110 protein-coding genes, 2 riboswitches and 1 other annotated feature (2 of these 113 cut by a window edge) are annotated in these 115,343 nt (G+C 39.9%); of the genes, 39 read left to right on the top strand and 71 right to left on the bottom strand.

The window, feature by feature from the left end:
* Positions 1–555 carry the beginning of an RtcB family protein gene (locus AC3II9_RS06665; protein ID WP_489154227.1) on the bottom strand. The gene continues 657 nt to the left of window position 1, outside the view, so only the first 555 of its 1,212 coding nucleotides appear in the window; it begins with the start codon at positions 553–555; its stop codon lies off the left edge, out of view.
* Between the two features lie 429 nt (positions 556–984).
* On the opposite strand from AC3II9_RS06665, the gene AC3II9_RS06660 reads away from it, so the two are divergent.
* The 8 genes from AC3II9_RS06660 (at position 985) to ribH (ending at position 9,025) form a co-directional block, all read left to right on the top strand.
* On the top strand, positions 985–1,830 hold the full coding sequence (locus AC3II9_RS06660) for a hypothetical protein (RefSeq protein WP_489154225.1): 846 nt from the start codon (positions 985–987) through the stop codon (positions 1,828–1,830).
* A gap of 116 nt (positions 1,831–1,946) precedes the next feature.
* Entirely contained in the window at positions 1,947–3,290 is a 1,344-nt protein-coding gene (locus AC3II9_RS06655; protein WP_489154223.1) for an MATE family efflux transporter, read from the top strand.
* 179 nt (positions 3,291–3,469) lie between these two features.
* On the top strand, positions 3,470–3,994 hold the full coding sequence (locus AC3II9_RS06650; RefSeq protein WP_489154221.1) for a sigma-70 family RNA polymerase sigma factor: 525 nt from the start codon (positions 3,470–3,472) through the stop codon (positions 3,992–3,994).
* The gene (locus AC3II9_RS06645) at positions 3,978–4,823 is read left to right on the top strand and encodes a hypothetical protein (RefSeq protein ID WP_489154219.1); all 846 of its coding nucleotides are present in this window, start codon (positions 3,978–3,980) and stop codon (positions 4,821–4,823) included. Before AC3II9_RS06650 ends, AC3II9_RS06645 begins: the two co-directional genes overlap by 17 nt.
* 151 nt (positions 4,824–4,974) lie before the next feature.
* Entirely contained in the window at positions 4,975–6,021 is a 1,047-nt protein-coding gene (locus tag AC3II9_RS06640; RefSeq protein ID WP_489154218.1) for a Cj0069 family protein, read from the top strand.
* A gap of 163 nt (positions 6,022–6,184) precedes the next feature.
* Positions 6,185–6,313: riboswitch (FMN riboswitch) on the top strand.
* Positions 6,314–6,408: 95 nt separating this feature from the next.
* Positions 6,409–6,539: riboswitch (FMN riboswitch) on the top strand.
* A 164-nt stretch (positions 6,540–6,703) separates the two neighbouring features.
* Positions 6,704–7,339: a riboflavin synthase gene (ribE, locus tag AC3II9_RS06635; protein WP_489154216.1), complete on the top strand. Its 636-nt coding sequence runs from the start codon at positions 6,704–6,706 to the stop codon at positions 7,337–7,339.
* Between the two features lie 12 nt (positions 7,340–7,351).
* On the top strand, positions 7,352–8,542 hold the full coding sequence (locus tag AC3II9_RS06630) for a bifunctional 3,4-dihydroxy-2-butanone-4-phosphate synthase/GTP cyclohydrolase II (protein WP_489154215.1): 1,191 nt from the start codon (positions 7,352–7,354) through the stop codon (positions 8,540–8,542).
* Positions 8,543–8,554: 12 nt separating this feature from the next.
* Positions 8,555–9,025 carry a 6,7-dimethyl-8-ribityllumazine synthase gene (gene ribH / locus AC3II9_RS06625; protein WP_431028956.1) on the top strand — a complete coding sequence of 157 codons (471 nt, stop codon included), beginning with the start codon at positions 8,555–8,557 and terminating at the stop codon, positions 9,023–9,025.
* A gap of 493 nt (positions 9,026–9,518) precedes the next feature.
* Here ribH and AC3II9_RS06620 read toward each other — a convergent pair whose 3' ends face one another.
* Entirely contained in the window at positions 9,519–11,108 is a 1,590-nt protein-coding gene (locus tag AC3II9_RS06620; protein WP_489154214.1) for a 2-isopropylmalate synthase, read from the bottom strand.
* Positions 11,109–11,200: 92 nt separating this feature from the next.
* Positions 11,201–11,439: a binding site (T-box leader), on the bottom strand.
* Between the two features lie 176 nt (positions 11,440–11,615).
* On the opposite strand from AC3II9_RS06620, the gene AC3II9_RS06615 reads away from it, so the two are divergent.
* From AC3II9_RS06615 to AC3II9_RS06600, 4 genes are all read left to right on the top strand, one after another.
* Positions 11,616–11,996, top strand: coding sequence for a hypothetical protein (locus AC3II9_RS06615; protein WP_489154212.1), 381 nt, complete (start codon positions 11,616–11,618; stop codon positions 11,994–11,996).
* Positions 11,997–12,096: 100 nt separating this feature from the next.
* A complete protein-coding gene (locus tag AC3II9_RS06610; protein ID WP_489154211.1) occupies positions 12,097–12,771 on the top strand; it encodes a response regulator transcription factor in 675 nt (224 codons plus the stop codon).
* Positions 12,755–14,131, top strand: a complete 1,377-nt coding sequence (locus AC3II9_RS06605) for an ATP-binding protein (RefSeq protein WP_489154209.1) — start codon at positions 12,755–12,757, stop codon at positions 14,129–14,131. Before AC3II9_RS06610 ends, AC3II9_RS06605 begins: the two co-directional genes overlap by 17 nt.
* A 97-nt stretch (positions 14,132–14,228) precedes the next feature.
* A complete protein-coding gene (locus tag AC3II9_RS06600) occupies positions 14,229–14,630 on the top strand; it encodes a hypothetical protein (RefSeq protein ID WP_489154208.1) in 402 nt (133 codons plus the stop codon).
* Positions 14,631–14,695: 65 nt separating this feature from the next.
* Here the strand turns inward: AC3II9_RS06600 and AC3II9_RS06595 are convergent, their stop codons facing one another.
* The 10 genes from AC3II9_RS06595 to AC3II9_RS06550 form a co-directional block, all read right to left on the bottom strand.
* Positions 14,696–15,106: a hypothetical protein gene (locus tag AC3II9_RS06595; RefSeq protein ID WP_489154206.1), complete on the bottom strand. Its 411-nt coding sequence runs from the start codon at positions 15,104–15,106 to the stop codon at positions 14,696–14,698.
* 186 nt (positions 15,107–15,292) lie between these two features.
* Entirely contained in the window at positions 15,293–15,814 is a 522-nt protein-coding gene (ssuE, locus tag AC3II9_RS06590) for an NADPH-dependent FMN reductase (RefSeq protein WP_489154204.1), read from the bottom strand.
* A 12-nt stretch (positions 15,815–15,826) separates the two neighbouring features.
* Positions 15,827–17,161 carry an LLM class flavin-dependent oxidoreductase gene (locus tag AC3II9_RS06585; RefSeq protein WP_489154202.1) on the bottom strand — a complete coding sequence of 445 codons (1,335 nt, stop codon included), beginning with the start codon at positions 17,159–17,161 and terminating at the stop codon, positions 15,827–15,829.
* Positions 17,162–17,213: 52 nt separating this feature from the next.
* Entirely contained in the window at positions 17,214–18,233 is a 1,020-nt protein-coding gene (locus AC3II9_RS06580; protein ID WP_489154200.1) for an ABC transporter substrate-binding protein, read from the bottom strand.
* Between the two features lie 18 nt (positions 18,234–18,251).
* A complete protein-coding gene (locus AC3II9_RS06575; RefSeq protein ID WP_489154198.1) occupies positions 18,252–19,085 on the bottom strand; it encodes an ABC transporter permease in 834 nt (277 codons plus the stop codon).
* A 13-nt stretch (positions 19,086–19,098) separates the two neighbouring features.
* Positions 19,099–19,902 (bottom strand): ABC transporter ATP-binding protein, encoded by an 804-nt coding sequence (locus AC3II9_RS06570; RefSeq protein ID WP_489154196.1) that lies wholly within the window; start codon positions 19,900–19,902, stop codon positions 19,099–19,101.
* A gap of 365 nt (positions 19,903–20,267) precedes the next feature.
* Entirely contained in the window at positions 20,268–20,822 is a 555-nt protein-coding gene (locus AC3II9_RS06565) for an NADPH-dependent FMN reductase (protein ID WP_489154195.1), read from the bottom strand.
* A gap of 116 nt (positions 20,823–20,938) precedes the next feature.
* Positions 20,939–22,135: a MalY/PatB family protein gene (locus AC3II9_RS06560; protein ID WP_489154193.1), complete on the bottom strand. Its 1,197-nt coding sequence runs from the start codon at positions 22,133–22,135 to the stop codon at positions 20,939–20,941.
* A gap of 14 nt (positions 22,136–22,149) precedes the next feature.
* Complete coding sequence (locus tag AC3II9_RS06555) at positions 22,150–23,367, bottom strand: Zn-dependent hydrolase (RefSeq protein WP_489154191.1); 1,218 nt, start codon at positions 23,365–23,367, stop codon at positions 22,150–22,152.
* Positions 23,368–23,372: 5 nt separating this feature from the next.
* Positions 23,373–24,062, bottom strand: coding sequence for an L-2-amino-thiazoline-4-carboxylic acid hydrolase (locus AC3II9_RS06550; protein WP_489154189.1), 690 nt, complete (start codon positions 24,060–24,062; stop codon positions 23,373–23,375).
* A 706-nt stretch (positions 24,063–24,768) separates the two neighbouring features.
* Between AC3II9_RS06550 and AC3II9_RS06545 the strand changes: the two genes are divergently transcribed.
* The 5 genes from AC3II9_RS06545 (at position 24,769) to AC3II9_RS06525 (ending at position 29,607) form a co-directional block, all read left to right on the top strand.
* Entirely contained in the window at positions 24,769–25,644 is an 876-nt protein-coding gene (locus AC3II9_RS06545; RefSeq protein ID WP_489154187.1) for a LysR family transcriptional regulator, read from the top strand.
* 102 nt (positions 25,645–25,746) lie between these two features.
* Positions 25,747–26,688 carry an agmatinase family protein gene (locus AC3II9_RS06540; protein WP_489154185.1) on the top strand — a complete coding sequence of 314 codons (942 nt, stop codon included), beginning with the start codon at positions 25,747–25,749 and terminating at the stop codon, positions 26,686–26,688.
* The gene (gene glsA / locus AC3II9_RS06535; protein WP_489154183.1) at positions 26,685–27,638 is read left to right on the top strand and encodes a glutaminase A; all 954 of its coding nucleotides are present in this window, start codon (positions 26,685–26,687) and stop codon (positions 27,636–27,638) included. The genes AC3II9_RS06540 and glsA overlap by 4 nt, the downstream gene beginning before the upstream one ends.
* 17 nt (positions 27,639–27,655) lie before the next feature.
* Positions 27,656–28,309: a helix-turn-helix transcriptional regulator gene (locus AC3II9_RS06530; RefSeq protein WP_489154181.1), complete on the top strand. Its 654-nt coding sequence runs from the start codon at positions 27,656–27,658 to the stop codon at positions 28,307–28,309.
* A gap of 41 nt (positions 28,310–28,350) precedes the next feature.
* The gene (locus AC3II9_RS06525; RefSeq protein WP_489154180.1) at positions 28,351–29,607 is read left to right on the top strand and encodes an Nramp family divalent metal transporter; all 1,257 of its coding nucleotides are present in this window, start codon (positions 28,351–28,353) and stop codon (positions 29,605–29,607) included.
* Between the two features lie 54 nt (positions 29,608–29,661).
* Here AC3II9_RS06525 and AC3II9_RS06520 read toward each other — a convergent pair whose 3' ends face one another.
* The gene (locus AC3II9_RS06520; protein WP_489154178.1) at positions 29,662–30,483 is read right to left on the bottom strand and encodes an oxidoreductase; all 822 of its coding nucleotides are present in this window, start codon (positions 30,481–30,483) and stop codon (positions 29,662–29,664) included.
* 165 nt (positions 30,484–30,648) lie between these two features.
* Between AC3II9_RS06520 and AC3II9_RS06515 the strand changes: the two genes are divergently transcribed.
* The 3 genes from AC3II9_RS06515 (at position 30,649) to AC3II9_RS06505 (ending at position 33,681) form a co-directional block, all read left to right on the top strand.
* Entirely contained in the window at positions 30,649–31,680 is a 1,032-nt protein-coding gene (locus AC3II9_RS06515; protein ID WP_431028935.1) for a PseG/SpsG family protein, read from the top strand.
* A gap of 181 nt (positions 31,681–31,861) precedes the next feature.
* A complete protein-coding gene (locus tag AC3II9_RS06510; protein WP_391368052.1) occupies positions 31,862–32,047 on the top strand; it encodes an SE1832 family protein in 186 nt (61 codons plus the stop codon).
* 68 nt (positions 32,048–32,115) lie between these two features.
* On the top strand, positions 32,116–33,681 hold the full coding sequence (locus AC3II9_RS06505) for an ABC-F family ATP-binding cassette domain-containing protein (RefSeq protein WP_489154176.1): 1,566 nt from the start codon (positions 32,116–32,118) through the stop codon (positions 33,679–33,681).
* 173 nt (positions 33,682–33,854) lie between these two features.
* Here the strand turns inward: AC3II9_RS06505 and AC3II9_RS06500 are convergent, their stop codons facing one another.
* The gene (locus tag AC3II9_RS06500) at positions 33,855–34,142 is read right to left on the bottom strand and encodes a DNA primase (protein WP_489154174.1); all 288 of its coding nucleotides are present in this window, start codon (positions 34,140–34,142) and stop codon (positions 33,855–33,857) included.
* Positions 34,143–34,315: 173 nt separating this feature from the next.
* Here AC3II9_RS06500 and aspA point away from each other — a divergent pair, with 173 nt between their 5' ends.
* The gene (gene aspA, locus AC3II9_RS06495) at positions 34,316–35,707 is read left to right on the top strand and encodes an aspartate ammonia-lyase (RefSeq protein ID WP_489154173.1); all 1,392 of its coding nucleotides are present in this window, start codon (positions 34,316–34,318) and stop codon (positions 35,705–35,707) included.
* A gap of 45 nt (positions 35,708–35,752) precedes the next feature.
* On the opposite strand, the gene AC3II9_RS06490 is transcribed toward aspA, so the two are convergent.
* The 5 genes from AC3II9_RS06490 to AC3II9_RS06470 all read right to left on the bottom strand — a co-directional run bounded on the left by AC3II9_RS06490 (position 35,753) and on the right by AC3II9_RS06470 (position 39,066).
* On the bottom strand, positions 35,753–36,382 hold the full coding sequence (locus tag AC3II9_RS06490) for a response regulator (RefSeq protein ID WP_489154171.1): 630 nt from the start codon (positions 36,380–36,382) through the stop codon (positions 35,753–35,755).
* Positions 36,375–37,400 carry a sensor histidine kinase gene (locus tag AC3II9_RS06485; protein WP_489154169.1) on the bottom strand — a complete coding sequence of 342 codons (1,026 nt, stop codon included), beginning with the start codon at positions 37,398–37,400 and terminating at the stop codon, positions 36,375–36,377. Before AC3II9_RS06485 ends, AC3II9_RS06490 begins: the two co-directional genes overlap by 8 nt.
* Positions 37,388–37,978 (bottom strand): LiaF domain-containing protein, encoded by a 591-nt coding sequence (locus AC3II9_RS06480; protein WP_489154167.1) that lies wholly within the window; start codon positions 37,976–37,978, stop codon positions 37,388–37,390. The genes AC3II9_RS06485 and AC3II9_RS06480 overlap by 13 nt, the downstream gene beginning before the upstream one ends.
* A 118-nt stretch (positions 37,979–38,096) precedes the next feature.
* Entirely contained in the window at positions 38,097–38,708 is a 612-nt protein-coding gene (locus AC3II9_RS06475) for a PspA/IM30 family protein (protein WP_489154165.1), read from the bottom strand.
* 16 nt (positions 38,709–38,724) lie between these two features.
* A complete protein-coding gene (locus tag AC3II9_RS06470) occupies positions 38,725–39,066 on the bottom strand; it encodes a lmo0954 family membrane protein (protein WP_489154163.1) in 342 nt (113 codons plus the stop codon).
* A 448-nt stretch (positions 39,067–39,514) separates the two neighbouring features.
* Between AC3II9_RS06470 and spx the strand changes: the two genes are divergently transcribed.
* Together spx and AC3II9_RS06460 are read left to right on the top strand one after the other, a co-directional pair.
* Positions 39,515–39,916: a transcriptional regulator Spx gene (spx, locus tag AC3II9_RS06465; RefSeq protein ID WP_391368078.1), complete on the top strand. Its 402-nt coding sequence runs from the start codon at positions 39,515–39,517 to the stop codon at positions 39,914–39,916.
* A 59-nt stretch (positions 39,917–39,975) separates the two neighbouring features.
* Entirely contained in the window at positions 39,976–40,404 is a 429-nt protein-coding gene (locus AC3II9_RS06460; RefSeq protein ID WP_489154162.1) for a MarR family winged helix-turn-helix transcriptional regulator, read from the top strand.
* A 316-nt stretch (positions 40,405–40,720) separates the two neighbouring features.
* On the opposite strand, the gene AC3II9_RS06455 is transcribed toward AC3II9_RS06460, so the two are convergent.
* Entirely contained in the window at positions 40,721–41,266 is a 546-nt protein-coding gene (locus tag AC3II9_RS06455) for an RNA polymerase sigma factor (RefSeq protein ID WP_489154160.1), read from the bottom strand.
* 221 nt (positions 41,267–41,487) lie between these two features.
* Here AC3II9_RS06455 and AC3II9_RS06450 point away from each other — a divergent pair, with 221 nt between their 5' ends.
* Positions 41,488–42,870 (top strand): dipeptidase, encoded by a 1,383-nt coding sequence (locus tag AC3II9_RS06450; RefSeq protein ID WP_489154159.1) that lies wholly within the window; start codon positions 41,488–41,490, stop codon positions 42,868–42,870.
* Positions 42,871–43,079: 209 nt separating this feature from the next.
* On the top strand, positions 43,080–44,519 hold the full coding sequence (locus AC3II9_RS06445; protein WP_489154157.1) for a tetratricopeptide repeat-containing diguanylate cyclase: 1,440 nt from the start codon (positions 43,080–43,082) through the stop codon (positions 44,517–44,519).
* 92 nt (positions 44,520–44,611) lie between these two features.
* Here the strand turns inward: AC3II9_RS06445 and cyoE are convergent, their stop codons facing one another.
* Both cyoE and AC3II9_RS06435 read right to left on the bottom strand, forming a co-directional pair.
* Entirely contained in the window at positions 44,612–45,508 is an 897-nt protein-coding gene (cyoE, locus tag AC3II9_RS06440; RefSeq protein WP_391368091.1) for a heme o synthase, read from the bottom strand.
* 130 nt (positions 45,509–45,638) lie between these two features.
* Positions 45,639–45,905: a hypothetical protein gene (locus AC3II9_RS06435; RefSeq protein WP_391368094.1), complete on the bottom strand. Its 267-nt coding sequence runs from the start codon at positions 45,903–45,905 to the stop codon at positions 45,639–45,641.
* 449 nt (positions 45,906–46,354) lie between these two features.
* Between AC3II9_RS06435 and AC3II9_RS06430 the strand changes: the two genes are divergently transcribed.
* Positions 46,355–46,963 (top strand): hypothetical protein, encoded by a 609-nt coding sequence (locus AC3II9_RS06430; RefSeq protein ID WP_489154155.1) that lies wholly within the window; start codon positions 46,355–46,357, stop codon positions 46,961–46,963.
* 146 nt (positions 46,964–47,109) lie between these two features.
* Here AC3II9_RS06430 and menE read toward each other — a convergent pair whose 3' ends face one another.
* The 11 genes from menE to AC3II9_RS06375 all read right to left on the bottom strand — a co-directional run bounded on the left by menE (position 47,110) and on the right by AC3II9_RS06375 (position 58,725).
* Complete coding sequence (gene menE / locus AC3II9_RS06425) at positions 47,110–48,603, bottom strand: o-succinylbenzoate--CoA ligase (RefSeq protein ID WP_489154153.1); 1,494 nt, start codon at positions 48,601–48,603, stop codon at positions 47,110–47,112.
* Positions 48,604–48,629: 26 nt separating this feature from the next.
* A complete protein-coding gene (locus tag AC3II9_RS06420; RefSeq protein WP_489154150.1) occupies positions 48,630–49,439 on the bottom strand; it encodes an enoyl-CoA hydratase-related protein in 810 nt (269 codons plus the stop codon).
* Positions 49,432–49,866, bottom strand: a complete 435-nt coding sequence (locus tag AC3II9_RS06415) for a TRAP transporter small permease (RefSeq protein WP_489154148.1) — start codon at positions 49,864–49,866, stop codon at positions 49,432–49,434. Before AC3II9_RS06415 ends, AC3II9_RS06420 begins: the two co-directional genes overlap by 8 nt.
* Before the next feature lie 87 nt (positions 49,867–49,953).
* Positions 49,954–51,267 (bottom strand): TRAP transporter large permease, encoded by a 1,314-nt coding sequence (locus tag AC3II9_RS06410; protein WP_489154146.1) that lies wholly within the window; start codon positions 51,265–51,267, stop codon positions 49,954–49,956.
* 135 nt (positions 51,268–51,402) lie between these two features.
* Positions 51,403–52,557 carry a TRAP transporter substrate-binding protein gene (locus tag AC3II9_RS06405; RefSeq protein WP_489154145.1) on the bottom strand — a complete coding sequence of 385 codons (1,155 nt, stop codon included), beginning with the start codon at positions 52,555–52,557 and terminating at the stop codon, positions 51,403–51,405.
* Between the two features lie 23 nt (positions 52,558–52,580).
* The gene (locus AC3II9_RS06400) at positions 52,581–53,171 is read right to left on the bottom strand and encodes a TetR/AcrR family transcriptional regulator (protein ID WP_489154143.1); all 591 of its coding nucleotides are present in this window, start codon (positions 53,169–53,171) and stop codon (positions 52,581–52,583) included.
* 10 nt (positions 53,172–53,181) lie between these two features.
* Complete coding sequence (locus AC3II9_RS06395; protein ID WP_489154141.1) at positions 53,182–54,330, bottom strand: acyl-CoA dehydrogenase family protein; 1,149 nt, start codon at positions 54,328–54,330, stop codon at positions 53,182–53,184.
* A gap of 391 nt (positions 54,331–54,721) precedes the next feature.
* A complete protein-coding gene (locus AC3II9_RS06390) occupies positions 54,722–55,867 on the bottom strand; it encodes an acyl-CoA dehydrogenase family protein (protein WP_489154139.1) in 1,146 nt (381 codons plus the stop codon).
* Positions 55,868–55,880: 13 nt separating this feature from the next.
* On the bottom strand, positions 55,881–56,816 hold the full coding sequence (locus AC3II9_RS06385; RefSeq protein WP_489154137.1) for an MBL fold metallo-hydrolase: 936 nt from the start codon (positions 56,814–56,816) through the stop codon (positions 55,881–55,883).
* 314 nt (positions 56,817–57,130) lie between these two features.
* The gene (locus AC3II9_RS06380; protein ID WP_489154135.1) at positions 57,131–57,760 is read right to left on the bottom strand and encodes a hypothetical protein; all 630 of its coding nucleotides are present in this window, start codon (positions 57,758–57,760) and stop codon (positions 57,131–57,133) included.
* A 5-nt stretch (positions 57,761–57,765) separates the two neighbouring features.
* Positions 57,766–58,725: a DUF4885 family protein gene (locus AC3II9_RS06375; protein ID WP_489154133.1), complete on the bottom strand. Its 960-nt coding sequence runs from the start codon at positions 58,723–58,725 to the stop codon at positions 57,766–57,768.
* A gap of 187 nt (positions 58,726–58,912) precedes the next feature.
* Here AC3II9_RS06375 and AC3II9_RS06370 point away from each other — a divergent pair, with 187 nt between their 5' ends.
* On the top strand, positions 58,913–59,773 hold the full coding sequence (locus AC3II9_RS06370) for a hypothetical protein (protein ID WP_489154131.1): 861 nt from the start codon (positions 58,913–58,915) through the stop codon (positions 59,771–59,773).
* Between the two features lie 393 nt (positions 59,774–60,166).
* Here AC3II9_RS06370 and AC3II9_RS06365 read toward each other — a convergent pair whose 3' ends face one another.
* Both AC3II9_RS06365 and AC3II9_RS06360 read right to left on the bottom strand, forming a co-directional pair.
* Entirely contained in the window at positions 60,167–61,174 is a 1,008-nt protein-coding gene (locus AC3II9_RS06365; protein ID WP_489154129.1) for a hypothetical protein, read from the bottom strand.
* A gap of 133 nt (positions 61,175–61,307) precedes the next feature.
* Positions 61,308–61,655 carry a hypothetical protein gene (locus AC3II9_RS06360; RefSeq protein ID WP_489154127.1) on the bottom strand — a complete coding sequence of 116 codons (348 nt, stop codon included), beginning with the start codon at positions 61,653–61,655 and terminating at the stop codon, positions 61,308–61,310.
* Between the two features lie 113 nt (positions 61,656–61,768).
* Between AC3II9_RS06360 and AC3II9_RS06355 the strand changes: the two genes are divergently transcribed.
* Together AC3II9_RS06355 and AC3II9_RS06350 are read left to right on the top strand one after the other, a co-directional pair.
* Positions 61,769–62,227, top strand: a complete 459-nt coding sequence (locus tag AC3II9_RS06355; RefSeq protein ID WP_489154125.1) for a hypothetical protein — start codon at positions 61,769–61,771, stop codon at positions 62,225–62,227.
* Between the two features lie 141 nt (positions 62,228–62,368).
* The gene (locus AC3II9_RS06350) at positions 62,369–62,527 is read left to right on the top strand and encodes a hypothetical protein (RefSeq protein ID WP_489154124.1); all 159 of its coding nucleotides are present in this window, start codon (positions 62,369–62,371) and stop codon (positions 62,525–62,527) included.
* A gap of 75 nt (positions 62,528–62,602) precedes the next feature.
* Here the strand turns inward: AC3II9_RS06350 and AC3II9_RS06345 are convergent, their stop codons facing one another.
* Positions 62,603–63,079: a hypothetical protein gene (locus AC3II9_RS06345; RefSeq protein ID WP_489154122.1), complete on the bottom strand. Its 477-nt coding sequence runs from the start codon at positions 63,077–63,079 to the stop codon at positions 62,603–62,605.
* Between the two features lie 904 nt (positions 63,080–63,983).
* Between AC3II9_RS06345 and AC3II9_RS06340 the strand changes: the two genes are divergently transcribed.
* Entirely contained in the window at positions 63,984–64,379 is a 396-nt protein-coding gene (locus AC3II9_RS06340; protein WP_489154120.1) for a (deoxy)nucleoside triphosphate pyrophosphohydrolase, read from the top strand.
* A gap of 10 nt (positions 64,380–64,389) precedes the next feature.
* Here AC3II9_RS06340 and AC3II9_RS06335 read toward each other — a convergent pair whose 3' ends face one another.
* Together AC3II9_RS06335 and AC3II9_RS06330 are read right to left on the bottom strand one after the other, a co-directional pair.
* Positions 64,390–66,765, bottom strand: a complete 2,376-nt coding sequence (locus tag AC3II9_RS06335) for a DUF2357 domain-containing protein (RefSeq protein ID WP_489154118.1) — start codon at positions 66,763–66,765, stop codon at positions 64,390–64,392.
* 12 nt (positions 66,766–66,777) lie between these two features.
* The gene (locus tag AC3II9_RS06330) at positions 66,778–68,343 is read right to left on the bottom strand and encodes an McrB family protein (RefSeq protein WP_489154116.1); all 1,566 of its coding nucleotides are present in this window, start codon (positions 68,341–68,343) and stop codon (positions 66,778–66,780) included.
* Positions 68,344–68,578: 235 nt separating this feature from the next.
* On the opposite strand from AC3II9_RS06330, the gene AC3II9_RS06325 reads away from it, so the two are divergent.
* From AC3II9_RS06325 to AC3II9_RS06310, 4 genes are read left to right on the top strand one after another with little or no spacing between them, the layout of a single operon-like run.
* On the top strand, positions 68,579–70,195 hold the full coding sequence (locus tag AC3II9_RS06325) for a DNA cytosine methyltransferase (protein ID WP_489154114.1): 1,617 nt from the start codon (positions 68,579–68,581) through the stop codon (positions 70,193–70,195).
* Positions 70,185–71,522, top strand: coding sequence for a hypothetical protein (locus AC3II9_RS06320; protein ID WP_489154112.1), 1,338 nt, complete (start codon positions 70,185–70,187; stop codon positions 71,520–71,522). The genes AC3II9_RS06325 and AC3II9_RS06320 overlap by 11 nt, the downstream gene beginning before the upstream one ends.
* 4 nt (positions 71,523–71,526) lie before the next feature.
* Positions 71,527–73,458, top strand: coding sequence for a DEAD/DEAH box helicase (locus AC3II9_RS06315; protein WP_489154110.1), 1,932 nt, complete (start codon positions 71,527–71,529; stop codon positions 73,456–73,458).
* On the top strand, positions 73,439–74,335 hold the full coding sequence (locus AC3II9_RS06310) for a protein NO VEIN domain-containing protein (protein ID WP_489154108.1): 897 nt from the start codon (positions 73,439–73,441) through the stop codon (positions 74,333–74,335). Before AC3II9_RS06315 ends, AC3II9_RS06310 begins: the two co-directional genes overlap by 20 nt.
* Before the next feature lie 196 nt (positions 74,336–74,531).
* Here AC3II9_RS06310 and AC3II9_RS06305 read toward each other — a convergent pair whose 3' ends face one another.
* The gene (locus AC3II9_RS06305) at positions 74,532–77,009 is read right to left on the bottom strand and encodes a hypothetical protein (protein WP_489154106.1); all 2,478 of its coding nucleotides are present in this window, start codon (positions 77,007–77,009) and stop codon (positions 74,532–74,534) included.
* Positions 77,006–79,417 carry a P-loop NTPase fold protein gene (locus AC3II9_RS06300; protein WP_489154104.1) on the bottom strand — a complete coding sequence of 804 codons (2,412 nt, stop codon included), beginning with the start codon at positions 79,415–79,417 and terminating at the stop codon, positions 77,006–77,008. The genes AC3II9_RS06305 and AC3II9_RS06300 overlap by 4 nt, the downstream gene beginning before the upstream one ends.
* 253 nt (positions 79,418–79,670) lie before the next feature.
* On the opposite strand from AC3II9_RS06300, the gene AC3II9_RS06295 reads away from it, so the two are divergent.
* Positions 79,671–80,891, top strand: a complete 1,221-nt coding sequence (locus AC3II9_RS06295) for a DNA cytosine methyltransferase (RefSeq protein WP_489154102.1) — start codon at positions 79,671–79,673, stop codon at positions 80,889–80,891.
* Positions 80,892–80,945: 54 nt separating this feature from the next.
* Here the strand turns inward: AC3II9_RS06295 and AC3II9_RS06290 are convergent, their stop codons facing one another.
* From AC3II9_RS06290 to AC3II9_RS06270, 5 genes are all read right to left on the bottom strand, one after another.
* Positions 80,946–82,085, bottom strand: a complete 1,140-nt coding sequence (locus tag AC3II9_RS06290; RefSeq protein WP_489154100.1) for a DHHW family protein — start codon at positions 82,083–82,085, stop codon at positions 80,946–80,948.
* A gap of 12 nt (positions 82,086–82,097) precedes the next feature.
* The gene (locus AC3II9_RS06285; RefSeq protein WP_489154098.1) at positions 82,098–83,483 is read right to left on the bottom strand and encodes an MBOAT family O-acyltransferase; all 1,386 of its coding nucleotides are present in this window, start codon (positions 83,481–83,483) and stop codon (positions 82,098–82,100) included.
* Between the two features lie 6 nt (positions 83,484–83,489).
* A complete protein-coding gene (locus AC3II9_RS06280; RefSeq protein ID WP_489154097.1) occupies positions 83,490–83,972 on the bottom strand; it encodes a DUF4358 domain-containing protein in 483 nt (160 codons plus the stop codon).
* Between the two features lie 217 nt (positions 83,973–84,189).
* Positions 84,190–84,933 carry a metallophosphoesterase gene (locus AC3II9_RS06275; protein ID WP_489154095.1) on the bottom strand — a complete coding sequence of 248 codons (744 nt, stop codon included), beginning with the start codon at positions 84,931–84,933 and terminating at the stop codon, positions 84,190–84,192.
* 567 nt (positions 84,934–85,500) lie between these two features.
* On the bottom strand, positions 85,501–86,427 hold the full coding sequence (locus tag AC3II9_RS06270) for a DUF4003 family protein (RefSeq protein WP_489154093.1): 927 nt from the start codon (positions 86,425–86,427) through the stop codon (positions 85,501–85,503).
* Positions 86,428–86,570: 143 nt separating this feature from the next.
* On the opposite strand from AC3II9_RS06270, the gene AC3II9_RS06265 reads away from it, so the two are divergent.
* Entirely contained in the window at positions 86,571–86,759 is a 189-nt protein-coding gene (locus tag AC3II9_RS06265) for a hypothetical protein (protein WP_489154091.1), read from the top strand.
* A 42-nt stretch (positions 86,760–86,801) separates the two neighbouring features.
* Here AC3II9_RS06265 and AC3II9_RS06260 read toward each other — a convergent pair whose 3' ends face one another.
* The 19 genes from AC3II9_RS06260 to AC3II9_RS06170 form a co-directional block, all read right to left on the bottom strand.
* Positions 86,802–87,314, bottom strand: a complete 513-nt coding sequence (locus AC3II9_RS06260) for a DUF3841 domain-containing protein (RefSeq protein WP_489154089.1) — start codon at positions 87,312–87,314, stop codon at positions 86,802–86,804.
* A gap of 87 nt (positions 87,315–87,401) precedes the next feature.
* Complete coding sequence (locus AC3II9_RS06255; protein WP_489154087.1) at positions 87,402–88,247, bottom strand: PhnE/PtxC family ABC transporter permease; 846 nt, start codon at positions 88,245–88,247, stop codon at positions 87,402–87,404.
* The gene (gene phnE, locus AC3II9_RS06250) at positions 88,247–89,035 is read right to left on the bottom strand and encodes a phosphonate ABC transporter, permease protein PhnE (RefSeq protein ID WP_489154085.1); all 789 of its coding nucleotides are present in this window, start codon (positions 89,033–89,035) and stop codon (positions 88,247–88,249) included. Before phnE ends, AC3II9_RS06255 begins: the two co-directional genes overlap by 1 nt.
* Positions 89,036–89,048: 13 nt before the next feature.
* Positions 89,049–89,885 carry a phosphonate ABC transporter ATP-binding protein gene (phnC, locus tag AC3II9_RS06245; protein ID WP_489154083.1) on the bottom strand — a complete coding sequence of 279 codons (837 nt, stop codon included), beginning with the start codon at positions 89,883–89,885 and terminating at the stop codon, positions 89,049–89,051.
* Positions 89,886–89,987: 102 nt separating this feature from the next.
* Entirely contained in the window at positions 89,988–91,037 is a 1,050-nt protein-coding gene (locus tag AC3II9_RS06240; protein ID WP_489154081.1) for a phosphate/phosphite/phosphonate ABC transporter substrate-binding protein, read from the bottom strand.
* Between the two features lie 116 nt (positions 91,038–91,153).
* On the bottom strand, positions 91,154–91,969 hold the full coding sequence (locus AC3II9_RS06235) for a PHP domain-containing protein (protein WP_489154079.1): 816 nt from the start codon (positions 91,967–91,969) through the stop codon (positions 91,154–91,156).
* Positions 91,966–92,664 carry a phosphonate C-P lyase system protein PhnL gene (phnL, locus tag AC3II9_RS06230; protein WP_489154077.1) on the bottom strand — a complete coding sequence of 233 codons (699 nt, stop codon included), beginning with the start codon at positions 92,662–92,664 and terminating at the stop codon, positions 91,966–91,968. Before phnL ends, AC3II9_RS06235 begins: the two co-directional genes overlap by 4 nt.
* A gap of 11 nt (positions 92,665–92,675) precedes the next feature.
* The gene (gene phnM, locus AC3II9_RS06225; protein ID WP_489154075.1) at positions 92,676–93,848 is read right to left on the bottom strand and encodes a phosphonate metabolism protein PhnM; all 1,173 of its coding nucleotides are present in this window, start codon (positions 93,846–93,848) and stop codon (positions 92,676–92,678) included.
* A 12-nt stretch (positions 93,849–93,860) separates the two neighbouring features.
* Positions 93,861–94,700: an ATP-binding cassette domain-containing protein gene (locus tag AC3II9_RS06220; protein WP_489154073.1), complete on the bottom strand. Its 840-nt coding sequence runs from the start codon at positions 94,698–94,700 to the stop codon at positions 93,861–93,863.
* The gene (locus AC3II9_RS06215; RefSeq protein ID WP_489154071.1) at positions 94,697–95,542 is read right to left on the bottom strand and encodes an alpha-D-ribose 1-methylphosphonate 5-phosphate C-P-lyase PhnJ; all 846 of its coding nucleotides are present in this window, start codon (positions 95,540–95,542) and stop codon (positions 94,697–94,699) included. Before AC3II9_RS06215 ends, AC3II9_RS06220 begins: the two co-directional genes overlap by 4 nt.
* Complete coding sequence (locus tag AC3II9_RS06210; protein WP_489154070.1) at positions 95,539–96,624, bottom strand: carbon-phosphorus lyase complex subunit PhnI; 1,086 nt, start codon at positions 96,622–96,624, stop codon at positions 95,539–95,541. The genes AC3II9_RS06215 and AC3II9_RS06210 overlap by 4 nt, the downstream gene beginning before the upstream one ends.
* Entirely contained in the window at positions 96,624–97,196 is a 573-nt protein-coding gene (gene phnH / locus AC3II9_RS06205) for a phosphonate C-P lyase system protein PhnH (RefSeq protein WP_489154068.1), read from the bottom strand. Before phnH ends, AC3II9_RS06210 begins: the two co-directional genes overlap by 1 nt.
* 12 nt (positions 97,197–97,208) lie before the next feature.
* The gene (gene phnG, locus AC3II9_RS06200; RefSeq protein WP_489154066.1) at positions 97,209–97,631 is read right to left on the bottom strand and encodes a phosphonate C-P lyase system protein PhnG; all 423 of its coding nucleotides are present in this window, start codon (positions 97,629–97,631) and stop codon (positions 97,209–97,211) included.
* A 175-nt stretch (positions 97,632–97,806) separates the two neighbouring features.
* Positions 97,807–98,517 (bottom strand): GntR family transcriptional regulator, encoded by a 711-nt coding sequence (locus tag AC3II9_RS06195; protein WP_489154064.1) that lies wholly within the window; start codon positions 98,515–98,517, stop codon positions 97,807–97,809.
* Positions 98,518–98,791: 274 nt separating this feature from the next.
* Positions 98,792–99,637 carry a ribonuclease H1 domain-containing protein gene (locus AC3II9_RS06190; RefSeq protein WP_489154062.1) on the bottom strand — a complete coding sequence of 282 codons (846 nt, stop codon included), beginning with the start codon at positions 99,635–99,637 and terminating at the stop codon, positions 98,792–98,794.
* Between the two features lie 81 nt (positions 99,638–99,718).
* On the bottom strand, positions 99,719–100,333 hold the full coding sequence (locus tag AC3II9_RS06185; RefSeq protein ID WP_489154060.1) for a PH domain-containing protein: 615 nt from the start codon (positions 100,331–100,333) through the stop codon (positions 99,719–99,721).
* 60 nt (positions 100,334–100,393) lie between these two features.
* Positions 100,394–100,579 (bottom strand): DUF4177 domain-containing protein, encoded by a 186-nt coding sequence (locus AC3II9_RS06180; protein WP_391368219.1) that lies wholly within the window; start codon positions 100,577–100,579, stop codon positions 100,394–100,396.
* Between the two features lie 110 nt (positions 100,580–100,689).
* Positions 100,690–102,897 (bottom strand): MMPL family transporter, encoded by a 2,208-nt coding sequence (locus AC3II9_RS06175; RefSeq protein WP_489154059.1) that lies wholly within the window; start codon positions 102,895–102,897, stop codon positions 100,690–100,692.
* Positions 102,898–103,045: 148 nt separating this feature from the next.
* Entirely contained in the window at positions 103,046–104,608 is a 1,563-nt protein-coding gene (locus tag AC3II9_RS06170; RefSeq protein ID WP_489154057.1) for a phytoene desaturase family protein, read from the bottom strand.
* A gap of 231 nt (positions 104,609–104,839) precedes the next feature.
* Between AC3II9_RS06170 and AC3II9_RS06165 the strand changes: the two genes are divergently transcribed.
* The gene (locus tag AC3II9_RS06165; protein ID WP_489154055.1) at positions 104,840–105,724 is read left to right on the top strand and encodes a MerR family transcriptional regulator; all 885 of its coding nucleotides are present in this window, start codon (positions 104,840–104,842) and stop codon (positions 105,722–105,724) included.
* A 254-nt stretch (positions 105,725–105,978) separates the two neighbouring features.
* Here the strand turns inward: AC3II9_RS06165 and AC3II9_RS06160 are convergent, their stop codons facing one another.
* From AC3II9_RS06160 to AC3II9_RS06150, 3 genes are all read right to left on the bottom strand, one after another.
* Positions 105,979–106,470, bottom strand: a complete 492-nt coding sequence (locus tag AC3II9_RS06160) for a YusW family protein (protein WP_489154053.1) — start codon at positions 106,468–106,470, stop codon at positions 105,979–105,981.
* A gap of 269 nt (positions 106,471–106,739) precedes the next feature.
* Complete coding sequence (locus AC3II9_RS06155; protein WP_489154051.1) at positions 106,740–107,312, bottom strand: nitroreductase family protein; 573 nt, start codon at positions 107,310–107,312, stop codon at positions 106,740–106,742.
* A 126-nt stretch (positions 107,313–107,438) separates the two neighbouring features.
* Positions 107,439–107,972 carry an amidase domain-containing protein gene (locus AC3II9_RS06150; RefSeq protein WP_489154243.1) on the bottom strand — a complete coding sequence of 178 codons (534 nt, stop codon included), beginning with the start codon at positions 107,970–107,972 and terminating at the stop codon, positions 107,439–107,441.
* Positions 107,973–108,137: 165 nt separating this feature from the next.
* On the opposite strand from AC3II9_RS06150, the gene AC3II9_RS06145 reads away from it, so the two are divergent.
* Positions 108,138–109,157 (top strand): DUF2804 domain-containing protein, encoded by a 1,020-nt coding sequence (locus AC3II9_RS06145; protein ID WP_489154049.1) that lies wholly within the window; start codon positions 108,138–108,140, stop codon positions 109,155–109,157.
* A gap of 287 nt (positions 109,158–109,444) precedes the next feature.
* On the top strand, positions 109,445–111,664 hold the full coding sequence (helD, locus tag AC3II9_RS06140; RefSeq protein WP_489154047.1) for an RNA polymerase recycling motor HelD: 2,220 nt from the start codon (positions 109,445–109,447) through the stop codon (positions 111,662–111,664).
* Positions 111,665–111,714: 50 nt separating this feature from the next.
* On the opposite strand, the gene AC3II9_RS06135 is transcribed toward helD, so the two are convergent.
* The 4 genes from AC3II9_RS06135 to AC3II9_RS06120 all read right to left on the bottom strand — a co-directional run.
* Positions 111,715–111,843, bottom strand: a complete 129-nt coding sequence (locus tag AC3II9_RS06135) for a hypothetical protein (protein WP_489154045.1) — start codon at positions 111,841–111,843, stop codon at positions 111,715–111,717.
* 98 nt (positions 111,844–111,941) lie between these two features.
* Positions 111,942–112,817 carry a GNAT family N-acetyltransferase gene (locus AC3II9_RS06130; RefSeq protein WP_489154043.1) on the bottom strand — a complete coding sequence of 292 codons (876 nt, stop codon included), beginning with the start codon at positions 112,815–112,817 and terminating at the stop codon, positions 111,942–111,944.
* A 142-nt stretch (positions 112,818–112,959) separates the two neighbouring features.
* A complete protein-coding gene (locus AC3II9_RS06125) occupies positions 112,960–114,795 on the bottom strand; it encodes an ABC transporter ATP-binding protein (protein ID WP_489154041.1) in 1,836 nt (611 codons plus the stop codon).
* A protein-coding gene (locus AC3II9_RS06120; RefSeq protein ID WP_489154039.1) for an ABC transporter ATP-binding protein crosses the window boundary here: on the bottom strand, positions 114,796–115,343 show its end. Its footprint extends 1,168 nt past the window's final position; the window shows 548 of its 1,716 coding nt (coding positions 1,169–1,716); its start codon lies beyond the right edge, outside the window — the gene reads right to left on this strand; it ends in the stop codon at positions 114,796–114,798.

The following is a 115,343-nucleotide window of genomic DNA, read 5'->3' as shown; positions in this document are numbered from 1 at the left end:
AAGTGATTCATATGCACGTTTTTGATGCCAGTTTGCTACCTTTGCCCCAACATAACGCGACCCTGTATGAATCAATACATAATGCACACCTGCCTCATCTTTTGCCACCTCGATAAAATGGTTCCCGCCTCCAAGCGTACCAAGTGAACGATTCGTATACGCATTGTGTAGACCGGTTGTCACAAATAAATCATTGGCGAATTGTTCGGTCATACGAGCGTTACTTGTGTCATCGTGAATGTCGTTGCCGCTCGGGACGAATTGTCGAATGACTTGATCCAACTGATTAAAGTCCATTTCACCCGTACCAATCTCTGCGACCAATACACCGCACCCTACATCGACCCCCACTAAATTGGGTACAACCCGCCCGTTTAGCGCAATCGTTGTCCCAATCACACAGCCTTTCCCCGCATGATAGTCTGGCATAATCCGCACTTTTGTCCCCGTCATAAAGGACTGATTGACGAGCTCCTCAATTTGCTGAATGGCTACCTCTTGCGGGTTATTTGTATAAATAATCGAATCTGTATACTGCCCCTGTACTTTAATCATCCAATTCCCCCTCATTTTGTTGAATGTCTTTTATTTTGGCACGTAGAAAAAGTGCTGCGACAAAAGCAGTTGGAATGAAACATGTGCATATAACAAATCTAAACATAACAACCGTACACTGCTCCCTCTCGTGACACACGCTTGTTTGTTATAGCTTCACTCTGCTTAATGATAGTAGCCAACAAATGAAAACGCCACGTCACTATATCCATCACAACGTTACTATTATTTCAATTATCACATGCATCGCCACTTACTTAATCCATACGTGTAAAGCGCCCAAATAGTTCCAATGTTTTTCCATGAGCTAATCATGCCCCTTGAGAAAACAAGTTCATGTAGCTAACAATCGGTCACAACACTCCAACCACCAATAAGTAAATCATTTCATTTATTGTATAATATTTATAATCATAAAGAGGAGTGAAGATGACAATGGCTCATCCATATAAACAAATTTACGGTTCTTATGAAGTACCAAAAGAAATTCACCAGTTACATGCGCTTGAACAGGCACTGAATCGGGAAGATCTATCTTTAGAAATGATTGGATCACAACCGCTTCATGATTGGTTTACTTACCCTATCACCCCGCCAGATTTAATTCCCTTTGCTCATACAGGTGGGGCTGGCATTCATTTTGGCTTTTTAACTGATTTTGGTTTAACGAAGAATTTACAAGATGCGCCGATTGTTTGTGTTAGTCCTACAAATGATCCACCTATTAAATATATGGCGCAAAATATTGGGCAGTTTTTCAATTTGGCATCCTCTGTCCCCCATGTTGAAATGCTAGATGATTTTTGGTCATATGATGATGCAACACAGATCCAGGCGCACATCGAGGAATTTTACAAAGATACACCGATTGACTGGGCAAAGAAGAGACAAGCTGTGTTTACACGTTTTCAAGCAACATTCGGCACACAGCAAGAACAAGTAATTCCTTACTTCCAAAAGGTACAAATCGAACGAAAAAACAGACAATCTCTGTCCACTTTAGATGGTTTAGGAGTTATAGGAGAAAATGCTTTAGCGGAAGGTCAAAGCTACGCATTTGATGATCATCATTCATTACATGAGCAAGAGCTTCAACGAATGCAAGATTTCTTAAAACAAGCAAGCCACTTAGAAAAACTCGCTTTTATTCGGGATGCGCATTACCGCTATGTCGTGGCTCCAAACTATGACGAAGCGGTGCTGCAGATTATCATCGAACTTTTGCACAGCATGGGCCTTCATGCGGAACTACAACGTGTACTTGCTAGAGAATAGTTGTATCAATTCAGACATTTCAATCTTTTCGTTTTCCGAAATATTTAATAACACACCTCTCCAATAGTATGTTAAGCTACTCCATGTTTTGCATATTGAAGTTAATGAGGTGTTTTATGAGCAATCCAAAAGAGCTAAGTTTATTTAAATTAACTTGGCCGATTTTTCTCGAGTTATTTTTATTTATGTTAATGGGGCTTGCCGATACATTTATGTTAAGCGCTGTGTCAGATGATGCAGTGGCAGGGGTCGGCGCGGCCAATCAATATATCCAAATATCGATTCTTATTCTTGGGGTGGTCGGCACAGGTGCTTCGATCGTTGTGTCACAATATCTGGGCTCTAAACGGGAACTAGAAGCGGCCAAAATTTCTGCCCTTTCTGTGACGTTAAACTTTTTCGTTGGCTTAGCGATTAGCCTATTATTTATCGTATTTTCTAGTCACATTATGACGTTTATGAACTTAGAAGGCGATGTCCTTGTTTTTGCCCAAAATTATTTAGCAATTGTTGGGGGCTTTATTTTCTTCCAAGCGCTCATTACCTCGCTTGCGTCGATTATCCGCGTGCAAGGCTGGACAAAGCAGACGATGTACGTGTCACTCGGTATGAATGTGCTACATGTTGTGTTGAACTATCTTTTGATTTTCGGTCATTTCGGGGCACCGGCACTCGGTGTAGAAGGAGCGGCGATTTCGTCTGTGATTAGCCGTGCATTAGCTGCGATCGTTTTCTTCTGGTTGCTGTACCAAGCACTCGATGTCACAATTGAACTACGCTACTACTATACTTTTTCCAAAAATTATATGAAGAAAATCTTACAAATTGGTATTCCATCGGCACTCGAGCAAGTACTGTATCAAACTTGTCAAATTGTGTTCCTCTACTATGTCACGTATTTAGGCGCGACGGCACTTGCCGCCAGACAGTATGCCATGAACATTTCCATGTTTACGTATTTGTTTGCAATGGCCATTGGGATGGGGACAGCCATTTTGATTGGGCGTCATGTCGGTGCTGGTGAGCAAGACATCGCCTACAAACGTGTGTGGTTTAGTGTCAAAACCGCGCTGCTCTTCACATTCGTCATGGTCGCGATTGTGACGATTTTCCGTGAACCACTTATGCGCGTCTTTACAACGAATGAAGAAATTATTACGATCGGGGCTTCTGTACTTCTACTGAGCGTACTGCTTGAAACAGGCCGTACCATTAATATTACGGTCATCAATGCATTACGTGCTGCTGGTGATGCACGGTTCCCTGTCAAAATCGGTTTTATCTCGATGATTTGTATAAGCCTATCGCTCGGTTATGTATTTGTATTCATCATGGATTTAGGGCTTATCGGCGTGTGGCTAGCCATTGCGACGGATGAATGGATTCGTGCTATCCTTGTCCTGTTTCGCTGGAAAAGCCGCAAGTGGGAACGCTACGCCATTGTTTCAACTGATAAATAATGTTTTCCCAACCCGCAGACGTGAAAACTCTGCGGGTTTTGTTATGCGAATATGTTTTACATTTAGCGCCATCACTTGAGGTTAAAATAAATACCAGTAAATATTTGTAATTTATTGCATGGATGCGAAACCGAACACCTTCCAGCTTTGTCTAACCTTATAAGAGAGGAGGCTATCTTTTGACCGAGGATGAAAAAGACGTTCACTTAAATGAAGCGATGGCACAACATGGAGATTATTTAAAGCGATTAATATTTACATACGTAAAAGATATACAGAAGACAGAGGATCTTGTGCAAGATGTCTTTATAAAGTTTTATAAAAACCTTCATCGTTTTGAAGGGCGCTCCTCGATTAAAACGTATCTATATCGTATTGCAGTAAATGAGTGTCAAAATTATTTAAAAAGCTGGCATTACAGAAAACTAGAAATGACCGAAAAAATTAAAACGTGGAAAAAGCGAGATGGTCTTGAAGCGGACTACATACAAAAAGAACAAAATCAAACGATTGGGGAATTAGTCAATAAGCTGCCTGTCAAATACCGTGAAGTCATATGGCTCTATTATTATATTGAATTAACAATTCCCGAGATTGCGGATGTGTTAAAATGTTCCGCGAATACCGTGAAAACACGTTTAGCAAGAGGACGAAAATTAGTCAAAATAACGCTGGAGGAGGGTCACTATGAGTATGAATATTAAAAAAGAACTTGAGAAATCTATTCCTACGTCCTTACATTTAACAGAGCAAGAAAAAGCAAAGATTCGGTACCGTGTGCGTTCATCTCCTCCTCCTACCTTTCAAGTAAAACCTATAATGGTATCTATTTTAGCCGTTATGCTGATCGTCATTTTATTATTACCGACTTTACAATCCGTGGAACAGAGTGCTTCTAATAGTGAATCATCTATTACTGATGAACAAGTAATAGAAAATAATTCGAATGAACTAACAATGAATCATTCACCACTTTCTCTGACGGATGAACAAAAACGACAATATCATGCACAATATGTGAAAATTGTAGAACAAGCGATGGAAAAGAAAGTGGGAATATCTATTGCTGTATCCCCAATAGATGAGTTTAAAGAAGAATATTGGGTTGAACCGAAAGAATTTGAACAGCGGATTCAATCGATGGTCGATGGACACTTAGCAACAGAACGTGAAAAAATCCGCGCTATATCTACAACGCCTGAACAAGCAGTCATGAATGGAGATGGAAGTGTAACAAAACCAACATATATATACTTTTCTGATATTTTAGAGGAGATTGAAGTAACAGGTCACTTCCAAACACAATATAGTGCCTATCATGACCGCCAATTGTTTATAGCAGCAGACGCTATTTCAACACAATTAGCAAGTTCTTCTGGTACATGGGAGCAAACATCCTATCAAGCTTCTTTAATAGATGGTGGTCGAACGTATCGTATTCGGATTGAAGGAATTTTCGATTTAAATAATATAACATATGAAAAAGCCTTTACAATCGAATTTAGATGTGATGCATTTGGCAAAATGTATTAAAGTACTCGTATGTAGCACGCCTCCTCGAAATGAGTGGGCGTGTTATTTTGATAAAGAAAAAAATCAACAAAACTTTTACATTTTATACCTTTTAAATTCAACTTTTCGATTTATAATAGAGATGTAACCTAATTCGAAAGGAGCAGTTTTAATGAAGACTAAAGTAGTGTTTTTCGAAGTTCCTGGTGGTACAGACAAGTGGTTAAATGGATATCGGAAAGATACGATGCCTATGGTGGATGCGCTGAAAAAGCGCGGACAAGAAGCAGAAGTCATTTTCTTTACGATTGAAAAACGCGATGAAATTTTTGACTATGTGAAAGAAAATGCCATCGCCTATGTTTCGCGCATTAACCCTGGCAATTTAAAGCATGAAGCGGAATATTTTGATATGTTGCGCGAGTTATGTGCGCTCGGTGTAATTGGTATGCCGCATCCTGATGCGATGATTGGCTATGGCGCAAAAGATGCATTAGTAAAACTGCGTCATACATCCCTTGTGCCTGAAGATACATACGCTTACTACACGATGGAAGAATTCAAGTCGACATTCCCAAAAAGTTTACTTGGTGGCGAGCGTGTATTAAAGCAAAATCGTGGCTCAACAGGCGAAGGCATTTGGCGTGTACAACTTGTAGATGCGTTAACTGAAGATGCAACAGAAGTACCACTTGATGCCAACATTAAGTGTACAGAAGCAAAAGACAATCATGTTGAATATCACACACTCGGTGCCTTTATGGATTTCTGTGAGCAATATATTATTGGCGCAAACGGAATGCTTGTCGATATGCCGTTCTTACCACGCATTAAAGAAGGGGAAATTCGTTTATTAATGCTACGTGACACACCTGTCAATGTCGTTCATAAAAAACCTGCTGAAGATGCAGATGCCTTTAGTGCAACGTTATTCTCAGGTGCACAATATCGCTACGATGCTCCTGAAGATTGGGCTACATTAGTACATGAATTTTTAGCACAATTACCTGACATTACGTCTTTACTTGGTGGATATGACTTACCACTTATTTGGACAGCCGATTTCATTTTAGATACAGATGAACACGGGCATGACACGTATATTTTAGGTGAAATGAACTGCTCCTGTGTCGGCTTCACTTCTCAACTCGAACTTGCTGAAAGTGTGGCAGAAGAAATTATCGCTTGCATCGGGACAGAAGTGGAAACAGCTGTTTAACCGGTACTCCTATACAGTTAGTCCCTTCGGTGATGAAGGGACTTTTTTATTTACGCGGATTTGAAGTGTTTTTACGCGACTTTAAAGGCGTTTTACGCGACTTCCCAATTTTAATTTATAGCTTTCTCCGAATATAATGCTATAATATAGGACAATGATAAATAAAGTCCTTCGGGGTCGGGTGTAATTCCCAATCGGCGGTGATAGATTTTTCTTAAGCCCGCGAGCGTAACAGCAGGATTTGGTGCGAATCCAAAGCCGACAGTAATAGTCTGGATGGAAGAAGGAAGCGATTTTCTCAAAAAACACATGTTTTTTGAGGTTTCTTTCGTATACTCAAAAATGACCCCCAAGTGAATTTCACTTGGGCTTTTTTATCGAAAAAAATATTTCCTTCGGGGTCGGGTGTAATTCCCAATCGGCGGTGATAGATCTTTTTCTTAAGCCCGCGAGCGTAACAGCAGGATTTGGTGCGAATCCAAAGCCGACAGTAATAGTCTGGATGAGAGAAGGAGCGAAAAATCAGTCTTTTTAAAGGCTTATTTCGTGATGCCTTTTTCATCAACCCCTACTTTCGTTAGGGGTTTTTATTTTTGATGGAGGTGAGTCACATGCAATGGAGAAAAGCTTTACATTCCCCTTTTGCACCAATATCTGTGCGTAAAAGAGGTGATGACAGCTAATGTTTACAGGAATTATTGAAGATTTAGGAAAAGTAACAGCCCTCAAATCAGGAAAAGATTATATGGAGCTGACGATTTCCTCTAAAAAAATAGTCGAGGATATACATCTAGGCGATAGTATCGCCGTCAATGGTGTGTGCTTAACGGTGACAACCTTTACGAATGATACGTTTACAGTCGATGTGATGCCCGAGACGGTGAAAGCATCGAGCATTCAATCTTTAACACGAGGGAGCCTAGTGAATTTAGAACGCGCGATGGCTGCGAACGGACGCTTTGGTGGACATTTCGTTTCCGGTCACGTAGACGGAATCGGCACCATTTTAAAAAAGCGCCCCGTTGCGAATGCCGTCTATATTGATATCGCCATTTCACCTGAGCTAGCGAATGTGTCCTTACCAAAAGGATCGATTGCGATTGATGGCACGAGCTTAACGATTTTTGAATTAACGAATAAAACAGTAACCGTTTCTTTAATTCCACATACGTACAAAGAAACATTACTTGGCATAAAAAAAGAAGGCGACATCGTCAATATTGAAACGGATTTACTTGGTAAATACGTACTGAATCATTTCAAACAGCAAGAGAAGTCTGGCATTTCACGAGACTTTTTATTACAACATGGGTTTTAGGGGGGATTTTGAGTGTTTCATACAATTGACGAAGCATTAGAAGATTTAAAGGCTGGAAAGGTCATTATTGTGGTCGATGATGAAGATCGCGAAAACGAAGGAGATTTCGTCGTGTTAGCAGAGCATGCCACACCCGAGAATATTAACTTTATGGCGGTGCATGGACGTGGGCTCATTTGTACACCGCTCTCCCCTGCCCTAGCTGAGCGATTAGCCCTCCATCCGATGGTGAGCTACAACACGGATAATCATCAAACAGCGTTCACCGTCAGTATTGATTATAAAACAACGGATACAGGCATTAGTGCATTTGAACGCTCTGACACGATTTTGCGCCTACTAGACCCTGCTACTGTCGCAACCGATTTCCGTCGTCCGGGGCATGTGTTCCCGTTAGTCGCAAAGGAAAAAGGCGTACTCGTGCGCAATGGACATACCGAGGCAGCCGTCGATTTAGCGCTTCTTTGCGGCTCGCAGCCAGCTGGTGTCATTTGTGAAATTATGAATGAAAACGGCGATATGGCGCGTGTACCAGAGCTAATCGAGATTGCGAAAAAGCATGACTTAAAACTAATTACGATTGCAGATTTAGTGCGCTATCGTTATGAAAAAGAGCAGCTCATTACACGTGAAGCAAGCATCCACTTACCGAGCGATTTCGGTACGTTCCGCATGAATGGGTATTCGAATTTACTCGATGATAAAGAACATTTAGCCCTTTACACAGGCGACCTAGCAACGGAAGTAGCACCCCTCGTCCGCATTCATTCAGCTTGTGTAACAGGTGATATTTTCCATTCCAAACGTTGCGATTGCGGACCGCAGCTTCATCAGGCACTAGACATGATTCAACAGGAAGGTGCTGGTGTCGTTCTTTATATGGCGCAAGAAGGACGCGGGATTGGGCTATTAAATAAATTAAAAGCATATGAATTGCAAGAACAAGGCTACGACACAGTAGAAGCGAATGAACAATTAGGCTTTGCGGCTGAAATGCGCGATTATGGGCTTTGTGCACAAATGTTACGCGACCTTGGCATTACGAAGGTGCGCCTACTGACAAATAATCCAGCAAAAATTGCCGGCTTAGCACAATACGGTATCGAAGTGGTAGAACGTGTACCTTTAACGATTGATGCCGTACCAGAAAATGAATTTTACCTTGAAATCAAAAAACAAAAAATGAATCATATTTTTGCATAGGAGATAGGACAAATGGGACAAATTTTTGAAGCACAATTAATCGGAACAGAATTAAAGATCGGCATTGTCGTTGGCCGATTCAATGAATTTATTACAGGAAAATTATTAGACGGTGCGATGGACGGGTTAAAACGTCACGGTGTCGCAGAAGAAAACATTGATATCGCATGGGTACCCGGTGCATTTGAAGTGCCGCTGATCGCTAAGAAAATGGCCGAAGCAAACAAATACGATGCGATTATCGGCCTTGGAACAGTGATCCGCGGCTCTACAACACATTACGACTACGTATGTAATGAAGCCGCAAAAGGCATCGCAAGTGTGGGACTATCCACAGGTGTACCGATCATCTTTGGGATTGTAACAACAGAAACAATTGAACAAGCGATTGAGCGCGCTGGCACAAAAGTCGGCAATAAAGGCTACGACTCAGCCGTATCTGCCATTGAAATGGCAAATTTAAGTAAGCTAATTTTAGGCTAAGGACATCTCCCCCTATCCGTGACTGGATAGGGGGATTTCAATTTATAGACAAACTTTGATGGTTAATAGACATTCTGAGCTCGTTTATAGACAAACTGCTGTCGTTTATAGACAACCCCTGGTAGTTAATAGACATTTCACTCTCGTTTATAGACAAACCATATTTAACAATTAATTCATCAGCTCACCTAAAAAAAGCAATGAAATATACCCCCCAATAACAATAAAACCTATAACCAACCATATAATGAGCAGTAAACATATGCTAAAAAATATTCTTTCAAACCATTTTGTATAAATAAAGCTCATCCACTATCCCACCCTTTGCGAATTTATTATAAAACGAGCAATCATACAGAAATGTTTCGTCTACACGCTTAAGGAATTTCCACTTCCGGCTCTATATGTATGCCGTATCTTTTTCCATTATGCCCTCCCCTTAATTTCATACATAAAAATCCCCTCTGCTATGCTTGAACAGAGGGGATCATTACTATACCGTTGCGACCTTATCTTTTGACTGCGGGCTTAATTGTGCGGCAATTACGCTATTAATTGCATTAATATAGGCAAGTGCAGAAGCTTTTAAAATATCTGTATCTGCTGCCTTCGCGATATACTTTTCGCCTTCATGCTCGACAGTAATTTTCACTTTTCCGATCGCTTCTTTTCCGCGCGAAACAGAGTTAATATTGTATTCCACTAGTTTCACTTCAATGTCCGTAATCGTAGCAATCGCTGAATATAATGCATCCACCGGACCTGAACCAACAGCACTTGCTTTATACACGTCATTGCCTTTTCGCACTTTCACACTTGCAGAAGGGAACGTTGCGTTAGAAATGATTTGTAAATCTTCGATATCATAAAATTGATCCGCGTAACTTTCTTTATACGGATTGTTTGTATGTGTTTTTTCGTAATAGCTTTCTACAATTACATATAAATCGTGATTGTATACTTCCTTTTTCGAGTCGGCTAATTTTAGGAAGTCTTCAAAAATGCCTTCAAATTCTTCCTCCGTAAAGTTATTGAAGCCTAAATTCTCTAATGAATTTTTCACCGCATGACGACCAGAGCGTGCTGTTAATACAAGCTCCATATCCTCTAACCCGACATCTTCTGGACGCACGATTTCATATGCATCACGCGATTTTAGTAAACCATCTTGGTGAATACCAGAAGAGTGTGCAAATGCGTTGTCGCCCGTAATCGCTTTATTCACTTGCACATCAAGTCCCATAAAGCTAGACACTAAGCGAGACGTGTTCATAATTTCCTTCGTATTAATGTTCGTAAATACATCGTACACATCGCCGCGTGTCTGAATAGCCATCACGACTTCCTCTAACGCTGCGTTTCCTGCACGTTCTCCGATTCCGTTAATCGTACATTCCACTTTATCTGCGCCATTTTTGACGGCTGCTAATGTATTCGCTGTCGCCATCCCTAAATCGTTATGGCAATGGACAGATAGCAGAACGGAAGGGTCGACGTTTTTCATGCGATAGTTTAGCTTCGCAATCATTTCGCCCCATTGTTCTGGCTCCGCATAACCTACTGTGTCCGGTACGTTAATCATTGTTGCACCAGCCTTCATGACGGCTTCAACCGTCTTCCATAAATATTCAAAGTCCGAACGCGATGCATCTTCTGTTGAATATTGTACTTGCGGTAAAAGTGTTTTTGCATATTTGACGGCATCTACACCGATTTGTAAAATTTGATCCTTTGATTTGTTAAACTTCTTTTCCACGTGAATGTCTGATGTACCAAGCACCATATGAATCATCGGATTTTCTGCATATTTGACTGCATTATACACCGAATCAATGTCTGCTTTTACTGCGCGAGCTAATGCGGTAATCATAATATCTGACGTGTTGCCGACTTTTTCAGCGACTGCCTTTACCGCATTAAAATCGCCTTGAGAAGAAGCCGGAAAGCCTGCTTCGATAATATCGACACCTAACTTTTTGAGTTGTTGGGCAATTTCCACTTTTTCATATAAATTTAATTTTGCTCCCGGTACTTGCTCACCATCGCGTAAAGTTGTATCAAAAACCCAAATTTTTCTACTCATTGTCAAAACTCCTTTTCAATTTGATTTGTTCGAGAACGCTCGCACGAAAAAAGCTCAATAAAAAAATCCCGTCTCATATGAAAAATAAATTTCATAGAGACGAGATTGTTCTCGCGGTACCACTCTAATTGAATGCGCATTACTGCATGCATTCCCCTTATCAACAGCTATCACTGTCTAGCCCGTTAACGGAGGCAACCGACGTCCCCTACTACATACGTTCAGGGAGTAGCTCATGGACGAGTTCAAAATTCGCGTCTACCGGTTTTCACCAACCACCGGCTCTCTAAAAGTACGCAGCCTTTTTACTATTTCCAATCGAGGCTTAACTGTTCTCTTGAAAGAAATTTTAATCAATCATTTTTTAAAAGTCAACATTTTTCTGAAAATATTTTCTTTTCTTTATTTAGTGAAAATAGCCACCACTCCTAATCGAGATATATTAATAGGAACTATTTCCCACTATTTTCGTTCAGTACTTTAAAAATGAATGATTAGGGGAATTGTGTGAAAAAATTATGTTTACCACTCATTTTATTGATTTTATTATGTGCATGCCAACCAAAGACGAATGACCTAGCGTTTAGTGGCGAAGGAGAAAATTGGTCTGCTAAAATAATGGTCCATCAAACGAATGGAGAAGAAACATACGAAATTCACCTTCAGTACAAAGGAAATCACCTAGAGAAAATCGATACTTTTCATTACGCTGTTGAAGGCGGCGGAATCGATGTTAGTACGGCGAATGCTACTTTAAACAAAGAAGGGGTATATGCAAACAAATTATTAGGTTCTAACAGCCCTTCCACCAGTGCAAAAGATGAATTATTCATAAATATCAAATGGAACGACCAAAGCGAAAATTTCACGTTATATGCTGTTAGATGAAACATAGCCTTATTCAAAAGAAGTCCCCAACTCCTTGCGACGTCTCTTTTTTCATGTCATAATCCATAACAATTGAGATGGCAAAAAGGATGTGGATAATTTGAGGAAAATTTTATTAGTCGATGATGACGTCTCTATACTAAAATTACTCGCTACGCATTTTCAGCAATGGCATTACGATACAATCATCGCCAAAAACGGACAAGAAGCGCTAGACATAATGGATGAAACGGTCGATATTGCGGTTGTCGATGTGATGATGCCACTTGTAGATGGCTTGGCGTTAACTAAAATACTAAAAGAAGATTGGGAAATACCAGTCTTACTCTTAACGGCACGTGCACAGCTGGATGATAAACGAGCTGGGTTTACAGCAGGAGCGGATGACTATATCGTCAAACCATTTGAGCCTGAGGAGCTGCTATTTCGGGTTCAAGCAATTTTGCGTCGATACGACAAGCTGACACAAAACAAAATAGAGTGCGGGGATTTAGTGTTAAATCGAGAGCAATATGAAGTGACAAAAGGGCCCATATCCATCGTGCTACCGAATAAGGAATTTGAGTTATTAGCTATTTTATGTGGACGTAACCGTGTGTTTGAGCGCCCTTATTTAATGGAGCAGGTGTGGGGGGATATCGTAAGTGATGACACACTCAATACCCATATTAAAAGGCTACGTGACAAGCTCGCTCGCCTAAAAAGTACGGTAACGATTAAAACGGTACGTAATGTTGGTTATCAAATCGAGGTCGAACATGAAAACACTTTATAGCAAATTTACCCTTTTTACCATTGTCATTATGATCATGAGCTCGGTCATCGGCTTTTTAATGACCAATGCCCTGTATCATCAAGTTATTAAAGGACAAAATGACGCTAAGTACGTCGAGCTCGTGACACATATTGTCGATTATGTTGAACATGAATCCCCAGATTCACTTGACACATACATGCAGCACCTTGGACAAATTGGCTATCAAATTTATTTAGTCGATACGGATTTGCAAGGGACCTTTTATGGTGGACAATATCGCCTACGTGAACTCCCTCCAGCTGTCATCGAGCGCGTCTTGGACGGTGAAACGTATCACGGCATTAAACAATACCCGAGACAATTATTTATTACCGGCTTTTTTGCGAATGATTTAAAAAACACAGTCGGGCTCCCCTTCCAATACGAAGGAAATACATATGCCATGTTCGTACGATTGGATATTCCACTATTGTTTAACGAAGTGCATTTTATTGTCGGGGCCATCATCACCATTGTTCCACTCCTCAGTATTCTGGCGATAATTTTCGCTGCGTGGTATTTAATCAAGCCAATTCAACGACTGACTCGCGCGACGCAACAAGTGGCAACCGAAAACTTTGATGCTTATGTAGAGCTGACTCGCCAAGATGAAATCGGTGAACTGGCGCGAAATTTCAATGATATGACGGAAGAATTAAAAAAACAACGGGAAATCCGAAAAGACTTTATCCGTAATGTCTCACATGATTTTCAAACTCCCCTACAAAATATCGCGGGGTATGCCTCGCTCATTCAAAAACATGGGGAGAGCGAGCAGCAAATAGCGGAATACGGGCAAATTATCGAGGCAGAAAGCGAACGGCTTTCACGTTTAACGAAACAGCTTCTCCTTTGGCAAAGTGCGACGAAGCTTGTCGAGCAAAAAGAGCCTCTCCTACTGGATGAAGTCGTCAAGCAAGTCGTGAAAGAGCGTCAGTGGTCGCTACAAAAAAAGCAAATCACCGTTTGGTTAGAACTTGCACCTATGCCGATGATGGGCAGTGCGCCATTTTTAACACATGCCATCGAAAATTTATTGGATAATGCGATCAAATATAGCGATGCCGGGAGCGAAATTACGATGACTGGCACATGTCAGGACGGGAAAATCAAACTCCACATACAAGATGAGGGAGACGGAATTGACGCCACGCAATTACCTCATATTTTTGACCCATTTTTCCGAGGGGAACAATCCCGCACAACACCGGGTACAGGGCTCGGTTTAGTCATCGTCAAGCAAGTGGTGGAACTGCATAATGGCACGATTGAGGTAAAAAGTGAGAAAGAAAAAGGAACTACCTTTATTTTAACGTTTGATTTGCATAATTGTGACTAGCATTTATAATCCTGCTGAAAGGGACAAAAAGTTCAGCTACAGTTTAGATAGCAGATTTATACTCTCTATATCGTAAAAAATGTGGAGGGATTTTTTTATGGAGAAACAATGGAGTATTCGTCTGATTCGTTTAGCCGCTATTTTCGGACTCATCGGTGCTGTAATTGGTTCTGATATGTCGGGGTCTGGTAATTATCAATTACGTGCTATTCATGCTCATATTCTTGTCGTTGGCTGGCTTTCGATCTTTGCTTGGGGACTATTTTACCGCGTGTTTGAAGTGCGTTCAAAAAAATTGGTCAGTGTACACGGTTGGACTGCCATCCTTGGCTCAATCGGCTTAACAATTGGTATGTTATTTTACTATGTTAACCCATTTAACTTGAGCGAAGTCTTTACACTCATCTTCTTTATCGCAGGGGGTACCACATTATTAATTAGCTTTGCGGTATTTATTTGGATTACGTTTGCGTTAAAGTCAGAAGAGGTTACAAAATAACGATCTGTTCCTATAGAGAAACCTACAAGGCTTCATTCCTTATAGGTTTCTTTTTTTAACAGCGTTTAACGCGATTCTTTTTCAGGTAAGATGTCATTGAAAATTTGTCCATCCTCGCCCATTTCAATGATTTTTAGACGCTGTGTATTTTTAATAAATATCGTTTTATATTGTCGTTCGCCCGCTTCATCATGAATGAGAAGAATGCGTTTCTCTTCGTTATCTGTTACTGTTTCAACGTTGTAATCCTTCGTCCCGATTTGTGCCATAATGACGTGATATTCAGGTAATGAAGCCCATTGTTCATCATTTGATGCATTTGGCACGTTTTGTGCTGACTGTTCTTCACCTGTTTGCGGCGTCTGTGTATTTTCCTCCGCCACCTCATTGTTTTTTTCCGCTTGATTCTGACAAGCGGTTAATAGTAGCCCCGTAACAACTAATGCCATCACCGTTTTATTCATTTCTGCTTTCATCTCCTAGCTTCTGTTGAATATTCCCCCTCCTATTTAACAAAATGACTGTTCAGCATGCAATCAAAAGGCACTTTTCTATATAAACGTGATGATGGATTTCAATACACTATTTATAAGGCACCACTTGAATCATTACATCACAAAAATCCTCTCCGCGTGTAGCTCTACACAACGGAGAGGGATCATTTACGATACAAATATCGCTTCCTTACGTAATTTTTGAAGTTGTGATTGTAGGCGTTCACGTGCTTCTTCCTGAATAGTAAATCCATGAGCTGTCCGTTCAATCGACTGATCCATCAAATAAACACCTTGTAAAATCGTTGTCGCACCGAGTACAGATAATACCGGTTTTAATGCATATTCAATGGCCAGTAAATGATGCGCAGAGCCACCGACCATAATCGGTAGAATCATCTTATTTTCTAAACCTTTTTGTGGAATGAGATCTAAAAATGTCTTTAAAATGCCCGTATATGACGCTTTATAAACAGGTGTTAAAATAATGATGACCTGTGCCTGCTCAATGAGTCGATTTGCTGCTTGAATGACTTCATTTGTATAATCCGCTGTGACGAGTGCTTGTGCTGGTAGCTTATACACTTCAATGCTACGTGCTTCTTCCACGTGCTGTTCAATATATTGTTGCACACCTTGAATACGCGAGCTTTCTGAATTCGTCCCATTAATAATTACTACATGTGCCATGTGCCATCCCCCTTAATTTGTATGCACGACTTGCTGTGCTATTGGGTGCTTTAACCCTAAATTTTCACGTAATGTCGTACCCTCATATTCTGTACGGAACAGACCACGACGTTGTAATTCTGGAATGACTAAATCGACAATATCGTTCAGCCCTTTTGGGAATGTTGGGGGCATAATATTAAAGCCGTCTGCCGCGCCATTTTCAAACCATTCTTGTAGTTGATCGGCAATTTGCGCAGGCGTTCCTACAATTTCACGATGACCACGTGCACCTGCAATATGCTCATAGAGCTCACGTAATGTCGTAAAGCCATTTTGTCTAATCGTATTTTTAATAATATTGGCACGTGTATTTGGATTAGTTACGTCCTCTTCGTTCACGCCGAAATCTGGAATGGAAGAATCCGGGTCTAACTGCGTCACATCTTTGCCAATAAAGTATGATAAATAAGCAAGGCCTACTTCAGGCGAAATATAGCTATTTAACTCTTTTTGCTTACGACGTGCTTCTTCCTCTGTTTTAGCTACTGTAATAAAGACGCCTGGCATTACTTTTAAATCATCCTCGCTACGACCATACTTGGCTAAGCGCGACTTCACATCTTGATAAAACGCTTGGGCATCCTCTAATGTTTGCCACGCTGTAAAAATGACTTCAGCTGTTTTTGCTGCTAATTCTTTCCCTGCCTCTGAAGAACCTGCCTGCACGATGACTGGATGCCCTTGTGGTGTCGATGGCGTATCCAAATAACCCGTTACGTTAAAGTGCTTACCCTCATGCTCTACTTTTGTTGTTTTCGTAATATCTAAAAATTGCCCTTTTTCTTTATCAATGACTAATGCCTCTGCCTCAATGGAATGCCATAATTTTTTCACGACATCGACAAACTCTTCGGCACGAGCATAACGATTTGCATGCTGTAAGTGCTGCTCTTTACCGAATAATTGCGCTTCATTTTCATTTTGTGACGTGACGACATTCCAAGCCGCTCGCCCACCAGATAAGTGATCAATCGCTGCAAATTTACGTGCTACATGAAATGGCTCATTATACGTTGTCGTTAACGTCGCGGTTAAACCGATATTTTTTGTAACTGCCGCTAATGCTGAAATGATAACTAATGGATCCAACTTAATGCCCGATAATGAGTTTTCGTGCACACCTTGACCAAATACATCCGCAAAGAAAATATTATCAAATTTACCACGCTCTGCTGTTTGCGCTAATTGTGTTAAGTAAGGTATCGTCCATGTATGGTGTACCTCTGCTTGTGGATGGCGCCAGCTCGCTACATGATGCCCCGGTAAGAAAAAGAATGCCCCTAATTTCATTTGTTTTTTAACCATTTAATTCCACCCCTATTTTTCTTATAGTTTTAGTAGGTATTATATAAAAAAATTATTTAGCGTAAGGGTTAAATTCATTTGTATATAAGTCCTTTACTTGTATGTCACCCTCTTGTAATTCGCCACTTTTCACTAACCAATCCACCCAAACATCAAACTCTTCCTCTGCAATGACACCCCCTTCATTGGCAATGCCAAAACTCTTCCAATATTGAACATAGTCTGTCGATTCATTGCCCGGACGCTTTTCAATAATGTCTGTAAATCGGCTAATCACTTCTTCGCGTGGTGTTGTACGTGCCCATTCAATCGCTTTTGCTACCCCTTCTACAAATTGTTGTACTGTTTCAGGATTTTCTTCAACAAACGCCTCGGTGAAGAAATAGTTACCACCTGTAAAGTTAAAACCAAACACTTCTGTATCTGTAAACAATCGTTTTAATCCACCACGTTCTAATGCTAAATCTTGTGGTGCCCCTAGCAATAAAATTGCATCTAAATGCCCTGCACGTAGCGATTGTTCTGCATTCGTCGTAGGGATCGTCACCAACTGTACTTGCTTAATTTCCGCTTCATTTAAACCACCTTGTCGCAAATATTCAACGAGGGTAAATTCTGAATGTGCCCCTAAAATATTGACACCGACTTTCTTCCCGATTAAATCTTTCGGTTCATCAATCTCACTCTCTTCTAAAACATATGCTCCGGTAAAATTCACATCATCACTGCCATATGCCCCAATCACCGAAACTAGGTTAACGTTTTTCGAAGCAGATTTGACCAATGCACCATTAAATGCCCAACCAAAATCAACTTCTCCCGTTGCGGTTAACTGGATGCTCTCTGGTCCCCCCTTATAGTTTCCGACACTTTCTAACTGCACATCACCTAAATACCCTAAATCTGCCGCAAGCTCCACTGGATACACGATACTTGCTGGCTGTTGATAGCGTAATATCTTCCCGCTTTCCCCGCTTGCTGTTGTAGTTGCCTTCTCTTCACATGCACCGAGCACCGTCACCACAATACTTAAAGCAGCTAAAATTTCTAAAATACGAATAAATACTTTCATTGTTTTCACTCTCCTTATCTAAACTAGTTGTTTCCATCTGGAAAATCGTTTTTCTAATAACACTAATAAGTGATTAATAACTAACCCTAACAATGAGATTGTTAAAATCCCAGCATACATCTCTGGAATTAAGAAGTTATATTGTGTGTATGTGATGAAATAGCCAAGTCCCTCTTTCGCACCGACCATTTCGGCTGCAATTAATACTAAAATGGCGCCTGTTCCTGCCATACGAATACCGGTAAAAATGGTTGGAACGGAAGCTGGTAAAATCACTTTATAAAATAGCTTAAAAGATGAGATATTCATCGAACGTGCAGATTTAATAAACAATGGATCGACATTTTTCACAGCTGAAATGGTGTTTAATAAAATCGGCCATGTACATGCGAATAAAATAATCGCAAACTTTGATATTTCGCCAATACCTAGCAGTAAAATAAAGACCGGTAACAACGCTAATGCTGCTGTATTACGGAATAACTCGAGTAACGGACTCAGTAAATCTCTGGCTATCGGATACCAGCCAATGAGAAGTCCTAATGGAATCGCCACTATAAGTGCTAATAAAAAGCCCACAATGGAGCGAATAATACTCGCTTGAAAATGAGTAAATAGTTCTCCAGATAGGATAAGCTGCCACCAAGCTCCCATTACTTCTGAAAAAGCCGGGAAAAAGGCACGATCTACAAGACCTAGTTTAGGGGCGATTTCCCATGTGACAAAAAATAAAATCAGTACAATCGTTTTTTTCAAGCCATTTAAAAAGCTTGGAAATACAGTAGCCTTCACACGAGGAGGCGGTATTTGCTTCTGTAGTTCTTCATTAATCGATTTTCGAATGGTTACCATCTAGCATTCCTCCTTAAATATAAGCCCCTTGGTATTCTAGTTCGTGTAGCAAGCTCCATACTTCATGTCTTGCCTTAATAAATTGTGGATTGGATTTAATATCCGTATCCGCTAATTTATTTTTTAACGGAATCTCAATAATTTTCTTCACACGCCCTGGATTGGGTGAGAGGACGACGACTCGTTGCCCTAAATACACTGCTTCATCAATCCCATGTGTAATAAAAATAATCGTCTTCTTTGTTTTCTCCCAAATACGTAACAGCTCTGTTTGTAATGTTTCACGCGTTTGCGCATCCAGTGCTGCAAATGGTTCATCCATTAGGAGTACGTCTGGATTGAAGGCTAAGCTTCTAGCAATGGCAATGCGTTGCTTCATTCCACCGGATAATTCATGCGGATAATGCTCCGCAAACTTATTTAACCCAACTAAATCTAAATAATAATTGGCTCGTTCCTTCCATTCAGATTTCGGTATCCCTTTTGCCTCTAGTCCAAACTCGATATTGCCGCGCGCTGTCTTCCATGGAAATAATGCATACTGTTGAAAGACGATGCCCCGGTCAAGCCCTGGCCCTGTAATCTCACGACCATCGATGAGAATACGTCCTGTAGAAGCAGTCGATAATCCGCCTAATAAATCAAGCAATGTCGATTTCCCACAACCACTAGGACCTACAATCGTTAGAAACTCACCTTCATCAATACGAAAATCCATATTTTCGATGGCTGTAAATTGTTTTGTCAGACGTTTATTTTTTGGATCGCGCACTTCAAACGTTTTCGTCAACCGCTCAATTCTAATTTTTTCTCCCATCTTCTCTCCTCCTACAGTATGATTTTAATTTTAACTATACATATAAAAATAATAGGAATATAAAAGAAAAAAATAACAGCAAGCAGTCCCTATATACAAACAAAAGGAGGCCCTTTACTGTTTTCACAGTAAAGAGCCTCCAGTTGTCTAGTGAGCTACTCTTTGTTTTTTAATTCCTAGTAAGTTAATAACCATAATACACAAAAGTGTTTTATGCGTCAATATCTTTTTGAAAAGAATTTTATAAATATTTAAATTAAATAACAAGCCTGCTAGCTCATATTATCGTTTGTCTCGGTTACCTCCTGCCCACCAACACATAAAAAAACCCACCGAAACATTTTCATTTCGGTGGGTGATCGTACTTATTTTACATCAACAGGTTCTTTTGTGAGTGATTTGCTCATTTCGCAGTATTGTACGAACACGCGCGCCAATTCACGTAAACGTGCATGTACGTCTTCGTCAATGATGCGATTGTCTGCATCGAAATGATCGGCATGTGTGTACACATAGTTTGGCGTTACTAAGCAGCGGAAGTAATCAAGAATTGGCTTCAGCTGGTTTTCTAATACTAAATGGTGCTGGTATGTGCCACCATTGCCAACGATTGCAGCTGGCTTGTAGCGTAGTGCTTTCGGTGGAATCATATCGAATGCATTTTTTAACACACCTGGAATGGATGCTTGGAAAATAGGTGAAGCAAATACGTATCCATCTGCTTCTTCAAATTTTTGAATCATCATTTTCATATCATCATTTAGCGGGCTACCATCTAAAATTTGATGCTTTAACTCGCTAAAAGAAAGAATTTCTAATTGTAAATCCGCATTATATTGTGCGATATATTGTTGAACTTGTTGCAATAAAGCACCTGTTTTCTTGCCGAAAATTGTGCCATCAACGAGTAAAATTTTCATTGTTATCGTTCCTCCGTTGTGAAATACGAGAGTTCATATCCTCGTATAGTATTGTAACAGAATGCTACGCAACAGAGTATAAACTTTACTAAATTTCAGTCTTAAGGCGTATTTTGCTATACGTTTAATGTAAATTCTGGCTTTTCAATCATGGTGAATGTTTGGAGTAGTCTTTCCACTGCCTCTTTTATAATCGTCATCGGATATGCGACATTTAACCGTATAAACCCGTCCCCTGCTACACCATATTTCGTGCCTGGATCTAACACTAAGCCGCCCACTTCTACTAAGCTGTTCATCATTTGTTTTTCAGAAATATTTAGCGCACGATAATCGATCCATAGTAAATAGGTAGCATCTGGTTTATATACCTTTACTTTCGGAATTACCTTTAATTCTCGAATCACATAATCCATATTCGCCGAAATATATTGAAGCATCTCTTCTACCCAATAAGCACATTCATTATAGGCAGTTTGCATCGTGACGGCTGCCAAACAGTTTAAGTCCCCATATCCACTCGCTTCATATTGTCTGTTCAGTTGCTGTCGTTTTTCCGGATCCTTCACAATCATATACGCAATTTGTAGCCCTGCTAAATTGAATGTTTTTGTAGGCGCCATGCATGTAATAATATTCGTTTGTTGTTGCTCCGTTGCCACCTTCGCAATCGGCGTATGCTGTGCCTCACCAAGCATGATATCCGCATGAATTTCATCCGATAAAATTAACACATGATGCTCATAACATAGCGCTGAAATTTGCTTTAGTTCTGCTTCTGTCCAAACTTTCCCAACTGGATTATGTGGATTACAGAAAATAAATAATTTCACATCGTCTTGTTTTAATAATTTTTCAAGCAATGTAAAGTCCATTGAATAGTTCCCGTTTTGTTCTATTAATGGACAATGTACCACGTTTCTTTGATTGAACTCTGGCAGTTGTTGAAATGGTGGATACACGGGAGGGGCAATTAATACGCTGTCTCCTTTTTGCGTGAATGCCTGAATCACATCCGCAATGGCAGGAATGACCCCTTTCCGGAACAAAATGGTTTGTTCATCAACCGACCATTCATGTCTGTTGAGCATCCACTTCACAATGGCATCTTTTGCACTTTCAGGCATATACGTATAGCCAAAGACACCACGCTCGATTTCATGCAATAACGCCTGTTTAATTTCTGGAGCAACTTTGAAATCCATATCGGCAATCCACATCGGTAATAATGCTTTGTCTGGATTGCTCACTTTCTCTGGTACATCCCACTTTACCGAATTACAATTCAGTCTATTTACCGTCATGTCAAACATGTTATACCTCTTCCCTATAATGCTAAAATTGTTTCGAATAACACTTGTGCACCGGCTTCGATGTCTTCTGGCGAAGAATATTCTAATGGGTTGTGGCTAACGCCGTCTTTACTGCGAACAAAAATCATACCGATTGGGCAATGATGCGCGAATTGCATCGCGTCGTGCCCTGCCCCACTACTTAAATAAAACGCATCGTAACCGCACTTCTCAATGGCAGAATGAATGGTTTGCATAATAGCCGCATCGGTCGTTACGGGCTTAACACGTTGTAATTCTTTCACGCAGGAATATAAATGGCGTTTTGTTGCAATCGTACAAATAGCTTTTTTGATTTCATGCTCTGCCAAATCTCGACTTTCTTGTATGACATGTCTGAGATCACAGGTGAACGTAACTTGACCTGGAATGACATTAACACCTGCATTTTCGATAGTAATTTTTCCGATTGTTGCCACTGTTCCGTCAATTCGGTTTGCAATTCGCTCAATTTCTACCATCATTTCAGCAGCGCCCGCTAAAGCATCTTGTCGCAGTTGCATCGGTGTGGCTCCGGCATGCTCAGCTAATCCATGAATCGTTACTTCCAACCAAAGTGGACCCGCAATCCCTGTCACAACACCAACCGGAATATTTTCCGTTTCTAATACACGTCCTTGTTCAATATGCAGTTCCAAATATGCATAAATTGGATCGATTTTAGCCAAGTGAATGTGAGCAGGCTGTAAATGTTGATTTTCCATTGCTTGAGCGACCGTAATGCCTTGTGCATCAACCGCTTTTAACATAGGTGCCGTCAATGTGCCAGCGACTGCACGACTCCCAAGCATCCCAACACCAAAGCGTACCCCTTCTTCATCTTTAAAAGCGATGACTTGAATCGGTCTTGTGAGTGTAATGTCGTTCTCATACAATGTCTGTATGACCTCGATGGCCGTTAATACACCTAAAGCACCGTCGTATTTCCCACCGTTTGGCACAGTATCAATATGCGAACCCATAATAATCGGAGCTTCATGGCTTGTAGAGGGATCTTTACAATACGTACCAATGATATTGCCGATCGGATCAATGGACGTTTCCATTCCCGCTTGCTGCATTAACATTTGCACAAATTGATTTGCTTCGTGTTCTGCATCTGTAAAGGATAATCGGCTAACTCCACCGTCTGGCATTTGCCCGATTGTCCCCAATTGTTCAATATGATGTAATAATCGATTTAGTTGAATCAAGCTCATCACTCTTTCATTTTAAAGTTAAAATGGCATACGCCTTCTTTTAAAACATACCGATCGTGCTCCACTTCAAACTTTTCGTTATAGCCACCCGCAATTGCTGGATCAATCATTTGGCAATATAAAATGCCGTACTCATGCATATTGTCATCTGCCCACTGTTGCCCTAGTGGACAGTGGAAAAACGTTTGCTCGATGTTATCGGACGTGAAATACGATTCATATTGAAATAAATCACTTCTTCCCATATCGTAATGTTTTAAGTAATTATCAATATCGTTGTCGAACCCATTTGCACGTGCACGTTGGGCAATCCCTTGTCCGCGACTCTCCCCAAATTTACGCACCGCTTCAGAAATGACTTGTTTTCCTTCATCCCCATGTATATCCACTACCACCTTTGCAATTTGCGCAAACATTTTGGCAAATCTCGCAAAATCCGTTAAATGTGCATATTGCTCTGCCCCTTCTATACTTTTAGGTAAATAATAGAATAAATTGTGATTTTCACCTTCAGCCGTTGCTTTTTTGGCCATCGCTTCCGCATCTTTTAAGCCAAATCTTGTTAAGCCCTCAACTAAATATGTTTTCCCCTCTTCCCCGTATTTCCCGGTAATTTCTTTGTCTAAACACGTAAACATTTTAGCGCTAATCATATCCATCGATAAATTTTTCATTGCCAACTCTGTCATGTTTTTGTAACTCCTTTAAAATTTTATTTTTAACTTATAACGAGCAAACTTTTGAACATATATCACCATTTTGGTAACCGTTGCTTTCCGCTCCATTCGGCTCGCTTTCCACGGGCATGGCCTCAGCCTCCTCGTCACTCGTACCTCGCTCCTGCGGGGTCTTCAGCTCATGCTATTCCCGTAGGAGTCTCGCCGATTCCGCTTCAATCAACTGGCAAGTCATTTTTAATCATGTTTTTCTAAAAAACATGATTCTATAAAGGAAATATTTTGATAATCAACACATCTGATCCAGTACAATAATCAGTTGCTAAAAAGAAAGAAAAATTCTCATCCATTACGGTAGGGGCTAGGCAATTATACTTGCAACTAGAAAGAAATTGATTTCTTTTAAAGAAGAGAAATGTTTTTCTAGTATATCGAAAAGTATTCACTTTTTGCCGTAGCGTGCCATCGCCACAGGAGCCGTAACAGGAGATCCAAACAGGCCCCGCCTGTTTTAGCTCCTGTGTAGGCTGTGGCAAAGCGCGGAGGCTATGATGCCACTTTCAATTAGTATCTTTCACTATTTACCTGATATTTTTATGATGCATTTTTGCTCATTACGAGTTTATAACTTACCGCCATTATAAAAAACGAGAAATCATTACACAAATGAATAATGAACATATAGAATATGAGTAAAATTCATAAGTAGGTGGAGAGTATGGCGACAATTGTACAATATGAAATTTTTAAAGTGTTAGTTGAAACAAAAAGTTTTTCCAAAACAGCGATTAAATTAAACATGACACAGTCTGCAGTGAGTCACGCGATCAAGTCTTTAGAAAAAGAATGGGGACTATTATTGTTCCATCGAAATACGAACTATGTAAAGCTGACTTCAGACGGTCAACAGCTCTTACACTCGATTTTGCAAATCTTACATTGGCAGGAACAATTAATGAATGAGTTAAGTACGATTAAAAATGTCATGGGGGGCACGATTAAAATTGGCGTCTTGCCAAGTATTGAAATGAATTGGTTACCGTCCATTTTAAAATATTTCCATGAACACTACCCCGATGTCGAATTACAAGTTTATCAAAGTAATTATGATCAATTAGAAGATTGGGTGTTAGATGAGACGATTGATTTAGCCTTTAGTATTCAACCAAGTAAAAGCAATTTTGATTTTAAAAAAATTCAAGATGATGATTTACTATGCATTTTACCTACATCTCATCCATTAGCAAATCAACCGTCGATTCGTCTCACTCAATTAAAAAATGAACAATGGGTAATGCCTAAAAAGTCGATTGATCGCAATGTCAATTCTTTAATTTATTCCAACCATTTACACCCTACGATTATGTATGAATCTGATTTAGACCATGCCCTGTTAGCCATGGTGGAGCAAGGTGTAGGCATTACCATTATGCCTAAATTATTACTTTACAATATCCCATTATCCATTTCTTGCATTCCTTTCGAAGAAAAATATGTGCGAACGCTAGGGATTGTCACAAAGAAAAACATTGCTTTAAATACAAGGCTTAGCGAGTTTATCGCCATCGTCGAACAATTAATTACTGTTGATTAATTTTATTTTTTTTAAAAAAGTGTTTGACTTTTTTTAAAAATAAATTTATCTTTTAAATTAATTCCAAACTTTTTAACAATTCAAACAGGGGGGTACATTGGAATGGACAACTTATATGGCAACACACCTTGCTTTTTAAATGCAACAAATTTACTTAAAGCCGAAAATACAGAGGAAGTAGACGCAATCGTTTACGGTGTTCCTTGGGAAGGTGCTGTAACGTGGGGAGATTATACAGGCTGTGAGTTAGGACCGAAAGTAATGCGCTTATGTTCAGGTCGCTATAGCGGCTATTTACCTGAATTAAATCACGTAGATGTATTTGAGAGTATTAAATTAGGAGACATTGGTGACATCGATGTCGTACCAGCAGATGTAGATGAAACAATGCACCGAATTGAGAAATTTACAGAAGCACTATGGAAAAAAGAAAAATTCCTTATCGGATTAGGCGGCGATCACGGGATTACGTTCCCAATCGTAAAAGGCTTAGTGAATACAGGGAAAAAAGTGGGGATTATCCACTTAGATACACACTATGATAATTTACCTTCACATAACGGAGATAAATATGCACGTTGTAGTCCATTCATGCGTCTATACGAATTAGAAGGTGTACGCAATGAAAGCATCATTCATACAGGGATTCACGGCCCACGTAACTTCCCTCAAAGTGGGAAAAACGCAGTCGCTGCTGGCGCTGTAACAATTACAATGAATGACATTCGGAAACACGGCGATTTGGAAGCGTTCGCAAAAGAAATTTATGCACAAGCAAGTCAAGATGTAGATTGCGTGTACTTAAGTATTTGTAGTGACGTATTAGACTACGCATTCAATCCAGGTGGTCCAGTAGACGGAAACGGCTTAACATCTTATGAATTATTAACATTAGTGAACGAATTTGGGAAACAAGGGATCATCGGTATGGACTTTGTAGAAGTTTATCCACAACAAGACCCTAGCAACCGTTCTGCACACTTAGCATCAACGATCGTGTTATATGCATTAGCTGGTCATATCGACTACAAAAAAGGGCTATGATCAAAGGGCTTGAACAGTTTCTTATCCAATTAACGAATGAGTATAAAGGTCAATCCATTGGAAAGTGCGCGAATTATATTCCTGCACTTTCCAAACAAAATCCAGAGATTATGGCGATCTCGCTGTATTTCCCACAGGGCCATTCACTACATGTTGGTGAAACGAATCATTCCTTCACTGTGCAAAGTATTAGTAAAGTATTTTCATTTATTGCGGCTTGTACAGCGATTGGCATTGAGCGTGTACTAGCAAAAGTAGATGTCGAGCCAACGGGAGATAGCTTTAATTCGTTATTACGTTTTGAATTATCCGATGCCAAAAAGCCGTTTAATCCTTGGATTAACGCGGGGGCGATAACGGTTGTCTCTTTATTGCCAGGAAACAGCGCAGAAGACAAAGTGAACTTTGTATTAGATTTTTTAACTTCGGTGATCGGGAAACGGCTACAGATCAATCAAGACGTCTTTTTGTCAGAGTGGGAAACAGCGGATCGCAACAAAGCTATGGTGCATTTTTTAAAGGAAAAGCAAATTCTTTCCGGTGACGTCGATGAAATTTTAAAAGCGTATACGAAACTCTGTTCAATGGAGTTAACGGTCGATGATTTAGCGAAATTTGGGTGCCTCCTATCAACGGACGGCTACGACCTCGAAAAAAGGGCGCAAGTATTTCCGATTGAAGTAGCACGATTGACAAAAATTTTAATGTACACATCCGGCATGTATAACGGTTCTGGTAAGTTTGCCACAACGATTGGGATTCCAGCAAAAAGTGGCGTCTCGGGAGGCATTTTAGGGATTATCCCGGCTTCTCCGAAAAACCATCCGTTATTTGTTGATGGATTAGGTTTAGGAATTTTCAGCCCACCACTTGACGAAAATGGGAATAGCGTTAAAAGTATGATTGTGATGGAAAAATTATTTCACCACTATCCTGTAACTATTTTCTAAACTGGGGGGACATGATTTTGGATAAGAAACAAACAAATCGAAAAATTTTAGAAGGCTATTTTCAAATGGCCGATATGATCGTTCATACTTTCGGACCACAATGTGAGGTCGTCATTCATGATTTAGCTGATGTTCAATCTTCCTTAATTTATATTAATGGCTCTGTCACAAACCGCTCGCTCGGGGCACCTGTCACAGATGTTATTTTAAAGGAATTACGGAAATCTGGAAATGACATTCAAGATATGCTGGGGTATACGATTAAAACGAAAAGCAACCAGCATATTAAAACTTCCACTATGTTTATCCGAAATGACGACAATGATGTAATCGGTTACATCGGTATCAACTATGATATGACAGCATTTAAATATATTCAAAGTGTATTAGATGACTTTATTAGCGCTAAGCCTGGACTACCGAATGACGAAATGAATGAATCCTATGCCAATAACGTAGAAGAAATCTTTGATCAAATTATTCAAAGCTCTTTGTTAGAAGTACATGTACCCGTTGACAATATGTCAAGACAAGATAAAATTCGCTTCGTGCAAATTTTAGATGATAAAGGGATTTTCCTCATTCATGGTGCGGTGGATAAAGTAAGTGATATTTTACAAGTTTCAAAGCAAACAATCTACAATTATTTAGATGTGATTAAAAATAGTTAATCCATCTAGGGGATGTTTTAAAGGAGAAAAGGGGGCTATTTATGACTGTTAACATGGAAAAGACAAACGAACAAACGACGAAGAAAAGTCTCGCGGATAAATTGAAAGTGATTGGTCCTGGAGCTGTAATTACAGCTTCCTTTATTGGACCAGGGACGGTGACAACAGCGACAAAAGCTGGTGCATCTTATGGTTATGCTGTGTTATGGACAGTGGTATTTTCCATTGTTGCGACGATTATCTTGCAAGAAATGTCGGCACGTCTTGGTATTATTTCACGTAAAACGTTAGGGGATGCTGTACGAGAGCAATTTGATAACAAAATCTTACGGTTCGGTTCCGTATGGCTTGTATTAATGGCGATTTCAGTAGGCTGTGCTGCCTATATTGCCGGTGACTTAATTGGGACCTCGTTAGGGATCCATACATTAACGAATATTCCGACAAATGTGTTAGGTCCAATGTTTGGGGTCGTTATTTTAATATTAGGTTTATCAGGTAGCTATAAATTAATTGAAAAAGTCATGATCGGTTTAGTCGTCGTGATGAGCCTTACATTCTTTACAACAGCGATTATTGCAAAGCCAGACTTAGGAGCAGTATTTAGCGGTGCATTTATCCCAAGTGTTCCATCTGGCTCTATCCTCACAATCATTGCGTTAATTGGAACAACAATCGTTCCGTATAACTTGTTTTTACATTCGGCTTCCGTTCAAGAAAGATGGAATAAGCCAGAGCATTTAAAGGAATCAAGATGGGATATTATTATTTCCATTGGAATTGGTGGTTTAATTACAGCGGCGATTTTAATTACAGCTGGTACGTTAATTCATGGTGTAGAAGTAAAGAGTGCTGCAGAAATGTCATTACAGTTAGAGCCACTTTTAGGCGATTGGGCAAAGGTATTTATTAGTATCGGTTTATTTGCAGCTGGTTTTTCTTCCGCTCTTGCTTCTCCATTAGGTGCTGCCATTACGGTAAGTAATGTGCTTGATTGGAAAGACGGAATGAAGGACAAGCGCTTCAAAATCGTATTTACAACCATTATTGTCATCGGGATTTTATTCTCTGCGTTAAAGATCAATCCACTGTCTGTTCTATTGTTTGCTCAAGCATTAAACGGTATCTTATTACCGGTTATTACAATTATGTTGTTAATCATTATGAATAATAAAAAGTTTCTTGGTGAATACAAAAATGGTCCAATGGCCAATATTCTAGGTGTAATTGTCACAATAATCTGTACATTCCTAGGTATTTATAGCTTAGTCGATGTATTCACTTCGATTTTCAGTTAATTGCATGTAAAAACATCTCGACCAAAAGAGGTCGAGATGTTTTTTTGTGCTTTCCTATTCGGGATCATGTTCCTTGTTTCCATCTACTTCTAATGCTTTTAATTTATTTCGATCAAACACGACTTCTTCATCTAGAGGAGCTAGCTCTTCATTTTTTCGTTTATCCCAATTAAATACACGTTCACGGGATATTTCCTCTTTCGCCTCTGCAGCTGGCATATGCATCGCTATGAGCTCATCGGATGAATAAATCGAGACTTTCTGTTTTTTACCGTGTAGCGCAATGACTTTCATGGCAAGGGCGACTTGACTCGCTTCAATGGCACGCGCTTTTTTCATCGGGCCGATGAGGAGTGGATTGAGCGTTCGAAGTGCGACCTCCCCTACTTTTTCCCCTAGTCGAAACTCTTGGCGATTGCCGACAAGTAGCGATGGGCGTACGATGGAGAGCTGCGGCAAATCCATGTCCATCAACTCTTTTTCAAGCTTTCCTTTTACCCGGTTGTAATACGCCAGTGATTTTTCATTGGCCCCCATGGCTGAAATGACGATGAAATGCTGGATACCACGCTTTTTCGCCATCGTTGCCATACGTAGCGGGTACTCAATATCTACCTTTTCAAATTGTTCTCTCGTCCCTGCTTTTTTAATCGTTGTCCCGAGACAGCAAAATACGTCATCCGTAAACTCCAAATCAGATTCAACTAACTCATCAAAATTTACGATTCGTTCTACTAATTTGTCATGTGTATAGTTCAGTTGCCTTCTTGTAAGCACTGTGACCGAAATATATTCCTTACTTTCACAAAGTAGCTGTACAAGCTGTGATCCGACTAGCCCTGTTGCACCAACAACAATTGCTGAACGCATGCCCATATAAAAAACCACCTTTCTATTTAAAACTCTTCTAAAAATGTAAATGACTTCAGAAAAACACCTTTACTCACAGGTTGATATGCTTTTTGTTTCATTTTCACACATACTTACCAATTTTTCACCATATTTTAAAAAGAACATGCAAGAGAAAGGATGCGATGAAACATGCCAAATCAAAAAAGAAAAATTGCTTTTATCGTAGAACAATGCCCTTTTAAAGGCTTATATCCATTTAAACGAGCAATGATTTTAAGTAAGTTATTAGATGAAGAATCCGTATTTATGTTTATTAAAACAAACAATCCGATTATATTAAAACAATTTGAAGATTCAGGTATTACACCTGTTTTATTTGAAAAGTACGAGGAGCTTGTCAAGGCACTCCGTAATTTAGAGTTAGATTTAATTATCCAAGATGGTAGAGATTCATTAATTGAACAAATCGAATTGCTACGACCACTGTGTAAAACAATGGTTCACTTCGATGATTTCGGTAGTGGTAATGTATTAGTGGACTGCAATGTATTGGCGCTATTTGAGGAGCTAGGCTCAGGTGAACTATTACCACCTAATACATTAGCAGGTAGCTATGCGTTTGCAGTGGAGGAACAATTGCAAGAAATTGCGGCCGAGCGCAATACGATGATCGAAAATGATCCCCCTCACATTGTCATTGCTTTTGAGGACGGGGACGAAAACAATCTCACATACCGTACATTGCGCCATTTAACACAGCTCCATATTCCACTTAAAATTTCGGTAGCGATTGATGATGAATATAAGCATTCCGTCAGTGATTTACAAATGATGCTGCTGAGCCGTCGCAACGGGAAAATTGTGCAAAAGAGTGATGCTTTATACGAGCTACTTCATAGTGCCGATATTGTCGTATGTAACAATAACTATACCCCGTATAAAGTGGCAGCCGTCAGTATTCCATGTATTACGCTGGCACAGCAAGAGCGTGAAATTGGACATTCCTTTGCACGCGAATTGAACGGTTTTATCCATTTAGGTTTAGGGCGCAAAATTAAACAATCATCCATTCAAAATGCCGTAATGGAACTACTCCTTCATGAACATCGCCGAGACCGTGCCATTCGCAAGCAGCGCTCATTAGATATATTAGGAAACAATGAAATTTTGCAAGCGCTCTTACTAGACTTTGCATACGGCCGCCACTTAGCACAGTTGTAAGCGTGATTTACTTGCTTAATATGGAATGTTACTTGCCATATTTGTAGATTTACTTGCCTTAATATTAAATTTTACTTGCCATATTTTTAGATGTACTTGCCTGAATCTCCCTCATTCTCAAACTTCCCTTTCATGTGCTACAATAAAGCGTAGCGATTGTTTGTAAAGGGGCGTATTTTTTATGCTTACGAAAGCACAAGTTCAACAGGAAATTACAGAGTTAAAAATGGACTATATCAACCTACAAGGCGATATGGAAAAGCTTGAATCATTAGGGCATGAAGGTTCAGTGAAACAAGCTTTAGAGCGCCTTGAGAAAATGGAAGCACGACTAGCAGAATTAAACAAACAGCTGGCTGCTTTCTAATCTGCTCGCGGTATTTTCCACCGCGAGTTTTTATATGAAAATAACGAAGCAATAGTTGGAGGATAGGTATGGCAATTTTAACAGTTGAAAATTTAGGACATTCATTTGGCGACCGTACACTTTTTAAAGATGTTTCATTCCGTCTTGTAGAAGGCGACCACATCGGTTTAGTTGGCGCAAATGGTGTTGGGAAATCGACATTAATGGGCATCATCACAGGGCAACAAATTCACGATGCAGGAAAAGTAGAGTGGCTACCTGGCACACATTACGGCTACTTGGATCAGCACACAGTATTAACAGCAGGTCGCACAATGCGCGATGTGTTGCGTGATGCGTTTTTGCCGCTTTATAAAAAGGAAGAAGAGCTAAATGAAATTTCCATGCAAATGGCAGACCCAGATGCAGATTACGAAACACTTTTAGAAAAAATGGCGGAAATTCAAGATGCACTAGATGCGGGTGATTTCTATTCATTAGATATGAAAATTGAGGAAGTAGCTCGTGGTTTAGGACTGGATGCAATCGGTCTAGAGCGTGACGTAGCAGCCCTTTCAGGTGGACAACGTACGAAAGTGTTACTCGCAAAGCTTTTACTTGAAAAGCCCAAAGTATTATTACTAGACGAGCCGACGAACTATTTAGATGAAGAGCACGTTACATGGTTAAGAAACTATTTGAAAAATTACCCACATGCTTTCCTACTCATTTCGCATGATACGGAATTTATGAATGAAGTGGTCGATGTGATTTTTCACTTAGAGTTCTCAAAAATGACACGTTATACAGCGACATACGAGAAGTTTTTAGAGCTAGCTGAAATCAATAAACGTCAGCATATTGATGCGTATGAAAAGCAGCAGGAATTTATTAAAAAGCAAGAGGACTTCATCGCGAAAAATAAGGCGCGTTACTCGACGACAGGTCGTGCGAAATCACGTGCGAAGCAACTGGACCGCTTAGAGCGTATCGACCGCCCAGAAACAGCTGTCAAACCAGAGTTTGGCTTTAAAGAAACGCGTGCTTCAAGCCGTTATGTTGTGGAAGCGGAAGAGTTATTAATTGGGTATGACAAGGACAAGCCGTTACTACCACCGCTGACATTCCAAATCGAGCGCGGTGAAAAAATTGCCTTAGTCGGCATGAACGGTGTCGGGAAATCGACATTACTCAAAACGATGCTTGGCAAAATCAATCCACTTGGCGGAAAAGTAATACGCGGGGATTATTTATATCCGTCCTACTTCGAGCAGGAAGTAAAAGCCGATAAAATTACGCCAATTGATGATGTGTGGAATGCGTTCCCGTCGATGGAACAAGCGCAAGTTCGTGCGGCTTTAGCGCGCGCTGGCTTAAAATCAGAGCATATCCAACGCCCACTGAATTCCCTATCTGGTGGTGAGCAAGCGAAAGTTCGTTTATGTAAGCTGATGATGCACGAAACAAACTGGCTTGTATTTGACGAACCAACAAACCACTTAGATATCGATGCCAAAAATGAACTAAAACGTGCGATGCAAGCATTCAAAGGCACGATCGTCCTCGTATCCCACGAGCCTGATTTCTACGAAGGCTTAGCGACAAAAGTATGGAACGTCCAAGACTGGTTCACATCAGGAAAAACAGATTTATAAGTTTGAGGTAGCTATGCCAGCGGATCGCTGGCATAGTTTTTTTGTGCTGCTCACGTTTTCGGATTTAATAGACAAGTTGGGATTGATAATAGACAACTTCTGAACGATTATAGACAACCCACTCTAGTTAATAGACAATCCCAGCGGTTTAATAGACAACCCCAAATTTTTCATCACATAAATAATTTTTCTTTCGCTAACGAAATGGCTTTTTTGCTGACTTCTAATCGGTCGCCGTCTGCATTCATTCGCATTACACCATGTTCTTCATCTAATATGGACTGCATCGCGGCATTTGGTTTGACGCCGACCATTACTTGCTTGCGTGTAGATTTTACTTCTTCCTCTGTTAAGAGCGGCTTCGTCCCGATCTTCGGAAATTCCGCTTGAGGCTGAGATTGCGTTCTCCGTGGCGCTTGACCGTTTAAATTTGTGCCGCCTGTACCGACTGATCGAATCATTTTTTTGTTCCTCCCTATGTAAAAATTCCCTTTCTTATGTACACGTATTATATCGATAACACAACATAATAGAAAGCACTCTGTCATGTAAATCGTCGGAATACATTTTCTATTTAACTTTTGCAAATACTTCCTATACAATGGCAATATAATCTTCTAAGGAGCGAATTACAATGACGCCACGTATCGAAAAAGACTTTTTAGGTACAATGGAAATTTCAAAAAATGTTTACTACGGAATTCAAACAATGCGCGCAAAGGAGAACTTCCCGATTACTGGACAAGTAGTGGATCCTGAGCTAATTCGTGCATTCGCAATCGTGAAAAAATCGGCAGCCCAAGCGAACTTGGCAACAAACCATTTAGATGCGGTGATTGCGAATGCGATCATTCAAGCAGCAGATGAAATTATGGAAGGACAGTGGCACGATCAATTTATCGTTGACCCGATTCAAGGTGGAGCGGGTACTTCATTAAATATGAATGCAAATGAAGTAATCGCCAATCGTGCACTTGAAATCCTTGGTCACGAAAAAGGCAATTATGCCATCATTAGTCCAAACTCCCATGTAAACATGGCACAGTCTACAAATGATGCATTCCCAACAGCGATTCACGTATCGACAGTATCTGTGTTAAATGAGCTATTAAACGTAATGGAAACAATGGTTGAAGCATTCGAAGCGAAAGCAAAGGAATTTGACCATATTATTAAAATGGGACGTACGCATTTACAAGATGCCGTGCCAATCCGACTAGGACAAGAATTCCTTGCTTATTCGAAAGTGCTTCGCCGCGACATCAAACGCATTGAGCAAACAAAGGAAGATTTATACGAAATTAACCTTGGCGCAACAGCAATCGGTACTTGCTTAAATGCTGATGCTGCTTATATTAAATCAGCGGTTGAGTACGTGCAAGAAAACACAGGACTTCCATTCAAGCAATGTGAAGATCATGTGGATGGCACACAAAATACAGACATTTACACAGAAGTTTCAGGTGCATTAAAAATCTGTATGCTCAATATGTCGAAAATCTGTAATGACCTTCGTCTGATGGCATCTGGTCCAAAAACAGGTTTTGCTGAAATTTTATTACCAGAGCGCCAACCAGGTTCATCGATTATGCCTGGGAAAGTAAACCCGGTTATGTTAGAAGTCATCAACCAAATCGCTTTCCAAGTTGTTGGGAACGATACAACGATTTCCATGGCGTCTGAAGCAGGCCAATTCGAACTCAACGTAATGGAGCCTGTTCTTGTATTCAACTTATTACAATCGGTTCGCATTATGACAAACGGCTTTACTGCCTTCACGGAATACTGCTTAAAAGGCATTCGTGCGAACGAAGAAGTACTACGTAATAACGTAGAGCGCAGTATCGGTGTCATTACAGCGATTGCCCCACATGTTGGCTACGAAATCGCTTCGAAGCTTGCACGTGAAGCGTTAGAAACAGGTGAATCTGTGCGCTCGCTATGCTTAAAATATGCTTACTTCACAGAAGCAGAAATCGATGTCATCCTTGATCCATTCCGTATGACAACATTACAAAAAGATTAACTAAAAAAAGCATTCGACCAGCTCTGATGGTCGAATGCTTTTCATTTAAACAAGCCCATGTTGAAAGGCATAGACGACCGCCTGTGTACGGTCTTGTACGTCAAGCTTTGATAAAATATTACTCACATGTGTTTTCACCGTTTTGATCCCGATGAATAGTTCATCGGCAATGTGTTGATTCGTTTTCCCTTGGGCGAGCAGGAGCAATACTTCCATTTCACGCTCTGTTAACTCATCATGCAGTGCCGTCGTATTCGGGCGGCGCAAGCGTTGCATCATTTTCGCTGTCACTTCTGGCTCTAATACTGATTCCCCGTTGACGGTACGACGAATTGCATCGGCAATTTGCTTTGCATTCGATGTTTTTAGTAAATAACTGACCGCACCTGCTTCTAGCGCTGGATACACTTTGTCATCATCTAAAAAACTCGTGACCATCATAATTTTCGCTTCGGGCCACTGTTTTAAAATGTCCGTTGCCGCCTCTACCCCGGTCTTGTTCGGCATCACATTATCAAGGAGCACGATATCTGGGCGTAACGCGAGCGCCTTTTCGACTGCTTCAACACCATCTGCTGCTTCCCCGACCACTTCCATATCCGCCTGTGCTGAAAGATAGGCGACGACGCCAATGCGCACCATTTCATGATCATCTGCCACGACAATTCTAATCATCTACCAAAACCCCCTTCGCAATTTGAACTTCAATCTTTGTCCCCTGCCCCACAACCGATGTCACCGTACATACCCCACCGATTTCCGTTGCGCGTTCGACGATATTTTTCAGGCCGTATGAACCGAGCTTTTCATTTTGCATGTCAAAGCCTACCCCGTTATCTTGAATACGCAAAATGTACATTTTTTCTCTTTCCATTAATAATAGCTCCACATCGGTTGCTTTTGCGTGTCGCAGTGTATTCGATAATGCCTCTTGTGCAATGCGGAACAAATGGTCTTCCTGCGCTTTCGTTAACGGCACATCAGCTAGCTCATAATGTAGTTCCATATTAGCCTTTTGCTGCAATTCTTCGATTAGCTCTCGTAACCCTTGGGCTAACGTCTTATTTTGTAAAGCAATCGGGCGTAAATGTAAAAGTAGTGCCCGCATTTCGAGCTGCGCTTGCTGGACGATTTTTTCAATTTGCACTAAAATCGCGGCATCTTCATTATTTTCGGTGACGCTGGATAATAGCATGGATGCGGCAAATAATTGCTGGGAGACCGAATCATGTAATTCCCTTGCTAGCCGTTGTCGCTCTTCAACTAAAAGCTGCCGGACAATCGTTTCATCGGCTTCTACCTTTTCATTGGTAATCCGGTGTAACGTTTTGCGCTGCTGGTCGATGAGCTCCGCTACTTCTGTTAACGACTTACGTGTCGCGCGCGTTGATAATATCGGCTCCTTGTACCGTTCAATATCGAGTAATCGCTTGATCTGTCTACTCGTTTGAAAATCCTTCGATACAATAATAAACGTCATCCACAGTGAAATCAGAAAACTCGCAAGCAGAATACCGAGCACAATCATGGCGATATGTGGTAGCCCATTCGTATAAAGTGACTCTTCTATGAGCGGTCGCCAATTTTTTTCACTCGGCTGACCGTATAACAAGAGAAGCGCCCCATACACAAAAACACCTAACAAAATCATGAGCAATAGTGTACGAAAGCAAAAGCCAATTATTTTTGCCATATTTCCACCTCGCCCAGTCCATTTGATACGTGAATCATACATGTTCGTCTTGCCCCTTGATCGAGCAACACGTGTTTTTTTGCGTCCATCACGTGCCCATTGATGAGCACTTTTCCAAATCCTTGATTGACCACAATGGTACACTCCACATCATAGGGCACGAAAATCGTCGTTTTGCCAATGCCTTGAAAAACAGAGATAAACGTCGGCTCTAATGGTAAAATCGTGTTCGTTGCATCGATGGTGATGTTGCCAAATAGACGGGTCACCGCTTGTTGCTGCCAAGCATATGGCTTTTCTGGCGTCATATACGGACCTGCGATGTACAACTCTTTTCGGTGCCGTGTATACAGCCAATAAATGACCGCTACTGGTACGAGCCACCTCACTGTCACCATTGACAACAACGCCAATAGGAAAAAGATCAGTGCGGCGACAGCGTACATTTTTTCCCCTTTCCGCACACTTAATCGATAAAGAGCAAAGGCAAACAATAAGAACCATACCCCACCGTTATGAAAAAGAAATAGTTCAATAAAAATAATGAGTCCAATAATAATTAGTATTGTATTTTTCATTTGTTGCCCACCTCCTCATTTATTTTACAACGAAAAGTGTAGACAAAGTCGATGTTTGACTTTATCTACACTTATTTTTAGGTAAATATTAAAAACAATACCATCTGTAGACGATCTACTATTGCTTTTGCTCCAGTGCGGCTAAACGTCGCTCGAAAGTTGTCACTTCATAGTTATGATTTACTTTATATGCGAGACGGTCAATATAATCAGCGGCATCGTCAAATTTACCGGTATGCATATCCGCTTGCTTGGACGAAACTTCTTGCATACGATAGTTCGCATGCGCGACATTTTCCTTGCTCATTAATTGTAATTGGCGCACTTTCATATCTTGTAGACGGTGCTTCATTTGTTCAAATTGTTGCTCCAGCTTCGTATGCTCTGCAGCTGCTTCCTCGTAGCTTTGTTGTAGCAATGCTTTTCGGCTTGCATACGCTTGCACCTCTGTTTGTGTAAAGTCGATTAAATCTTGCTCCCCTGCTGCTTCCGCTAATGCTACTTGCTCCGTACGTTTTGCAAGTTTCCCCTCTACTTCTCGTAATTCAGCAGCAATTTTTTCTTTCAACTCGTACTGACGTGTCACGAGTTTCCCTACTTTTTCTGTTTCCTTCTCTGCCTGACGAACATATTGGTTCAGCATCCCAATTGGATTTTTGCGCTCCGCCGAATCAAATAAATCATGTAACATAGCCTCTACTGTTGTACTTAAACGTTGTAATACATTCATGTGTATTCGCTCCTTATTATTTCGTTAATTTACTCCACTCGACTTCAAAGTTGTCGAATGGGTCTTGCTCTTTTAATTTGACGTTACCGTCCTTTAATACTTTATATGTGTAGTAACCGACTACAGGTGCCGCTAATAATACAAGGAATGGCACACTCCCAATCGCAAACATGACACCCGCCGCGACAATCGCGATATTGAGCAGCTTCATGACGAGCGACTGACTGCGTTGATAGCCCCAAACCCCAAAGATGGCGATTGCTGAACCAAGTAAAAATCCTCCGATCATGGGTCCTAAAATCGCTACTAACATAATGACGACAAAACCAACTGCCGTGTATTTTAAAAAGTTCTTCATCTGTTGCGCTCCTTTCGTTTTGTTACACTTATCGTACTTGGAATCGCGATTTCCTTTAACCGTCCACGAATGGATTTTCCTCTCCGTCTAGAGGCGGATATGCAATCCTCCCCCAGTACTGGAAAATTTTATTTCCATATAATGCATGAGAACGGAAATAGAATCATACATACTAATACCGCCTTTTGACTCACCAATATGTTACTTGTAGGTATTTTTTCGTTCTGAGTAAATGAATAGCATTTTTCTGAAACTTTTTCTCAAAAACGACGTATATATTTATAAAGAGCTGGGTATACAAGTAAATGGATAAACTTTTACATACACAGTTTATTTACAAAAAAAACACTTGCAAAACATATATCTTACCAGTAAGATAAAAGTATAATAATTATCTTATTCGTAAGCTATTTCAAAAATCAAACAATCGAAAGCGAGGAATTTCATTATGTCAGTAACAATTTATACACAATCTAGCTGTTCCTCATCACGAAAAGCTTTAAAATGGTTAAATGAAAATAATATTGCTTACACTGAAAAACGTATTACATCACAGCCACTTACTCTAGCTGAATTTAAAAATATTTTAAGTATGACGGAAGACGGAACAGATGAAATCATTGCGACAAACTCCAATGATTTTAAAAATTTACAAGTCGATATTGATCAATTATCCATTCAGGAGTTGTTCAATTTAATTCAACAGCATCCTCGTATGCTACGTAGCCCTATTCTATTGGATGAAAAACGCATCCAAGTTGGCTATAATGAAATGGACATTCGTCGTTTCATTCCACGTAAAGTACGTGCGTTTGAACTAAATGCCTTACAACAATTAGCGGTTGAGTAAATTCATCCGCTTTCCTTTTTTACATAAATTTGCGAAAGACTGTGTTGGAGTTGAACAAAATGGACCAGAAAAGAAAAGAAAGCCTAGCTGCTCTGTTCGAATCAGTGTCTGCCCTTGAACGTAAAGTCGCGAATGAATGGAATAACCACAATGAACTTGGTTTTTCTAAATCTCATATTTTAATTCTTGAATATTTGGCAAGCGAAGGGCCAAAACGTCCCTCGGCTATTGCTGATCGTTTGAAGGTAACAACTGGCGGCGTGACAGTGCTTACGACAAAACTATTAAAATCTGGTTTTATTGAGAAAACACAAAGCGAAAATGATCGCCGCGCTGCCCAAATCTCCATTACAGCACAGGGACTTCATGTATTGGAGCAATCTCGAAAACAAATTGACACACTCATTAACCATTTGTTCGGTATGCTAACCGAAGAAGAAATCGAGACACTGCGTACGATTTTTAGTAAATGTGTGCATGACAGTTAAAAATCCACGAGAATCTATTATTCTCGTGGATTTTTTTGAGTTTTAGTGTGGGGTTGGGGATTGGTTTTGACCGGATACGGGTGGCTTTTGACCGGATAGCCTGAAGTTTTGCTCGGATACCGGCGCCTTTTGACCGCTTACGCATTCGTTTTGCCCACTCGGCTACTTTTTGACCGGATAGCTCGGCTTTTTGCTCGGATACAGACGGCTTTGGCTCGGATACCGGCAGCTTTTGACCGCTTGCACAAATATTTTGCCCCCTCTCCCTCCAGGAACCAAAAAAAGCATAACGCCATGATTGACGTTATGCTAAAGATTAAGCTGTTACAACAGCCTCTAATTTTTGATCTGCTAATAAAATTTCTTTTAGTCTTGCTTTTGCACGGAATAAACGCGATTTCACCGTACCAACCGATACTTTCATAATCGTTGAAATTTCCGCTAATGAATATTGATCTACATAGAAATACCATAATGTTTTTTGATAAATGCCATCTAACTGACGCATTTTTTCTTGTACGATTTGCGTAATTTCCGTTTTGACGATTTGTTCCTCTGTTGAAACGTCATTATTGGGAACCAAATCTAAAATCGGCACGTCTAATGTTTCAGGTTGACTCATCATGTATTTGCTACGGCGCACATTTTTGCGATAGCGGTCGCGGAAAGTATTCATTGTAATCGTTGTCAGCCAAGCTTTTACATGGTCCACTTCTGTCAAGTTATCCTCATAGCGGACAACTTTTACCCACACTTCTTGCATTAAATCCTCTGCTTCTGAAGTGTTGCGTGTTAATTTTAAACATAAATGATAAATATATCGATGAAATTCATTATAAATTAAAGTTAGTTTTTCATTCATAAAGATCGCCTCCATATAGCGTTCGTTTTGTTAAGTTTATTTTCGCAGAATTATTTCTTACACTCTATCGGATTTGCTTTCATTTACCTTACAATGATGTAAGGTGAAGTGAAATCTTTTGTAATATAGTGATTCATGTGATAAAGGTCCTCAACATTTTAGCCCAACCAGTCCATATGGTATACTATTTCTATTATCGAATTATTGAAGGAGGCTCATAAATGAGTCATTTAGCCAATTTAGATGCTTATTTTGCAGAAAATCGTGACAAACACTTAACAGAACTAAACGATTTTTTACGAATCCAAAGTATTTCTTCCCTATCCGAACACAAACAACAGATGCAAGTGGCCGCTTCCTGGTTAGCTGCTGCGATGAAACGTGTCAAATTGGAAAACATCTCAATCGATGAAACAGGTGGTCATCCTGTCGTGTATGGTGACTGGCTCCATGCACCAGGTAAACCGACTATCCTATTTTACGGGCACTACGATGTGCAACCGGTGGATCCATTACATCTGTGGGAAACGCCGCCGTTTGAACCACAAGTGCGTGACAACAAATTATTCGCGCGCGGTGCTTCCGATGATAAAGGGCAAGTATTTATGCATTTAAAAACAATCGAAGCCTTATTTGCGTTAGATGGCACACTGCCGGTAAACGTGAAATTCATCATTGAGGGTGAGGAAGAAATCGGCAGTCCGAACTTACCGCCTTATGTAGAAAAAAATAAAGAAAAGCTTGCGGCGGATTTAATTTTAATTTCAGATACGGGGCTTTATGCACCAGGTAAGCCAGCTGTTTGCTACGGGCTACGCGGTTTAACGGGGATTCAAATCGATGTACGCGGAGCAAAGGGCGATCTACACTCAGGCCTTTATGGTGGCGGCGTACAAAATGCGATTCATGCATTAGCTGACATTTTAGCGTCATTCCGCGATGAGCACGGTACGATTCAAGTAGAGGGCTTCTATGACAAAGTCCTCCCGTTATCACAAGACGAGCGCCAAGCTTACCGCGATCTGAACTTCGACGAAGAGGCATTAAAAGAAGAAGTTGGCGTGAACGAATTATTTGGTGAAGCGGGCTACTCTTATTTGGAGCAAATATGGGCACGTCCGACGTTAGAAGTAAACGGTGTATTCGGTGGCTTCTCTGGTGAAGGCATTAAAACGGTTCTTCCTGCTGAAGCAGGCGCGAAAATTACATGCCGCCTTGTACCAAATCAAGACCCAGATGAAATTGTTGCCCTACTAAAAGCACATGTGGAGAAGCATAAGCCTGCTGGTGTGGATATTACGATTTCAGAATTTGATAAAGGGGCGCCGTTCATCACGCCGTTTGACCACCCTGTGATCCAAGCAGCAGGTCGTTCGTATGAGCGTGTGTATGACGTACCCACTGCTTATATACGTGGCGGGGGCTCGATTCCGATTGTAGCAGCATTTGACCAAATTCTTGACTTACCTGTCGTACTAATGGGCTTCGGTTTATCAAGCGAAAACTTCCATGCGCCAAACGAACACTTCCATCTCGAAAACTTCGATAAAGGACTTCGTGTATTAGGTGACTATTTATATGAAGTCGCGACACTGAAACTGTAGAAACTTCCCACTAACACCTGCGCCCTCTAAGCGTGCAGGTTTTTCTATTTTCTCACTACATATCACTAGGAAAAAACAATTTTTCATAAAATCTACACTAAAATACCCCCTAAACATATACCCTAATTTTTGGATAAATAGTATAATTAATATATATAAATGATTTATGTAGACTAGTAATTTTCTCCTAATAGAGAGTAGGTGACAAAATGAGTATAAAATATAAACCCGTTCCACATGTAGAATCACATTACGACCAACTATTTGCTGATGGGCATTATCACAGGGCCATTGACGTCATGTGCACCTTTCTAGAAGAATTTGAGCAGCATAACAATCCATATGGCGCCATGATTGCCCATATTAATATTGCTTCTTGCTACTATTGTTTAGGACAAATGGAAAATGCCTTTCAAAGTACACTTCAGTACAAACAGTTATGCGATGAGTACGGTAGTCCGCATGAACACTATAATTTATGCCACATTTACGCCTTGATCTATGAATATGAGCAACATTACGATAAAGCAAAAAAAGCAATGGAAGAATGTATTCACCTCGCACAAATGCTGAACTTGCCTTACGAATTAAGTAAAAGCTATCGCATGATGAGTAATTTCCATCTCGTAACAGAACATTATGAAGAAGCACTTACGATGGCACAAGAAGCGCTAGCAATCGCGAAAACGCATTGCGCAGAAGATGTGCACTTACATTGCCAAATTTACTGTAGTCTTGCTATGACCTATGTGCATCTGGAGTGCTTTACTAATGTAGCACAAATACTGGAGTTACTCTCACATAACCCTTTTATTCAAAGTAATCAGCGTGAGCGCAGTTATTATTTATATACGAAAGGGTTACTTGCCTTAAAGCAAGGACGACTTACCGAGGCAATTACCTATTTATCAGAAGCAGAAATTATCGCATTATCTACGAATAACCATGTGTTGCTCAAACGGATTTATTTTTATCATGCGCAAGCGTATGAACAACAGCAGTGCTTCAAAAATGCCTATGAGTATATGAAAAAACACGCTGACATGCTAAAACAAGTATACAAAGGGCGGCTGTTTTCAAAGGTGAGGGAGCTGGACATCGAGCATAGCATTTCGACAATGGAACGGCGAGCAAATATAGACCCCCTATCCGGGGTATACACGCGCCACTATTTAGAGTCCACCTGTGATCATTGGCTAACGGAAGCACGAGAAACAAGCGATCACATTTGTTGCCTTGTGTTTGATGTAGATAACTTCAAATCGATTAATGATTATTACGGACATCTCGTCGGGGATGAAGTGATTGCGGCTGTCGGACAACAGTGTCGAAAGATTGTCCAGGAAGAACAAACATTGATTGGGCGCTACGGTGGAGATGAGTTCGTGATTTTACTGAAAAACTTTTCCCAGCAGCAAATAGCCAATAAAGTAAATGACATATTCAACGCACTTACAAATATGACGGTTTCAGGTGAAGGATACAAAGTGCAGTTTACGATTAGTATGGGCGTCGTCTGTAACTCAAGCATCATTGCCCGTAAATTTAAGCAGTTGTTTCGGATCGCTGACCAAGCACTTTATATGGCGAAAAGCCAAGGAAAAAATCAAGTTGTCTCCCTGTCTCATATGAACCATCCTTACGCATAAGGGTGGTTTTTTTGTGTTGGGGGTTTTTACGCGACTTCCCCCATTAAAACCAAAAACCCTCAAAGCACATTCGCTTCAAGGGTTTTCATTTCTTATAAAGCACGCAAGATTAATCCGACTGCTGAGTAAATAATAACTGTGGCAAATAAAACCACCATATGGAACAGCGAATACGTAAACATCTTATTAGCCCACGTTTTCCCTTCCATCTTGTGGTAGCCAACAAAGCTTAACCATAACCACGCACCGCCAAGCACAAACGACACGATTGTCAGTCCGAGACTAAGCGGATAGAATAACAAGCTTGTTAGCATGACTAATACTAAATACACATTCGTTTGAATGTATGTGCGGCGTTCGCCTTTGACAACCGGTAACATCGGGATATTGGCTGCGGCATAATCCTCACGCTTTCGAATCGCAATCGCGTAAAAATGCGGCATTTGCCAAATGACCATAATGATAAATAAGGCCCAGCATGCTGGATGCCAAATATCTGGTGCCACTGCGGCCCAACCGATTAATGGCGGCATCGCACCGGAAATACTACCGACTTCTGTATTCCAAATCGTCCGACGCTTTGTCCACATTGTATACGGCACAACATAGAAAAACACACCAAGAAACCCCAATAATGCGGCTAACGGTGTTGTAAAATAAAGTAAAACAATCCCTACAATTAATAAAATCACTGCAGCAATTAATACTGTTTTTACACTCAATGCCCCTGTTACAGTTGGCCGAACTTTCGTGCGCGGCATAACAGCGTCAATATCGCGGTCATACACATTATTAAACGAACCTGCCGCTGCAATAACGGCGGCTGTACCAGCTAAAGCGAACACAACTTTCCAAATATTATCGATAAAACTAAGTTCATAAGTATATAATGCGAGCATTAAGCCAGCGACCATCGGGACTAAATTAGACTTAATAATCCCCGTCTTGACTGCCTGTGCCCATAATTTTGAATATGATTGATTCACCATTTTGTCTCTATTAAATGCTCCCTCATATAATCACTTCATATAATTATACCCTAACCTATGTCTAACTTCCATTATGCTAGAGCTTTTTCTCACAAAAGACACAAGTTGTGGAGAAAGAGACGGTATTTCGCTAATACCAATAGCCTTTAGAGGACGATGAACGGCCTACCCACTTCATAAATGGGACACCTTCATATTTATATACGACTTGCCGTTTAATATGCGGCGGAAAAAAATAATCGAGTTGTTCTTCCGTCATATCCAGTATTTTCTCGTAACATGTCTCGCACAATAAACAATTCACATTATAAGAATGGACGAATTGATGTTGCTTCCGGCTGACGATATCGATTAAATCAAAACATACATCACATTGCTCAATCCCATAAATCTGCATACGAGCACCTCTTTTTGCTCGTATTATTCCCGAATTTATTGCACAAACACGTGTCTTCTTATAAATTTTAAGAGCGGGATAAAATTAATAAAAAAAATAACAACATGTAATATTTCATTTACGATGTGCATATATATTATAAGTTTGCTCATTCCCGTAAATCATAAAAAATCAAATTGCTAGCCAATTATTTCCCCCACGATGATTAGCTATGCAAAAACTGGTCTAACCATAAGAATAGCAAATGTAAAAATTGGTCCAACCATAGGATGGATAAATGTAAAAATTCAAAAAGCAAAGTGCTGCCATTAAGAGGATAATAAACAGATTAAATAGATTCTTCCTAGTATAATCCTCTTTCTCTTTAATATCGTATTACATCCATCGTGTATCACTATCATTTCATGTATAGTAGTATTGGCAATTGAAAGGAAGAATCAATAGAGAAAATGAGAAATCTTACAATTCAACATTCTTTATACCCCATTTCACCAATAGAACTCAAGGAATTTGAAGTACTTTATACAACATGGGAGGACGTACTCACGCCTCTTACTGTCAAAGTTCATAATCGTGATAATGCACTTGCAGCTGTATTAAACTGTTGGGTATTTATTCGGCATTACCCATTTATCACCATACCAGATATGGAACAACACTTTATGCACCGATGTGACTATTACTTTGCAACATTGCTAAACAATTCAGCGGAAATAGCTGAGATGACACAGACATGGAAAGAGGATGCGGATCGTTTATTTATCTTTAGCTACTACTTAGCACTCTATTTTATGCGTTGGGTTGATTTTGTTTTAGTAGAAGAAAATGCAGAAATCGCTGCCGCTATTTTTAAACTTGGTCAAAAGCGAGATTATTATTTGCGCGCTACCGAAGACCTATCTCCTGTCAGCAGAAAAGCCATTTACCTTAAACAATGCCTTACAACATCTTTGCTTACACGAGACAATGCTCGCTTTCAACGTAGTGAGCAAATTATCAAGCAGTCCATTCATCAAACAAACAGCTTGGTGACGCAGAGAGAAGTCGTATATTGTTAGAAGTTCAGGACAGACGAAAAGCTGAATGGCCGTTGCCATTCAGCTTTTTTTGTTGTAGGTACCAGCGTAGTACCATCTTTGTACCGCCTTTGTACCGGGTACGTACCACCTTCGTACCGGGTACTACGCTGATTCAGCTTTTTTTGTTATGCATGCTGCACCTTCAATGTATGCTTCAACACTTTCCCCGATGCATTTCGTGGAAGCATATCCATGAATTCAATTTCAGTTGGTACTTTATACTTTGCTAAATTTTTCGCACAGTACGCCAGAATCGCATCGGCATCTAGGGTCTGCCCTTCTTTTAACACCACATAAGCCTTCGGAACCTCACCGTACACTTCATGAGGTACACCGACGACAGCGGTTTCTAAAATTTCCGGGATTTGATATAACACATCCTCAATTTCAATCGGATACACATTCTCCCCACCACGGATCATCATATCTTTTTTACGATCGACAATATATAAATAGCCTTCCTCATCAAAGCGCCCTAAATCGCCAGAATACAGCCACCCATTCTTGAGCGTACGAGCCGTTTCTTCAGGGTTCTTTAAATAGCCAATCATCACTTGTGGACCCTTGACTATAATCTCTCCAACAGCACCTGTCGGTAAAGGCTCCCCGTGTTCATCGACAACTTGCACTTCTGTCCGTACGAGCGGCCGACCGACAGAGCCGATTTTTTCCAATGCCTGTTCATCTAGTAATGAGGAAGCAGCAGGTGTATTTTCGGTTTGACCATATAAATTTTGTACACGCACTTGCGGGAACGCCTCTTTTAACTGGCGTAATATTTCATATGGCATCGGTGCTGCACCATAACAAAACAATCGTAATTTTGGAAATGCCAATGTTCTTGTATCCGGGCGACTTAACAAAATCGTATACATGGCCGGTACGCCGAAGAAAATCGTCGCCTCTGTTTCAACTAATTGCTGCAATGTCTTTTCTGGTGAAAAAGCCTCTTCAATGATCACAGTACCACCCGCATAAATTGTCGGTACGGCAAATACATGACTGCCTGCACAATGGAATAACGGTGTACAAATGAACATTCGATCTTGTTCGGTCATTTCCATAGACTCCGCCCAAATTTTTGCCGTTTCATATACATTGCGTTGCGACAGCATTACTCCTTTTGCCTTCCCTGTCGTACCTGATGTATACATGACAACCGCCATTTCATCTGGGTCGACTTCAACAGAGGTAAAGGTATCGTCAAGTGAAGTATCTTCTGTAATTTTTTGTAAAGTCTCTTCACTACTAATGACTTCTTCAAAAACATGTCCTGTCGCCCGCACATTCTCCTCCAGTACTTGATCGCAAATAAGTACCTTTGCTTCAGAATGATTCAAAATATATTGCACTTCAGGAACCGCCAGCTTTGTATTGATCGGCATAGCCGCCATCCCTAGCAGTTGTACGCCAAAATAGCTCACTAAAAACTGATTGGAATTATGCATATAAATTGCCGCGATATCGCCTTTTTTATAGCCCTTTTGCTGTAAATATGCGGCTACATGTTCTGCTTGCTTATACAACTCCTGATACGTTAATGTTTCCCCTTTAAATTGTGCTACGATACGGTCTGCTTTTGATGTGGCATACTGCTTCAACATATTTGTGATGAACAAATTGAACACCCTTCCCCTCAAGAAAATTAGTCAAAAAACAGTGGTAAATCGGAAGCTTTCAATGGAAACTGTGGATTGCGTTTTTCCATAAATGATTGAATCCCTTCGTGTGCATCCTTTTGGCGAGAGGCCCAATATAAAAATTTCGATTCTGCCGCATGTGAGGAAAACGGATGCGGTGCATTCACCATCGTCCACAGCAACTCTCTCGTAAATGCATTCGATGTGGCGGCTGTATAGCGTATGATTTCCGCTGCAATTTCTTGTGCTTTTTGCAACGGGTCGTCCACTTCGTATTGGAATAAGCCTGCCGCTACCCCCTCTGCCGTTGAAATATAGCGGCCTGAATACATCCATTCCAATGCTTTTCCAAGCCCAACATGTTTCGTTAAAAACCACCCTGAACATGCTTCTGGTCCAATCCCTCTTCTGGCAAACACAAACCCTACTTTCGCATCCTTTTTCACAATTCGAATATCCATTGGGAGCGTCATCGTAAGGCCAATCCCAACAGCTGCACCATTGATCGCCGCTATAATCGGTTTATTGAGCTCGTATATTTTTAGGCTTACCTTTCCACCAATATCGCGGAATTGTTCTGCTGTCACCTCGACTTTAAAGGGATTCTCACTCGCGGATAAATCCATGCCTGCACAAAAGGCACGCCCTTTACCCGTGACGATGATGACACGTACTTGGTCATTCTCCTTTGCCTCATCAAATAACTGCTCTAATTCTTCACTCATTTTGTACGTATAGCTGTTTAATGCTTCTGGTCGATTCAACGTAACCGTTAAAATGCCTTGTTCCAGCGTCGTTTCAATTGTTTCAAACATGTTCATCCCCACCTATAATATCTCCTTCTTTTTTAACGAACCGCATTAACACTTCAAGTAATACTAAGAAAAATCCGAGTGGCACTAAAAAATAAATAGGCCAAATCGGGACTAACTTTCCTGCCACCGGAATGGCCATGCCGATATTCAATCCTGATAAAGCAAACTGAAAACCGTAATACGTTAATAACGCAAATACAACTGTATCAATGACTAGCAATAAATAATGGTGGACAATTCGAAACTTTTGCGGTGCTTTCGAGACTAATTCTGTTAATCGAGGCAAGATGCCGACCCAATACGTATAACCAAGTGCCGGAAATACAACTAATGGCATGAGGAAGTTTTCCGTAATTTCATATACACCTGGAACGGGTATGCCAAAAACATTGCGCATAAAAACATCTGCTGTGATAAGCAGCATCATGGTAAGAACACCAAAGCAACTAATGTACTTACACACTTCTCTACCTATGTGGGTCGTCTTATAAAGTCCCTTCATGTTATACCTCCCTTAATGCATTCGACTCGGTAACCATGTGACAAGCTGAGGGAATAAAATAAGTATGGCAATGATGATAATGGAGCTAATAACGGCAAATACAGTCGATACTCTAAACAATCGTTCAATGGAAATGCCCGTCACACTTCCCACTACATATACACTTAAACCGACAGGAGGTGTTAACATCCCAATCGTACAAACGATTGTGAGTGCAATACCGAACCATAATGGATCTGTCTGAATCACGTCTAAAATGGGTGTTAAGATTGGCACAGTCATTAAAATGACGGCTACACTTTCGATAAACATAAAGAGGATAAAGTAGAAAATCATAATTAAAACCAAAATCAGCACGGGCTGATCGATAATCGGTTGCAGTAAGTCAATAATTTTACGTGGTACTAGCGATAATGAAATGAATCGACCAAACAAAGAAGCGCCGACTACAATGAACATCGCCATGACCGTAATTTTCACTGTTTCGACTAATGCGGTATTCAGAAAAGCCCAATTTACCTTTCTCAGTAATAAGGCCATCACAAAAGCGAGGGAAGCACCAACCGCACCCGCTTCCGTTGGTGAAAAAATCCCTAAATAAATTCCACCAAAGATGGCTACGCCCATACTTGTGCCAAGTAACGCCACAATGACATACCGAGAAACCGGTACAGCCTCTTCAAATTGCTCCTGCTCCTGATTAGTGGCACTCATTTCCTTTTGATAAATCTTCAAATACACAAGCGTAATCAGTGAAAAAATGAGCATGAGTAAAATACCTGGTATTAAAGCAGCTGTAAAAAGTTGCCCAATTGAAATTTGAGCGACTACCCCGTATAAAATTAAAATAACACTCGGTGGAATGATAGCTGAGAGCGACCCTGCACAAGCAGCAATTGTTCCCGCTAATTCAGGAGAATAGCCGCGTTTCCTTAGCTCAGGTACAGCAATTTGTGCAAGGGCAGCAGATGTCGCCGTTCCGGAACCCGATACGCCCCCTAATAATCCTCCTAGAAAAATCGTCATCATGCCAAGGGGACCTGGTTTTCCTCTCGATAATCGGTAAAGTAGCCCATATAAATCTTTGACAATACCAGATTGGATAATAAATTGCGCCATTAAAATGTACATTGGAATCGTTGTTAAGGAATAGACAGCCACCCGGTTAAACGGTTCATTTTGCAGAAAGCCTTTTAACAAATCCATGCCACCGATTAAGTAAATCCCGACGATCCCTACCACAAACATTAACGAGCTAATATAATGTCCGACGAGCAATAAATAAATGAAGAGCACAAAACATATTAGAATGACGATATTTTCCATCACTATCACCTCCATGGAAGGAAGGGGATGTCCAGCAAGTAAAAACTTTCAGCACACGCCCTTCCATCCTGCATCATGATCCCTTAAGACATAGTGCTCCTACGGTGGTTCCGCCAGACGACCTGTGTTGAGCCATTATAAATCCATAATCTCTTGTGGAAGTGTTGCACCTGCTTTTACTAGTTCATCTCTCCAAAGTAACGCCATTTCTTTTCCTGCATGACCTTGCGCTTCTAAATTGCTAATCCACTGTGTCCAAGAATTCACAATCGCTTCTTCGATTAATGATTTCACTTCTGGGTTTACATTATTAAATTCGATAATTGTTCCACCTTTTGCAATATTAGAGTCAATATTTTGTTGTGTTTCGCTCTTCGTTAATGTCGCACCACCAGCTGCTGCTTCCAATGCGCGCTTTTGGAAGATTTCTTGTACTTCTGGCGTTAGCTTATTCCACGTAGATTCTGTCATCGCTGTATGCCCTACAAAATGGCCGAAGTTCGCCCCTGTAATTGTGTATTTAATGACTTCGTCTAAGCCAAATGCAATCCAGTCCGGTGCATTGTAAAGTATACCGTCTAATGCATTACGACTTAGTGCATCATAAGCATCTGAAATCGGGAGTGATTGGCCTGTAATGCCTAATTCCTTTGATAAAATTTCATGTACACGTGATGCAGTACGAATGCGAATCGATTGCGTGAAATCGCTTACACTTTCAAAGTTAGTTTTCGTCGTAGAGAATACATACGGCTCTGTCGGTGGGTTAGCAAATGCGACTAACCCTTTATCGCCAAACTCTAGCTCATAATACGTTTTGCCGTCTTTAATTGCACGATCACTGCTCATGACATTCGCAAATGCCTTCTGTGCAATTTCTGCATCAGAAGAAAGGAGCGGTAACATTACCGCTTCTGTATACGGGAAGCGTGCTGGGTCATATGGAGGCATAAGTGTTAAGGCGATATCGATTTGACCTGATAATAATGCATCATACTCGTTACCCAGCTCTACTAATTCCCCTGCATTAAATACATCAAATGTAATTTGATTGTTTGTATCTGCTGCTACCGCATCCGTTAATGGCTTAAACATACCCCGGTACCAAAAATGCTTATCTGGTACCCCTGAGGATGCACGGAATTTTAATTTTTCCTGCGTTGTTGTAGCGGCATTATTATCGCCCGATACTGGTTCCATATTTTCTGTAGATTCATTTGTTGTACCTCCACATGCGACTAATACAAGCATTAAAAGTGATACACCCAGCAAAATGAAAAACTTTTTCATTGTATTCCCCCCCGGTATGTTTTCTATTTCAGAATTTTCAGAATATATTTGACGAATAAGTCCGTAATCTCATCGTACGCGAGACGCCCACGTGACCTTACCCACTGTTGTACCCAATTTAAACCACCTAATATAAATTGCCTTGAAATGATCGGCTCTTGTACCGTAAATTCACCACTCCCCACGCCTCTTTCAATAATTTCATCAAATAAGCCTGCATAATGTCTTCGCAACTGTAAAACAGGCTCCAAATACTCTGCCTTGTATGCTTTCTGAGGCTCAATGATGAGGTTGAAGCTTTCCTTTTCATGAAGAGCATAGTGCATGTGGATTTGAATCATTTTGGTTAACGTCTCTTCCGCTGATTCCGTACTTTCAGCCTGTAAGCACTGCTCATGTTCTTTCACGGCCTTGCTTAATACGAAGTTATGACATTGAAAGATTAAGTCATCTTTATTTTTAAAATAATAGTAAAGAGACCCTTTTGTCATAAGTAATCCCGCTGCAATTTCTTCCATGGTCGTTCCTTCATAGCCCTTTTTATTGACAATAGCTAATGCAGATTTTAAAATCTCTTCCCTTTTCTTCTGAGCTCTTTTTTCACTTATTCGCATGACTACACCTCTAATCCAGCAATTTCTTCGCAATAATTCCTTTCATGACCTCAGTTGTACCAGCATAAATGGATGTCACTGGCATATCACGGTATCTCCTTGCAATCTCGTATTCTTCCATATAGCCATATCCTCCATGTAGCTGTAGACACTCTGCTGCCACTCTTTTCGCCATTTCGCTAATCCACCATTTGGCCATGGACACTTCTTTCACAATTTCTTCTTTTTGTATATGTTTTTGCACTAGCTGATTAATATAACTACGCCCTAGCTCAATTTCCGTTGCCATTTCGGCTATTTTAAAGCGTGTATTTTGGAAGTCTGCAATTCGACTGCCAAATGCTTGCCGTTCTTTGACATATTGGATCGTTAGCTTCAGTATTTCTTCTGCTTCTACCATCACTTGTAACGCAACAAGCAGCCGCTCTTGCTGGAGCTTGTCCATTAAGTAATAAAACCCTTTCCCCTCTTGTCCTATGAGATTGCTGACTGGTACTTTGGCATCTTCAAAGATTAGCTCGGCTGTATCACCGCTATGCATCCCGATTTTTTCGAGTTGCTTTCCTCGTTTAAACCCCGGTGTATCCGCTTCTACAACAAGTAAACTAATTCCCCTATACGCCGGCTTCGCATCTGGGTCTGTCTTACAAACAACAACTATAAAATCCGCTTTCCCCCCATTTGTAATGAAGGTTTTCGAGCCATTTAAAATATAGTAATCGCCCTGTCGTTTTGCGACCGTTTTTACACCTGCCAAGTCTGATCCCGCACCTGGCTCTGTCATCGCAATCGCGCTAATCAATTGCCCCGCTACACTTTTCGGTAACCACTTCTCTTTTTGTTCCGCTGTGCCATAATCCGCGATGTAAGGACAGACAATATCTGCATGTAGCGAAATGCCACTCGATACCCCAACGCCAACTTTCTCTAGCTCCTCTGTTAAAATAGCGGAATAACTGAAATCTACACCTAAACCGCCGTACGCTTCCTCTACCCATGGCATTAAAAAACCGTGTTCTCCAAGTTTCTCCCAGAAAGCACGGGGAATATCTCGCTGTTCCTCCCACTCTTTAAAATAAGGAAACGCCTCTTTCTCTAGCATTTTTCGGAGCGCCTTTCGAAACTCTCGTTGCTCTGTATTCATATCAAATAACTCCATCTGTCACTCTCCCTTTTAACAGTACATTTTCCGTAGAAAACTATGATGACAATCATAATTTGAACTACAGTTAAAATTTGAACTGCATTTAATTTTTAATATATATGTGAGAATGAATGCTCACATGTTACATCAACGGAAAAAACTTTACGCAAAATTTGACAAAGTGATCGACATATACGCCTCGCAAAATAGTCTGTACAATTTTATTTTGTGGATTAGATTGGGTTTCATAGCGCTCGGATACAATATCCTTTTGCTCGTTCAATAAAAAAACATAGCTCGCTCTATTTTAGAGCAAGCTATGTGGTGCCACCTTAGTGCCATCTTTGTACCGCCTTCGTACCGTCGTAGTACCACCTTTGTACCGGGTACTACGCTGGTACCCCCCTCACAACCCCATATTCTTCGCAATAATTTGTTTCATAATCTCATTCGTACCGGCATAAATGGAACCGACTGCGACGTCGCGGTATCTTCTCGCAATCTCGTATTCTTCCATGTAGCCGTAGCCGCCGTGGAGCTGCATGCATTCCACCGCGACATTTTGCGCTAAATCGGTCATCCACCACTTCGCCATTGATACTTCCGTTACAATATCCTTCCCCGCCATATGGTCCTGAATGAGCCGATTGACAAATGTTTCTCCGATCGTAATATTCGTCGCCATTTCTGCGAGTTTAAACTGTGTGTTTTGGAATTTGCTAACCGGTTTCCCAAAAGCGGTACGTTGCTTTACATAGTCCACCGTCATATCGAGCATGCGCTTCATTTCTGCTCCTGTTCCAATCGCTAAAATCAAGCGCTCTTGCTGTAGTTTTTGCATTAAATAATAAAAGCCCATGCCCTCTTGCCCAATCAAATTTTCTTTTGGCACAACCACATTATCAAAAATAAGCTCCGATGTATCGTTTGCATGCTGTCCTACTTTGCGTAGCTTATGCCCTTTTGTAAATCCAGGTGTTCCTGCCTCCACGGCAATTAAGCTAATCCCTTTATGAATCGGCTGTGCCTGTGGATCGGTGATACAAACGACCAACACTAAATCCGCTGAATAGCCATTTGTAATAAACGTCTTTTCTCCATTGATGAGATAATGGTCGCCGTCTTTCACCGCCGTCGTCTTAACACCTGCTAAATCCGACCCCGCACCTGGCTCTGTCATCGCAATGGCTGAAATGATCTCTCCACTGACAGCTTTCGGGAGCCACCTTTGCTTTTGCTCCTTAGATCCAAAATCTTGAATATACGGCATCACGATATCATTATGCAGCCCAACACCGCCTAGCCCTGCGCCAATCGTAGACAGCTCCTCATTTATAATGACAGAATAAGCAAAATCCGCCTCCGCACCACCATACTTCTCCTCCGCCCACGGACAAAGAAATCCGTGCTTCCCTGCCTCTAACCAAAAGGACCGTGGCACTTGCTTGTCCTGCTCCCACTGCTCAAAATATGGTGCCGCATGCTGGGCAAGAAACTGACGAAAGGCCTTCCGAAAAATATTATGCTCTTCCAATAAATACGGTTTACTCATGCTAAACTCCCCCTTATTGTGCTTGATAGTACCAAACACCCTTTTCACAGCTCTTTTGGCATTGTTTTTGATGATACAAATATTCTAAATGGGCAATCGTTTCACCAATTGCAAAGCGGTATTCATGAGCCGTCAGCACTTGACTAAATAGCTGTGCATTTGCTTCAAAAATAGAAACAGGGTGTTGAATGACTTCATATGTTTGCGCTAAACGCTCCTTGTGATGCGCGATTAATTGCTCAATTCGTTCATTCCCACGGCGAAACGGTTGTCCATGTGAAGGAATGATTCGGTCTACATCGAGTGCGCGTATTTTCTCGAGCGAGGCAAGATACGACCCTAAAGGATTTTCGTTGCCCTCAAACCAGTATGAAATGTTCGGTGAAATATGCGGCAAAATATGATCCGTCGAAAAAAGAATACTTTGTTCTTCATTAAATAACGTGATTAACCCGTCTGAATGACCGGGTGTAATGAGCACTTTATATTCATACTTGCCAAAAGGAATGACTTGTCCCTCTTCCAAATATTGATTCACCACGGGATACGGTTGAACGAAGCTTTCGTCCTCCAATGTGAACATGTCAGAGAACGTGGCATCATGAAAACCAAACGTATAAGACGTCTGTTTCATCCTTTCTGAGAACGCCGGTTGCCAAAAGGACAAGCCTTGCTGCGCTTCAATTTCGGTCATCCAAACAGACGCATTTGTCAATTGTTGCAGCGTGCCCGCATAGCCAAAATGGTCTGGATGATGGTGGGTAATCAACATATCGTCTATTTCACGTGCTTTAATAATCGGTGCCCATAGCTTTGCGGTCTGTTCCGTATTTAATCCGGCATCGATGATAGTCCAACCATTTGCTCCTTCTGCGATAAAACCATTCACATGATTTAAACGATACGGTAATGGTATTGTTATTTGCTGTACCCCTAGTTCCTGCAACATGGACTCGCCCTCCTCCACGATAATTATCTATTTCTCCTACTAGACTTTATATGTCTCAAACATTGGATGGATGATTCCTACATCACCACTTCCCCTCTACAACACCAACAAAATAAGGAAAGTTGGTCACTTCATTGCTGCGGGGGTTTTTTATTTTTGAATATTATTAGAACCATATAGCTCCGTAATATTTTCGTTAAAATTAATGTTCCCCAACGCCGGTTTGATAATGTTCGTTGCTATTACAACTGCACAAATCTATACAAAAATAACCAACGCCATTCATAGAGGCAGTTGGTTATTTTAATCGTTTCTTATTGTTCATATTGAATGGTATTCTCTTTCTTCTCCGGTTTCACCTGCTCATAAGCAGCTTTTGCGAGCTCGAGCGTTTCTTTTTCACTTCGTTTGTAGCGAACTTTCACCGGCTTTTCTTGTTTTTCTAATGGACTGTTCGGTTTTTCCTTGTATTCATCCGTTTGCTCGTACTCGTGCTTTGCGTCGGCTAAATGCTTGGCACGAATTTCACGCTCTTCAGGAATTTGATGCTTTTCAATTTGCTTGGCTGCACGGAACGCCACCATTTGTACGTCTGTTTTCGTTGGTGCCATTTTCATACTGAGTTCAATGACTTCGCGTTCACGGGTAATACGGTCAATGTAATCTACCATACCCGGTGCATTTTTACGCACGTATGCCATTTCCTCTGGTGTAAGCTTTTTGCCGTTTTTGAATTTGTCGATTAAACGCTGGGCTTTCGGATCATCCTCGCCCATATCGGTGCGTGCTGCTTCGATTTCTGCAATTTGTTGCTGCACAGTTTCCTTTAACACTTGCTTCGCGTCGGTTAATTGCTGCACAACTGTCGCTTCCGTATCAGCTATTTTTTCTTTTTTTCCTAGTTGCGCTGCGATTGGTTGAAAAGGGATTTGTCCAATTTTCAATTCGCTCACCTCTTGCTATTTTTAAGTGCCTCTAACCAACCCGTTTCACTATAATTCATTTGTTGCCCGACGTCTTGTAATTTTCCATCTATATAGTTAATCGATAACGTCAGGTCTGGTAAAGCGTCAAAACCATTTTTCGCAAGCTCATAATACGTTGGTCCGTAATGAGAGGCCGCTGCACTCACGTAATTTTTTTCGTACGGATTGGTACGCATTTTATCTAAGTACAGTTCGAACACATCCTGACCGTCTGGTGTTAAAAACTTGCCGTCTTTTCGCTCTAATTTGCTTAAATCATAACCTGTAGTGCGAAGCGTACTAATTAAGCTGTATTTGCGCTCTGCTGCCTTTGAACGCTGCGTTGATTCATGATCTAAGCTTTTAAAAATATGGCGGTATAGCTCTTGCCCGTTCTGTTCAGCATTAAAAAGCTGCTCAATTTGACGAAGAAGTAGCTCATCCTTCGAACCAGAAACCGAGACAGAAAAGTCATTTGGGTTAACCGTAAAGGTAAGATTTGTACCTGTTGGGATACTTGTACCTGCTTCTTTAAAAAGCTCACTGATTTGGTTGTTTACTTGCTCACGTTGAAAGGCTCGTTTTTCATAATTTTCTACTAGCCCATTAATTTTGGGCATGTCACGAAACGCAGCATCTTGAAAATTACAAACTCCTAGTTTTCCATTGAATTGAAGCATACTGGTCTCATTTTCATAGGCAGCCATTCTTTCCGTTTCTGTTAAATCTGAACGAAACTTAGGTGAATAAGGGTTTCTATATTTATCAGAGATATGCCCCCAAGGGTCTTTTCGACGTGTATTCTCCTGATGAATTTTCTTATATTTTTCTTCTAAAATTGCTTTATATTGTTTTACTTTGCTTTCGTATCCGTTATTGTGCTGAATCTTCGTATTTGTTTGTGTTGATTGCGTGTAATTAGGCTGTTGATTTGAAATTTTCATTTCTTTTCCACCTCACATATTAGTAATGAAAATTCTCTCATATTAAAAATTTAATTTATTTATAAACTATATATCGGTTTGAGTGATTATTTGTAAAATGTTTTTATTAATTACATATATTCACTTTTTTGTATTTCTCATGATATGATTTGTTTAATCTATACTAAAGAAGGAGAGTTGCAAATTGATGAATAAATTTTTAAAATCAGCGCTATTAGCAGTAATGTTATTATTATGTTCTATTAGCTTTGGAAACTTAATCTCTACAGCTAGTGCTAATACTGGAAACAATGATTTTAGTACTGCAACAAATTTAGGTAATTGGAAATATAGTAGTGGTGCTTTAACAGTCTTAGACCCAGATCAAGATGAAGCCTATGTTAAATTTACGGCTAGTGCAGGTGACCGAGTTTATGTTAAAAGTACATACCAATCTGAGTATGGAGATATGTTTATTGAATTATATGATAAAAATTATAATCCTATAGGTTATGGGGATACTGTAATAAATCCAAATTCACTAACACCTTTTCTTTATGTAAACGCAGATGCTACATCAACATCTAATGTGTTTTATGTAAAAGTTACTCGTGATCCAAATTATACAGGTACTATGTATTTCACTGTTTCGGTAGCGGATCGTATTAAATCGGGTAGTAAGGAATTTAGTTTTACAGGTACTGCCACTAATGCAGGCAATAAGGGTCTTAGTCTAGATGGTATAGATTCTTCTGTTATTACACTCGATTTAACTAAAGATACTACTATTCCTAAAGGTGCTAAAGTAAAATCAGTTTCTACTAGAAGTTCAATGACACCAAGCCAAGGAAATGTTACACATAAAATAATGTCTAGTCATAATAGAGTTTGGTATACTGCACTTGCTTCAAATGCTACTTCAGGTTCGTATAATATTTCTTTGACAGATAATCTAGATTTATCTAGTATTTGGTCGTTCAAATATAATGCTAAAGCTACAGCAGCATCCACAATGAACAACGTTCGTGCCAATTTCAGTTATGAATATGATCTTACAAAACAATTTTAATATCTGAATATACAGTGAATTTAACTAATAAAACTTTTTAATACTTTATGTCTTCCATCAAACCGACTCTTACTTTAAATAGAGTCGGTTTTTTTCCTGTATATTCCAAACAATACTTTGGTATATTAATGCAAATTATTCACATTTTCCGATAGAAAGACAAAAAGGGGGTTACACAAGTTATAGGTAAAGTAGGTCAAACAACTGGTGATTTTTTCAAACATATGCAGCAAAGAAATACAGTTAAAAATACGGCACAGCAAACTACTAAAACAGACAAGTTTATTCCTTCTTCAAGTAAAAGTGATTTGTGGAGCTATTCATCGAAATTAGTACACAAAAAAGGGACATAAAAAAAGCGCCTGAACAAATTCATGTTCAAACGCTTTCGTATTACTCGACAACAATACGGTCCATCCACGTAGCAGCACGGCCTAAAATTTCCGCACGTAGCTCTATTAGATTTTCATATTGATAGAAGAATCGAATTTTTTCTTCCACTAATGTATCACCAGCTGGATAGGCTGTTAACACAAAATGCGCAAATGTCTCTGCGAAATCCTCGATAATCGTTGTCTCTGCATATTCTGTTACATAATGCTCCTCTGCATACGCTGCCTTGCCATCTGCATAAAAGTGATTATAAAAATCGGCAATATACGCATCGTCAAAATAACAATATTCTTCAATTAAAGAGGTTTCACAAGCCTCTGAGTAATAATCAACTTCCGTCTCACGCAATGACAGCAAATGCGCAAATTCGTGAATGTACGTCACCATGGATTCAGATGCATACTCCTGATGCTCGTTGTTAATACCGAGCGTCCATTGAGAAGCCGCTGTTTCGTCATGTATATATACATGTGCTAAACGGTCACCACTTTGAAATACTTCAAAGCGGTCCATCTCTGGTCTCGCATGCTCCGGAATAATCCAAGCATAGCTATACCAAAGCCCTGCATGATACTCCATTGTTTCATCATCGATATTGGCATCTGTATACAGTTCCTCTGTTTCAAGATCCACCTCATACACCGCAATCGTATCTAACCCGTCAAATGGCTCTGGCACAGACTCCTCATAAATGAGCGAACCGTATTCCTCCTCCAGTGTCCACACAAGCTCGTCGCCCCACTCAACACAACCTTCTGGGTCATCACATGCCACCACAAGCGAACACACATCGTCCTCCTCGATATACACCTCGCCCTTTTTACATCCATCTACGGCCAGGTCGACCATTTCGAGCTCCTCATCTACATAGTTGGCGGTATCCTCTGTTTGTGTACTCGCTGTTTCAACCTGTACCTTGCTCGTTTCCTCTTCCTCTAACCATTCATCGCCACATGCCGCGAGCATTAGCGCGAACACAAATAACCATATCCCTCTCGCAATCTTCAAAAAACGCACACCTTTCTACGATATAATAGCTAGACCATACCAGATGAAGGTTAAAAATAGGTAAAATTGTGAGGGAAAATGATTGGTTTTTAACCCTCTAATATATTTCATAAAAAAATCACCTCAAAAAAGCCTAGGCAGTACGTTTACCAAGACTTTTCTTTACGCTTGTAAATTGAACAATGCCGATGAATAGACTCATCATACTGGCAAGCCAAAAGACACCGGCAATCCCCATTTGCCTGGAATTCTCTTCCGAAGCCATTGGGTGATTGTAATCAAGATCAGGAGAAATCGCATGCATCAAAAAATAAAACCCACATGATAACCATAAGAGACGCAGTAAAATAAATATGTAAGCAACACCATTGTTTTTGTTTTTCAGCCATAACGTTATCATCGATATAGCGAAAATGAAGACGATCACGATAAAGCCAATTGTTAATAAATGTGGCATTTCTGCTTCTAACGGCATTGGCATTGCTCCTTTCATTTTCAATGAGTACACAACTATTTTAATGCATATTCCAATTCCACCCAATAGCAACTAAAATTATTTTATAAAAATTAATTGATAAAGGAGATGACCAACTATTGTTGATTGAAAAAACAGTGTCCGTTCATTATGTGATGAACGATATGCCGACGAATATACTAACAAAAGTCTTTTATTCACACACAGTTGATGGTGAACTGGCGCATATTCACTATGAAGTGGCTATAGACAATCGTCGTTTTTGTTCAGCACCAACATCCGAAACAGAGTTTGCCGTTAAAAATTTACAAAAAGTACTCCCGCCAACGATCAAAATCGCCTGTTGCCAATCGTGTAGATACGGCAACTTCTGTCCATATGGCGATCACGATAATGAAATTTTCTGTCTACATAATATGAAAATAACGAATAAAAAGGATGTATGTCACATTTTCACATCAAGTAAAACGCTCGATAAAAGAAAACGACATTTACTCGATGTCTGCACAAATTACAAGCCCATCTGTGATAACAAAGAGCACTACACGTACAATGACTGGCATACGTCATTCAAATGATTTAGAAAACGTTATATTTTAAAATTTTCTTATGTAAAGCGCTTTACTCTATTTGCCTCACTTTTTGGAAAGATTTCATTCCAATCAACAAGCATAAATCCTTCTCTCCTGTACACATTAGTTGCGAGGAGGTGAACAGACATGGCGAAGAAAGAAAAAACAAGCTTCAAAAAGAAAAAGGAAGAAGTTCATCCTAAAAAGAAGCAACGCGAGGAATATTCTGCCGAGTTTAACCAAGTCATTCACAATAATGTGCAACAGCCGCACTACGAAAAACAGCAACAACATAACAACGAATAACAATCGTCCCCGGTACCACCTTTGTACCGGGGACGTGCCATCTTTGTACCACCTTCGTACCGGGGACGTGCCACCTTACTCCATACATCCCTGTAATTTCGCAACAACCGCTTTATACTGCACGAAAAAACTGTTTATAGGTACGATTGCAAAATAGGAAAAGTTCTCTTCATTCCCTAATAAACAGTCGTCATAAAGCACACTCATATGCAATGGCTTTTGCGGCATCTTCCCTGCTTGCGCTAAAGCATTTACCAAATCTCTATATACCTGTTCTCCTCTTTCATCAATCGATCGTTCTACTGAAAAACCGCCGGCTAAACTGTTCCACCACACGTTAAAAGTTTTATAAATCGTATGGAAATCTTTGAAGCCAACAGCATCGGACGCGAACAACCTTCCGAAAAACGACTCTTTTTCCTTATAAAACATATCTAAATCGCTATGACCATACTCCGCAATTCTTTGTGAAGCTTCCTTCCACAATGCTTGATAGGCCACTTCAAAGTCTTCATGAAAAGCTACTGTGATTGGCATATACGGAAATTTCACCTTTTCCTCCCGCTGCCCTTGGTTCAGGTACATATTTTGGAGGTAAATCAAAAAATTCAATGTATAGGATGTGTCGGTTTGCATGAGTAATGTATTTTTCAAGGTGTTGGCTCCTTTTTGTTAATTTTTAGGTTATATCATATACATCATCCCACAATAATCCATTTTATAGCGAAAAAATACATATTTTATGCCAAATCATGCGCTCTACTAATAGCTACTATGCTAAATAACAGAGATATTTACTAAAAAAGAAGTCTAGCATAGAGAGCAAAAAGCACCTTTTCAGATAAAAAACGAACAAAATGAAATCTCCTTTTCAAAAAAGATAGCACCATCAACTACAGCCTATGATTTGCACAAATAATACTTTCTTGTTTATCACAATAAAAACCAATTCCTACTTGCAATTTTTTAACAGAAAAAATAATATGCCCACTTCAAAAAACGCCAAAACTTCCATTGGCCAATTTTGATATACAACTTAAATACAAATAAGTGCCATTTATGCAAAAAGACCTACTTTGACACTTATTTATAAATATGTTGTATCTCGATTTCGCTGTATGGTGGAATTGTAGAAAAAAATTATTCGCATTCAGCAATTGCAGTGGGAAAAATACTTCCCCCTCTGCAAAATCATAGGCGTAGATGAGCTCATGTATTCACCCTCTCTGTCCTCCGTCTACATTCATGATGACCAGCTCTACTTCTTCCTCCGCGATTACCTCTACGACTAAACCATGCTCAATTTTGATAGCTATTTGTTTCATGATCGTCACTCCTTGCTGAACACAATAAAGGGATCTTGCACACTCGCAAAGCAATTAGCAATATTTTACTTTGTGCTACATGCCATGACAGAGTTGGGTATACTATTTTTATATAGGAAGGATGATTTTACATGAAAAAAACCGTACACGTTGTAGGGGCGATTATTGAAAACGAGAAGAAGGAAATTTTTTGTGCTTTAAGAAGTCCCGCAATGTCTTTACCGAACTATTGGGAATTCCCTGGTGGAAAAATTGAGGACAACGAAACACCGGAGCAGGCGCTTATTCGTGAAATTAAAGAAGAATTCAACTGTGAAATTGCAATTGGTGAAAAAGTAGAAGATACAACATATGAATACGAAAAAGTGATTGTACGCCTTGAAACATATATGTCGACGATTTTAACTGGCACCCCTACTGCTTTAGAGCATGCCGAGACAAGATGGGTCCCTCGTGATCAATTACGTTCACTTGATTTTGCCCCTGCGGATATTCCGGCGGTGGAGAAATTAATACGTGAAAAGTAAAAAAGCATCCCTACTCTAAAGTAGAAATGCCTAACACCATCGTTACTTGCTCAAAAATTTCATATAACGGGCGACCGGCAATTGCGATTTCAATTCCCTCACAAACAAGTGCCTCTGGCTGTAGGACAAAGGCTTTGTCTCCTACGATAAATCGTTCCACCTTGCTCATGCTCGTAATGTGTCGCTGGTCTAACTGCACCTGTACATCTTTTGATAACCGGCGGAACATTTTTAATAATTCAAGTTCTCTCCCCTGAACAAACAGCTCTGAAAATGCATTGGCCAAATCAAAGCTTTTCATCTCAACAATAAACGGCGCCATCCATTCATAAAGCTCTTTTAATAACAGCGTATGCGGCTCTATATAATCCAAATAAAACGTGACTTTGGATGCATCACTTTGTACAAATTGAGCATTCGCAATTGTATGCACACCTTGATCGTTTCCGATTGCCATCTGTTTAATAGCCCGATATCCTTTCGGTAAAGATTCATTTGCTATGTCAATCAATGTAGAAACCGTATCTTCTACTAGCACCTCTTGATTCACTACATGGCTTTCATGCACAACAAGTACAGTCCCTTCCTGCTCCTGCAAGTAGCTGATCGTCCCTCTTGGTAAAATACCTTCACGCTGTAGTTCATCCGCGCTCTTATTCAGTAAATTATCAATCACTTCTTCTACAAGTCCCGTGTGGTGCGGTAAAAACGGAAGTCCACCAATATTGACTTTCTCAATACTTTTATACAGTGGATGCGCACGATACGCCCCTTCATCATTCCACGGAAACAGCACATATGCCCCGAAAGCCGTGCGCTCATATGTACCGCCTTGCTCCACAACAATCGAATCCCGGTAACGATGCATCGTATTAATATCCTCTTCCATTGGCCCAGGTTGTCCCTCTACATTAATGCGGTACTTAGCATCGAAAATATATTGGAATAAATAATCTTTCCCCTTCTTTGCAATACTGAGCATCGAATCTGGATTTTGCTGAACGGTCGGCAACCTTTTCCCTGTATTGTATTGATAGCGCAGCGTCACCACTTCTTCTGTTAATGGGTGCTTAAATATGCGGGTAGCCGTTTGATTTTGTTTTAAGTTTACATATAAGCCATTTCGGTTCACACGTACAATATCCTGTTCTAATCCAATACATTTATCGGATAAGATTTGCCCAAGCTTCAGGAACGTCCAGTATTCATAAAGTGTCGCAATATCTTTTACCGACATTTTATAAATATCCCCGTGTAGCACAAGGCTTTGTGAAAGAATGGCATAGATTTGAAATACTTCTCGGTAGCCTGTTCCCATCTGCATCACTAAACTATACACAGAACGGTCGAGCTGCCCCACCTGTTTCCATAATGGCTTTCGTAAATGCACACCTAGCTGTTGCTCCATATGCTCTAACAACTGCAACAACGCCGGGTCTGGACTTACATTCCGGCTTTTATAAGACTTCAACACCTCTTCTTTTACGTGTCCAATCCGCGCCCGAATACGGTGCATCGTCCATTTTACATAGCGATTTTCGTGCGTGTCATATGTCTGCTGCTTTTTCTGAAGTAAGCCCTTTTCCGGCATCACTGTTCGATTCGCTAACGGCAATCCACTCGCAACATCCACAAAGCGATGGGCATGTTTACGTAAATAAGCCCGCCCCTTACTATCCTGCTTGCGTAACCGATCACCGCGCACTTCCTCATATATCGTAATGAGCTGATGATGTGGAAACCGTTCAACATTACGGATAGCTTGTATGTACTCCTCAAAATGCTCGCTCAAAATACGATAAAACTCTGTTAACGACGGTTCTTTATATTGCTTCCGACTTGCTCGTAAATGGGTACGACGAATAAAACTAAACGCCAAATTATAAATTTCTGCATTCACTTCATCAAGTAATGCCGTATAATCCTTTTGATAATCCAGCTTCGTCGGAAATACTTCGATAGTAAATGAAAAAAGCGGTTGTCCATTTTTTAAAATGTTCATTGTCGATAGGCCGACTTCATTTCGAAAATGAAGATTCCCCGTTAAAATATTAGACCTCGAAAGCTTTGTGACGGCATTTCGAAACGGCTCATACTCATGATCAAAGCTAAATACATCCTCGGTTTTCGGTAAAATGATAATTTCATAATTGCCATTCTCGAAAAAAATCGGTGCCATTTGATTCGGTTCAAAAGGTGTTAATTGCCCTTTTTCCGTATGATACAGTTGCACATCGGCATCGATATCGACATCTGTCGAAAATGTCATCGGAATAAAACCTGTTGCGGAACGATGCTTTCTTGTATCGATCTTTCCTTTCAATACAACGGTTACCTCTGTGGCTTCAATGACTAATAACTCTATTTCTTTTGTCGTCTGGAGCATCATGCCCCCTCCTTACGAAACCCAAAATGACGTGAAGCCATCTTTATATAATCGATTCAACATTTCCGCTACTTTTTTAGCACTACGTGGATAAAGTGCATCTTCTGACACTACTTTATCTTTCTCATATGCTTCTCCTGTAAACTGCTTATATAAGTTCTTAAGCAGGTCCTCCACAGTCGAATCAGCGCCGGAAATGCGCGGTAAAATCTTTTGCATCACACAAAAATCAAATGCTTCCTCTTCAGACAGTAACTGCATCTCATCGTTATACAGCATGTAGAAGCAAATTTCATCTCGTACACGATAACCAACTTGTGCATAAATCATTTGGAGTTGTTCATTCATTTTCTCTAGTTGCACAGAAACCTGTTGAACTAGCACCTTATTTTCTGCATAAGCTTGCTTTAAATACAGATACTTCGATTCAAATTGCTCGTTCCCTACTCGAACAGCAGCTACCTCTTCCTCGTCTTGCTCAAACATCGCAAAATGAGTGAGTCGGATGTCATTAAATTCAATTGTATTGGCACGGTCCAGCACCTTTTTACTAAATGGATGTGTCGTCTCGTCCATGTTCACCGTCCCAATGATGTACAGGTTATTCGGCAACGAAAAGGCGCCATCATTTGTTGTCACGAGTGTAGAGGAAACGACTTCCCCACCCTCGCCCACTCGACGGCTCTCCATAATACTTAAAAACTCACTCAAATAATACTCCACTCGTGCTAAATTCATCTCATCTAGCACGACAAAATGCGGAAGCTGCGGATTAGCATGCGCTTGCCTCACCATCTCCGTCAACTGCCCCTCCACAAACTGATCCTGCAAATTTTTATACCCCAGCAAGTCCGAGCTATCACTCCAATCCGGACGCACCGAAATCAACTTAAATTGTCCATTCCCCTCCGTCGCCCCCACACTCTCCGCAAACAACTGCACAATCTTCGTCTTCCCCGTCCCCGAAATACCAGAAATAATAACGAACGGTTTACTTCGAAGAGAAAGGTACAGGTTCGCGATGTTTTCTCTGGAGTAAAGGAAGCCGCGGGAGGTTAGGTAGGAGTGGGTGTGGGAAGGGATTTTACTAATTTCTTCTGTTTTTATAACATTATGAGGCGATTGATTATTTTCGTTTTTTACCCCGTTATAAGAATGAATAAATTGCTTTAGTTCTAATCTATTTAATTTTTGAAGCTTTAAAGATTCATCGTGACTATATACACTAGCAAATAATTCTCCATTTTCTTCTCTTACTTGCATAGACCATTTTTGTCGACCATCAGCATATGTATGTAAACTATTTTCTACTAAAACATTTCTCAATAATTTTTCTAACTCAATAACTAAAAATTCATCAAAATATCGAATAACTAAGAAACAATCCTTTTTAGAATTTAATGCTTTTTCTACTGAGGCTTTGTTTAAATCGAAACTATAACGACTATTTTGAATACCAGGAGAAAGAACGACTATTTTTTCATTTTCAAAGTAAATAGATTTATTATTCATCGTTTCAAGATTTAATTCATTTATTAAAAAATCCCGATTCTTTAAACTTGTATTTTGGTTTTCCATCCTATCCAACCCCTTTTTATATGGAAAATTTAGGATTAATAAGTTAACATCTATAAATATAACGTATATAACATGAAATATTTATTTTAATTACTTCATACATTTAATAAAATCAGGAAAATATTACCATAACTCTTGACACTTCAAAACTATTCCCTCCTTAGATCTAGTAATTAAGTAAAATACTTTGTATAATTTATGCTAACACAATGTTAATAGACAAGGAGCAATACAATTGAAAGTTATTGATTTATTCTGCGGCGCTGGCGGATTCTCGGAAGGCTTTGAAAGAGCTGGGTTTGAAATAGTCAAAGCCTACGATATATGGGCACCAGCAATCCTTACTCATAATCAGAATCACGGAAATGGGAAAGAAATTGCATTTAAAGGTGACGTCTATAAAATCTCTATGTTAGATGATGAAGAATTTGAAAAGTATATACCTGATACAGAAGTTATAATCGGTTCTCCTCCATGTATCGCCTTTTCAAATTCCAATAAATCAGGAAAAGCAGATAAAGCAGAAGGCATTAAACTTATCGAAGCTTTCCTAAGAATTGTTGCAAGAAAAATGAATAAACCAAATAGCAAATTAAAATATTGGGTTATGGAAAATGTAGCTAATTCCCAAAAATTCCTAAAAGAACATTATACAGCTACAGATTTAGATTGGCCTGATTTAGGAAATTTCACCTTAGATATTCCTCAAAAAAATATTTTTAATATGAAGTATTTTGGAGTTCCAACTAATCGTAAACGATCCATCTGTGGTAATTACCCTGAATTAAGTGAGTTACATGGTGATGAAAAACTTATTACCTTAGGAGATATTCAAAGTGCATTAGGAAAACCAAATCCTAATGGATATAAAAAATCTCCCCTGAAAATAAAAGATCCAATATACGGAATAGAAATTCCTTCTAGTGAACTGACAGATCATCATTACATCAAGGAAATCCCCTATTTTGAATGGATAAAAGCCAAACGCCAAAAACAGGATAAAGGGTACATGGGTAAAATGTCTTTTCCTGAAAATAAAGAAAATCCAGCGAGAACAATTATGGCAACATTATCAGGTTCATCAAGGGAATCCATGATTTTCAAATTGGAAGATACAGAAGAAAGATATAGATTCCCAACTATACGAGAAGCAGCAACATTAATGTCATTTCCAATAGATTTTAGATTTTATGGTGATAGTGATGCAGTAAAATATAGAATGATTGGTAATGCCGTAACTCCTAAATTTTCCTATGAAATTGCTAAGAACATTAGACAAGGTTTAAATCCTAATTTATTTAAAGACAAATTTTCAGAGAAAAAAATTTTTGATACGAATATTCCATTTACAAATTTAAATGGTGTCTATTTTGAATTAAAGCAAGAAAAGACCAAAAAGTTTGAATCTAAATATAGTTATCATGTACCATATACTATAGAAAAATCTTACAGAGTAGGTTTAGAAAACCATTTTTATGAAGGTAAGGTGAAATGGGAAGCTAAAATTCATTACTCCCAAGGAAAAAATGCAAAGAAATATGAAAATATCTTTATAAATATTAATTTATTTACCCAAAGCGAATTAAAGAATATTCATGATTTTGTAACTACTTACATCAATAAAATAAAATCAATGCATAATCTACAAATACAATATTGTAAAACTATTGATGATAGAGATGGAATTGGACCAGATGAATTATTAAATAATATAAAATCTTTTATAGATACAAATATTAGTCTTAAAAGATTCTCTTATATAAGGGAAATTGATAAGGAAATCTCTATGAAGATAATTACATCTTATTATTTAATGGAAAATATTTTAAGGGGGCTTGAAAATGACAGCTAGAACCTCTGCTATGAGCGAAGACTTAAGAATAAATAAATTAAGTGAAATCAAAAAAATAGAAACACCTATTATGACAGGTATAAAATTATTTTATAAAGGCCAAGAAAGAAAATTCGATGTATATCAAATCCCATTAGAGTATTTAGTATACAATCCCTACAACGGGAGAATAGGCACAAAAGTTAAAACATTCGAGGTAACTTCTCATAAACTAAATCCTGAAAATTCAGATGACATTTATATAATTGAGCAATTTTTATGGGACTCTAAACCTGATCGAAATAGAAAAACTTTAAAAAGCCTATTGAAAATTGGACAACAAGAGTACGGCATAGTAACTAAAAATGGTTATATAATCGATGGAAACCGTAGGGCCTCCCTGTTAAATAAAATTAATAATAATAGAGAAGAATATAGTAAAAACTATGATATAAAACATTGTAAATATTTTAATGCTATTATTCTTGACGATAACGTTGGTCAAAAGGAAATTCTCCAACTTGAGACAATGTATCAAATGGGGCGCGAAGAAAAACTTGACTATAACGCCACTGAGAAATATTTAAAATGTCAACAACTTAAAGAAGTAGGATATTCTCTTAATGAAATAGCGGATATGATGGGAGAAAGTAATCCTAAAAATATTCAGAAATACTTAGATATTTTAGATTTAATGGATCAATATTTAGAATACTATGATTATAAAAACATGTATGCAATGTTAGATAAACGTGAAGGTCAATTTGTAGATTTGAATAGTTATGAAAAAGCATATAGGAACCGAAGTGGTAATGCTAAAACAAACTGGAATCCACAAGATGATGACATTTCTGAGATGTTACAAATTAGCTTTGATTATATTCGTGCACAATATGAAGGTAAAGAATTCAGAAATATAGCTAGAAATGGAAAATCGACTGTTCCGCAAAGCTTTTTTGCATCTAACAAACTTTGGGAAGAATTTAGAGATAAGCATTTTCAAATAGTAGATAAAGTAAAAGAAGACTCCATTGAAGATTTTTTATCAAGAGCCCATAATGACGAAGAAATTATTGATACCTTAACCGATAGAGATGAAGAATGGAAAAAGAGTGTTATTAAACCTCTAACACAAAACTTAAAATACAGTAAAAGTAAGTTAGATAATATTCAAGAAGCTGATAAGCCATTAATTTTATTAGAACGTGCTAAAAATGCATTATTAGAGATTGATGAAAATCAAGAAAGCTTATATAGTGAAAACGTATTATCAACGATCAAAGAAATAAATAACTTATCATATGAACTTTCTAAAACTGTTAAGAAGCAACTAAATCAGAGGGTATAATATCATGATAAATTTAAAAATTACTTCTCTTGAAGATAGCTTTTTATTAATATGTGATAACCCTAAAGAGATTAATAAAAGAATTCTCTTCCATTTAAAGAGATTATTTAATGCAACTGAAACTGCAGAAGGAATTAAAATACCTAAAAACAATAATGAAAATATAATTTCTGAATTGAGCGACTATCTTTCGAAGAAACAAATTAATTTACTTTTAGATTCAGAAGCAGATAATACATTAACAAATCTTTATAATGAAGAACTAATGTTTAAAGAATTCTCAAATAAAGCAAAGAACATTTGGAATAAGAAATTAGAAGAAAACGAATTCAGTAGTTTTTGTAATATTTTGGAATCAAATTTAGTCCGTACTTTATATCCTTTACAGCTTTTAGCTGCTTATCATTTAGCTTTTTCTCAAAACGCTTGTAATTTTTCAGTACCCGGAGCTGGAAAAACAAGTGTAGTCTATGGAGCGTATAGTTACCTAAATAATCTCGATGTGAACAACCCTAAATATGTTGATAAGATACTAGTAGTTGGACCATTAAGTTCTTTTGGTCCATGGGAAAAGGAATTCTCAGAATGTTTCGGAAAGAGACCTGAAGTAAAAAGAATCTCGGGTGGAAAACTTTCAAGTGAGCAAAGAAAGAGATACTTTTTTAGTAGGGATACTGCTGAAATAACCTTAATTTCCTATCAAGGGGTTATAAGTCAAAAGAAAAATCTTGAGTTTTTCTTGAAAAATAATAATGTGATGGTCATTCTCGATGAAGCACATAAAATCAAAAATACCGATGATGGTAAAATATCTAAGATAATATTAGAACTAGCACCACTAGCTAAGGGAAGAGTAATACTAACTGGAACTCCTGCTCCAAATGGCTATAGGGACTTATATAATTTATTTAAATTCATTTGGCCAGGTAAAGAAATAATAAATTTTAGTTTAAACCAATTAGATGAAATGACATCTAATTCCAAGGACCCTAGAATTGAAATGTTAATAAAAGATATCTCTCCTTATTTTGTTAGAATAAAAAAGAAAGATTTAGGATTACCTGATAAAGTCGAAAACCCTGCTATTGTAATACCTATGGATAATATCCAAAAATTAATATATGAAACACTAGAACAGAAAACTATTAAAGGCTTACTAGATGATGAAGATGGACTAGTAGATGAATTTAAAAAGGCAAAAATTATTAGATTAATGCAGGCAGCAAGTAACCCCTATCTATTATTAAAACCAATTCAACAAGGTGTAGTAGACATAGATTATTCTCCCGGAACTTTTGATGAAGAACTTATTACTGCTTTAATTAATTACGAGGAAACTAATTCTATTCCACCTAAGTTCGAAATTGCTTTAAATCTAATAAAAGAAATAATAAATAAAGGTGAAAAAGTAATTGTTTGGGCAATATATATAGACACTGTTGAACGATTTTCAGACTATCTATTAAATAACGGAATTGAATGTAAAATTTTATACGGTAAAACTAAAGTGGAATCAGAAGAATTAGATGAAAGCGTAGAAACTAGAGAAAAAATAATTAGAGATTTTCATAATGATGAATCTGAGTTCAAGGTTATTATTGCCAATCCTTTTGCTGTAGCAGAATCCATTTCCTTGCATAAGGCTTGCCATAATGCTATTTATTTAGAACGAAATTTTGACGGAGCAAGATATATTCAGTCTAAAGATAGAATTCATCGATATGGCTTGGATCTTAATACTATAACAAATTATTATTATCTTATTACTGAAAATTCTATCGATGAAGTTATTAATGAGCGACTAATTGAGAAAGAAAATTTAATGATGCGTGTAACTGAAAATTCCGATATACCGCTATTCCAAATTTTAGATGAAGAATTAGATAAAAGTGATATTAAGGCGTTGATTGATAACTATGTTAACAAAACTCATTAATTGTAGAGCATATGCTGATTTAAATAAATGCATATTATTGCTAGATGTTTTAAAAACAGAATATAGATCTTTACAAGAATTAAAGACATATTTTTCTAACGATATAATAATAAGTATGAATTTAGAAGATACGTTAAAATTATTTGAAGCATTAGGATATCTTCTAATCACTGAAGATAATTCTTTAAAAAAGTACAAAGCTACTGATATTCAATATAGTCAATGTTTAATAATAAAAGGTATTTTAAGCTTATTAATTAAAAGTAAGGTATGTGAATGGATTAGAATTGATTTAAACTTTTATATAAAAATAAATCAAGAATTTTATGCACTTCGAAACTTATTAGTACTTTCAGAAGTAATAGTAAAATCTCATATAAATAGATTTTATCGAATTGAAGATTGTTACTCCAATTACTTACAAAAATTCTCTAAAAAAATCAACAAAGAACAACTACTTAAACAATTAGAAGAACAACATCTATTAGGAGAACAAGCTGAAAAGTATGTTCTAGAATTAGAACGCAATCGATTTAATTTCTTGCGAGAGATTAAACATACTGCACTTGAAGATAACAATGCTGGATACGACATAATGTCATTTATAGACAATGAAAGTACTGAGTACGATAAATTTATTGAGGTTAAGTGTTATTCTAATCATTTTAGACGTTTCTTTATAAGTAGTAACGAAATAGCTCAATCGGAAAATTTAGGACGGAATTATTTTCTATATCTTGTAGACTTTAAATTAAATTCTCCACCTATTATTATACAAAACCCTTTCCAAGTTATCTTTAATAACCCCGAGATAGCTTATAAAGTTGAAAATCTTAGCTATAATGTAGATAATATTATGGAGCAATTAAAGACTTAGCATAAATAATATCTCATTCTTTTTAAATCGCTAATTATTATATCTATTTACATCTTGTTTATAAGAATCCTTTTATTTTTCATAATTATTTTATTACTATAAGAACAGGGATGTCCTATAATCAATCACTAGGACATCCCCATCGGTTATTAATACATATTGTTCCCTGCAATAAAAAACAACAATATTAAAATCTTTATAGCAGCTCTACTTCTTCAATTCCAAATACATTATCTGGTACAAAATTATGCACGCAAGAGCTTTCTCTTAAATACTCTATATAATCATATATCTGCTCTTGCTCATACCCCTCCAGTTCTAATGCCCTAGCTATTAAACTATATTCATTTGATAGATTGGTTTGGAATATTGCACTATCATCAGTATTAATAGTAATAGCAACATGAACTTTATTTAATTCTGAATCTAATCTATGCGTATTCATTCTGAAAAACGGCAAGTCAATATACTTTGTAACGGATGAAATTTTACGATTAGAACTTGGGTTAGCCTCTACAACGATTCCCCGTTGAACCAGTTTCTCTTTTACAATATTTTGTGCTAATTTTACCATCTCAATCCATACTTGATCTATGCTAAATTCTTTTGGCTCTCGACTACATTTTAATAGCTTTTCGTCATATAAATAGATATAATTTAGTTCCCTTGCACCTGGATTTAAAAAAGCTTCTTTGTACCAATCAACATTGATATTTCTATCAAAACAATTAAAGTTAGTTAAATGACTTTGTAACTTTTCTGTTAATTTAACATCTTCTAATGTAGAATAAATATTAATATTATCACTGCGTAATGCCATACTATGTAAGTAATCATTAATAGAAACTTGATGTTTTAATAATTTATGTATATTACGCTCATACAAATCCCTTAAATAATTCACATACTCGGTTTGATAGATTCCTTTACGGGTAAATAATCCATACATCCAAACAATGTTATCAAGGTAGTCCTGGATAGAAGTAATGACTTTGTATCTCTTCTTTTTATAATATTTATCTACATCAAAACCTAGCGCTAATGCATGGCCTAAACGATCACCGCGTTGATATTCAAGATATTCAATTGCTTCATCTACATTACGAATACCACTTTCGAGTGTTTTAAACTCTTCACCTACGTGAAAAGTAAATGAAATCCCGTCGGCACTTTCTAACTGGTTACGGTGTTTCCTAAAGTGAGTAGCAAATACTTCTGGGGGACAACCTATTTCTACATTAGCAGCATCAATTGCTAAAACTTTTTTCTCAAATTTAGCCAAATCCTCTAAATCAAAAATTTTTGCATCGCTTGCTAAAACATTAGCTACTGTAGCTGCTTTTTGGCTAATCTCTTTACGATATGCAGAAAATCTCCCTGTCACATCATATCTTTCATCCTGTGCTAACTTTTCATTTTTTATATAATGTATGATTATACCAAATTTAATTTTAGAGATACCTGGATAATTCTTTTTATATTTTTTATATACCTTGTCATTTTCGTTTTCTAATTCTTTTATAAGTTGCTGAAGTTCTGCTCGATTTTTTGGTGCAATGCGAAACTCAATTTTCTTCACATTACGTTCTTCATAATATTTTTCAAACACACTTCGATAAATTTCGATATCAGTGGGAATCAATTCTGATTTGACATTTTCAAATAATTTAAATCGTTGGAATCCCATCCCAACATTATCTTGATATAGTTCAAATTTAAATATTGAAGCTCCCCATAAATAATAATTTAGTAAATTACGTTCCCAACAGTCTCTTCCATCATTTAATATACGCTTAAATATTTTGTATAAAAAAACTCGCTCACTATGACTAGCTGGCAAATCTCTGTATCCTTCCAATTCATTATTCAATTTCATAATAGCATCCTGTAATATCTCGCTATATTGAATACTTAATGCATCTATTTCATCCTTATTCTTTGCATCTAAAAAACAGATAATCTTTTGCTCTGTTTGGCTCTCCTCACCATCTATACGATTCATCAAAAGAATCCGAGCAATTTTTACTTTAAATAGTGCAGTATAAATTTCATCAGATGTATACCCCATCATTTTGAAATCTAAAAAATTATTATTATTTTTTATAAATTCATCTAGTGTAGATAAATTCAAGAAGCTCATTTCTAAAAACTTATTCCATGAGATTTCAGTTGTAAGTCCAGATCCCTTCAGATGCATATGCCCTTCACAAATACCTTTGGATAATATTTTGTAAATTCTTTCATTGTCGTGCTCTACTACAATATTCGTGTTTCTTACCAGTTTTTCATTTTGGTGAAGTGCTGCAAATGCCGCAATGAAGACATTTGCATCTACTTTATTTTGGAATCCGTTCCATTCTAATATATGTTCATACTTTACTGAAATCTTTGCTTGATTAACTTTGAATAACTTTTCGGCATAATATGGAAACATAAAAATACTATCTGTACTATTAAAACGTTCCTTTAATAGCATACATTGATAACTCAGTATCTCATCTAATTCATCACCTGAATAATTAAAAGGATATAACTTTTGATAACAAGTTTTGCAATACTGTTGTACAGAATCTTCCTTTAGTATGAAGAAACCAGGTTGTGACAAATTATCATTATTAATACGAAGAAACCTTTCCCGATAAATTGTCCTTAGAATACGATCTGCTTGTCTCATTTAATATCATCCATCTTTAAAGAATAATTTTCTACAAAAGCTTTTCGAATAGCTTGTTCTGATATATCTTTATTATTGATTAAGTTTTCTTTAATATTATTATCTAATTTTGAATTTGGGTCTTCGATTAATAATTTCAACCATGATATAAGATTTTCTTTAGAATAATACGCAGCTTGCATCCCTAGAGTTATGGTCAACTTTTCCTCATCTGTAAATAAATAACTTTTTGTATTTGTTACATCATCCCTAAAGATATTAGCTCTTTCATTTAAAATATCTAACCAGATTTCAGAGATTCTTCTTAAAAAGTAAGCTAAACTATTATTAATATTATTAGAAGCTCGATCATAATTTCTACTTAACAAGAAATCTAAGTCAAACAGAGAATAAAATACATAATTCCCCTCTTCTATAGCACGTTCTAAATATTGTTCTTTAACAAAATATGTGAAAGGATTAAAGTTATAGAAATTACCACTGATTAACATACTATCATCAAATAAATCTTTTTGACTTTCGCTTAGCTTTGAATTTCGTGAATTTCTTTGTTCAAAATAATTTCTAAATCTAAAATTATGAATGTCTCTTTTATTAATAGAACCTCTCCCTCTAGCAAACGAGGTTATCTCACTGTTAGTTGACATATTAGTATATAAAATCTTGTCAATTGTTTTGTAATTTATTTTCTCTTTAATTAAAAAAATTTTCAAACTTAATCCGGCTAATCTAAGAAAAATAAAATTCTCAGGAATTATGCTATATCTAGTAATTTTATAGTATGTTGTATCCCAAAACTCATTTAAAATACTATCAGTATTTGGTCTTCTAAAATATAGGTTTTCATTATCAAATACCAATTCAAATCTTTTATGGATTTTGCCATCCTCAATTTTATATACTTCCTTTAAAAGGGATTCTAATAAAATTACTGAATATAATATTTTTATTACAAAAATATAATGGTAATTTTTGTAATTATATTCGGCGTTTAACTTAAATTCATCAATTATTTCAATAATGTCTCCTAAGCAAACATTATAAGCTTGCGTATATTTTATATTTAATAATTCTTTAGTAACATCATATACATGCTCTTCTTCTAAATTAATTGAAGAACTAATTTTTTGATATAGATCCTGATATAAATAGTAATTTTTAAATTCTGATTTTGCATTAATCCATCTAGATATACTTTCAAAGTGCCACACATCTAGCAACTCTTCTGCACTTATATAGAAATAATCTCTTAATCTATATATATTGCTTAATAAATTTAATTTATTATTTCTATGATCTTTAAAAATATCTACTAATAATTCGTAAATTTGTATTACAGTTCTTAAACTAAAAGAAGATTCAAATAAAATTCTTTCATTGACATGTATACCTTTAATATTTATAAGCGTAAGCCTTGCAATGGCATGGTATATATTATCTAAAATTGATAATTGGTTATTAAATCTGTATTCATCTGTAATAATCTGTTTCTCATGTCCAAAAACTTCAAATAATTTTTTATTTAAAATCTCCGCACTTCTCGGCATTGAAACAATATGCGTTTTTGGCACTAGCTTTTCAATATAAGTAGCAGCCTGTTGTCTAATCTCATTATTATCAATAAAGCTAAGGTTTAATAAATTTTTATTTTCCTTAATTTTCTCATTGTGCACAGAGTTCAATAGTTGCTTAGGTCGATATGAAATAATTGTTATCACATTAACACCTAATATTTGTTTAATTTCTTCTAACATTTTATATATACGCTTATTTTCAACTAAATCTAGATCATCTATTAAAATAATTACATTTCCAATTTTATAATTATCACTACCAATCTTATATTTCCACGCACGTTCAAATAGATTACCTATTTCACCAACAATTGTTAGACGTTTATTAAATTGATCCAGTATTTCAATGTCTGATAATTTATTATAAAAATCTCTCGTCGAGTCTTTTTCTTTGGCTATTACATCTAGCCACCTTAATAAATCTCTTGTTAGTTCATTTTGACAAATTACTTTTTCGGTACCTTTCTTTTCTTTTATTTCATTGTACATTCTTGTTAAAACTAATTCTAAAATCCCCATTGAATCACTGAATTCATTCGGATCGGTTACCCCAATTACCCAACAATCCTTTAGTTCATTATCACTTTGAATAGCTGTTTTAATAGTACCTAATAAGGAGCTTTTACCACTTCCCCGTTCCCCACTAATAGCAATAACTTTATTAGTATTTGTTCTACGTGCATTAAATTGGACATTATATTTATCTTCCCTTAAAGATTCAACTAATTTTTTTACTCTATTAAGTTGCTCTCTAAATAGATAGTCTGAATTATTAATATCATCTTCTGTTAAAATATATGCTTGCTTGTATTTATTCCAATCTATTTTACTCATTCATCTCTTCCTTTTCTAAACAGTTTATATGTCTAAGGTACAATACCTTCAAATTATTAAATAAAACAAAGACTATTTACTCAATTTCTTCTTCATTATACCATTTAACAATATCTTATTACTCACTAAATTATGAATAACACCCTAAGGAAATTTATTTATATACTCTAAATTTTGGCCCTTTCGTTCGGCCGATTTGTACAACCCGGCCTGTTAGAATGGTGCTTACAGTTTACATGTAAAAGGTGAGGTTATGGCAATAGATAACAAGGTTCTAAACATTCGAGAGGTATTACAGGAGAAGATTGCGTCGGAATATGCACGTGTTTATCAAACGAAAATGGATAAGGAGATCCCGTCTATTGACTGGCGAAACGATAAAATCAATGTCGTCAGTTTATTTTCTGGGTGTGGTGGATTCGATCTTGGATTTGAATTAGCTGGACTTGTGGCGACTATAGGAGAAGAACAAGCAATGACCGCTTTTCGTTCACAAGAAGATTTTAATGCCATTCGTCATCGAAGTATTTTTCATACCATTTATACAGTTGATTGCTTCAAAGAGGCAAATCAATCCTATTCATTGAATTTCCCTGCTACTGCTCAGCAAACGATCGATATTCGGAAAGTACATCACTTCCCAAAAGCGGATTTAGTCATTGGCGGATTTCCGTGTACCGGCTATAGCGAAGGCGGATTGAGACTCATCGACGACGAGCGCAACTTCCTATACATTCACTTCATCCGCTGCATTACGCAAGCGAAGCCTGATGTATTCGTCGCAGAAAACGTGAAAGGACTGATGACGATTGGAAAAGGTGAAGTCATTAAACAAATTACCGAGGATTTTGCGGCTTGTGGCTATGATGTGCAGTATCAATTATTATCATCAGAACAATACGGTGTACCGCAGTTACGGGAGCGGGTGTTTATCGTCGGTGTGAAGAAAGGGCTCGGATTTAAATATAAGTATCCACAACCAACACACGGAGACGGATTGTTGCCATTTGTGACATTGCGAGAAGCCATTGGGGATTTGGAGGCAAATCCCGGTCCGTATTTTACAGGCTCCTATTCCAGCATTTATATGTCCCGAAACCGCAAGAAACGTTGGGACGAGCAAAGCTTTACGATTCAAGCATCTGGTAGACAGGCCCCGCTTCATCCAAGTGGCTTGTCGATGGAAAAGGTCGGGAAGGACGAGTGGAGCTTCCCAGATGGCGAGGAAGCACACCGCCGTTTATCGGTTCGGGAGATTGCCCGCATTCAAACATTTCCGGATTGGTTTACATTTAGCGATGGCGGCAATCCGAATGTGACCGAAAATAACCGCTTAGATAAGCAATACAAGCAAATCGGCAATGCCGTTCCTGTATTACTTGCCAAAGCAGTAGCTGACCCCATTGCAAAATGGGCTGTTGAACGTGTGAAAAAGCGTGTCATCGATGAAACACAGCAATTGCAGTTGTTTTAAAACAAAATCCCACCGCCTCCTGTGCAGTGGGATTCCCCTATTTTATTCACCTAATCACTTCAACTTCAACAAAGATCCATCGTCCACAAATGTAGTCGTGTTAAATAAAAACAGGATGTCTTCAATACCATTCTCCGCCAAATACGCATCAATGCTGCCGTTATAATAGCGCAGATCGATGACATGGATTTCCGGCACATGTCTTGTGAGGAACGGGATGACATTATGGGCATACGAGTCTTTGATGATGAGTAGCTTCTCTTGTTCAATCTGTTGCGGAGGGAGCGCGGTTGTTAGCTTCATAAGCGCATGGACCCCGCCTAGAAAATAAGAGTACTGATCCTTTTTGGCAAGAAAGCTTGAATCATATAGGCTAGTCACGGTTTGATCGGTATCCGCGTTATACATCTCGGTCGTGACCGCATCACACGGGATGTACGCGTCGATTTGATCTGGTGTGACATTCGTAAATTGACTTCTTGTATGATAGCTGCCTAAAAACGTCTGGCTGACCGTTTCAATGTGAAATTGTTGCGGTGACAGCGGCTGCCATCCTTGCTGCTCGGCATATGCGACATAGGCTAAATATGCGCCATATGTCGTCCAGTGATGGTCGGTCCGATAATAAATCGGCTCTGCTGCATGCGGCGTGAGAAAATCAAAGCCATTCATGAACGTGATTTCGTTGTGCATATGCTCCCCGATAAATTCATTGACCTTCCGTTGCGGATACGACGGGGCTAACCATGGTAACCGTTCTGGATAAAGACCAATCGATGTCGGGGCAAGCAGAAACTTCATATCTACTTCTGGATGACCCCCTGCAAATGCATTGACCGCCTCGGTATATTGGGCGACATTCGTATAATCAGGCTCTACAAACTTTTCAAATAAATAGCCATCTTTCCCTTGGTAGATGCCGTTATTCTCCTGCTGCAAGCGGTACTTTTCTGAAGTCGATTTTACCCACAGCCACTTGTCCCGAAACGGAAAATGATCCGTGATGAACCTTTCCACCTCTTCGGCATATTGCTTCGATAATAAATTATCCCATGTCAGCTGCGGGACCGCTTGTAAATACCTATTTTCCAGTTCAGAGAAGCGTGGATGAGGCAAAATGAAAAAAAGGAGCGCCATTAGAAACATCGTACCGACAAAGCCAAACACGAATAATCGCTCGGTATATTGCTTCATACGATTCCCTCCTTAAAAACGGAAATATAAAAACGGGTTAAATGTGGCATCGACTAAATATGCGACAGAAAGCAAATAAAGACAGGCATACCACACTACATGAACGAACGATAATTCATTCGTTTTTGACCATTGCTTAATCGGTAGTGAGGCAATGAGTAACACGAATAGAAGCACGGCATTTGTGTAGAAAAAGTACACCGTCTCAGCATTCCAAAGCGATTGCCCATTGATTCCCCACATCGCCGCCAAATAATCGACAATCGTAGCAGGCTGTTCAAAGGCAAATAGTACCCAGCCAACGAGAATGAGTACGATGGCGTACAGGTGTCGCACCCAGCGAGGTAAACGAAGAAGCAATGTCAGCCCCCACCATTTTTCCATGAGGAGAATAACACCAAAATACAGTCCCCAAACGATAAAATTCCAGTTAGCACCATGCCAAAAACCCGTGAGCATCCATACAATGAGGATATTACGCATTTGGATGGCTAACCCGCGCCGATTGCCCCCAAGCGGAATGTACACATATTCGCGAAACCACGACCCAAGCGAAATATGCCATCTTCGCCAAAAGTCCGTGATGCTCTGTGCAATATACGGCTTGTTGAAGTTTTCATTAAACCGGAAACCAAACATGAGACCAAGACCAATAGCCATATCCGAATAACCACTAAAATCAAAATAAATTTGAAACGCAAAGGCGATAATGCCGAGCCAAGCGGTTAACACAGGCATTGTCTCTAAATTAGAGCTAGAAATTGTGTCCCATAGTAAGCCGATATTGTTCGCTAGAAGCACCTTTTTAGCTAGTCCGATCGTAAACCGGCGAACTCCCTCTGCGAACATCTTCATATTTTCCGAACGTTGTTGCAGTTGTTCAGCAATCGTGCTATATTTCACGATTGGCCCTGCCACTAGTTGCGGGAACAGGGCAATATACGTGCCGAAATCGATCCAATTGCGCTGTGCCTTCGCCGTTCCTCTATACACATCGATAATATAAGACATCGACTGGAATGTGTAAAAGGATATTCCGATAGGCAACGGTAATTCTAGTAACGGTATATTCGTACCGACGAACGCATTGACATTTTGAATGAAAAAATCTGCGTACTTAAAAAAAGATAACAGCAAAAGATTCACAATAACAGAACAGACGACAATGCCCTTACGTCTAATGGCAGCCATATTCGGTTGATCTAATAGCAACCCAAAACTATAATCGGTCACCGTAGACACTAACATAATGACAATGTAAACCGGCTCACCCCAAGCATAGAAGAGCAGGCTCATTATAAATAAAATGAGATTTCTCATCCTTCTTGGGGCACTATAATACAGTATTAAAACAGCCGGCAAAAATAAAAATAGGAACAGCAGGCTACTAAATACCATCGCCGTCTATTTTTTTTCGAAGAAGCGATCGTACACGTTGATTAGTTCTTCTGCACTTTCAGAAATCACCATTAATACATACTTGTCTTTTGTCACGATTTTATAGTTTTTTGCATTTTCATATTGATCCGGTAAATATTGTTCGAATTGCTTCATGACATTTTCCGCGCGTTGCTTTGCCGCGGCTTCAATCTCCGCCACGTCTTTTGCATCTTTTACTTTAAAAATCGCAATTTCATTTGTTTTGACATTCATCATCGGCATACGCACTGAAAAATCTTCAAGCTTTGCCGCATCTATATTGTAAAATTCTTTTAATTGTTCTGCTGATAATTCGATTTGTGGGGGTTGCTCCACTTCCGCCACCATTGTATCTGCCATTTCTTTAGCAGATTCCTTCACTTCCACTGTCGATGATTCGTTGCTCGAACAAGCTGAAATCACCATTGCTAACATCGCCGTTAGCACCATCATCCATATTTTTTTCATTGTATTCTCTCCTTTTTCTAGTTGCTGTACTTCAAGGCATTAGACGTGGACAATCTCCTTACGTTACACGAAATGAAGTATTTTCAATTTTAAAATATTTCCTAGTAATATTGTGCTTCGTTTCTCATGGAGCATACTTATAGGAATTCATTCAATGAAAAAAGGAGATGTCTTGAAAGTAAAAACTTTCAGTACATCTCCTTGCGGTGGTCACGTCTTAAAATGTCTTTTCAGACGCACCCTTTGCTTCGATCTTTATGCCCTTCCCCGACGGCACAACAAATGTATCGACAATCTCCCCTTGCTCGCTCATCAGCAAGGCGTTTAATTGACCCCCGTATGCACACCCACCATCGATGCCGATATAGCTTTGGCATGGACTAATCCAAATATCGTCAATCTCATGCATATTGCGGGTTGGCGTATGACCAAAAACGTTAATTAGACCTGTTTTATTTTCTTGTATGTAATGATTGCGAATCCACAAAAAATCACGGCTTGTTGTGTTTTGCCAATGATCCAATGCCGAATCAAAGCCAGCATGTGTTATCAGTAGCTTGCCGTATTGGTAATAGTGGCGAGCATTCCGTAAAAAGTCGATTTCCTTCGCAAACTGTGTTTTTAAAATATCGATATTGGTTGCTGTTGCTTCTATATCTACATCCTGAATGAACGAACGTAGCATCTCCATACCACCATTCACTAAAAACGGCGTTGGATCTTTCATCAAACCGTCCACATAGTACATGAGCAAATCCTCATGATTCCCTTTCATGACGATCACTTTTTCGGGATATTGTTGCTGTAAAGCCATCACACGCTGTACCACCTCATAAGAGTACTCCCCGCGATCAATCATATCACCTAAAATCACAAGTAAACTTTCCTCATCCCAGTGCTGTAGAATTGCTTCAAATTCTTTGGCCATTCCATGTATGTCACTTACGATAAATAAATTCATAACACTTCTCCCTGTCTGATTGGTTATTTTATATTATAACGCTTTTTGGTCACTTCACCAAAATTTGGCGGATTAAAATTTTATCAATCGCGCATCCGCATAAAAAAGAGACCACATCGCATGCGATCTCATCAAAGTTTGAGTTCCCGCTTCCTATGCAGAAACCTCTACATGAAGTTAATAGAAAAATCTCCACTTTCTCGGAAAACAGAAACCTATCAGGAGAGTGTGTTGTTAGTTTGTACGGAATATCACTTTTTTATACATGGCTTGAGCTAGCTTTTTGACCGGATAGCTGCGGGTTTTGCTCGTATACACTGACGTTTTGCTCGCATACACTCGGCTTTTGACCAGATAGCCGTCCGTTTTGCTCGTTCGCTGCTTTTTGACCGCATAGACTCGTGTTTTGCTCGTATACACTGGCTTTTTGCTCGCATGCACCCGGCTTTTGACCGGATAGCCGTCCGTTTTGCTCGTTCGCTGCTTTTTGACCGTATAGACTCGTGTTTTGCTCGTATACACGCGGCTTTTGATCGCTTACCTAAGCTTTTTGCTCGCTACCTAATGTTAGTCTCCACCTCCACCTCCATCACCACCAGCATCTCCACCTGAATCACTATCCATCGCTTGCATCACGATATCCGCAAAATCAAAGTCATATGTTGGGAGGTCACCAAATGCTTCGCTCGCTGTGTAAATTTGTGTCGCGATCAGTAATGTATTGTCATACTTCGGTTTCGCTTTTAACGCTTGGCACACTTGGTCGTGGACTTCCGTTAGCGCTGGAAAAGCAGACGTTTCAAACTTGGCCAGTGCCAGTAGACACACAACGCTATAGTGACGAGGCTCGAGGTTTGTGTTCGCTGCTTGAATGAGTGCCGCTAGCTCCTCTACCTTCGCCCAAATCGTTTCATCCCATGCCCCTGTGCCAATCGTCAAAAGAAAAGCAGCATTTTTACTTGTGCCGTCGCGTTTCCAGCCTAGACTGATTAGTCGTTGATAATATTGCTCGTATGTAGTCGCTAGCTCCTCTGGTGATTCAGGTCGCGTTGCTAGCATTGCCCGTAAAGGTAACGATAATGATGAAAATTTCAAGCTTGGCTGCTGCATGAGCGCTTTCGTTAACAGCTCCATTTTTTGTGCCTGCTCACTGTCTTTTACATACATTGCAGCTAAACACGCATCCTCCGAAGAAGCAAAGCCTTTTATTTTCACGAACGCTTGCTGTGCAATCGCTTGCTTCACCTGCTCCGGCTCTTTCGCAAACTGCACATAATACGCATGCGCGATTTTCACACTACTTCGCGCAACACTATACCATTTCGTGTTCGCCTTAATGTGCTTTTGTACGTCCTCATAATCGTTATAATAAAATCGAATCCCGCGCACCGTTAATTGTGTCGCCATTTTCTTTACGAACTTTTCCCCATCCACACCGAAATAAAGGCGAATCTTTTCTACATTATCTAAAAATAATTGTAACCGTTCCTTCACGAGTACCACCCCTTTCGTTGTTATACGGATAAAGGGCGCTAAAAGTTTCTCTAAATGAAGCATCCAGCAATAAATTGGTTTTAATATCCATTTTATGTTAACCTTATAATATAACCTTATTAACCTAAATAGGAGGATTGCACATGACGTATAATTTACGCCTATATATCCGGATTGCGACAGCCCTGTTATTTGTGATTGTTGTATTTATGAATTTTTTAGGCTATTGGACAGCAGACAAATTCATTCAAATCCTATTTTTCTTTACGATGATTGTGGCTGTTTTCGGTGTGGGGATTGAAACGGAAAAAAGACTCAAAAGCAGAAGCTGATTGGATGATTCAAATCAGCTTTTTGGCTCTTCTCTACATGCTTTATTTTGCAATAAAATGCTCCACTTTTTTAAACTGCGATACGCTGATTTCGCCCGTTGTAACCTGAATAGCTTGCTCCCCTGCCCAATAATCAGACTCATTTAATAACTGTAAATCAAACACTCTTTCCCACGATGCTTCTTTTGTGATGTTATATTTTCCAGCATCAAACAATTCGTCCTCTTCTTCATTTAAAGCTAGGAATTCATTCATTAACACAATATGCCACGCCTCAAAATCAGACAGCAGTACTTGCTCGATTGGTATTTCCACTTCAATTTGAACGCCTGCTGTGCCGCTTGGGAGCAATGCTTCATCATGCAAATCTCGTTTCTCCGTCCATAGCCAAATAGGATATGTACCATTATGACCGATTCGATTGTTCATTTGCTGTATCATCCAGTCGTAAGCAGCTAAAAACTCTTCCCAAACATACTCCTTTGAGCCAGATAGTGTTCCCTTTTTCACTGCCTGTTCATATGCCGCTTTACTTTGAATTGTATAATATTTCACGTCAATCACCTTCCTCCATAAAATGATTTTACTAAAACAAATAGAGGTGAAGAAAGCACTCAGCATTTCTCCACCTCTATTTCTTTTTTATGATTTTGCCATTAAGCTTCGTTTAATGCGCATCGATACGACCTCTAATATAATCGCCACAATGAGTGCGCAATACGTAATCATCCCGACCTCATGTAAATCATAGTAGAAACCTGAAGCCATAAAGAGCTCGAAACCGATACCACCTGCTGCTGCGGCTGCCCCCATGGCAACTGCTACACCGTAGTTTGTTTCAAAGCGCAGGAACGTCCACGATACCATATAAGACGAAGACTGCGGCACGACAGCATGGGCGATGATGTGCCACCAGTTCGCTCCTGATGCACGTAATGCCTCGATCGTCCCTTCATCTAGCTCCTCAAAGGATTCCGCATAGGCCTTCGTTAAGTACGCCATTGTGTGCAACATCATCCCGAGTACACACGCCACTGCCCCAAGTCCTGCAACAATCGCAAAAATCAACACCCACAGAACAGTCGGTACGGCTCTTATAAACGAATTAAATGCAATAATCGCATTCGATACCATCGGAGGTGCTAAATTTTTGGCACTAAAAATCGCAAGGAAAAAGGACACGACTGCGCCTAAAATCGTAGCTAAAAAGGCTAAAGCAAGCGTAATGCCAATTTGCTCTAACGCTGTCGCAAATGTAATTTGATGAAACGCCGGCTCTAAAAACATCATTTTTAAATTCCCTAGCGTTAGTGAAATCGCTGTTGCCCATTCAATCGAGCCATAATCCAGTAAAAAGGGGCCGATCACCGTCATCAGCAATAGTGCCCAGAGCACGAGGCGCATCATGACATTTGCTCTCGTCACCTTACTGATTTGAATACGGCCATTTCTCATTTTGACATTTGTTAATGAAGGCGTAACTTGCATTATGAAATCGCCCTCCTTACTTTATTCGATGTAAACTCAATGACAAACACAACCGCCACGATCATGATTGTAATGAGCCCTAACATGCCATAATCAAGTCGCTTATAGTACAAATCAAATAAATAGCCAATCCCTGTACCTGTTAATAACCCGATTAATGTCGCACTGCGAATATTCGTCTCAATCATATAGAACACCCAGCTGAGCATTTGCGGCATCGTATCTGGTAGCACGCCCTTAAACACCATTTGAAAATAAGTGGAGCCTGTTGCCGTTAACGCCTCTACCCCTTCTGAGCTGGCCTCGTCAATTGTTTCTATAAACATACGCACTAAAAACCCAAACGTTGAGAAAAATAGAGCTAAATAGCCTGTTACGACATTATGTCCAAATGAAACAACGAGGATCAGTGCCCACGCCACAACCGGCACATTACGGAAAATCGATGCAATCAACCTTGCCACAAAGCCAAAGAAACGATTGAACTGTGTCGTTTGTGCGCCAAACATCGCAAAAAATAACGCCAATACGGCTGCTGTTGTAGAGGCGATCACCGATAAAATAATCGTCTCCCACAGGCGTTCTAGCACTTTCGGTAAATTTTCCATTGCTTCAGCGGATGGCACTAAATTTTGAATCATCCAGGCAATGGTGCTCGGAATGGAGCTGATTCCGTCGATTAGATTAAACTTCGTAAAAGCCGCTGAGCCATATGTTAATACAATGAGAACAACCAATACCCCTGTCATTCGCCACTTTTTCATACGTAAAATATTCGTTTCTGTCATCATACCCTCCGTATTACTCCATGATTAATTCGTCCACGTTTGTTCCATAAATATCACGTATCGCAAACTGGCTTAAATCCTTCGGTGCACCGTCGAACACTTTCGCCCCTTTACTCAGTCCGATAATTCGGTCAGAATAACGCATAGCCACGTCTACTTGGTGTAAATTTACTAACACGGTAATGCCCATGGACTGCGAAATTTCCTTTAAGTGATCCATAATGACCTTCGATGAATTCGGGTCGAGGGAAGCGATTGGCTCGTCACATAATAATAGCTTCGGCTCCTGCACTAATGCTCTGGCAATCCCTACTCGCTGTTTTTGTCCACCACTTAGCTGGTCACAGCGCTTATAAATATGATCCTTCATCCCGAGCTTTTCTAGTATCGATAAGGCCAGTCGCTTTTCTTCCTCTGTATAAAGGCCCAGAATCCCTTGTAGCGTAGATTTATAGCCAAACCGACCATGGAGAACATTTTCAAATACCGTAAGACGAGAAACTAAATTATAATGCTGAAAAATCATCCCGATTTTCGCACGTTGCTTACGTAATTGTTTTTTATTTAACTTCGTAATGTCTTGCTGATCGAAAATGATTTCGCCACTTGATGGTTCAATCATACGGTTAATGCAACGGAGTAATGTCGACTTTCCTGCGCCCGATTGACCGATAATGGACACAAACTCTCCTTCGTGCAATGACAAATCAATACCATTTAATATAACTGCCTTTTGGTCATAGCTTTTGCCAATTTGCTTTAGCTGCAAAATCGTTTTCGCCTGTGTCTTCTCTGAAGTAATAATGGATTCAACCTGCTGTAATTGACTTTCCAATACAATCGTAGACATCCTGTTTTCTCCTTTAATAGCAAGTCTTTATGGTGAAGATTCACATCTCTTCGCTTCTTAAAAAAAGGCTTCTATCGTGAAAGATAAAAGCCCTTTAGAGCACTATTTTGATAGTTCGCGAACTGGGTTAAACCATGCATCTTCTACTTCTAAGAAACGCTCGTCCGCTGCCTTATAAAATAGACCTGTACCGCCTGAATCTTCCGGTACAAAAATGCTTGTGTTATTTGTTGTTTCATCTGACGTTAAAATCTCTTTTAATGTTTGAATTTCTTCTTCCGCTAACACCGATGTGTTCACAACAAATGGTGAATTTAATACTGGCGTTACTTGGATCAGGACAAATTCTTTTCCAACTAATGTATTAAATGGTGCTGCTGCATCGTTCTTTACTTTATATACCGCACCTGGTGTATTTTTTTCGCCTTCCACAATCTCTACATACGCCTCTACACATGTATTACAAAATGCTGCAATGTCCGAGCGCTCCATTAGCATATTTACTGCTGAGCCTTGGTGCGAATCACCGAATAGGACATCCGGATACACCTCATTGCCTTCCATTAATGCTTCTTCTGTTAAATTTTTATCGCTAAAGTGAGAAATAATTGAACTTGTTGGTACTTTGAAACCTGATGTCGAAGATGCCGATACGAACGAAATGCTTTTGCCTTCTGTTGCATCTAACGTAAACTCGCCATTGATTTTATATTGTTCTGCCTTGTCCTTTGGAACAGCTAACCAGCTATAATAGACCGCATCGTCTAACGTACCAGACTCGCCTGATGGTACAACTAACGGCTCCACGTCAGCACTTTTTTCCTTTGCTTCGATATACCCTTGTGGCCCCATATAAGCAATATGTGCATTACCATTTGTAATCGATTCAATCGCAATCGCATAATCTGTCGTTAATTTATGTTCTACTTTACGACCTGTTGCCTTTTCAAAAATGGCACTAAAAGCATCGCGAGAAGGAGCTAAATCAGAGCCTGATTCATTTGGATACCACACCATTACAAGTGGCTCATCCGATTCTGCATTTGCTTTCTTTACTTCCCCTGTTTCACTTTCATCATTCGAAGAACTACAAGCAGCTAAAAAAAGTACACTTAATATGCCCATCAAAATTGATAACCATCGTTTGTTCATTTTTTTCTTCTCCCTTATCATTCAAATAGTTTGTAAAACCTCTCTACATGCCCCATTTAACCATCACAATAAGCGCTTGAAAATAGCCTCGCACTTTTCTTAATAATGCTTTACATTCACTTTACAAATGCCGGTTTTTGTAAATGAGGGATCGTATATTGTCCCAGCTGTACAGAAGCACCATATCGGCCGTGGTAATCCGATCCACCCGTTGTCATTAAGTGATACTTGTCTGCCAACTGTTGGACGCGTTCCATATGCAAAGGGGTATGGTCCGGGTGAATGAGCTCGATCCCATCTAGACCCTCTCTTACAAGCTCCTCTGCGATATCAAAAGAATCCAGCTGTCCGGGATGGGCTAACACAGCCACTCCACCATCCGCATGAATGGCACGCAATGCATCAAAGGCATCCACATAGCGAATATCGCCTGCCGCGACCCCTGCCTGTTTAAATAATGAACGGTACAATGTTTGATAATTTTTCGCGTCGTATGCTTCCTCTGTCAACGCATTCATAATATGCTGCTTATATAACGTCCCGCTTTCGCGTGCGAAGGCAAGCGCCTGCTCCTTGTCTAACGCGAAGCCCGCCTCCTGTATGCGCCCTACTTGCCATAAAGAATGTGCATGTCGGCGTGCAAGAAGTGGCGCACACAATGCTTGAATGTGCGGACATTCACCTTGAAAGCCATAGCCCAGCATATGCACCTTGCGTTGACGTTGAAAGTCATAGGCCGATATTTCAACACCCGCGATAAACGCGATATTATACTCTGCTGCAAGCTTCCGTCCCTCTGTATGATGGGCTGTTGTATCATGATCCACTACCCCTAGATGTGTGATTCCTGCTTCCTTCGCCTGCTGAAATAACGCTTCCAATGTTTCACTGCCATCCGAATAACGGCTATGTGTATGCAAGTCGATTTTCACGCTAACACTTCCTTGTCGCTATATTTCGTCATCGTAAAGACCTCATCACAAAGCCCTTCCATGAATTCGAGATCATGGAAAATACCGATTAACGTCGTCCCCTGTGCCTTCAGCTTCTCAATGGATTCACGCACTTTGATTTTTGATGCTTGGTCTAAACTCGCAGTTGGCTCATCTAAAAGGAGGAGACGTGGTTCTTTGACAATGGCACACGCAATATTTAAACGTAGCTTTTCACCACCCGAGAAATTATTCGGATAACTATTCCACAACTTTTCATCTAAGTCAAAATGACGTAATGCCGCCTTTGCTCGGTCGATCGCTTCTTCCTGCCCTACCCCAACATCCAATAAAGATTGCGTCACAAGCTCTAAAGCCGTCGTTCGAGGCATGACATTTAAAAATTGCGATACATAGCCAATCTCGTGCTTGCGTAAATAAACAATTTGACGAGGTGTCGCCTGCAATAAATCAATCTCCCCAAAGGCTTCTGAATGAAACAGGATTTCCCCGGCTTGCGGCTCATATGTGCGGTAAATGCTTTTTAAGATCGTTGATTTGCCACTTCCACTTTTCCCGACAATCCCTAAAAAGCCCCCTTCCTTCACGTGCAGTGAAATACGATCAAGTGCTGGGAAAGTTTTTTGTAAATGATGAATGGTAAATGATTTTTGCAAATTTTGTATAGTTAACATCGTTCTCCCCCTTAGCGATAATTCGTTTGCATAATAATGCTGCCGTCCACCATCGTTGTTGTGACAACAGGATAGCCGTCTTCCATTTGCTCAATAATTAATAAATCTGCCTTTTTACCGACCGCAATGGAGCCAATTTCATGATCTAAATTAACGGCACGTGCAGGGTTAATCGTCACTAATTGGAATAAACGATGTAAATCTTCCTCATATTTTGTCGCGAGCTCAAAAATGCCATGGAGCATCGCCGGAGGGTAATAATCACTACATATAATGTCGATAACTTGCGCTTGAATTGCCTCACTCGCACTTAAATTCCCAGAATGTGAACCACCAATTAAAATATTCGGTGCACCTGCAATTGTGCGCATGCCCATTTTTTTCGCTTCTCTTGCTACATCGAGCGTGATTGGAAACTCACTAATTGTTGTCCCGTACGATTGCACAAGCTGTAGTTTCGCTACGTCATCATCATCATGCGAAGCAACGGCAATGTTATGCTCAATTGCGAGTCGACTGAGGCGCTCAATATCATCGAGTGTCATTTTCGTCTTATCGACCTGCTCCTGAATTAATACATCTGCCTCTTGATCTGTCATCGAACGATAGCCGCGCATAATATTTTTATAAATTTCTAGATTGCGATATTGCCCCTGTCCTGGCGTATGATCCATAAACGACAGTAAATGCACTTTGCCATCTAAAATATTGCGCTCTAAATTCGGAATTTGATCAATCGAATCAATTTCAAAACGTGCATGCAGGCGATGACGAATTAAATGCGGCTCGTCATGCGAAGCGTAAATCGCATCGACACATTTTTGAACATTTTCTGGATTACGAATCGCCTTATGGGAATATTTATCATCCCCGTAATAAGATAAGGAATGGAAAATTGTCGTAATGCCGTGTGTCATTAAAATGCGTTCGCTCTCACGTAACCCAATGTTCATGCTCATCACAGAAGTTGGACGCGGGCTCACAATCGTTTCAATATAATCTGAATGAATATCGACGAAACCTGGTGAAACATAGCCACCTCGTGCATCTAACACGTCCATGCCTTGTAAATCCACGTCCGCTTCCGGCACAATCGCCTGAATCGTATTGCCCTCTACTAATACGATATGATTCGTTAAAAATTGCTCTTCTGTCACAATAACTCCATTAATAATTGCCAGCATCGATGTGCCTCCTTACAATAATGAGTAAACTAATTGTTGTGTATATTCGTGCTGCGGGTCCTCTAACACCTGATCCGTTAAACCATGCTCGATAATTTCCCCGTTCAGCATGACAATCGTGCGATCAGCAAGCATACGAATGACCGCTAAATCATGCGATACGACAATCATGGAAATGTTTAATTCACGTTGAATTGATTTGATTAAATCTAAAACATCTGCCTGTACCGATAAATCGAGTCCTGTTGTTACTTCATCTAATAGTAGAATCGGTGGATTATTGGACAATGCTTTTGCGATTTGCACACGTTGCTGCATCCCACCTGAGAAGTTTTTCGGTGCTTCCTTACTTCGGTGGACTGGAATATTCACATGTCGTAACAGCTCTAGACTACGCTCCTCCATATTCCGGACGTGGCGATTGCCTGCTGCAATTTGCTTTTCGGCAATATTACTCATCGATGAAAAGTCCATTTTCAGTCCAAGCATCGGATTTTGGTACACCATCCCTAAAATCGTATTGCGAATATGGCGCTTCATTTGGCTCGATTCCGTAAAAATATTGACTTCGCCGTTTTCGTAATCGGCTAAATAGCCCTCGCCCGATGTAACGGTTTCATCAAAATAAAGACTTTTCATAAAGGTTGATTTCCCACTACCACTTTCCCCAACAATGCCTACTATTTCGCCGCGGTATACATCCAATGAAACATTTCGACAAGCATAGACGGTTTTACAAACAGGGCAAAAGTTTTTTTCAAGCTTCGCCTCTTCTTGCTGACAATGCGCACAACCATCGCCATACTGCTTAGACAATCGTCGTATCGTTAATACCGGTTGTTCTTGCGTCATTTTGCTGCCACCTTTTGCTGTAATTTTTCTTGCATATAACTCGTATCGTTACACAAATAGTACGTTTCCCCTGTCACTTCATCTGTCAGCTCATCTAAAAAGACCCCTGTCAATCCTGTTTCTCGACAAGCCTTCCCTTCAAATTGCTCCACGACGAACGGATAATCCTCAAACGCAAGTGATTCTACTTTTGTGTATGGTGGTATGGCATAAATCTTTTTCTCACGCCCCGCCCCAAAAAGGATCAGTGCATCACTTTGATGGATTTTTGGATTATCAAAGCGCGGAATCGGACTTGGATTCATGACATAGCGACCATTCACGAGTACCGGATAATCCGCCCCTTGCGACGTTTGGTTATAGCGCATAATTTGCTCAAATAACATTAAATACGCACCGCTATATTCCTTTTCTGCATGATAGCGCTTTGTTTTATATTCACTGCGCTCAATGTCACGTAATGGCTCTGGCTCTGGTACTTGTAGCACTAGTACTTGATCTGGGCGCAATGGCACTTCTGGAATACGGTGACGTGATTGCACAAGTGTTGCATCCTGCGTGCGAATCGTTGTTTGCACACCAGTTGTTTTTGTCACAAGCTTTTTAATATTGACCGCATTGACGGAGTCATCCGAGCCTTGATCGATGACCTTTAGCACATCCTCTTTCCCGATTAATGCAAGCGTCACCTGCAAGCCCCCTGTTCCCCAGCCACGGGCAATCGGCAGCTCACGTGAGGCAAATGGTACTTGGTAGCCTGGAATCGCAATCCCCTTCAAAATAGCCCGTCGGATTTCACGCTTTGATTGTTCATCTAACAATGCAAATGGTACTGTACTCATCGGTTCCCCTCCTTTTTGATGCTGCGGATTTGTTCTAACAATGCTTGGAATGTCACGTAATGTGGCATTTTTAAATGTGAAATGAATCCTGTTGATTCAATAATATCAACGTGAAGTAGGACAAATTCTTCATCATGAATTGGCGAATCGCCCCCGACTTCTAACGCGTGATCCACAATCGACATCGCAATCGCCTTCGTTTCGTTTTGTCCAAAACAGGCACCGTAGCCAATATCAAATTCCAACACTTGTTGCCCTTCTTCATCTACATTGACGGGAATAAAGGACTCCACTTCTGTGAGTTTAACAGCGCCAATATAGTAAGGGTCCTCCTCGTCTTCTAATGCCACATAAATGGGTTGCCAGCCGACTCGTACTTCGCCCACGTTTGGATGGGAGGCACCGTAGCCACGTAAACCTGCATAGCCAAGGGATGTAACGGTCCCCGTTTGGCCTCGCGTTAATGTTTGCAAGCGCTGAGAACGATTCGTCGGAAACGCCATCGCCTGCTTCGTCACATCGCTTGGCTCCTGATCATTTAATGGAAACTCTCGCACTAAGCCTTCTTCGCGTAAATAATCCATTACTTTAGGGAGGTGCTCTAAAGGAAGCTGACTTTCTTCAGGTGTATCGATTTGTTCAAATTGTGCTTTCTTTCGCACAACATCTGCCGCCGTCTCCTCTAGCAGCTCAAAGTCCAACAAACGATGTAAATAATCGTGGGAAGCCCCTAATATTTGTCCACCTGGAATATCTTTAAAGCTCGCTGAAATGCGTCGTAGCACAAACATTTCACGTGCATCCGTTACTGTCGAATAATATAATCGCGGCAACGTGGAACGGTGAGCACGTAGTAAAAATACGGCCTCCTCTGCATTCCCCTCACTTTGCTTCATCGCTAAAGAGGCTAAACGTTCACTATATAAGCTACTTTCAGACATCACTTGATCTAAAAAGCCGCGCATCGTTGCCTGTAACGTTTGTACAGATATGTGGGCACCATGCTTGACGCGCTCATACTGCAAATGCTCTAAAGAAGCGTCAATCGCCTCTGCCCCGCCTCGCACTGCTACATATGCCATTAGTTGTTCACCTCTTTCATCATCGTTGTTCGTGGTAAAGCAAGTACCTTCCCTGCTTCATCAATCAAAATGAGGTCAATCCCGAGCGGAAACTCGCGATTTCGCTTCGCACGTAGTTGCACAATATCCGGAGATAATGCGATTTCCATTACTTCCTGATGCTGAATGCCTGGTCCCGTTAATTCATATACCGTCTTTCTTTGATCCTGCGCTACTTCCATCACGAATGTAGCCGATTGCTGCGGGTCAATTAAATCCCCTATTTTCGCTACCGCCAATGCTTCTAGCACTTGCTCCTCTTTCGCTTGTGCAGGCACAATGATAAAATCCGCCGCGCCAAACTCGTTCATCTTGGCACCTGTCCATGCACGTAGCTCGCGTTGCAGTCGCTCCTCTTCACCAACTGTTTGGAAGCTCACTTCTCCATCGAGCAATGTCATTAAAACAGACAATGTTTCAGCATATAGTCCGTCAACAGCATGCAATGTTTGTACTGCCTCTTTTTTGCCTGGTCGCGCAAAGCAATCCATTAACGTCCGAAATGTTTGCTGAGTAAAATGTGTCATTTCCATTTTTTCTCCTCCTTAAATCGACATCGTATCGAACTGTACTTTTGTCCGTTCGATGGAGCGTTTCACCTCGTGCTGTTCCTGTTCGAGCCGTTGTGAAAGTTTTGTAAAAGTTTCCTCCCACGTAGCTACTTCAGGCAGTTGTCCATTATAGGCCGCATCGATGATCGCCAATGCTTTTGACAGCTCTGGTTCATACTCTCGAACGAGTCCAAGTCCAAATGCCTCACCAATTTTCACCTTTGTTTCTGTCACTAACGTTTCCCCTATATAAAAAAGTGATTGTTGTGCGGATTCGCGCATTTTAATCATGACAAGCCCCTCTCTTGGCGCTTGTATTTCAATCACCTCGTGTTGTGTACACACTTCATTTGCCATCTGTAATGCTTCTTCACGTCCAACCTCAATTAATAATTTGGTCCGTTCAGCTCGTTTCACATGACCAACTCCTTTCACCATTACCTTAACTTGTCGCCATGTTGCGTAGTGAAAAGGTTTCGTGAAGTTCATGTAAATTTACTTTTACAAAAATGGCGCCATGTGAGGATTTATTTCTTCCCCATCAAAAAAGGCATATCCTGAAAGTAAAAACTTTCGGGATATGCCCTTCACACTATATTTGAAAAAAGAAGCGATCTGTTCGATATAAAATTTCGGTGTATTCCAGTAACACATGACGCTCTGCATCCCAATTGTCTGATTCTACTTTCACAAGGGGGACTAATATTTCACAGTCAAGCAATGTCCGGTCCAGCTCATTTGGAAATGTCACGGATAATTGTGAGAAGGAACTATGGAATTGATTGACACCATGTTGCTTATAAAATTGGTACATGGACGTTAAACGGTTATTCACTTGCTTCACTTCAGGCATATTTTCAGCTACGACATACGAGCGATGAATCGCAGCCGGTTCCCCGTCAATAAAGCGCAGCCGTTCAATTAAATACAGGGTGCCACTAGTGACATACGACTTGCTAAAGATGACATGGTCTTTGGATACTTGCTCAATTTTTGTCACAATCGATTTATAGTTGGAAGTATGGTTGAGCATTTTTTCGCTAAAGCTGATATCCCCAGACATCACGACCTCTAACGGTTTTTGTTGATGCCTTAAAAAACGTCCAATTCCTTTCTGCGAATAAATAAAGCCCATTTTCTCCAACAGGTTATAAACATTTCGTACTTTTATGCGTGGAACGCCAAACATCTCCACTAATGTATATTCACTTGGCATTTTTCCATCGTGCGAAAAATCCCCTGCAGCGATTCCTTGTAGTAAATAATCCTTCACTACTAATTCCTGCTCATCCAATCTCTTCACCCCACAACCTTTTCTGTTGCCATAGAATAAAATTTGTACAAAAATTATGCAAGTTCGTTTTGTCCTAGACCAGAATACATAGGCCTCAAAAACATTGATATATAAAGGTATGTACACATTTATGAAGAAATTGTAAAAAATACTTTAACGATATGTAAAAAAAACGCGTTTTTACCACTTTTCCTTTATGATGCTTCGTGATAATTGATATGAAAAAGCCCCCTATCGCCATGAGGGGGCTGAAAAAGTCCATGAAGTAACAGTTAAAATTCCGCTACAGGACTAACTGCGTTAATCGGTGAGCTTCTGCGTGAAGGGTTTTGTTGGCGTGCCGCACATGTAAAAAGTGAATATGCAGATGCTTTTTAAAATTCCCCATCATTTGTTGATAGAGGGTGAGGACTTCATTTGACTGGGTTTTATCACAATGACTGACGATCCCCTCAAAATCATAAATGATGCATACTTGATCCATATTGTTGGCAAATGCCCATTCTAATCCGCGCAGGCAAGCCATTAATTCTGCCCCTGTATTTTTCAACGCATTAAAGCGCTCGTCATACACATAGCCGAAATCTCGGTAAACGGGCTCAATGCTTTTCGCTGAATAGGCGACAACCCCGTATGTCCCTCGATTGTTTTTATAGCCACCATCAATATAAAGAATGACCTGTTGCTTTGGTTCTATCGGTGTCGGCTCTACAAATAACACCGTCTCTCGTATGTCTACCGTCTGCTTTGCTTTTTTCTTCTTTTTCCCTCGTTGTGTAAAGGAGTCAATCCACTTCTGTGCTTGTTGTTCATTGACACATTTTTTGCCGCGCATCCCCTTTTTACGGAACACCTTTTCCACAAACTCCTCTTTTGAATGCACTACCCCTGTAAAATCTGGGCCACAAATCGCATACACGCATGCATCACCCGATTGACGTAGCTGGTGTTTTTCTGCCGGGGATATAAAGTTTTCTACCCACTCCAGCGCCTCTTGCTCTGTTTTAAATCGTTTACCATACATCCCCTTTTTTCCTGATACTTGCTCTTTGAATGCTTGTCCTGAATGTACAACCCCTTTAAACAAGGGACCATGGACACCGTAGTACACGTTCTTCTTTTCCTTCACCTATACATCGCCCATTTCTTTCCATACTACTACTATTGTAGCATATAAAAAAGCATCCACTGCACGAGTGGATGCTGCCGTTTAGTTATTAATATACTTCTCAAACACATCGCCGAAATCCTTTTTCACATACGCTTCTTTATTTTGTAAAAGCCAGCTATGTGCAAATTTCGTAATGTCTTCAAAGGATGTCGCTGGGGACACTTCATCATTGCCAATCCGCCCAAGTGCACTGGAAGCAAGTGTTAAGCTTTGTTTCGCTGCCTCTAGCTTATAGGCATTCGACTGTTGTTCCAGTGAAATCGCATGTAGTGCCTTATACAAGTCTTTAATTTCATTCAGGAATTTTTTGTGAATATCAATCGATAACGATGTGTTACCGATTGTAAATTTAATCTCCACATCGAGATCAATCGTCCCCGCTGTTTCTAGTAGCACGTTATCAATCGTACTATGCTCATAATCATAGCGGCGCAGCATACGCTTTTTACTGATGGCATTTGCCCCGTCTACATGGATTAACCCGTAGTTCGTAAAGCAATACTCATCTGCCTTTGTTTTAATGAGAAAATAAATTTGCTCGTCCATTTCAGTAAAAATAAAATCATCGGCATCTGTTTTATCAAAGTCCGCTCGCGGTACAACGACCCCAATATCGGATAACCCTAACGCATCTGCAGCAATTTTTTTGAACATCATATAGCCTCCCTTTTCGTTACATAATGTATGATTCTACGTACCTCGTATATATCCCTTTTACATTTCTTTCTCAAAAATGACTTTTATTTCTCCTGTCATGCCAGACGCCCCATTATTAATCGGCACACAGCTATGTAAACGCCAGCCTTGCTTTGCATAGTCATGAATCGTGCGGTCAATATCCGCTTTAATCTTGCCTGTCATTTTCCCTACTTCAATATTTACGATCTCGTACCTATACATCTAATCGCCCCCTGTTACTTACCTTTTTAGTATATACGGTAAGCGTGTGGAAAAAGTTTCAATCCGAAAAAAGAAAACGCCGCCCATCTACATGAGCGACGCTACCTTTATCATTCTTTTCGCCATAGACTGCCCGGCCAGTAAGATAGCTTACCAAACACCGTAATTAGTGCTGGTACTAATAACGGACGAACAATGAATGTATCAAGTAATACCCCTATCGCTGTGACTAGACCGAACTGCACTAATAGCTGAATCGGTAATGTCGCAAGGACGGTAAATGTTCCTGCTAAAATCAGCCCAGCGGATGTAATAACCGCACCAGTGGAAGCAACCCCACTTGCAATCGCCTCTGCATGACCGAGGCCGCGCTTTCGATTTTTCCAAATATCTGAAATCATAAAGATATTATAGTCATTACCAAGCGCTATGATAAACACGAAGCTATACAGTGGTATCGAACTTGCCATCGCTTCATGACCGAGTATACCCGTAATGATTAACCAGCCTGCACCTAATGCCGCAAAGAATGACACAATAACAGTCACCATTAAATGCAATGATGTAATAAAGGCACGTAAGTACAATAATAGTACAAGGAAAATAATGACGATCATAATCGGTTCTACTAAGGCTTCATCTCTTGCTTGCACATCACTTGTATCAATTTGCGTACTCGTTTCGCCGCCAATCCAGAAATTCGCCTCACCTAACGCTACGTCTCCCATGATCGACTTTAAATCTTCCTTCATTTGTTGTACATCATCCATCGCTTCTTTTGAATATGGATTTTTATTTAAATCGACTTCATATAGCTGATAATTGGAATTGTATTGGCCGATTTGTACATCGTCGACTAAGGCCACATACGGTAAAGCAGCGAGCTGTTCACCAATATTAATATCCTTTCCTTCCGTATCAACAATGACTTTCACAGGTGCCAATTCACCAGCAGAAAAGTTTTCTTCAATGATTGCGAAGCCTTCACGAGAGCCTAAGTCTTCTGGGAATGACGATAGTAAATCATAACTATACTTAATCGTTGTCGAAGCATACGCAAGCCCCAGTAAAATCGCACCTGTCAAGAGGATGACAATCCATGAATTGCTCGTCGCAAAATCCCCGACAGCACGCATAAAGCGATGATTTTGCTTTGGCTCTTTATACGGCTTCTTCTTTTGCTCCGCCACCGCTTTCGCCATGTCTGGTGTACGCGGAACGAATGGCCAAAAGGCGCCGCGCCCTAAAATGGCCAGAACTGCTGGTAATAGTGTAATAACCGCAAAGCCTGTTAATAGTACCCCTAAGCTAAACGGAACAGCGAACCGTTGAAACGCACCGTAATCCGCAAGCCCAAGTGTCGCCAGACCAATCACAACCGTTAACCCACTCATCACAATGGCCCCTGTGGACTCACGTACCGCTTTTGCTAACGCGAGGAACTTATTCTCCTCCTCAAGCAACATATCACGATATTTCGTAATTAAAAATAAACAATAATCCGTCCCTGCACCAAATAAGAGCACGACCATGATCGACACCGCTTGTGCATCTTTATCAATCCAACCGCTTTCTGCCATATAGCCAAGAATTGGACTCACGACAAGGTACGCGATACTGACAACGACTAATGGAATCACGGCTAAAATCGGCGAACGATAAATGACGAGTAAAATAACTAAAATAATAATGACTGTCGCCGCCATTAACTGGAAGTCTGCTGATTCAAATAGCTTCGTTGCATCGACCACAATCCCAGCTGGACCTGAAAAACGGGCGTGTAAGCCATCTTCTGCTAAACTGTCCGTATCATACGGATTCGCACCTGTGATTTCTTCTGTGATACGGCGAATTTCATCGTAGTTTTCCTTTAATGTCTCCGTATCAACATTTGCCGCAAAGAAAATTGGCGTTACAATGGATTGACCATTTTCCGATAATGACCCCATTAATGCTTCGGTTGGCATTTGATGATATGGGGGTACTAATTGTTGATCTGCTAACGGCTTATCATTTAACTGTGCATATAAACTTTGAATATGCTGCAAATCTGTCCGGTCAAGACCGGCTTCTTTATACCACACAATGAGTAGTGGTAAGCCGGCATCAGACGAAAACTCTTCATCGATAATGTCATTCGCCTTCATGGACATGACATCTTCAGGCAAGTCTGCACCTGAATAGTTTTCTACATTATTGACTTGAGGGAAAACAGTGGCCAGAATGACTGCAAACGCAACCCATAAAGCAAGCACAACCCATCTTGATTTTTTCCCGCCCATCATTTCACCCCATCGTTCTAATGGGTGTTTACTCATACATGTTCCTCTTTTCTATCATCATAGTTTTCTCTTCATACATTATTTATACCTATTTTTAACAAACCCGTTCAACTGAAAAGCTCATAATGCAAAAGCGAGGTTGATTTCGATTCCCCCATCAACCTCGCACTCCCGTGATGAGCCGCTACATCTGAATAATTGGTTTGGAAACTTCCTTCACTGGTTTATACGTCGAACCATTCGGCAACGGTTTGACTGGGAACAGTGCTTTTTGATCTTGTGCTAAAATGCCATTTACCGTAATGCGGGCTGATTCTAAAATAATCGGTAAGCCACTTCCTGGATGTGTCCCGCCCCCAACTAGCCAACAGCGGTCTAGCTCTTCAAATTTATTGCGTGGACGGAACGCCAGCATTTGTGTTAATTGGTGACCTAAATTGAATGTCGCCCCTTTGTACACATTAATATCATTCTCCCAATCTTTCGGGGTAATCATACGTTCCTCTTCAATTAAATTTTCTAAATGTGGCTCTCCTAGCTTTTCTGCCACCATACGCAACACCATATTGCGGAAGTCTCCTGATACCGCATCCCAATCAATCGCGCTCGTATTATTTGGGACAGGGACTAAAATATACAACGTAGACTTGCCTGCTGGTGCCACTGTCGGATCTGTCACGACTGCATTTTGAATGTAAATGGATGGATCATCTGATAATAGTTTCGTCTTTGTGATTTCTTCTACATTTTTACGATAGTCTTTGGCAAACCAAATCGTATGATGCGCCAAATCGTCAAATCGTTTATTCACCCCAAGATAGAGCATAAATGTCGAGCAAGATAACGGTTTTTTCGCCATTTTTTCAGGCGTATATTTTTTCAGCACACCCGGCTCCACTAAGTTCGTCATGACATGACCGAAATCACCATTGATGACGACTTCATCCGCCTCCACGACCTCGCCATTTTCCAGTGCTAATCCCGTTACTTTCCGTCCAGATGTCACGAGCTTTTTCACGCCACAATTCGTATAAATTTTCACGCCCATTTCACACGCGACTCGTGCCATCGCTTGTGTTAAACGATTGAGTCCTCCTTTGACATGATATACACCATATGCATGCTCAATATAAGAAAGAATGGAGAAGGCACCTGGACTTTCCCACGGTGACATGCCAAGGTATTTCGCTTGGAATGTGAAGGCTAATTGTAAATCTTCATCTTTATAAAACTGCGATAATGTATCGACGAGTGATTTCCCAATTTCTAGCTCGCCTACCGCCTTTAGTACATGCGGCTTTAACATATCCGTAAAACGATTCATCGGTGATTGTAGTACTGGCGCTAATACTTCAAGCTTCTTCTGTGTTTTTTCAATATACGCTTCATACCCGCCCTCATTACCTGGAAACACCTCATTAATTTGTTTGATCATTTCATGGGCATTGCGTGTCATATTGATTTTTTTATCATGAAAGATCAACTCATACATGGGGTCTAAATCATATAACTCTACATAATCTTGCAGTTTGCGCCCTGTCAGCTCGAAAATCTCTTCCGCAATATAGAGCATATTTAAAAACGTAGGCCCCATATCAAACTTATAATCTCCTAATTGGATTTCACTCGTCCGCCCCCCTACATATGATTGCTTTTCATACACCTGTACTGTATATCCTTTATGGGCAAGTAGCATCGCCGCGGCTAATCCTCCTGGACCTGCTCCTACAATTGCAATGTTTTTCATCAATTTCCCCTCCGAGTTAAACCTTATACAAAGTCGTACAAGGTTTGTTTAATTAATGCATCATTTACTGTATATTTTATACTTAAACCGCTATTAAAGTGCTATAATATTATACAAACATTGTACAACAGTTATACAACGTTTGACAACTAATTGATTTTTTCGTTGAATGTTAGTAGGAACAGGTAGTCACAACGGTTTGAATGAATTTAAAAAAATTGAGGGAATGGCATGAATAAAAAACGCACATATTCGATTCAGCAAGTAGCGGAAATGACCGGTTTATCGAAGCAAGTCATCCGAAAATGGGAAGATCGTTACGGAATTATCACACCAGAGCGTCTTGATAATGGCTACCGCATTTATACCGAAGCAGAAGTCGCACGGCTACAGCAAATTATTGTCTTAACAGAAGCAGGGCACTCAGTGAAGCAGGCGGCTATGCTTGTACAACAAGTGGAAGAGGAACAAGCGGAACAGCCAGAAGCGCCTACGGATCAAGTCACTTATTTTTTATTTGCCCTAGAGGAAGCAGGAAAACTAGCGGATGATAAGAAAATTTTGCACTTGCTGGAGCAAGCTCACCATGTATTCGGGATAGAAGTATTACTGCAACAGATTATTGCGCCGTTTTTACGACGGATTGGCGAATTGTGGTGTAAAAAAAAATGGGGCGAATACCAAGAGGCAGTGAGCAGTCAAACGATTCGCGACTTTTTAGCGAATTTGCGCCGTCGTTTTCATGTACCTGAACATGCACCACTCGTAGTTGGGAGCTGTTTGCCGAATGAACGACATGAAATCCCGATCCACATTTTACTTGTCCAATGTATGCTTCGTGGCTATCGTACATTGATGCTCGGGCCAGCCCCCGCTCCGAACGCCATTGAATCGACCGTTCGCCTGACGAACCCATCGATCGTGTTGTTAACTGCTTCGACACAAGCGGTATGGGCAGACGACGGGCAAGCAATTCGAGCCATTGATGCTTTTGCCAAAACGGTGCCACATATTAAATTTTTCATTGGAGGTGCTGGTATCCACAATACTCTCCAGCACTTTCAACTCGAAGCCATTCAAGAAGCCCATTCGTTACAAGACGTCTTTTCACAGTAGAAAAAGGTGTAGCCACTATTTGGCCACACCTTTTTTGTTTTTAATTATGTTGAATTATTGGTCATTGTTGACTGCTTTCTATGGCATTTTGCTCGTTTGAACGGGTTTTTTGACCGGATAGCCGCGCGTTTTGCTCGTTTACATCCGAGTTTTGCTCGTTCAACCGGCTCTTTTGACCGGATAACGCCGCGTTTTGCTCGCACACGTACTTTTCCGGGCTTCACTCAACAAAATATTAATCAAACAATAAGCACCTATTTCTGTGCATGGTATTCTTTTTCTGTACCATCTGAGAATCGTATATCAAGTTCAAGTTTTTGGTAGTTATCGGCTAAGTTAAATGCCTTCATCACTTCTGCAATTACATCTACCTCAGCTGTTGCCGCATCAAATGTGAATGACTTAAAAATCGGTTCGAGCTTATCATAGGCTGCATTCCCATCTAATTTTTCCCCATTCACATCATCCTCAATCGAAGCCTCTACACCAGATTCTTCGTTTTCATACTCCACCTCAAAACTTTGCGTAGCCGAATAATCCACATCTAATGAAAAATGCGTAAAGTTAAATGGTGCATTCGCTGCTTGTGTATTCGTCACATTTGTACCATTACCACCTGCCGTTGTTTCATTTTCTAGTTGTGTTGGCGCATCATTCGGTACATTTGTTGCTTCATCATTATCCTTATTACAAGCTGTTAGTAGTAAAAAGCTCAGTGGAATAACTAACCATTTGATTTTGTGCATAAAAAGCAACCTCCTTCTTTTACTATAAAAATGCCCTACTCTTGATAATTTTATGCCTTTACGACTATTTTTTCTTCGACAGAGCGATTTCATAAGAAAAGTGCAAGCGCCCCCTACATGCGTTGAAGGTAGGCTCCTACGAAGAGAATTTCGAAACATCACGAGGGGCTGGTCCGCTTGCGCTAGACACTCTTTCAAGTTGAAAAAGTTTATACTTTCTTACTCATGAAAAAAGCCACTCCAACAAAGTTGAAGTGACTCCCTTTCTATTATTCGCCAAACGTTGTGACGATTTGTTCTGCTGTTTTACGTGCTTTTGCTTTTGGTAATTCATCGAAATAACCAAATTGTAGCATCGCTATTACACGTTCTCCTGGTGCTACCTTTAATGCTTCACGGAATTTTGGTGCATCTAAAAATGGTGGTGTTTTCCAACAAGCACCGATGCCTTTATCCCATGCCAGTAATTGCATATTTTGAATAAAGCTTGATGCTGCGCCTAAATCCTCTAAACGCTCTTTTTGACGTACATCTTCCGGTACGATGACAAACGCATAGCCACCTGGTAACGTGAATTTTTTCATCTGATTTTCAAGCTCTTCTGCTGCTAGCTCACGCCATTTCGGAACAGCGATATCGCGTAACAATTCATGCAATTGCGCTAGTTCTGGACCACACGCTACTACTAAACGCCACGGTTCACGATTGCCATGATTCGGCGCCCATACTGCATCATCAATGATTGTTAGTAAATCTTCACGATCCACTGGCTGACCGTTAAATACTTTAATCGAACGGCGATTCATAATAGCTTCTCTGATCGATAACGATTGTGTGTTCATTTCCAAAATCACTCCTTCAAAATAGACCGTAACTACTCGTGTTTACGTCGTCTGTTTTTCCTACAACCAACCTTAACACATTTCACTATTTTTTCAAACAGCCTTCAATCGGAATCTCGTATTATACTACCCTGAAAACACATCACTAATTTTATAAAAATAATATTTGATATCTGGTGTGTATGCCCCTGAATTGCGGTATGCATAGTGCCTGTTCGCACTATCGTTTGTATGTGCATGCACATATGGGACACCATTTCGTATACTCGTCACAATCGTACTATGATCAATGACACCCGTTCCTTGAAAGTCATATAAAATCACGTCACCTAGCTCAAGCTCCGAAACATCGCTGACTTGTTTCGCAGTCAACCCTCTCTTCGATGTTTCAAGATACCATCTTAAGCTATGTGCCACAGACCAGCTATAGCTCCACGTTTCATTCGGATAATGCCCTTCTCGCCCACTGCGCCAACCAGACGTAATCCACCAGCCCGTTCCTCGGTTTGGTGCTCCCCACATCGGTGCACCACCTGCTAGTAAACATTGTGAAATAAAATTTGTACAATCCACGGCAAAGGATGGAAAGTTCGGATTGCGGCCATCCCACCAGCTGTTTGCATATTCCACCGCTGCATCACGGTTATAATATGTCGGAATATGGTACGCCCCCTTTCTCTATTCTTATATGCCTGAGCACCAACATATATTTGGCAATTACTCCAATCAAAAATATAGTGAAATATCATGTGCGATTCTCAACAAATATGCTTTTAGTTTGTTACAATATGGATATAAAAAGAAGGGTGTAAAGGGGATGAGGACATGAAGCAGCATGCCGAAAGAGAAATACTACTACCAACATTGCTTTGTGATAAAAAGGGGAATTTAAACCCAGAAGCAATTGGCTATGCACGAAAACCCATCATCGATTGCAACTTAAGCGGCCATTTTATGCGGAAAAAGAAGTGGAATTATTGGTGTGTATATGGAGAAGATATTTTATTTTCTGCCACGATTAGTCATCTGGACTATGCAGCTGTTTGCTTTGTGTATTTTCTAGAGTACGAGACTCAACGCTATGTTGAAAAAACAATTGTCATTCCACTCGGCACAAAAGTGAAAATGCCGACACAAGTGCTCGAAACCGTCAGCTATGGCAATAGTGAATTACGTATTCGCATTTCCTATTTTAATGGCGATACCCATTTATCTGTCACATGTCCAGATTTCGATGGGGAACGCTTGCAGGCAGAATTAACGATTCATCACCCCGCAGACGATGATTCACTCAATGTCGTCATTCCGTGGAATCGTCAGCTGTTCCAATTTACCGCAAAACACCATACCCTTCCGACGACTGGGATTGTAAAAATCGGTGAGCGTCGTTACACCTTTAACGAAGAAGAAAGTTATGCTGTTCTTGATTTTGGTCGCGGTGTGTGGCCGCGCGAGGCAACATGGAACTGGGGCATGGCGAGCCAAAAAATGCGCGGGCGCCGTATTGGGCTCAATTTCGGTGGTAAATGGACAGATGGCACCGGTATGACGGAAAATGCCGTGTTCGTGGACGGAGTCATGACTAAAATCCATGAAGACGTATTATTTCACTATGACCCAACGCACTTTATGAAGCCGTGGATGATTACGTCTAAATTTAGCGACACCGTGAATGTAACGTTCACCCCGTTTTTTGAGCGTGTAGCCAAAACAGATGCCAAGCTCTTTCGCTCAGAAGTCCATCAACTAGTTGGCTACTATAATGGATACGTCAAACTAGAAAATGGCGTATTACAAATTAGCCAAATGCTTGGCTGTATCGAAGAACATATCGCCAAATGGTAAAACAATAGCTCGCCCTACGCTGAGAGCGAGCTATTGTTTTTATTGTTTTCTCTACAGCTCTTTCATTTCTTGCTGTTCTTTATGAAGGATAATGCCAGATAGGAGGCCAGCTATTGAAATGACACTGAGTGCAATAAATACAGAAGCGAACATCATCATAACGATCCCTGCCCTTCCTCTATTTGTTGAATCTATCATAGCACATATAGTAGGATGAAATTCCAATTTTCTTCACGGGGGACTCCCCTACCACATTTCACTTGATGAAGCGATAGGAGGCGACATCGATGCAACATCCCGATTTCCAACAAGAAACAGAACGCTTACGTAATACGCGCAATTATATGGATACATTAGTAGCGATTTCGGAAGCTGATTTAAAATCGTCACAGGAAAACATTCGAGCAGCTATGGCAAACGTAGACTATATCGATTCCAGTGACAGCTTTTTAAATATTTTGACGAACTCGCGCTTTTTCGAAATGGTGCGCGATCAGAAGGAAGCATTAGAAGGCGTCATGAATAAGCCGTATTTTGCGCGCATTCATTTTCAGCGAGACGGAGAACAAGAGGAGCTTTTATATATTGGTAAAACCTCGCTCTTTCACCGAGACACACATGAACCCATCATCGTCGATTGGCGTTCTCCTGTCGCCAATGTTTACTATGACGGACGGCTCGGGGATTTGACGTATATAGTACGAGACGAGGAGCATAGCGGACATCTGTTTGCGAAGCGCCAATATAAAATTGAAAATGGCGAGTTACTTGATTTTCGTGATGTCGATTTAACGACTAATGATGAATTGTTGCAGGAAGCACTAGAAGGAAAAGCGGACGTCCGTTTAACCGAAATTGTGTCGACGATTCAAAAAGAGCAAAATGAAATTATTCGTGCGCACTTGCGCCAACCAATTTTAGTACAAGGGGCTGCTGGTTCTGGAAAGACAACGATTGCCCTTCACCGTATTTCTTACTTTTTATATACGATGGACGAGCATTTTAAGCCGGAGCAACTCATGATTTTAGCGCCGAACAACTTATTTATCGAATACATTGGTGAGGTATTACCCGAGCTTGGCGTTGACCGCATTTGCCAAACTACCTATGCCGATTATGTACAACATGCCATTGGCGTCAAATTAAAACTACAAAATCCAAACGAACAGCTCGAGCGTATCGTAGAAAACAATACGGGCATCATCCCGCGCTTTAATATCGCTCAAATCAAGGGTTCGATGTTATACAAACATATAATGGATCGCTATCTCAAACGGCACGAGCAACAACTCGTTGCGCTCTTTGACGATGTGTTCATTGAAAAATACCGTATTATGCGGGCCCATCACCTGCAAAAGCTATTTCTCATTGAATTTGCGTACATGCCGATTGAAAAGCGCCTTGAACGCATTAAGAAGGTCATTCAAACCGAGGTAAAACGAAAAACAACCGCTGTTTTACACACATTAAATGCCAAGTACGAGGAGGCGATTGGTCGTGCGCTTAACGGCATTCACGATGATGAAAGACGCCGCCGGATCGTCACAAAGTATATCGATGAACGTGATGAGCGTATCCCGAAAATTAAACAAGAGACAAAATCCATTGCCACGAGCTATATGCGGAAATTTGAAAAAGCCAAAATAAAACCGATGTACCGTGAGCTTGTCACGAATCGGATGTTACTAGCAGAACTGGCACCAGAATGGTCGTTTGAGGAAATCGAGCAATTTGTAACGGCCCATCAAAAAGAAGCATGGGTACTGGAAGATTTAGCGGCGTTGTATTATTTACATGCCCGTATAAAAGGCATCCCAGACAAGTGGAAAATGCGTGTCGTCTTTATCGATGAAGTCCAGGATTATTCCTTATTCCAATTAGCCGCCCTAAAGGCTGGATTAGAAACTGATATGTTTACAATGGTGGGCGATTTGGCACAAGGGATTCATAGCTATCGTTCATTAACCGAGTGGGATTCCGTATTGAAGCTATTCCCAAGAGCAACCTATGCGACTTTACAAAAAAGCTATCGGACAACGATTGAAATTATGGACGTAGCCAATCAAATTTTAGCCAAGATGCCTGAAGATTTACCGCTAGTAGAGCCTGTTGTCAGGCATGGACAAGAACCGACCTTTATGCCATGCGAGGCATTTGACCCTGCTATTATTTCTGAAATCTATCAGCAAATAAAAAGTAACGGACACCGCTCCATTGCGTTAATTGCTAAAACAACGGCCGACGCCAAAACGATGGTGGCACAGTTAACCGCAGCTGGCATGGACGTGAATTTACTCGATGAATCAGCTACACTTGACCAATCAAAACTCCTTGTCGTCCCAAGTCATTTAGCAAAAGGACTGGAATTTGATGCGGTCATCATTGCCGCATTCGACACACCCTTTTATAATCATCCAATTGACCGCAAGCTGTTATATGTGGCGTTAACACGGGCTATGCACGAACTGTATTTAATAGGCCCGAGTCGGGAAACGTTTTTGTTATAAAGTGTTTGACCATTAGAAAAAGCTACGCTGATCTCTCGCATCGGCGTAGCTTATTTTCGTTCAGGCACTTTCACAAATAGACTTTTACGTTTTAATTTACTTAATGTTTCCTTTAAACGGTGAATCGCTGACGTACGGTTGGACGCTGGCTTATCTTTCGGTAACGCGGGCATTCGCATCGTATCATCTCCTTTATAGGAGTATATGCTACTACACGTACGATTATGCCCTTTTGAACTTCAAAATAATGCTTACGAACGAGCATTCCCCGCCTAAATCATGACCCGCCAAATGCAAAATAATCGACTTGTGCAGATTTACTAAAACCTGCTTTTTGATAAACGGCCAGTGCTTGATTATTATCAAGCTCTACATCTAATAGGACAAATTGTTCACCGCCGTTAAACGCAAGCTGCTTAACCGAATTAAGTAGCGCGGTACCAATGCCACGTCCGCCGTATGTTGGATGCACCGCAAGTGCTGTTACCCAATGGGCGTCTCCTTCTTTACGTGTCGTCACGGTACCAACGACTGTCCCTTTTTCTTCGGCAACCCACAGCACAAGTCCTTCTGTCTGTGAATTAAAGGTAATTAGCTCGACCGCTTCTTCCTGCAAATCCCCAAAGGCTTCACAGAAAATTTCCACGAGTGCTTCCGTATCCGTCAACTTAAATGGACGAATCGTTACATTATCACGCGTTTCTACTTTTTCGGCACGGGCTTCCAGTGTTGCTTCTGAAAAACTATACACATAACCGCGCTTTTCTAAAAACGCCTTGCCACTCACAACACCTTCCATCATGAGCGCGAGTTCGCCGTCCGAACCTCGTACATCCAGCCCTTCACGTAAAACTTGATAAACCGCGTCCCCTAGCCCGATTTGACGGTACATCGGTAATACGACAATCGACCATTCGTACGTATTCAGCCCTAATAAATCAATCGCACTTGCTAAACCGACTAATTGATTGTCTTCGTCATTATAAACGAGCACAAAAAATCCAGATGCCTCATAGTTTTGTGCATTCGGCAAATTTAAAATTGATTCGTAGTGGACCCCATCTATTTTGTAGGCTTCCTCACAAAGCCCCTTCATTTCCCTCCACGTTTCTGCATCAACGGGAAACGATACCGTCATAAATGAAAAATTCATATTCCGTACTCCTTGTAAAATGATGTTCTTTATTTTAGAGGAACGATTCGTAATATGCAATTAGTGTTGATGACAGAGTTATGCGCGGTTTTCCTTCACTTTTACGCGGGTTTCACCAATTTTTACGCGACTTCTCCCATATTTACCGATCTAACAATTCATCGATATCTTTTCCAGCCTTCAGCATGCTTGCATACATCCCATCGCGCGCAATGAGCTCCTCCTGCAAGCCGGCTTCTACAATCTCCCCTTGCTGCAACACAAGGATGACATCTGCATTCCGTACCGTATTTAATCGATGCGCAATGACAAAGCTTGTGCGTCCTTCCATCAGTACTTCCAGCGCTTCTTGAATTTTCATTTCGGTCACCGTATCAATGGAACTCGTTGCCTCATCTAACAGTAAGATGACCGGGTCTGCCACTAACGCACGCGCAATCGATAACAACTGCTTTTGCCCTTGTGAAATCTCACTGCCATCCGCTGATAATACGGTGTTATAGCCTTCTCGTAGTTTCATAATAAAATCATGGGCATTCGCCTTTTTCGCGGCTTCGACAATCTCTTCATCGGTCGCGTCTAATTTTCCGTACCGAATATTATCGTACACTGTTGCTTCAAATAAAAACGGGTCTTGCAGCACAAACGCCATTTGACTACGTAGCGTTTGGCGTGCAATGGAACGAACATCACGACCATCAAATTCAACACGACCACTTGTTGTATCATAAAACCTTGCAATTAGCTGCATAATCGTTGTTTTCCCTGCACCTGTTGGACCGACTAACGCGACCGTTTGTCCCGGCTCAATGGCAAAATTCACATGCCGTAGTGTGTCATTCTCTGCATTTACATCATATTTAAAGGAGACATCTCGAAAGGCGACAGCACCACGAAGCTGCACGTCTTTACTTCCGTTATCTTCCTCAGCCGGCTCATCCATCACAGCAAATACACGCTCCGCACCGGCAATAGCTGATAACACCGTATTAAACTGGTTCGCTAAGTCGTTTAACGGACGCGTAAACTGGCGCGCATATTCGGCGAAAATAACAATCGTTCCAATGGAGACATGGCCGTTTAATGCGAGTAATCCGCCAATCCCCGCGACAATCGCAAAGCTCATATTGTTTAATCCATTCATCACCTTCGGAATATAGCCTGAATACGAAAGCGCCCAAAAGCCAACTGTGCGAAGACGGCTGCTTTTCGCTCTAAACTCCTCAATCACTCGATCTTCCTGTGAAAATGCCTTCACTACACGTTGACCGGAAATCGTTTCTTCAATCATCCCATTTAAAGCCCCTAATGCAGCTTGCTGCTCTTTAAACAGCTTCCCCGTACGGCGTGTAATCCAGCGCATCGCCCAAAACATGAGCGGAATAATAGTCATTGTCAGCACTGTTAAGAGCGGGCTTAAATACAACATAACAAGGACCGTGCCCGTTAATGTCAGCACACTTGAAAATACTTGAATGAAAGAACTGTTTAATGTCGAACTCACCGTTTCAATATCATTTGTCGCCCGGCTCATCAGCTCCCCATGTTGCCGTTGATCAAAGTATGAAACAGGTAGCCTTAGTAACTTCTCAAACACCCCTGTACGCATTCGATAAATCGTTTGCTGTGCGATGCCAATCATCCAGTAGTTTTGCAAAAATAAAGAAATCGACAGCACGACATACACACCGATTAGCGCTAGAATAATCGTACGCATCCCTTCAAATTTACCAGGCACGACATAATGGTCAATAATACGACCGACTAAAAATGGTCCAATCAACGATAAAGCGGAGCTGATGACAACCATGAAAAGCACCATGACTAATAAGGCACGCTGTTCGTCAACAATGCGCCAAATTCGACTGAGCGTGTTTTTCCAGTCACTGGCACGCGCGCCCTTTGGTTTTTTGCCCGATCCTAAATCTTCCTTCTTTAAAATACGCTCATAGCCAAAAGGATTTTGTATGAATTTCACCTACTCCACCTCCTGCTGTGACGCTACAATTTTCTCGTAAAGCGGGCTTGTGCGAAGCAGTTGTTCATGTGTGCCAAAGCCAACCACTTGCCCTTCATCTAATAGTAAAATTTTATCGGCATCGCGAGCCGTTCGGACTTTTTGTGTCACGACGAGCATCGTTGCCTGCTCTTTCGCTAATGCCTCCCATAGCGCTGCCTCTGTTTTCACGTCGAGTGCTGACGTACTATCATCCAAAATTAAAATAGTTGATTTTCGGATTAATGCACGGGCAATGGATAGACGTTGCTTTTGACCACCCGATAAGTTAACCCCTTTTTGACCGACACGTGTGTCATACGCGTCCGGAAAACTTTCCACTGCCCCATGAATTTGCGCTTGTGCGGCCGCTACTTGGACTTCTTCTAGCTCTGCCTCTTGCTTCCCCCAGCGTACATTATTAAAGATAGACCCGGTGAAAAGCATCGATTGCTGTGGCACAAAGCCAATCATCTCACGCAGTACATCTAAATCCCACGCTTGCACGTTCCGACCATTGACATACACTT

The organism is Lysinibacillus sp. RU7 (assembly GCF_057837305.1).
This window is presented reverse-complemented; position numbering and strand designations above follow the sequence as displayed.

Bases quoted from the DNA above. Each gene is read 5' to 3' on its own strand.
- AC3II9_RS06660 (WP_489154225.1), top strand. From the start codon at position 985: ATGACAATGGCTCATCCATATAAACAAATTTACGGTTCTTATGAAGTA.
- AC3II9_RS06655 (WP_489154223.1), top strand. From the start codon at position 1,947: ATGAGCAATCCAAAAGAGCTAAGTTTATTTAAATTAACTTGGCCGATT.
- AC3II9_RS06645 (WP_489154219.1), top strand. From the start codon at position 3,978: ATGAGTATGAATATTAAAAAAGAACTTGAGAAATCTATTCCTACGTCC.
- AC3II9_RS06640 (WP_489154218.1), top strand. From the start codon at position 4,975: ATGAAGACTAAAGTAGTGTTTTTCGAAGTTCCTGGTGGTACAGACAAG.
- ribE (WP_489154216.1), top strand. From the start codon at position 6,704: ATGTTTACAGGAATTATTGAAGATTTAGGAAAAGTAACAGCCCTCAAA.
- ribH (WP_431028956.1), top strand. From the start codon at position 8,555: ATGGGACAAATTTTTGAAGCACAATTAATCGGAACAGAATTAAAGATC.
- AC3II9_RS06620 (WP_489154214.1), bottom strand. From the start codon at position 11,108: ATGAGTAGAAAAATTTGGGTTTTTGATACAACTTTACGCGATGGTGAG.
- AC3II9_RS06605 (WP_489154209.1), top strand. From the start codon at position 12,755: ATGAAAACACTTTATAGCAAATTTACCCTTTTTACCATTGTCATTATG.
- AC3II9_RS06600 (WP_489154208.1), top strand. From the start codon at position 14,229: ATGGAGAAACAATGGAGTATTCGTCTGATTCGTTTAGCCGCTATTTTC.
- AC3II9_RS06595 (WP_489154206.1), bottom strand. From the start codon at position 15,106: ATGAAAGCAGAAATGAATAAAACGGTGATGGCATTAGTTGTTACGGGG.
- ssuE (WP_489154204.1), bottom strand. From the start codon at position 15,814: ATGGCACATGTAGTAATTATTAATGGGACGAATTCAGAAAGCTCGCGT.
- AC3II9_RS06585 (WP_489154202.1), bottom strand. From the start codon at position 17,161: ATGGTTAAAAAACAAATGAAATTAGGGGCATTCTTTTTCTTACCGGGG.
- AC3II9_RS06580 (WP_489154200.1), bottom strand. From the start codon at position 18,233: ATGAAAGTATTTATTCGTATTTTAGAAATTTTAGCTGCTTTAAGTATT.
- AC3II9_RS06575 (WP_489154198.1), bottom strand. From the start codon at position 19,085: ATGGTAACCATTCGAAAATCGATTAATGAAGAACTACAGAAGCAAATA.
- AC3II9_RS06570 (WP_489154196.1), bottom strand. From the start codon at position 19,902: ATGGGAGAAAAAATTAGAATTGAGCGGTTGACGAAAACGTTTGAAGTG.
- AC3II9_RS06565 (WP_489154195.1), bottom strand. From the start codon at position 20,822: ATGAAAATTTTACTCGTTGATGGCACAATTTTCGGCAAGAAAACAGGT.
- AC3II9_RS06560 (WP_489154193.1), bottom strand. From the start codon at position 22,135: ATGTTTGACATGACGGTAAATAGACTGAATTGTAATTCGGTAAAGTGG.
- AC3II9_RS06550 (WP_489154189.1), bottom strand. From the start codon at position 24,062: ATGACAGAGTTGGCAATGAAAAATTTATCGATGGATATGATTAGCGCT.
- AC3II9_RS06545 (WP_489154187.1), top strand. From the start codon at position 24,769: ATGGCGACAATTGTACAATATGAAATTTTTAAAGTGTTAGTTGAAACA.
- AC3II9_RS06540 (WP_489154185.1), top strand. From the start codon at position 25,747: ATGGACAACTTATATGGCAACACACCTTGCTTTTTAAATGCAACAAAT.
- glsA (WP_489154183.1), top strand. From the start codon at position 26,685: ATGATCAAAGGGCTTGAACAGTTTCTTATCCAATTAACGAATGAGTAT.
- AC3II9_RS06525 (WP_489154180.1), top strand. From the start codon at position 28,351: ATGACTGTTAACATGGAAAAGACAAACGAACAAACGACGAAGAAAAGT.
- AC3II9_RS06520 (WP_489154178.1), bottom strand. From the start codon at position 30,483: ATGGGCATGCGTTCAGCAATTGTTGTTGGTGCAACAGGGCTAGTCGGA.
- AC3II9_RS06515 (WP_431028935.1), top strand. From the start codon at position 30,649: ATGCCAAATCAAAAAAGAAAAATTGCTTTTATCGTAGAACAATGCCCT.
- AC3II9_RS06510 (WP_391368052.1), top strand. From the start codon at position 31,862: ATGCTTACGAAAGCACAAGTTCAACAGGAAATTACAGAGTTAAAAATG.
- AC3II9_RS06505 (WP_489154176.1), top strand. From the start codon at position 32,116: ATGGCAATTTTAACAGTTGAAAATTTAGGACATTCATTTGGCGACCGT.
- AC3II9_RS06500 (WP_489154174.1), bottom strand. From the start codon at position 34,142: ATGATTCGATCAGTCGGTACAGGCGGCACAAATTTAAACGGTCAAGCG.
- aspA (WP_489154173.1), top strand. From the start codon at position 34,316: ATGACGCCACGTATCGAAAAAGACTTTTTAGGTACAATGGAAATTTCA.
- AC3II9_RS06490 (WP_489154171.1), bottom strand. From the start codon at position 36,382: ATGATTAGAATTGTCGTGGCAGATGATCATGAAATGGTGCGCATTGGC.
- AC3II9_RS06485 (WP_489154169.1), bottom strand. From the start codon at position 37,400: ATGGCAAAAATAATTGGCTTTTGCTTTCGTACACTATTGCTCATGATT.
- AC3II9_RS06480 (WP_489154167.1), bottom strand. From the start codon at position 37,978: ATGAAAAATACAATACTAATTATTATTGGACTCATTATTTTTATTGAA.
- AC3II9_RS06475 (WP_489154165.1), bottom strand. From the start codon at position 38,708: ATGAATGTATTACAACGTTTAAGTACAACAGTAGAGGCTATGTTACAT.
- AC3II9_RS06470 (WP_489154163.1), bottom strand. From the start codon at position 39,066: ATGAAGAACTTTTTAAAATACACGGCAGTTGGTTTTGTCGTCATTATG.
- spx (WP_391368078.1), top strand. From the start codon at position 39,515: ATGTCAGTAACAATTTATACACAATCTAGCTGTTCCTCATCACGAAAA.
- AC3II9_RS06460 (WP_489154162.1), top strand. From the start codon at position 39,976: ATGGACCAGAAAAGAAAAGAAAGCCTAGCTGCTCTGTTCGAATCAGTG.
- AC3II9_RS06455 (WP_489154160.1), bottom strand. From the start codon at position 41,266: ATGAATGAAAAACTAACTTTAATTTATAATGAATTTCATCGATATATT.
- AC3II9_RS06450 (WP_489154159.1), top strand. From the start codon at position 41,488: ATGAGTCATTTAGCCAATTTAGATGCTTATTTTGCAGAAAATCGTGAC.
- AC3II9_RS06445 (WP_489154157.1), top strand. From the start codon at position 43,080: ATGAGTATAAAATATAAACCCGTTCCACATGTAGAATCACATTACGAC.
- cyoE (WP_391368091.1), bottom strand. From the start codon at position 45,508: ATGGTGAATCAATCATATTCAAAATTATGGGCACAGGCAGTCAAGACG.
- AC3II9_RS06435 (WP_391368094.1), bottom strand. From the start codon at position 45,905: ATGCAGATTTATGGGATTGAGCAATGTGATGTATGTTTTGATTTAATC.
- AC3II9_RS06430 (WP_489154155.1), top strand. From the start codon at position 46,355: ATGAGAAATCTTACAATTCAACATTCTTTATACCCCATTTCACCAATA.
- AC3II9_RS06420 (WP_489154150.1), bottom strand. From the start codon at position 49,439: ATGTTTGAAACAATTGAAACGACGCTGGAACAAGGCATTTTAACGGTT.
- AC3II9_RS06415 (WP_489154148.1), bottom strand. From the start codon at position 49,866: ATGATGCTGCTTATCACAGCAGATGTTTTTATGCGCAATGTTTTTGGC.
- AC3II9_RS06410 (WP_489154146.1), bottom strand. From the start codon at position 51,267: ATGGAAAATATCGTCATTCTAATATGTTTTGTGCTCTTCATTTATTTA.
- AC3II9_RS06405 (WP_489154145.1), bottom strand. From the start codon at position 52,557: ATGAAAAAGTTTTTCATTTTGCTGGGTGTATCACTTTTAATGCTTGTA.
- AC3II9_RS06400 (WP_489154143.1), bottom strand. From the start codon at position 53,171: ATGCGAATAAGTGAAAAAAGAGCTCAGAAGAAAAGGGAAGAGATTTTA.
- AC3II9_RS06395 (WP_489154141.1), bottom strand. From the start codon at position 54,330: ATGGAGTTATTTGATATGAATACAGAGCAACGAGAGTTTCGAAAGGCG.
- AC3II9_RS06390 (WP_489154139.1), bottom strand. From the start codon at position 55,867: ATGAGTAAACCGTATTTATTGGAAGAGCATAATATTTTTCGGAAGGCC.
- AC3II9_RS06385 (WP_489154137.1), bottom strand. From the start codon at position 56,816: ATGTTGCAGGAACTAGGGGTACAGCAAATAACAATACCATTACCGTAT.
- AC3II9_RS06375 (WP_489154133.1), bottom strand. From the start codon at position 58,725: ATGAAAATTTCAAATCAACAGCCTAATTACACGCAATCAACACAAACA.
- AC3II9_RS06370 (WP_489154131.1), top strand. From the start codon at position 58,913: ATGAATAAATTTTTAAAATCAGCGCTATTAGCAGTAATGTTATTATTA.
- AC3II9_RS06360 (WP_489154127.1), bottom strand. From the start codon at position 61,655: ATGCCAATGCCGTTAGAAGCAGAAATGCCACATTTATTAACAATTGGC.
- AC3II9_RS06350 (WP_489154124.1), top strand. From the start codon at position 62,369: ATGGCGAAGAAAGAAAAAACAAGCTTCAAAAAGAAAAAGGAAGAAGTT.
- AC3II9_RS06340 (WP_489154120.1), top strand. From the start codon at position 63,984: ATGAAAAAAACCGTACACGTTGTAGGGGCGATTATTGAAAACGAGAAG.
- AC3II9_RS06335 (WP_489154118.1), bottom strand. From the start codon at position 66,765: ATGCTCCAGACGACAAAAGAAATAGAGTTATTAGTCATTGAAGCCACA.
- AC3II9_RS06330 (WP_489154116.1), bottom strand. From the start codon at position 68,343: ATGGAAAACCAAAATACAAGTTTAAAGAATCGGGATTTTTTAATAAAT.
- AC3II9_RS06320 (WP_489154112.1), top strand. From the start codon at position 70,185: ATGACAGCTAGAACCTCTGCTATGAGCGAAGACTTAAGAATAAATAAA.
- AC3II9_RS06315 (WP_489154110.1), top strand. From the start codon at position 71,527: ATGATAAATTTAAAAATTACTTCTCTTGAAGATAGCTTTTTATTAATA.
- AC3II9_RS06310 (WP_489154108.1), top strand. From the start codon at position 73,439: ATGTTAACAAAACTCATTAATTGTAGAGCATATGCTGATTTAAATAAA.
- AC3II9_RS06305 (WP_489154106.1), bottom strand. From the start codon at position 77,009: ATGAGACAAGCAGATCGTATTCTAAGGACAATTTATCGGGAAAGGTTT.
- AC3II9_RS06300 (WP_489154104.1), bottom strand. From the start codon at position 79,417: ATGAGTAAAATAGATTGGAATAAATACAAGCAAGCATATATTTTAACA.
- AC3II9_RS06295 (WP_489154102.1), top strand. From the start codon at position 79,671: ATGGCAATAGATAACAAGGTTCTAAACATTCGAGAGGTATTACAGGAG.
- AC3II9_RS06290 (WP_489154100.1), bottom strand. From the start codon at position 82,085: ATGAAGCAATATACCGAGCGATTATTCGTGTTTGGCTTTGTCGGTACG.
- AC3II9_RS06285 (WP_489154098.1), bottom strand. From the start codon at position 83,483: ATGGTATTTAGTAGCCTGCTGTTCCTATTTTTATTTTTGCCGGCTGTT.
- AC3II9_RS06280 (WP_489154097.1), bottom strand. From the start codon at position 83,972: ATGAAAAAAATATGGATGATGGTGCTAACGGCGATGTTAGCAATGGTG.
- AC3II9_RS06275 (WP_489154095.1), bottom strand. From the start codon at position 84,933: ATGAATTTATTTATCGTAAGTGACATACATGGAATGGCCAAAGAATTT.
- AC3II9_RS06265 (WP_489154091.1), top strand. From the start codon at position 86,571: ATGACGTATAATTTACGCCTATATATCCGGATTGCGACAGCCCTGTTA.
- AC3II9_RS06255 (WP_489154087.1), bottom strand. From the start codon at position 88,247: ATGCAAGTTACGCCTTCATTAACAAATGTCAAAATGAGAAATGGCCGT.
- phnE (WP_489154085.1), bottom strand. From the start codon at position 89,035: ATGACAGAAACGAATATTTTACGTATGAAAAAGTGGCGAATGACAGGG.
- phnC (WP_489154083.1), bottom strand. From the start codon at position 89,885: ATGTCTACGATTGTATTGGAAAGTCAATTACAGCAGGTTGAATCCATT.
- AC3II9_RS06240 (WP_489154081.1), bottom strand. From the start codon at position 91,037: ATGAACAAACGATGGTTATCAATTTTGATGGGCATATTAAGTGTACTT.
- phnL (WP_489154077.1), bottom strand. From the start codon at position 92,664: ATGTTAACTATACAAAATTTGCAAAAATCATTTACCATTCATCATTTA.
- phnM (WP_489154075.1), bottom strand. From the start codon at position 93,848: ATGCTGGCAATTATTAATGGAGTTATTGTGACAGAAGAGCAATTTTTA.
- AC3II9_RS06220 (WP_489154073.1), bottom strand. From the start codon at position 94,700: ATGACGCAAGAACAACCGGTATTAACGATACGACGATTGTCTAAGCAG.
- AC3II9_RS06215 (WP_489154071.1), bottom strand. From the start codon at position 95,542: ATGAGTACAGTACCATTTGCATTGTTAGATGAACAATCAAAGCGTGAA.
- AC3II9_RS06210 (WP_489154070.1), bottom strand. From the start codon at position 96,624: ATGGCATATGTAGCAGTGCGAGGCGGGGCAGAGGCGATTGACGCTTCT.
- phnH (WP_489154068.1), bottom strand. From the start codon at position 97,196: ATGGAAATGACACATTTTACTCAGCAAACATTTCGGACGTTAATGGAT.
- AC3II9_RS06185 (WP_489154060.1), bottom strand. From the start codon at position 100,333: ATGTTCAAAAAAATTGCTGCAGATGCGTTAGGGTTATCCGATATTGGG.
- AC3II9_RS06180 (WP_391368219.1), bottom strand. From the start codon at position 100,579: ATGTATAGGTACGAGATCGTAAATATTGAAGTAGGGAAAATGACAGGC.
- AC3II9_RS06175 (WP_489154059.1), bottom strand. From the start codon at position 102,897: ATGAGTAAACACCCATTAGAACGATGGGGTGAAATGATGGGCGGGAAA.
- AC3II9_RS06170 (WP_489154057.1), bottom strand. From the start codon at position 104,608: ATGAAAAACATTGCAATTGTAGGAGCAGGTCCAGGAGGATTAGCCGCG.
- AC3II9_RS06165 (WP_489154055.1), top strand. From the start codon at position 104,840: ATGAATAAAAAACGCACATATTCGATTCAGCAAGTAGCGGAAATGACC.
- AC3II9_RS06160 (WP_489154053.1), bottom strand. From the start codon at position 106,470: ATGCACAAAATCAAATGGTTAGTTATTCCACTGAGCTTTTTACTACTA.
- AC3II9_RS06155 (WP_489154051.1), bottom strand. From the start codon at position 107,312: ATGAACACACAATCGTTATCGATCAGAGAAGCTATTATGAATCGCCGT.
- AC3II9_RS06145 (WP_489154049.1), top strand. From the start codon at position 108,138: ATGAAGCAGCATGCCGAAAGAGAAATACTACTACCAACATTGCTTTGT.
- helD (WP_489154047.1), top strand. From the start codon at position 109,445: ATGCAACATCCCGATTTCCAACAAGAAACAGAACGCTTACGTAATACG.
- AC3II9_RS06135 (WP_489154045.1), bottom strand. From the start codon at position 111,843: ATGCGAATGCCCGCGTTACCGAAAGATAAGCCAGCGTCCAACCGTACG.
- AC3II9_RS06130 (WP_489154043.1), bottom strand. From the start codon at position 112,817: ATGAATTTTTCATTTATGACGGTATCGTTTCCCGTTGATGCAGAAACG.